General features: G+C 46.5%; 79 protein-coding genes, 1 tRNA gene and 5 pseudogenes. 19 read left to right on the top strand and 66 right to left on the bottom strand.

What is annotated here, in order from left to right; all coding sequences use genetic code 11:
• Positions 1–307: 307 nt before the first annotated feature.
• The 4 genes from csn2 to cas9 form a co-directional block, all read right to left on the bottom strand.
• Positions 308–982 (bottom strand): type II-A CRISPR-associated protein Csn2, encoded by a 675-nt coding sequence (gene csn2, locus DXA55_RS11855; protein WP_117814298.1) that lies wholly within the window; start codon positions 980–982, stop codon positions 308–310.
• A gap of 91 nt (positions 983–1073) precedes the next feature.
• Positions 1074–1283 (bottom strand): CRISPR-associated endonuclease Cas2, encoded by a 210-nt coding sequence (gene cas2, locus DXA55_RS11850; protein WP_242998518.1) that lies wholly within the window; start codon positions 1281–1283, stop codon positions 1074–1076.
• 11 nt (positions 1284–1294) lie between these two features.
• Positions 1295–2161 carry a type II CRISPR-associated endonuclease Cas1 gene (gene cas1, locus DXA55_RS11845; protein WP_117814296.1) on the bottom strand — a complete coding sequence of 289 codons (867 nt, stop codon included), beginning with the start codon at positions 2159–2161 and terminating at the stop codon, positions 1295–1297.
• Positions 2158–6135, bottom strand: a complete 3978-nt coding sequence (gene cas9 / locus DXA55_RS11840) for a type II CRISPR RNA-guided endonuclease Cas9 (RefSeq protein ID WP_117814294.1) — start codon at positions 6133–6135, stop codon at positions 2158–2160. Before cas9 ends, cas1 begins: the two co-directional genes overlap by 4 nt.
• Before the next feature lie 413 nt (positions 6136–6548).
• Between cas9 and DXA55_RS11835 the strand changes: the two genes are divergently transcribed.
• Positions 6549–6631, top strand: a tRNA-Leu gene (locus tag DXA55_RS11835).
• A gap of 157 nt (positions 6632–6788) precedes the next feature.
• On the opposite strand, the gene DXA55_RS11830 is transcribed toward DXA55_RS11835, so the two are convergent.
• Genes DXA55_RS11830 through DXA55_RS11820 form a run of 3 tightly spaced genes read right to left on the bottom strand, consistent with a single transcriptional unit; the run spans position 6789 to position 10405 of the window.
• Complete coding sequence (locus DXA55_RS11830) at positions 6789–8066, bottom strand: diaminopimelate decarboxylase (protein WP_117814292.1); 1278 nt, start codon at positions 8064–8066, stop codon at positions 6789–6791.
• Positions 8067–8089: 23 nt separating this feature from the next.
• Positions 8090–9526, bottom strand: coding sequence for a pyruvate kinase (gene pyk / locus DXA55_RS11825; protein WP_022463218.1), 1437 nt, complete (start codon positions 9524–9526; stop codon positions 8090–8092).
• Between the two features lie 15 nt (positions 9527–9541).
• Complete coding sequence (locus tag DXA55_RS11820) at positions 9542–10405, bottom strand: hypothetical protein (RefSeq protein ID WP_055228519.1); 864 nt, start codon at positions 10403–10405, stop codon at positions 9542–9544.
• Between the two features lie 218 nt (positions 10406–10623).
• Between DXA55_RS11820 and aroC the strand changes: the two genes are divergently transcribed.
• Entirely contained in the window at positions 10624–11730 is a 1107-nt protein-coding gene (gene aroC, locus DXA55_RS11815) for a chorismate synthase (RefSeq protein ID WP_055228518.1), read from the top strand.
• 84 nt (positions 11731–11814) lie between these two features.
• Here aroC and DXA55_RS11810 read toward each other — a convergent pair whose 3' ends face one another.
• The 6 genes from DXA55_RS11810 to DXA55_RS11785 all read right to left on the bottom strand — a co-directional run bounded on the left by DXA55_RS11810 (position 11815) and on the right by DXA55_RS11785 (position 20687).
• On the bottom strand, positions 11815–12816 hold the full coding sequence (locus DXA55_RS11810) for a lactonase family protein (RefSeq protein WP_334294858.1): 1002 nt from the start codon (positions 12814–12816) through the stop codon (positions 11815–11817).
• A 279-nt stretch (positions 12817–13095) separates the two neighbouring features.
• Positions 13096–13623, bottom strand: a complete 528-nt coding sequence (locus DXA55_RS11805; protein WP_158565082.1) for an RNA polymerase sigma factor — start codon at positions 13621–13623, stop codon at positions 13096–13098.
• Between the two features lie 279 nt (positions 13624–13902).
• Positions 13903–17700: a phosphoribosylformylglycinamidine synthase gene (locus DXA55_RS11800; RefSeq protein WP_117814286.1), complete on the bottom strand. Its 3798-nt coding sequence runs from the start codon at positions 17698–17700 to the stop codon at positions 13903–13905.
• A 426-nt stretch (positions 17701–18126) separates the two neighbouring features.
• A complete protein-coding gene (locus DXA55_RS11795) occupies positions 18127–18798 on the bottom strand; it encodes a phosphatase PAP2 family protein (protein WP_117814285.1) in 672 nt (223 codons plus the stop codon).
• 72 nt (positions 18799–18870) lie between these two features.
• Positions 18871–19743, bottom strand: coding sequence for a glycerophosphodiester phosphodiesterase family protein (locus DXA55_RS11790; RefSeq protein ID WP_022463211.1), 873 nt, complete (start codon positions 19741–19743; stop codon positions 18871–18873).
• Positions 19740–20687 carry a diacylglycerol/lipid kinase family protein gene (locus tag DXA55_RS11785; RefSeq protein ID WP_055228514.1) on the bottom strand — a complete coding sequence of 316 codons (948 nt, stop codon included), beginning with the start codon at positions 20685–20687 and terminating at the stop codon, positions 19740–19742. The genes DXA55_RS11790 and DXA55_RS11785 overlap by 4 nt, the downstream gene beginning before the upstream one ends.
• A 335-nt stretch (positions 20688–21022) precedes the next feature.
• Here DXA55_RS11785 and DXA55_RS11780 point away from each other — a divergent pair, with 335 nt between their 5' ends.
• Positions 21023–22585, top strand: coding sequence for a PucR family transcriptional regulator (locus DXA55_RS11780; RefSeq protein WP_117510252.1), 1563 nt, complete (start codon positions 21023–21025; stop codon positions 22583–22585).
• Here DXA55_RS11780 and DXA55_RS11775 read toward each other — a convergent pair.
• Positions 22521–23042 carry a phosphatase PAP2 family protein gene (locus DXA55_RS11775; protein WP_055221420.1) on the bottom strand — a complete coding sequence of 174 codons (522 nt, stop codon included), beginning with the start codon at positions 23040–23042 and terminating at the stop codon, positions 22521–22523. The genes DXA55_RS11780 and DXA55_RS11775 overlap by 65 nt on opposite strands.
• A 2-nt stretch (positions 23043–23044) precedes the next feature.
• Positions 23045–23701, bottom strand: a complete 657-nt coding sequence (locus DXA55_RS11770; protein WP_147342018.1) for an NAD(P)-dependent oxidoreductase — start codon at positions 23699–23701, stop codon at positions 23045–23047.
• Positions 23702–23891: 190 nt separating this feature from the next.
• Here DXA55_RS11770 and DXA55_RS11765 point away from each other — a divergent pair, with 190 nt between their 5' ends.
• Positions 23892–24776 (top strand): N-acetylmuramoyl-L-alanine amidase, encoded by an 885-nt coding sequence (locus DXA55_RS11765; protein WP_117814281.1) that lies wholly within the window; start codon positions 23892–23894, stop codon positions 24774–24776.
• Between the two features lie 67 nt (positions 24777–24843).
• Here DXA55_RS11765 and pcrA read toward each other — a convergent pair whose 3' ends face one another.
• Positions 24844–27072, bottom strand: a complete 2229-nt coding sequence (gene pcrA / locus DXA55_RS11760) for a DNA helicase PcrA (protein ID WP_117814279.1) — start codon at positions 27070–27072, stop codon at positions 24844–24846.
• Between the two features lie 178 nt (positions 27073–27250).
• Here pcrA and DXA55_RS11755 point away from each other — a divergent pair, with 178 nt between their 5' ends.
• Positions 27251–27871: a DUF1836 domain-containing protein gene (locus DXA55_RS11755; protein WP_117814276.1), complete on the top strand. Its 621-nt coding sequence runs from the start codon at positions 27251–27253 to the stop codon at positions 27869–27871.
• Between the two features lie 58 nt (positions 27872–27929).
• Here DXA55_RS11755 and DXA55_RS11750 read toward each other — a convergent pair whose 3' ends face one another.
• The 5 genes from DXA55_RS11750 to DXA55_RS11730 form a co-directional block, all read right to left on the bottom strand.
• Positions 27930–28229: a YerC/YecD family TrpR-related protein gene (locus DXA55_RS11750; protein ID WP_022463203.1), complete on the bottom strand. Its 300-nt coding sequence runs from the start codon at positions 28227–28229 to the stop codon at positions 27930–27932.
• 96 nt (positions 28230–28325) lie between these two features.
• The gene (locus DXA55_RS11745; RefSeq protein WP_117814274.1) at positions 28326–29213 is read right to left on the bottom strand and encodes an AraC family transcriptional regulator; all 888 of its coding nucleotides are present in this window, start codon (positions 29211–29213) and stop codon (positions 28326–28328) included.
• A gap of 21 nt (positions 29214–29234) precedes the next feature.
• Positions 29235–30704 carry a xylulokinase gene (xylB, locus tag DXA55_RS11740; protein WP_055264758.1) on the bottom strand — a complete coding sequence of 490 codons (1470 nt, stop codon included), beginning with the start codon at positions 30702–30704 and terminating at the stop codon, positions 29235–29237.
• A gap of 124 nt (positions 30705–30828) precedes the next feature.
• The gene (locus DXA55_RS11735) at positions 30829–32295 is read right to left on the bottom strand and encodes an L-fucose/L-arabinose isomerase family protein (protein WP_055221457.1); all 1467 of its coding nucleotides are present in this window, start codon (positions 32293–32295) and stop codon (positions 30829–30831) included.
• A gap of 108 nt (positions 32296–32403) precedes the next feature.
• Positions 32404–33021: a DUF4867 family protein gene (locus DXA55_RS11730; protein ID WP_055221409.1), complete on the bottom strand. Its 618-nt coding sequence runs from the start codon at positions 33019–33021 to the stop codon at positions 32404–32406.
• A 326-nt stretch (positions 33022–33347) separates the two neighbouring features.
• Between DXA55_RS11730 and DXA55_RS11725 the strand changes: the two genes are divergently transcribed.
• Positions 33348–34016: an energy-coupled thiamine transporter ThiT gene (locus DXA55_RS11725; protein ID WP_055221407.1), complete on the top strand. Its 669-nt coding sequence runs from the start codon at positions 33348–33350 to the stop codon at positions 34014–34016.
• Positions 34017–34087: 71 nt separating this feature from the next.
• On the opposite strand, the gene DXA55_RS11720 is transcribed toward DXA55_RS11725, so the two are convergent.
• From DXA55_RS11720 to DXA55_RS11710, 3 genes are read right to left on the bottom strand one after another with little or no spacing between them, the layout of a single operon-like run.
• Positions 34088–34807, bottom strand: a complete 720-nt coding sequence (locus tag DXA55_RS11720) for a SpoIIIAH-like family protein (RefSeq protein ID WP_242998515.1) — start codon at positions 34805–34807, stop codon at positions 34088–34090.
• 13 nt (positions 34808–34820) lie between these two features.
• Positions 34821–35390: a hypothetical protein gene (locus DXA55_RS11715; protein ID WP_055264760.1), complete on the bottom strand. Its 570-nt coding sequence runs from the start codon at positions 35388–35390 to the stop codon at positions 34821–34823.
• Between the two features lie 4 nt (positions 35391–35394).
• On the bottom strand, positions 35395–35949 hold the full coding sequence (locus tag DXA55_RS11710) for a stage III sporulation protein AF (RefSeq protein ID WP_022463195.1): 555 nt from the start codon (positions 35947–35949) through the stop codon (positions 35395–35397).
• A 14-nt stretch (positions 35950–35963) separates the two neighbouring features.
• Between DXA55_RS11710 and DXA55_RS19340 the strand changes: the two are divergent.
• A pseudogene (locus DXA55_RS19340) lies at positions 35964–36092 on the top strand (DUF6783 domain-containing protein); the annotation flags it as partial.
• On the opposite strand, the pseudogene DXA55_RS19335 reads toward DXA55_RS19340, so the two are convergent.
• The 14 genes and pseudogenes from DXA55_RS19335 to DXA55_RS11645 all read right to left on the bottom strand — a co-directional run.
• Positions 36042–36173, bottom strand: a pseudogene (locus tag DXA55_RS19335) (DUF6783 domain-containing protein); the annotation flags it as partial. The pseudogenes DXA55_RS19340 and DXA55_RS19335 sit on opposite strands and share 51 nt — an antisense overlap.
• The gene (locus tag DXA55_RS11705; RefSeq protein WP_055221402.1) at positions 36145–37311 is read right to left on the bottom strand and encodes a stage III sporulation protein AE; all 1167 of its coding nucleotides are present in this window, start codon (positions 37309–37311) and stop codon (positions 36145–36147) included. The gene DXA55_RS11705 and the pseudogene DXA55_RS19335, both read right to left, overlap by 29 nt.
• Complete coding sequence (locus tag DXA55_RS11700) at positions 37298–37681, bottom strand: SpoIIIAC/SpoIIIAD family protein (RefSeq protein WP_055221401.1); 384 nt, start codon at positions 37679–37681, stop codon at positions 37298–37300. The genes DXA55_RS11705 and DXA55_RS11700 overlap by 14 nt, the downstream gene beginning before the upstream one ends.
• Positions 37682–37710: 29 nt before the next feature.
• A complete protein-coding gene (spoIIIAC, locus tag DXA55_RS11695) occupies positions 37711–37905 on the bottom strand; it encodes a stage III sporulation protein AC (protein ID WP_022463192.1) in 195 nt (64 codons plus the stop codon).
• A gap of 27 nt (positions 37906–37932) precedes the next feature.
• Positions 37933–38448, bottom strand: a complete 516-nt coding sequence (locus DXA55_RS11690; protein WP_055221399.1) for a stage III sporulation protein AB — start codon at positions 38446–38448, stop codon at positions 37933–37935.
• Complete coding sequence (gene spoIIIAA, locus DXA55_RS11685) at positions 38448–39455, bottom strand: stage III sporulation protein AA (protein WP_117762191.1); 1008 nt, start codon at positions 39453–39455, stop codon at positions 38448–38450. Before spoIIIAA ends, DXA55_RS11690 begins: the two co-directional genes overlap by 1 nt.
• A 57-nt stretch (positions 39456–39512) precedes the next feature.
• Positions 39513–40064: a 4'-phosphopantetheinyl transferase family protein gene (locus tag DXA55_RS11680; protein WP_117814272.1), complete on the bottom strand. Its 552-nt coding sequence runs from the start codon at positions 40062–40064 to the stop codon at positions 39513–39515.
• A gap of 82 nt (positions 40065–40146) precedes the next feature.
• Positions 40147–40653 carry an SEC-C metal-binding domain-containing protein gene (locus DXA55_RS11675; RefSeq protein ID WP_055221393.1) on the bottom strand — a complete coding sequence of 169 codons (507 nt, stop codon included), beginning with the start codon at positions 40651–40653 and terminating at the stop codon, positions 40147–40149.
• A 110-nt stretch (positions 40654–40763) separates the two neighbouring features.
• On the bottom strand, positions 40764–41240 hold the full coding sequence (locus DXA55_RS11670; RefSeq protein WP_055221452.1) for an Lrp/AsnC family transcriptional regulator: 477 nt from the start codon (positions 41238–41240) through the stop codon (positions 40764–40766).
• 8 nt (positions 41241–41248) lie between these two features.
• The gene (locus DXA55_RS11665; protein WP_117814271.1) at positions 41249–42598 is read right to left on the bottom strand and encodes a hemolysin family protein; all 1350 of its coding nucleotides are present in this window, start codon (positions 42596–42598) and stop codon (positions 41249–41251) included.
• A gap of 25 nt (positions 42599–42623) precedes the next feature.
• A complete protein-coding gene (locus DXA55_RS11660; protein ID WP_117814269.1) occupies positions 42624–44003 on the bottom strand; it encodes an aminopeptidase in 1380 nt (459 codons plus the stop codon).
• A 305-nt stretch (positions 44004–44308) separates the two neighbouring features.
• Complete coding sequence (locus DXA55_RS11655) at positions 44309–45016, bottom strand: DnaJ domain-containing protein (protein WP_055221390.1); 708 nt, start codon at positions 45014–45016, stop codon at positions 44309–44311.
• A 6-nt stretch (positions 45017–45022) separates the two neighbouring features.
• Entirely contained in the window at positions 45023–45862 is an 840-nt protein-coding gene (locus DXA55_RS11650) for a DUF5685 family protein (RefSeq protein WP_055264770.1), read from the bottom strand.
• A 21-nt stretch (positions 45863–45883) separates the two neighbouring features.
• A complete protein-coding gene (locus DXA55_RS11645; RefSeq protein WP_022463182.1) occupies positions 45884–46285 on the bottom strand; it encodes a hypothetical protein in 402 nt (133 codons plus the stop codon).
• A 191-nt stretch (positions 46286–46476) separates the two neighbouring features.
• Here DXA55_RS11645 and DXA55_RS11640 point away from each other — a divergent pair, with 191 nt between their 5' ends.
• Together DXA55_RS11640 and DXA55_RS11635 are read left to right on the top strand one after the other, a co-directional pair.
• Positions 46477–46713 carry a hypothetical protein gene (locus DXA55_RS11640; protein ID WP_117814267.1) on the top strand — a complete coding sequence of 79 codons (237 nt, stop codon included), beginning with the start codon at positions 46477–46479 and terminating at the stop codon, positions 46711–46713.
• Positions 46710–47312, top strand: a complete 603-nt coding sequence (locus tag DXA55_RS11635; protein WP_117814265.1) for an HAD family hydrolase — start codon at positions 46710–46712, stop codon at positions 47310–47312. The genes DXA55_RS11640 and DXA55_RS11635 overlap by 4 nt, the downstream gene beginning before the upstream one ends.
• Positions 47313–47360: 48 nt before the next feature.
• On the opposite strand, the gene DXA55_RS11630 is transcribed toward DXA55_RS11635, so the two are convergent.
• The 8 genes and pseudogenes from DXA55_RS11630 to DXA55_RS11595 all read right to left on the bottom strand — a co-directional run bounded on the left by DXA55_RS11630 (position 47361) and on the right by DXA55_RS11595 (position 58954).
• Positions 47361–49898 (bottom strand): transglutaminase domain-containing protein, encoded by a 2538-nt coding sequence (locus tag DXA55_RS11630; protein ID WP_117814302.1) that lies wholly within the window; start codon positions 49896–49898, stop codon positions 47361–47363.
• A gap of 153 nt (positions 49899–50051) precedes the next feature.
• Positions 50052–50633, bottom strand: a complete 582-nt coding sequence (locus tag DXA55_RS19595; RefSeq protein ID WP_117814263.1) for a glycoside hydrolase family 18 protein — start codon at positions 50631–50633, stop codon at positions 50052–50054.
• Complete coding sequence (locus DXA55_RS19590; protein ID WP_117814261.1) at positions 50624–51064, bottom strand: glycosyl hydrolase family 18 protein; 441 nt, start codon at positions 51062–51064, stop codon at positions 50624–50626. The genes DXA55_RS19595 and DXA55_RS19590 overlap by 10 nt, the downstream gene beginning before the upstream one ends.
• A 27-nt stretch (positions 51065–51091) precedes the next feature.
• Positions 51092–52377: pseudogene (locus DXA55_RS11615) on the bottom strand (alpha-L-fucosidase).
• A 223-nt stretch (positions 52378–52600) separates the two neighbouring features.
• Positions 52601–54241, bottom strand: coding sequence for an extracellular solute-binding protein (locus tag DXA55_RS11610; RefSeq protein ID WP_117814259.1), 1641 nt, complete (start codon positions 54239–54241; stop codon positions 52601–52603).
• Positions 54242–54379: 138 nt separating this feature from the next.
• Positions 54380–55309 (bottom strand): carbohydrate ABC transporter permease, encoded by a 930-nt coding sequence (locus DXA55_RS11605; RefSeq protein WP_022463175.1) that lies wholly within the window; start codon positions 55307–55309, stop codon positions 54380–54382.
• 14 nt (positions 55310–55323) lie between these two features.
• Positions 55324–56259, bottom strand: a complete 936-nt coding sequence (locus DXA55_RS11600) for an ABC transporter permease (RefSeq protein ID WP_022463174.1) — start codon at positions 56257–56259, stop codon at positions 55324–55326.
• Positions 56260–56713: 454 nt separating this feature from the next.
• Positions 56714–58954: a glycoside hydrolase family 3 N-terminal domain-containing protein gene (locus DXA55_RS11595; RefSeq protein WP_147326120.1), complete on the bottom strand. Its 2241-nt coding sequence runs from the start codon at positions 58952–58954 to the stop codon at positions 56714–56716.
• 242 nt (positions 58955–59196) lie between these two features.
• Here DXA55_RS11595 and DXA55_RS11590 point away from each other — a divergent pair, with 242 nt between their 5' ends.
• Both DXA55_RS11590 and DXA55_RS11585 read left to right on the top strand, forming a co-directional pair.
• Positions 59197–60264 (top strand): carbohydrate-binding family 9-like protein, encoded by a 1068-nt coding sequence (locus DXA55_RS11590; RefSeq protein WP_055221380.1) that lies wholly within the window; start codon positions 59197–59199, stop codon positions 60262–60264.
• A gap of 51 nt (positions 60265–60315) precedes the next feature.
• Positions 60316–61338 (top strand): LacI family DNA-binding transcriptional regulator, encoded by a 1023-nt coding sequence (locus DXA55_RS11585; protein WP_117814257.1) that lies wholly within the window; start codon positions 60316–60318, stop codon positions 61336–61338.
• 138 nt (positions 61339–61476) lie between these two features.
• Here DXA55_RS11585 and DXA55_RS11580 read toward each other — a convergent pair whose 3' ends face one another.
• The 4 genes from DXA55_RS11580 to DXA55_RS16975 all read right to left on the bottom strand — a co-directional run bounded on the left by DXA55_RS11580 (position 61477) and on the right by DXA55_RS16975 (position 68011).
• Positions 61477–64587: an alpha-mannosidase gene (locus tag DXA55_RS11580; RefSeq protein ID WP_117814255.1), complete on the bottom strand. Its 3111-nt coding sequence runs from the start codon at positions 64585–64587 to the stop codon at positions 61477–61479.
• 94 nt (positions 64588–64681) lie between these two features.
• Positions 64682–65671, bottom strand: a complete 990-nt coding sequence (locus DXA55_RS11575) for a glycoside hydrolase family 130 protein (RefSeq protein WP_055221374.1) — start codon at positions 65669–65671, stop codon at positions 64682–64684.
• Between the two features lie 217 nt (positions 65672–65888).
• A complete protein-coding gene (locus tag DXA55_RS11570; protein WP_117814253.1) occupies positions 65889–67760 on the bottom strand; it encodes a beta-N-acetylhexosaminidase in 1872 nt (623 codons plus the stop codon).
• 56 nt (positions 67761–67816) lie between these two features.
• Complete coding sequence (locus DXA55_RS16975) at positions 67817–68011, bottom strand: hypothetical protein (RefSeq protein WP_147342017.1); 195 nt, start codon at positions 68009–68011, stop codon at positions 67817–67819.
• A 98-nt stretch (positions 68012–68109) separates the two neighbouring features.
• On the opposite strand from DXA55_RS16975, the pseudogene DXA55_RS19585 reads away from it, so the two are divergent.
• The 3 genes and pseudogenes from DXA55_RS19585 to DXA55_RS11560 all read left to right on the top strand — a co-directional run.
• Positions 68110–68295 (top strand): annotated as a pseudogene (locus DXA55_RS19585) (sensor histidine kinase); the annotation flags it as partial.
• Positions 68296–68346: 51 nt separating this feature from the next.
• Positions 68347–68583 (top strand): response regulator, encoded by a 237-nt coding sequence (locus DXA55_RS17835; protein ID WP_242998512.1) that lies wholly within the window; start codon positions 68347–68349, stop codon positions 68581–68583.
• Positions 68584–68730: 147 nt separating this feature from the next.
• Positions 68731–69621, top strand: a complete 891-nt coding sequence (locus DXA55_RS11560) for a LysR family transcriptional regulator (RefSeq protein ID WP_022463164.1) — start codon at positions 68731–68733, stop codon at positions 69619–69621.
• A 93-nt stretch (positions 69622–69714) separates the two neighbouring features.
• On the opposite strand, the gene DXA55_RS11555 is transcribed toward DXA55_RS11560, so the two are convergent.
• From DXA55_RS11555 to pflA, 3 genes are all read right to left on the bottom strand, one after another.
• Positions 69715–71292: a flotillin family protein gene (locus DXA55_RS11555; RefSeq protein ID WP_226906392.1), complete on the bottom strand. Its 1578-nt coding sequence runs from the start codon at positions 71290–71292 to the stop codon at positions 69715–69717.
• Between the two features lie 247 nt (positions 71293–71539).
• Entirely contained in the window at positions 71540–71887 is a 348-nt protein-coding gene (locus DXA55_RS11550) for a HEAT repeat domain-containing protein (RefSeq protein ID WP_055221368.1), read from the bottom strand.
• 235 nt (positions 71888–72122) lie between these two features.
• On the bottom strand, positions 72123–72902 hold the full coding sequence (gene pflA / locus DXA55_RS11545; RefSeq protein WP_022463161.1) for a pyruvate formate-lyase-activating protein: 780 nt from the start codon (positions 72900–72902) through the stop codon (positions 72123–72125).
• Positions 72903–73115: 213 nt separating this feature from the next.
• Between pflA and DXA55_RS11540 the strand changes: the two genes are divergently transcribed.
• Complete coding sequence (locus DXA55_RS11540) at positions 73116–73433, top strand: PadR family transcriptional regulator (protein WP_022463160.1); 318 nt, start codon at positions 73116–73118, stop codon at positions 73431–73433.
• A 17-nt stretch (positions 73434–73450) separates the two neighbouring features.
• Positions 73451–74506, top strand: a complete 1056-nt coding sequence (locus DXA55_RS11535; RefSeq protein WP_117814251.1) for a DUF4097 family beta strand repeat-containing protein — start codon at positions 73451–73453, stop codon at positions 74504–74506.
• A 93-nt stretch (positions 74507–74599) separates the two neighbouring features.
• Here DXA55_RS11535 and DXA55_RS11530 read toward each other — a convergent pair whose 3' ends face one another.
• The 4 genes from DXA55_RS11530 to DXA55_RS17830 all read right to left on the bottom strand — a co-directional run bounded on the left by DXA55_RS11530 (position 74600) and on the right by DXA55_RS17830 (position 81058).
• Positions 74600–76522, bottom strand: a complete 1923-nt coding sequence (locus DXA55_RS11530) for a hybrid sensor histidine kinase/response regulator (protein ID WP_055221365.1) — start codon at positions 76520–76522, stop codon at positions 74600–74602.
• A gap of 488 nt (positions 76523–77010) precedes the next feature.
• Positions 77011–79743, bottom strand: a complete 2733-nt coding sequence (locus DXA55_RS11520; protein ID WP_242998510.1) for an ATP-binding protein — start codon at positions 79741–79743, stop codon at positions 77011–77013.
• A 432-nt stretch (positions 79744–80175) separates the two neighbouring features.
• A complete protein-coding gene (locus DXA55_RS11515) occupies positions 80176–80355 on the bottom strand; it encodes a hypothetical protein (protein ID WP_028086473.1) in 180 nt (59 codons plus the stop codon).
• A gap of 124 nt (positions 80356–80479) precedes the next feature.
• Positions 80480–81058 carry an ATP-binding protein gene (locus DXA55_RS17830; protein WP_242998519.1) on the bottom strand — a complete coding sequence of 193 codons (579 nt, stop codon included), beginning with the start codon at positions 81056–81058 and terminating at the stop codon, positions 80480–80482.
• A 76-nt stretch (positions 81059–81134) separates the two neighbouring features.
• Here DXA55_RS17830 and DXA55_RS11500 point away from each other — a divergent pair, with 76 nt between their 5' ends.
• Complete coding sequence (locus tag DXA55_RS11500) at positions 81135–82052, top strand: relaxase/mobilization nuclease (protein ID WP_242998508.1); 918 nt, start codon at positions 81135–81137, stop codon at positions 82050–82052.
• 163 nt (positions 82053–82215) lie between these two features.
• Here DXA55_RS11500 and DXA55_RS11495 read toward each other — a convergent pair whose 3' ends face one another.
• From DXA55_RS11495 to DXA55_RS11455, 9 genes are all read right to left on the bottom strand, one after another.
• Complete coding sequence (locus DXA55_RS11495; RefSeq protein ID WP_117814247.1) at positions 82216–82917, bottom strand: pilin N-terminal domain-containing protein; 702 nt, start codon at positions 82915–82917, stop codon at positions 82216–82218.
• Positions 82901–83755 carry a class C sortase gene (locus tag DXA55_RS11490; protein WP_199605811.1) on the bottom strand — a complete coding sequence of 285 codons (855 nt, stop codon included), beginning with the start codon at positions 83753–83755 and terminating at the stop codon, positions 82901–82903. The genes DXA55_RS11495 and DXA55_RS11490 overlap by 17 nt, the downstream gene beginning before the upstream one ends.
• Positions 83756–83892: 137 nt before the next feature.
• On the bottom strand, positions 83893–85653 hold the full coding sequence (locus DXA55_RS11485; protein ID WP_117814245.1) for a SpaH/EbpB family LPXTG-anchored major pilin: 1761 nt from the start codon (positions 85651–85653) through the stop codon (positions 83893–83895).
• Positions 85654–85768: 115 nt separating this feature from the next.
• The gene (locus tag DXA55_RS11480; RefSeq protein ID WP_117814243.1) at positions 85769–86656 is read right to left on the bottom strand and encodes a Cna B-type domain-containing protein; all 888 of its coding nucleotides are present in this window, start codon (positions 86654–86656) and stop codon (positions 85769–85771) included.
• 209 nt (positions 86657–86865) lie between these two features.
• Positions 86866–87135, bottom strand: a complete 270-nt coding sequence (locus tag DXA55_RS11475) for a hypothetical protein (protein WP_147342016.1) — start codon at positions 87133–87135, stop codon at positions 86866–86868.
• A gap of 17 nt (positions 87136–87152) precedes the next feature.
• Positions 87153–94730, bottom strand: coding sequence for a hypothetical protein (locus tag DXA55_RS11470; RefSeq protein ID WP_117814239.1), 7578 nt, complete (start codon positions 94728–94730; stop codon positions 87153–87155).
• 126 nt (positions 94731–94856) lie between these two features.
• A complete protein-coding gene (locus tag DXA55_RS11465) occupies positions 94857–96311 on the bottom strand; it encodes an Rrf2 family transcriptional regulator (RefSeq protein WP_117814236.1) in 1455 nt (484 codons plus the stop codon).
• A 273-nt stretch (positions 96312–96584) separates the two neighbouring features.
• Positions 96585–98243 (bottom strand): PucR family transcriptional regulator, encoded by a 1659-nt coding sequence (locus tag DXA55_RS11460; RefSeq protein WP_117814234.1) that lies wholly within the window; start codon positions 98241–98243, stop codon positions 96585–96587.
• A gap of 298 nt (positions 98244–98541) precedes the next feature.
• On the bottom strand, positions 98542–99417 hold the full coding sequence (locus tag DXA55_RS11455) for a tyrosine-type recombinase/integrase (protein ID WP_242998507.1): 876 nt from the start codon (positions 99415–99417) through the stop codon (positions 98542–98544).
• A 217-nt stretch (positions 99418–99634) separates the two neighbouring features.
• Here DXA55_RS11455 and DXA55_RS11450 point away from each other — a divergent pair, with 217 nt between their 5' ends.
• Together DXA55_RS11450 and DXA55_RS19330 are read left to right on the top strand one after the other, a co-directional pair.
• Positions 99635–99997 (top strand): helix-turn-helix domain-containing protein, encoded by a 363-nt coding sequence (locus tag DXA55_RS11450; RefSeq protein WP_117805382.1) that lies wholly within the window; start codon positions 99635–99637, stop codon positions 99995–99997.
• Between the two features lie 144 nt (positions 99998–100141).
• Positions 100142–100255, top strand: a pseudogene (locus DXA55_RS19330) (IS66 family insertion sequence element accessory protein TnpA); the annotation flags it as partial.

The following is a 100255-nucleotide window of genomic DNA, read 5'->3' as shown; positions in this document are numbered from 1 at the left end:
AGTACTTGCCGTTTGAGTACCATACATTTTTACATCATTCTCAAACGAGTCCGTGGCGTATCCGTCCGCCTTGATCGTTTGAGTACCATACATTTTTACATCATTCTCAAACAGTCATTACTTTTTCGACGTCTTCGGCCTTGTTTGAGTACCATACATTTTTACATCATTCTCAAACATACTTCCGCCGTGGGAAAGATCAGACCAGGTTTGAGTACCATACATTTTTACATCATTCTCAAACCTCAAATTTAAAAATGAACTGCTTTCATCTGCACAAAACAGGTACTCAAACATCCGATGGATATTAATAGACATCACATCCATCTTTGTCAATTATATAATATTCTCTCTGATTCGAAAAGTCCCTTTGTATATTTTCTATGAAAAGCAAGGATATTTCATAGTAGCATGCCATTTGGGAGAATTTGTTTATTTGTGTTTCGTTCAGATAGGACCGAATATTTATCAGAATCACCAGTTCTTTTTGGAGAAGTTCGGCCATAACTTTGATATATTGCGTTAATTTTTCCAGAAGCCCCATCTCTTTTTCGGTTTCTGTCTGAACTCCCATCAATTTTAGGAGTGCGCTCAAATCGATTTCCTCATTTTGTTCCAATTCGTACCCACTGGCAGCTTCCAATTGATAGATGTATTTCTTCAGTTCCGCAATAATTCTCTGTGTTTCCAGAAACATTTCTTCATTTTGCGCACTTTTGACCAGCTCTGTAAATAACCGTTTTTGTATTCTGTGATCCGCAAAATCAAGAGAAAAGGGCGTTAATACCAATTCCACATCTCTTTTCATATTCAGCTCTGTGTCAGCTTTAGAAAGTACGAAATTTCCCTCCTCTCCCTGATTTTGTTTTTGCAGCTGCTCCACATATTTTAAAAACAGCTCCGGTGATTCTATAATCCATTCTGTGGGACAGTTCCGATGAATCGCAATAGGTTTTTCCAAGTCCACATGTACCAGTTTCATAAAATCACCAGCCTTTCATCCGTATTCAACACTTCACTCTTTACGTTCCCAACAATCAGATCCATTTTCGCATACTGCTTCTCAGTCACCGTTAAAAGCTGTACCAGCCTTCTTCCGGCTTATTTTTATGAATCTGATCCACGATTCCATTCACTGCAGTTGTATTTAACGCAAGCTTACAGTATACGGATTCCTGGAGCATCAGGAATCCGCTTTTCAATAAAAACTTTCGAAATCTCGCATATTCTCTTCTCTGATCGCCCGTCAGCACTGGAAGATCAAACAGTACCAATACTCTCATAAAACGATAACTCATAGGCCGTAAAACCGGATCAATGCACTGTCATTCTCATTTAAGGCATCAAATACACTTTTACAGTAAATTTTTATGGCATTATTCACATACTGTGTTTTCCCGTCTATCATGACTTCGTTGTTTAATACATTGACCAACTGTATTTTTTCCTCATGCGTAAATTCTTTCCTCTGCATTTGGATTACTTCCCGGTCAATCAGGACACGGAACGGTTCCATCAAATCGGACGCCAGATTAAACTGATTAAACATATTATCATGAAAGAGTCCGAGCTGTGTAATATAACCGCTCGCTACAATTTCTCTCGCAAACGCAGACAACAAAATGCTATATCCGTAATTCAGCGCTGCATTTTCCGGACAATCCGCAGTTCTGGTAAATGTCATACCGAACAACGCATTAAAATATACCTTTGCCGCATGCCCTTCCCGGTTTGTCTCATCGTTCCAGCCAATCTCCTGTAAATATGCTTCTAACAGACCCGCTTCTTCCTTTCCCAGATTTTTTAACAGTTCCTTCTGTTTTCGTATTTTTTCCGTCACAATCTCTGTCCAGATCGCTTCTTTACTGTGCCGGCTCCACTGAATCTGCTTTCTGACCTTATTGCTGGTATCATGACTTCCGTAATACCCAACCAGTTCCGACGATGGATTTCTCTTTTCATCGCAAAAAATCACTTTTATTTTCTTTTTTGTCAGCTCTGCCAGCAGACTTGTTGTGACTGTTGCTGCTGTTGACTCAATCAGAATGGTTGATATTTCACTTAAATGTATTTTTGTTACTTCCTCATTTCGCACCACAAGATAACCAAGCTGATAGTCCAGCTTTGCCCGTTTGGAAATAACCACAATCCGCCAGCTCATAATGCATTCAGGTCTACTGCCTGCTCGTAAATACCTGTTGGCGATTGATGAATCATTTCGATTCGATTGCAATCGGTTATATTTTTGTTGAGACACAAAACTCCTGCTCTTCCAGATCCTCCAATTAATTTCAAATCAGCGGTAACACTCTGGCACTGGAAAAAATGTAAAATTTCATACAAAACGATACACTTTTCTTCCATGCATAATTCTTTAAATTTTTCTCTTTTTTCCGTTAATGTCTTTGCCTGTGCTCCAAGTTTTTTTGCATATACCGTATTTATTAATTTATTCAAAAAGGTTTCATACAGCATCATCACCTTCTTTTCTTCTAAATGGTCGGAATCGTAAATTTTCAGTTCTTTATTCTGTTTTTTACGTTCCACGTACTGTACTATTTTTTTCAGTATTTCCGTTTCTTCCTGAGAAAGTACCAGCTGATTTGCACCTTGCATCAATAGCTGATCTCCTGATCTTCCGGAAACCCACATATAAAATCCGTCCACACACAACAGAGTATCTATTTTGATTTCCGGCACCAGCACTCGCGGATTCTTTAACTGTCTTTCCTCTTCCAGATACCGAATTATATTTTCTTCTGACTTCTGAATTTCCTTTTTCAGACGAATCGGCACATACTCGATTGTTCGTATTTTCTTTCCCTTTTTGCCCTCCGATTCTGCCAGTACAAAGTAAGCTCCCGCCTCTTTGTTATATCCTCCATACTTCTGTATATCACAAAGCCGTTCATCACTGCTCTTGATCGGAACCTGACCTTTTCCTTTTTTGACAATCTGCTGGTCAAACAATGCACCTGTTGCCTCATACGATCTTCGCGTCACAAGAATGTTGTTCTTTTCCATAAACTTTCGGACTGTCACAATGGTTCCGTTCCCGCCTTCCCAGGCAATTTCTCCGTTTCGTTCAATTCTTTCCTGTTCAAACATCTTCTTCAGGTTATAACTTCTTCCCGGATTTTCCTTAATGAAGAGAATCGGATTTGATGTGAATTTTACAAAATATGCGTTGCCAACGACAATATTCAAATAAGCATCCTTCGCATGATGATAATCATTCATCTCCCGTACCTTCAGAAATTTAAAATCCTTACGGAACTTTGAAACGGTTGGCGCTTTCACATAAACAATCTGTGTATCCGGGATCACCTGCTGCAGAATACTTGCTACCGCTTTTGTACTCTGACGAGTTTCCACCAGCTGCCTGGAAATAAATCCAGCCAATTCAGACGGTTCAAATCCATTTCCTCTTATCAGCCGTTTATATTTTTCTTCACTGATCAATCCGGCATCCACTAAAGATTTCCAGAATGGCTGCATTTTTTTCCGAACTGTTTCATCGATCGGATATTTATCCTCTTTCATCTGATTACACTTTTTCTTTACAAGTACCCGGTTATCCAGGCTATCATCCATCACTTTGGACTGTGGAAAAATATGATCAATGTCATACTTCTGATTATCCCACAATTCCTCCAGTTCAATTGTTTCACCGGAATACATGCATTTTCCTTTTTGCGTATAATACAAATACAGCTTGTCTCTTCTCATTTCCGCATCGGAACGCTTTTCAATCTCATCTATCCAGTCTTTTTCTTCCGCTTTACATTTTTTATAGAGTTCCAGCAGTTTCTTTTTTCTTGAAGTGGTTCTTCCCTGATCGGTTTTCTCTCTTGCCATTTCTATAAAAACACGTTTCGGTGGGTTTCCCATCACTTTACAGATTTCCTTTACAATCAAAAGGCTCTGCCAAATCTGCCGCTTCACTGCCGGTGATACGTAAAGTTCCTCGACTAATTCATACGAAATATCCCGTTTTTTCTGTTCGTTTCCATTCTTTTCTTCGATTGCCGATGCAAACAAATATTTTTCGCTAAGCAGTTGCATCAGATTGTCATTCGTCTCCCACAAAGCCCGAATAATAGACCATGCCTCTCCCGTTTCCGGTGCCGGTGCTTCCGTCTCTTCCAAAAACACTTTTGAGAGTCTTCCCCAACCACGATACGGCAGTTTACTTATGCTGTCTCTTTGTTTTTCTGTCAACTCCGGAAACAGTTTCTTTAATCTCTGTTTCAGTATCGCTTTATCATCTCCAAACAGCGTTACGTTCAGGATGATGCATTCTTTTTCCGCCTGGTTCAGTGACAAATTTGTTAATTTCTCTTTAAAGTCATGGTATGCCGTAAGAGAACTCTTGAAATCACCATCAATTCCGGTAATTTCAACTTCTTTTCCGGTAATTCCTTCTTTCACTAAATAGTTTTTCAGTTTTTTCTGTGTAACTTTTCTGCTTTTCTGGAATACTTCTTCATATATTTTCTGTTTCTGCTCTACAGATATCTTTTCTCCATCCAAACGCAGATTATTTAATTCATTTAAAACTTCGTATTTGCTGTACAGCAGAGAATACTTTGGTAAAACATCTTCACTTGGCAGATAAGTACATTTATTCGTCATTCTTCGAATAAACTGCTCTGCACTTGCTTCCAAATCTACCATCTCATCGAAGTTCCATGGATATATTTTGCCTTCTTTTCGTACCGCCCAGTTACTCTTCTCCCCTTTTTTTCGAATTCCGTTTAAGGGTCCTACGTAGTACGGAATGCGGAATGTGAAAATCTTTTGAATCTTCTCTCCATTCTCTTTCAGTAGCGGAACTTTATCTTCCAGATTTTTCAGGATTGCATTTAATTCATATAAATGAATCTGATATGGAATGACACTGTTGTCTTTTACAGTCTGTTTCGGAAGAAACGTTCCCATTTCCATTTCCTTCTGCATGCAGGATGCTTTCGTCACATCTGATATCTTGCCCAGAATATTCTTTTTCAGATAACCGTAAAAGTCTTCCTGACTACATTGTTTTGGTGCCTTGATATACGCATAATAATTAGCTTTTTCACCCTTTTTTGCAAACAGTCTCTGATATTCTTCCCTTGAAAGATTCTCTCTGACCAGCTTTTTCAGATCTTTCAGATCTTTTTTATGCTTTTCATAAAGTGCCACTTTTGCCTCTGAAAGAGAAGAATAGTTCTGCAAAATATCAGCCAGAACAGCCCAATCGTACACTGCTTTTGCGTGTTCAATTAATACATATTTTTCTCCCAGCTCTGCTTCGATCTCTCCAGCGTATTCTTCATAACCTGCATCTGCGAAGCAAAGTTTTGGCCGTTCCAGTGTATCCATCTGTTTTTCCCCAAACAGATTTCCCAGTTTTGCTGTTCCACCGGTAATCAATCCCAGCCACTCTTTTTCACAGGATGTTTCTGCCCGCATTGCTTTTACTGCTTTTGTCTTTTTCGCAGATTTGGTCAATGTTCGGTCTTTTAAAATTGCCTCTATTTCCTTGCTTCTTTCCACTCCAATCTCGGAAGAAAAGCCAAGTTCTTCTGCCCTCACTGCTTCAAGGAACTGTTCAAATGTTGTCTGAAATTCTCTTACCTGTTCGATATTTCCGTTTAATAGAAAATGGCCTCTGTGTTTCATCATATGATGCAGAGCAAGATATATCAGGCGAATATCAGGCGTTTCGTCAGTTTCCATTAACCATTTTCTCAGATGATAGATGGTTGGAAACTGTTTATGATATTCTTTGTCTGTGTAATCATCATCCGCAAACAATGCATAGGGAAGTTCTGGACACTTTCCCCGCCTGTCACGCTTATCCTCTGGCCAGTAACGACTCTCTTTCATTCTGCGAAAAAATCCATCATCTATCTTTTCTACTTCTTCCGCAAAAATTTTCTGCAGCAATTCTATTCTCCAATTACGACGATCCAATCTTCGTTTTTCTGTCCGAAACCCTCTTCTCTCTTCTGCAGTCTGTGCACTGTCAAATAGCCGTACACCCCAAAGTGTTTTTCCATGTGCGCGCAAAATTTCGTACTTCTCATTTGTCACAGCCCATCCAACCGAACTGCTTCCCATATCAAGTCCGAGATAATATTCCCCTTTCATCTATTCTTTCCTCCATTTTCTACATTTTATCTAATTTTACCATATATTTTGATTTTTTACATCTTTTCTTTCCTATTTTCAACAATTCTACTTCCTGGTTCTTGCTGTTCTCACAGTACTGAATCATAACCATGTTTCATTTCTAATTTTAGACAACAAAAAAACTGCTGTCTATGAAGACAACAGTTTTCGTTCCACACACTGTGGACCATCTAACGATGGCGTTTTCGATAAATCGTTATTTGAACTTATGATGTAAAATTTAGTATGGTACTAAACTAACTACACTATACTTCTATTTTTTCCTTTCGTCAATCTTTTTTAGAAAGTTTTTATGATAATTATTCCATTTTTTTCTCTTGCGTCCTTCTTGTTTTTATGGTAAAATATATTTTGTTCTGATTACGAACACTGCCGCTGTGGCGGAATTGGCAGACGCACTTGACTCAAAATCAAGCGGTGAATAACCGTGCCGGTTCGAGTCCGGCCAGCGGCATAGCTAAAAAAGATCTGCAAAAACGAACGTTGATGCAGATCTTTTTTTATTGTCTTCCCTTCAAAAAAACAGCTTTTGAAAGAAAGAAAACCCCTTTCGAAGAACCGGCCATCTGCCGCATGGTTCTTTTTGAAAGGGGTTTTACTGTTGTTATCTCTTATTTATTTCCAAACATCTTCTCATACTCCGGTGTTCCATCCAGTGTAGCGAAGTAGTCTTTCGGGGTTTCTGCGCGGCGGATGACTTCAAAGCTGCCGTCCTCTTTTAACAGAACCTCTGCAGATTTTAATTTTCCGTTGTAGTTGTATCCCATGGAAAATCCATGTGCGCCGGTATCGTGGATAAAGAGAAGATCTCCGACCTCTACTTCCGGCAGCATTCTGTCGATAGCGAATTTATCATTGTTTTCGCATAAGGAACCCGTTACGTCATATTTGTGATCGCACGGCTGATCTTCTTTTCCCATCACGGTGATGTGGTGGTAAGCGCCGTACATAGCCGGTCTCATCAGGTTGACCGCGCAGGCGTCGCAGCCGATGTACTCTTTGTAGATGTGTTTCTGATGGATGGCGCGGGTAACGAGTCCGCCGTACGGTCCCATCATAAAACGGCCCATTTCCGTGTAAATTGCAACATCGCCCATGCCGGCCGGAACAAGAACTTCATCGTACACTTTATGTACACCCTCGCCAATCACGCGGATGTCATTGCCTTCCTGATCCGGTTTGTACGGAATTCCGACGCCGCCGGAAAGATTGATGAATTTAATCTTCACGCCCGTCTCTTCCTGCAGCTTTACAGCCAGCTCAAACAGTGTTTTTGCCAGAACCGGGTAGTAATCATTGGTTACGGTATTACTTGCAAGGAAGGAATGGATGCCGAACTCTTCTGCCCCTTTTGCCTTCAGAATGCGGAATGCCTCAAAAATCTGCTCGGTTGTCATACCGTATTTGGCATCTCCCGGATTATCCATGATGTCGGTGCTGATTTTAAACAGTCCGCCCGGGTTATAACGGCAGCAGATTTTCTTCGGAATGTAGCCTAATGTTTTCTCAAGAAAATCAATATGTGTAATATCATCAAGGTTAATGATCGCACCAAGCTCTGCAGCCAGTTGATACTCTGCAGCCGGTGTTACGTTGGATGAAAACATGATTTTATCTTTCTCAAATCCCATCGCATCGGAAAGCATCAGCTCCGTGTAAGAAGAGCAGTCGCATCCGCAGTCATATTCACCCAGCATTTTGATCAGTGTCGGGTTTGGGTTCGCTTTCACAGCAAAATACTCACGAAATCCCGGATTCCAGGAAAAAGCTTCCTTTACCGCTTTCGCATTCTCACGAATTCCTTTTTCATCGTAAATGTGAAACGGAGTTGGTACTGCTGCTGCGATTTCTTCCAGTTTTTCTTTTGTTACAAAAGGCTTCTTCGTCATTCTCTTTTGTCTCCTTCTTCTGCTTATTTTGCCTGAATAATGTGAAGCATGTTTGTCATATATCCTTCACCCGTCACCTCGTTGGTAGCAGGGTCTCCGGCCGTAAAAATAACCATATCACCGCGTTCTACAAGCTCCTCACGGCGCACCATATACATGGCATGCGAAATGATGTTCTCCGTAGAATCTTCCTCGTATCCGGTCACCGGACGAACGCCCCAGTAGAGCTGCATTTTTCTTCTTGCCCATTCATATGGGGTAACGCCGTAAATCGGTACGCTCGGACGAAGATTGGAAATCAGTCTTGCGGTCTGACCGGACATCGTCGGGGTCACAATGCAGGCTGCTTTGATGTGTTCTACCATAGAAACGGCTGCACTTCCGACTGCTGCGGAAACATTCAGCTTTCCTTCCAGCGCTTTTCCATCGCGGTAATCTTCGAATTTCAGATAACGCTCCGTCTGCTCGGCAATCTCTCCCATCATGGTAACTGCCTCGATCGGATATTTTCCGGCTGCTGTTTCGCCGGAGAGCATGATCGCATCCGTTCCATCATAAATTGCATTCGCAACATCGGCTACCTCTGCACGGGTCGGACGCGGGTTCCGGATCATGGAATCCAGCATCTGGGTTGCTGTGATAACCGGTTTGTATTTATGATTGCATTTTTCAATGATGATTTTCTGTACATGCGGTACCTGGCACGCCGGAATCTCTACACCAAGGTCTCCCCTTGCAACCATCACACCATCTGCCGCATCGATGATGCTGTCGATGTTCTGCACACCCTCCGCATTTTCGATCTTGGCAATGATATCAATATGCTCTCCTCCGTTTGCCACAAGGAACTCACGGATTTCGTTAATTGCCTCTGCATTCCGGATAAAGGAAGCTGCAACAAAATCAATATCCTGTTCAATACCAAAAAGAAGATCTCCTTTGTCTTTCTCCGTCAGGTTCGGAAGATTGATCGAAACGTTCGGTACATTCACGCCCTTTTTTTCTCCGAGCTCGCCGCCGTTTACTACGGTACAGACAATTTCCGGTGCATTTACTTTTTCTACGCGCAGACCGATCAGACCATCATCGATCAAAATCGTATCTCCCTCTTTGATATCTTCCGTAAGGCCGGTGTAGCTGACAGAACAGTGATTTTCATCTCCGGTCTCCTGAACGGTTGTCAGGGTAAAGGTCTGTCCGGTTACCAGATTTACTTTTTTGCCATCTTTCAAAACGCCGGTACGGATTTCCGGTCCTTTAGTGTCCAGAAGGATTGCCACAGGAGTTTTCAGCTCTTTTCGAAGCTCTTTCAACATATCCATACGCATTTTCTGCTCATCGTGGTCTCCATGAGAAAAATTAAAACGAGCAACATCCATTCCGGTTTCAATCAGTTTTTTCATCAGGTCACGGGAGTTGGTATTTGGTCCCATGGTGCAGACAATTTTCGTTCTTCTCATACTTTCTCTCCTTCTTTATTTTACATGTTCATGCGTAAACAGGTGATCCTGACAGTATTCATAATTTCCGTTGCATCTGGAGCAGAAACGGAACTCCAGATTCGGATCATCTTTTTCGGTCCGACCGCAGATCGCACATTTGTGTTTTGTGATCCCGTTCGGATTGCGGTATTCGGCTTCGCCTCTTGAAACGGCCTTTTTGAATTCCTTCCGGCGTCTGTTCTGCTGGAAAGAGCCGCGTTTTCCTTTTCTTGTCATCAGGAAGAACACAAGGACGTTTGCAAGGGAACAAAGAATAACAACACATCCTGCCCAGTTTCCGCTCATGATGCTGGTAATCATGCTGTAGGCGAGAAGCGCTACGTCAAGGTATGCCAGCCATTTGATTTTGATCGGAATAATGAAATACAGCAGTACCTGCATATCCGGGAAGCTGATCGCAAAGCCGAGGAAAATCGAGAGGCTGATGTAGTAAGTGCTGAATGCCGTTCCCATCAGCGACGGATATCCGTTGACTGCATATAAGATTCCATACAGCAGGAAGGAACCGATAATGGTCATCAGAATGCCGGAAAAGATGTAAACATTATACTTGAAATCTCCCCAGGCTCTCTCAAGGCTTGTTCCGATTGAGTAATAGAAAAACAGCATGATGATCGTAAAGATATCAAGGCTGCTCGGCGGAATCAGAATCCAGCTCACCAGACGCCAGATCTGTCCGTGCAGAATATAATATGGTTCCAGTGTCAGATACTGTCTCATAATGGGGGCCGCAAGCGCAATGATATAGCCCGCAATGTACGTTACGATAATGTACATCGTCAGATGGCTTAACGCGTATCTCCCATATTTTCGCTCCATTTTGTCTAAAAAATTCATGCACACTCTTCCTTTTTGTTTGTTTTATTTTACCGGCTTTCACTGCCCGAAAATACATTCTCATTATACGTGCTGCCTTTTCGTTTGTCAAACGGTATAACGGTGAATTTCGTCTCTGAAAAAGAGCTTTACGAATGTTTTACTTTCCGGTATAATTTATTAGAAATCTTTTCCAGTTATTTTATAAATATACGAAAAAATTCAGGAGGACTTTATATATGGCAGGATCATCATTTGGTACCATCTTCAGACTGACCACCTGGGGAGAGTCTCATGGAAAAGGCGTGGGCGTTGTTGTGGACGGAGTGCCGGCCGGCCTTTCGCTTTCCGAGGAGGATATTCAGGTTTACCTCGACCGCAGGAAGCCGGGACAGAACCGCTTTACCACAAAACGGAAAGAATCCGATACCGTTCAGATTTTATCCGGCACTTTCGAAGGAAAAACGACCGGTACCCCGATTTCCATGGTGGTATGGAATGAGGATCAGCATTCCAAAGATTACAGCGACATTGCTTCCTATTACAGACCGGGCCACGCCGACTATACGTTTGATGCAAAATACGGTTTCCGCGACTACCGCGGCGGCGGACGCTCCTCAGGACGCGAGACGATCGCACGCGTGGCTGCAGGTGCCATTGCCTTAAAAATGCTCTCTGAGCTTGGCATCACCGTTTCCGCCTACACCCGCTCCATCGGTGACGTGGAAATCCAGTCTTTTGATGCCGTTGAAATCGCGAATAACGCCCTGAATATGCCGGATGCAGAGGCTGCCGAAAAGGCTTCCGAGCTTTTAACAAAAGCCATGGCGGAAAAAAATTCCGTCGGCGGTGTGGTCGAATGTGTCGTTCACCATATGCCGGCCGGTGTCGGCGATCCGGTGTTTGAAAAGCTCGATGCCAACCTTGCAAAAGCACTCGTCTCCATCGGCGCCGTAAAAGGCGTGGAAATCGGAGACGGTTTCTCGGTCTGCACAGCTACCGGGCTTACCAATAACGATGCCTTCCATGTAAATGCGGACGGCTCCATTGTCAAGCTGACCAACCACGCCGGCGGTATTTTAGGCGGTATCAGCGATGGAAGCGATATCGTTGTCCGGGCTGGTTTCAAACCGACCCCGTCCGTTGCTGCTTCCCAGCAGACCATCAACAAAGATGGTGAAAACATTGCCATCGAAATCAAAGGCCGCCACGACCCGATCGTCGTTGCACGCGCCGTTGTTGTCGTGGAATGCATGACCGCTCTTGTCCTGGCGGACGCACTGCTCGTCGGCATGAGCGCCAAACTGGACAATGTAAAGAAAGTCTGGGCTCCGGACGAGAAATAAAGGCCGGACTGCTTCTTTCTGGCTTCAACACAAAAAATGCCTGCGGGATACAGTTCTTCCTGCAGGCATTTTTGCGTTATTTTTTTAGTGAACGCCTTTTTTCGTAATCAGAATACAGTTCGGCGTCTCCACTTTCATCGGGCGGCCTTTCTGAACCAGCACGTTTTTCTCATAATCAACGGTAAATGTTGTGATCGTGTTGGACTCATGGTTTGCCACTGCGATATGTTTTCCGTCCGGGAACATTGCAATATCCTTTGGATATTCGCCGCTGATCGGAAGTGCAAACTTCTTCTCCAGGCAGCCGGTCTCCGGGTCGATATGGAACATTGCTACGGTATTGTCTCCGGCTGTAGAAGTAAACAGGTAGTGGTGATCCGGGGAAAGGCACATGCCGGATGCAGCGTCGTGCGCCTGGTCCACGTTCGCGGATGTGGTGCTGATCGACTGCAGTTTTTCAAATTCCGGTCCGTTTCCCGTATCACGGTAGCTGAATACATCGACTTTGTTCATCAGCTCGTAAATGACATACGCGTATTTTCCGGATTCACTGAAAACGATCTCTCTCGGGCCGGATTCACGCTCACAGCGCAGGATATCCACCAGTTTCAGGCGGTCACGCTGTGTGTTCAGCTTGTACATTTTGATCTGGTCAATGCCGTTGTCGACTGCGCAGACATATTTGTTGTCCGGTGTAGGAACGACACAGCTGACATGCGGGCGGAAGTTACGCTCTGCCACACTGCCAAGGCCCTTGTGGAACACGCCGTCCATCAGACTTCCGAGGCGGCCGTCCTTATGGGTATGTACAACGGTTACTTTTCCGTCATGATAGCCTGCCACGAACAGGTATCTTCCGGTTTTGTCCACCGACAAATAGCAGCCGCGCATGCCGTCGATGTCTACTTTGTTGATCGGGGTCAGGTCTCCGTCATCCTCCACTGCAAACACTGCAACGCCTTCATCTGCAATCGAATACAGGTATTTGCCGTTTAAGGAACGGGCAATGTGGGAAGAGTTGTTGACCGGTATGACTTTTCGCTCTGTCAGAGTGCCTTCTTCTACATTTACATCATATAAATGAATACCAATGCTGCTTCCATGGGTATAAGTGCCTACATAGCTACGTACTCATCCTTCATGTTGTTTTCATCCTTTCTGCCTTCTCGCACATCGTGTGAATTTTCTAAAAATATTTTAACACAATTTCCGCGCCACGACAACGAGGAAAACGGATTTTTGATATGTAAACGGTAACACTTTATTTTTAGACACAGGATATTCTCCTGCAGAGAATTTTTTAGATATTTCTATTGTTTTTAGATTGTAAGAGTTGAGGTTTCCGCTGCATACCATTTCCATTTTCTACGCTCTCGTCAGACTGATTTCCTGACTCATCATTCCCTGCAGTTTCTTGATTGCGCGGCTGTACTGGCACTGCAGCGCCTGTTCGCTTTTCTTGCAGAATCCGCTGAGCTCTTTGTAGCTGAATCCATATGCTCTCCCCCAGAAAATGCGCTGATCCATCGGATTCAGGTTCTGGATGCAGTTCTGCATCACCATTCGTTCCTCAATCTCGGCTGTCGCGGCCGCCTCCCCTTCATTTCTGTTCTCTTTCTGATACTGTGTATAGGAAACTTCATTCTGATAATAATGTTTTCTGCGCTGATTCTTGATCTTGTTTTTTGCCACACAGAACAGCCATTTCGTCATCTCTTCTCCTTCGAGATCGGCAACGGTTTCAAATTTTACCACCAATACCTCCCATACATCGTTCAGCACATCCTTCGCCGTCTCCCGGTCATTGTTCAACTGACCGCAGATATAACGGAACAGCACATGACTGTTTTCCTCGAATATGATCTGAAAAAATCGTTCCTCCTCTTGTCTCATACACTTCTTTCTCCCTCCTGTTATTTCGCTGTCCTTCTCTTCCGGGCCCGTCATATATGTAATGTGTTGAGACTATCGAAATCTTTCGTTTTTTCAGAATATTTCTACTATTTGACCTTATTACTTTTGTTAATAAAGCAAAATATTGCGTTATAACTGCACCGCGGCGCATAATCAAATTTTTTCTTTCGAAATCAGAAATTACTGTTTCTGACAAAAAAATTCCCGCAGAAAGGAGCTTTCTTCCTCTCTGCGGGAATCTTCTATTTTGGTTTTATTTTATTTAAAGTAAGCAACACCGGACTCAAAGATCTTCAGATCCTGCTCTCCGTAGATGTTGACTGCTACGCCGTTGTCGCGGCGCTCTGCGTGTGCCATCTTACCAAAGACACGGCCGTCCGGGCTGGTGATACCCTCGATTCCGCAGTAGGAACCGTTGACATTCCAGTACTCGTTGTTGGTCAGGTTTCCGTTGACATCGCAGTAGCGGGTTGCAATCTGGCCGTTTGCCATCAGCTTGTCGATCCACTCTTTCGATGCTACGAAACGTCCCTCTCCGTGGGATGCCGGATTGGTGTAAACACCGCCAAGCTCGGCGCCTGCCAGCCATGGGGATTTGTTGGTCACAACCTTCGTGTAAACCATCTTGGAAATATGGCGTCCGATGGTGTTGAAGGTCAGAGTCGGGGAATCCTCCGTCTGTCCGAGAATCTCACCGTACGGAACGAGTCCCAGTTTGATCAGTGCCTGAAATCCGTTGCAGATACCAAGGGCAAGTCCGTCTCTCTCATTCAGCAGTTTGGTAACAGCTTCTTTGATCTTCGCATTCTGGAATGCGGTTGCAAAGAATTTTGCTGATCCATCCGGCTCATCACCTGCGGAGAATCCGCCAGGGAACATGATGATCTGCGCCTGGTTGATGGCTTTTTCAAAGGCATCGACAGAACCGCAGATGTCTTCTGCGGAAAGGTTGCTGAATACCTGAGTGATAACTTTTGCACCGGCACGCTCGAAAGCTCTGGTGCTGTCATACTCACAGTTCGTTCCCGGGAAGACCGGAATGAATACGGTCGGCTGTGCCAGCTTGTGGGAGCATACGTGGATGCTCTTTGCCTGATAGCAGCTGTCTGCAACAATTCCGTTTTCGTCTGCTGCTGCCACATTCAGGGCATCTACCTCCGGAAGCTCTGCACCGGATACGGTCTTGAATACTTTTTCCAGCGGTTTGTTCCATGCGGAAACAGCCTCGCGGATGGTGATTTCGGTGTCTTTATAGGAAAGAACCGGTTTGTCTGTCACTTCACCGATGACGGTGTAGGTGCTTGCCAGCTCTCCGACTTTTTCAGCCGGAACTTCGCAGATCAGATCTGCAATATATGGAGTAAAGAGATCTCTCTCGTCTACATTGTGCTCGATGGTTACGCCGAGAGCATTACCGAATGCCATCTTGGATACGGCTGCTGCGATACCCTGACGGTCTACGACATAAGCGGCTTTCACACGGCCGTTCTGCATATCCTCATGCAGTTTTCTGTAGGTTTCCATGACGCCTTCGTACTCTGGAAGCAGATGTGCGTCGACTGGAAGGTGGATCCACACGAGTTTGTCTCCTGTGTTTTTCAGCTCCGGAGATACTACATCTTTTAATTTTGCAACGTCAACCGCGAAGGATACGAGTGTCGGCGGTACATCGATATGGTTGAAGGTACCGGACATACTGTCTTTTCCTCCGATAGACGGCAGGCCGTAGCCCATCTGTGCGTCGTATGCACCAAGAAGCGCTGCGAACGGCTGGCTCCAGCGGTGCGGATCCTCCGTCATTCTGCGGAAATATTCCTGGAAGGTGAAGCGGACTTTGCTGTAATCGCCGCCGACTGCCACGATGCGGGACAGGGACTCGGTTACGGCATAGACTGCTCCGTGATACGGGCTCCAGCTCGATACGTATGGATCAAAGCCGTAGCTCATCATGGTAACGGTGTTGGTTTTTCCATCCGGAACCGGCACTTTTGCAACCATGGCCTGAGTTTCAGTCAGCTGATATTTTCCACCGTACGGCATCAGCACGCTGGCTGCTCCGATGGAGGAGTCAAACATCTCGACAAGACCTTTCTGGGAGCATGCGTTGAGGTCTGACAGGGTGGACAGCCATTTTTCTTTCACGTCGGCAATGTCACCGCTTCTTTTTAACGGGGTGTCCTCTGCTTTTGGAATCTCTACGAAGACATCATTCTCCTGATGTGCTCCGTTGGTGTCCAGGAATGCACGGGAAATATTGACGATCTCTTTTCCTCTCCAGGAGAGTACCAGACGCGGGTCCTCGGTTACGACTGCAACTTCGGTTGCCTCCAGGTTCTCTTCTGCGGCATATTTCAGGAACTGCTCACGGTCTTTCGGGTCGATGACAACGGCCATACGCTCCTGGGACTCGGAGATGGCGATCTCGGTTCCGTCGAGGCCGGCATATTTTTTCGGTACTTTGTCCAGATTGATCTTAAGGCCCGGTGCCAGCTCACCGATGGCAACGGAAACTCCGCCTGCACCGAAGTCGTTGCATTTTTTAATCAGAAGGCTGACTTCCTCGCGGCGGAACAGTCTCTGCAGTTTACGCTCAGTCGGTGCGTTTCCTTTCTGTACCTCTGCACCGCAGGTCTCGATGGATTCTGTCGTATGTACTTTGGAGGAACCGGTTGCACCGCCGCAGCCGTCTCTTCCAGTACGGCCGCCGAGCAGGATGATGATATCGCCCGGATCGGAATTTTCACGGACAACGGCACGGCGCGGTGCTGCTCCAAGGACAGCTCCGATCTCCATACGTTTTGCCACGTAGTCCGGATGGTAAACTTCTTTGACATAGCCGGTTGCAAGACCGATCTGGTTTCCATAGGAGCTGTAGCCGTGTGCTGCTTCTCTTACGAGTTTTTTCTGCGGAAGTTTTCCTTCGAGTGTCTCGCTCTGCGGACGGGTCGGATCTGCGGCTCCGGTCACACGCATTGCCTGATATACATAGGTTCTGCCGGAAAGCGGGTCACGGATTGCACCGCCAAGGCAGGTTGCTGCACCACCGAACGGCTCGATCTCGGTCGGGTGGTTGTGGGTCTCGTTTTTGAAGTTGATCAGCCACTCTTCGTCTTTTCCGTCTACATCTACCGGTACGACGATGGAGCATGCGTTGATTTCATCAGACTCTTCCTGATCTGCGAGTTTTCCTTCGGATTTCAGTTTTTTCATTGCCAGAAGGGCAAGGTCCATAAGGCAGATGAATTTGTCATCACGGCCTTTGTAGAGTACCTCACGGTCGCTTAAGTAGCGGTCGTAGCTTTTTTTCATCGGCTCGTAGTAGTCGCCTTCGCCGAAGGTCACGTTGGTAAGCTCGGTGGAGAAGGTGGTATGGCGGCAGTGATCGGACCAGTAGGTATCGAGTACTCGGATCTCGGTCATGGATGGATTTCGTTTTTCTTCGCCGCGGAAGTAGTTCTGGATATGCAGGAAGTCTTTGAAGGTCATGGCAAGGCCGAGGGAATCATACAGGGCTTTTAATTCTGCCTCCGGCATGTCGATGAATCCGTCGAAGATTTTGACGTCTGCCGGCTCTTCAAATTTTGTCACGAGGGTTTCCGGTTTTTCAAGTCCTGTCTCTCTGGAGTCTACCGGATTGATGCAGTGTGCTTTGACTGCGTCAAACTGCTCATCAGTCATCTCTCCTTCGATAACATACGTAACGGCGGAGCGGATGATCGGCTGCTCGTCTTCTTTTAAGAACTGCACGCACTGTACGGCAGAATCGGCTCTCTGATCAAACTGTCCCGGAAGGAATTCTACGGAAAATACTCTCGCACCTTCTGCACGCGGGAAATCTTCCTGATAGCAGATATCAACCGGCGGCTCTGCAAAGACTACTTTACATGCTTTCTCATATGTCTCATCACTGATATTTTCTACATCGTACCGGATCAGCTCCCGTACGTTGGTTACGGTCTGGATGTTCAGATAGTGCTTGATTTCATGCTTCAGATCTTTCGCCTTAATCGCAAATTCCGGCTTTTTCTCCACATAAACGCGTCTGACTGTACTCATTTTTATCCTCCATTTGTCTGAATCATAGTCCCCAAAAAACGGGACAATCTTTCGTTACTTACAGAATAGCATATTTATCTTTATAAATGAAATTAATATATCTTATATGTTTTATAAGTTTTATTTCTTAATAGACGGACGCATTCCATTTTTCCTGCACTACCATCCCGCTCATCACCCATTTTCTCCCGTCCTAAACCGTCAGGCCCGCGCACTTTCTGGTGCTGGGGGATGCATTTGCAGGGGGCTTTAGAAATACTAAGAGCCTTGAAATTTGCGTTGTTATAAAAAAGTCAACTGTCTGAGCGCAGCGAGTTTTGACTTTTTTATAACATTTTTAGCAAATTCCAAGGCTCTTAGTATTTCTTATCCCCCGAAACAGTATCCCCCAGCACCAGAAAGTGCGCGGACCGTCCGTTTCCGTTTTTACATTCTATATTTCGCTTTTTTCTCCCGTGTCTGCAGTGCATTCCCCGCCTTTGCCGGCCGGTACAGCAGCATACAGGTTCCCGCATTCATAACAAGCGCACAGCACACATCCGATACGGAGTGCTGTTTTAAAAACATGGTCGAAAACACAATCAGCACCGTCAGGCCCAGGCAGACGTTTCGGAATACCGGGCGGTTTTTGAGCTGCTCGCTGTGTTCTACGGCAACAGCTACGGCTACGGAATTATATACGTGAATACTTGGGAATACGTTGGTCGGTGTGTCTGTCAGGTAAAGGCCTCTGACCAGATCCGTGAAAATGTTCTCCCGTGGGAATACCGTCGGGCGCAGGTTCTGGCCGTTCGGGTACAGATAGGAGATCACGAGGAACGCCGTCATTCCGATTCCCAGGTTGATAATCAGCTGATAATATTCTCTGCGGTTCTTGTTGCAGAGTCCGAAATAAAGGACAGACCATGCAATAAATCCAAACCACATAAAATAAGGAATCACAAAAAACTCACAGAACGGAATCATATCATCAAACGGAGTATGAATCAGATGATATCCTTTCGTAATGTGCGTTTCCAGATATTGAAAACATTTCAGATAGAAAATACCATAAACCACTACCGGAAGAAAATGCTTATATTTTTTTATTGTCTTCATAGTTTCCCTCCACTTTTCTGACGAGGTTTTTCTCTTCAACCTGCTGAAATTATAGCACACCGAAAACCGAAGTCAATAAGCTTTATTATTTTTTAAGAAACAATTCATCGGTTTCTGAAAACCGTCCTTGGGATGGAAATGTTCAAAGATCGCCGCGTCGAATTTTTTCCGTGTCCGGTTATATACATGCTCATCTTTTACCGTCCATGCAAATGCCGGTGTCCGAAACAGCATACGGTCGATCAGGAAACCCGGGCAGTCGGCGTAGCGGTGGTCGTAGGCGATAAAATCCGGTTTCCCGATAAAATTCAGCATCAGATGACGCGCCATTATCCGCAGGATCAGATGCACCTTATCATCCTTTGAAAAACGGCCGGAAAGCTGGCCGCGCAGCGTCTGCGGCATGTGGCGGCGGCACCAGCGGAGGGCCAGGCTGTTGAAGGATTCCATGCAGAACATACCGGTGTACCCCTCCATCTCCTTCTGAAATCCCGCACAGACCGCCGTGGAAAGTCCCGGCATCTTGATTTCGATTAAAAGCGGCACGCGGCCGTCTACCGTCTGCAGTACCTCACGAAGCAGCGGAATCTTTTCCGTGCTGTCGCCCAGATGGAACTGCTGGAGTTCCTCATACGTATAATCGCTGATTTTTCCCTCGTTTCCACACATCCGCTTCATCGTGTCATCGTGGAACACCACAATCCGTCCATCCTTTGTGATCTGAATATCCAGCTCGATGGCATATCCCTGCTCCGCCGCGCGGGCAAAAGCCGGAAGAGAATTCTCCGGAACTCCCTCCGCCGCGTTCCACAGACCGCGGTGCGCATAATTCCATTCCGCAAATTTCAGACATTCCTGCCGTCTCGATGTAGCCGGCAGAATGGAAAAGAAATAACCTGCTGCCAGAACGGCAAGCACTGCAAAAAATATGATCCAGAACATCATCTTTCCATCCCTTCTTTCACCCAGTCGCCCAAAAGGCGGAGACGCTCCGTTTCCAGTCCGATCCTTTCCTCCGTGCGGTGTCCGCCCGATTCTCCGTCCAGGTGGACCGGTTCCGCGCGGTCTGTCTGAAAGGAAAGGCTGCTGCACCGCTCCATATGTACCTCAGGAAATCCCGTGTGGCGTCCAAACAGCGCCATCGGCAGAAGATAGCTGACTTTCCATTTGGCAAGATTGGAAACCACCATCACGTCGAGCAGATCATCTGTCCCGTCCGCCTCCGGGCAGAAGCAAAAGCCGCCGCCCTCGTACGGAAAATTCATTGCCACTGCAAAAAGAACATTTTCAAACGAACGGTGTTCTCCGTTTTCCAGCGCTGCATCCAGTGTGAACGGTTCGAGATAAAAGAGCTGCCGCAGTGCAATCATCACATACGTAAGTTTTCCCAGATGCAGCCGGTTCAGCGTATTCTTGATTTTTGATGCCAGCGCCTCGTGGCAGATGCCTGCATCAAAACCGATGCCGGTGCTGACGAGAAATCTCCGCTTTTGGCTGCCAAGAAGCGCCGTTCCAATGTTGATCTCCTTTTCCTCCCCTTTCAGCACAGCTTCCAGCGCCTGCAGCGGATCGGAGGGAATTCCGGCACCGCGCGCAAAATCGTTGCCGCTTCCCGTTGGAATATAACCGAACTTTACATCCGACAGGCTGGTGATTCCATCGACCGCCTCATTCGCCGTACCGTCTCCGCCGATCGCCAGAAGGACATCATCGGGATTCCATACCCCTTTCGCGGTCAGCCGTGCTGCCGTCTCCCGTGCGCTTCCGTGATACTTTGTCGGATATACACGAAATTCCGTCCTGCGCCGCTCAAGCTCGCCCTCAATCACCGGCCACAGCTTCTCGCCGCGCCCCGACCGCGATTTTTTATTTACTATAATATGATACATTAAAGTCATACCTTCCTTTTTCTTCTGTAAAAAACCACTTCAAATCACCTGAATCATATTCTTACACAGCGAAACGGCAAGTGTTTCACTGCTGAGTGAACAGTAACCAAATCAGCCATATTGTAGCAGTTTTCCCCGCAAACCACAACTATCTTCACAAAATCTTAACTTGTTGCCGCCGTAAAAATTCCCGCACCCCTGTCTTTTCTTTCTTGACAGACCTTTTTGTTCTGCTAAAATAAAAAGTACCGCGGTTTCGTCCGCAGAACGTCACTCATTTCTGAGGAGGTTTTTATGAATTTTTACGATATGACACGCGCAGGGAGGATGATACGATGAAGCTCTCCCCCGCATTTCTCGCTTATAAGCTAAGCAGCGCTTTTTCGGTTCTTGCACCGGAAAACCTGCCGCTCTCCGGCACACTGGAGCTGCCTGTTCTTTATCAGACAGGCTCCGCAGCCACTGCGCACCGGGTCTTTCTCTGCACAGAAGAACAGATCGGCTCTCTTTCCTCCCTCCCTGAAGAAAGCAGTTCCCTTTTTCTTCTCTGTACCGAAGAACTGCCGGAGGAACTTCCGGCTCCGGTTTCGATCGCCGTTAAGAGCAGCGTATCCGCTGTTTTTTCGTTCCTGCAGGAGCTTTTCTGGACGTACGATTCATGGCAGAAGGAGCTGATGCAGGCACGTCTCGACGGAAAATCGATCCAGCATCTTTTAAATCTCTCCCTGCCTGTTTTTGCCCACCCGCTGATGGTGGTCGGCATGGATTTTTCCATCATCGCCGCAGCGTCCGAAGAACCTTCCTTTTTTCCCGAGAAGGTGTTTGGCTCCCTCGATGCAACGCGCCCGCTTCTGCTCTCCTTGACAGAAAGCAGCGAATACGCGTCCGTCCGCGATCTCGATGGATGGTTCCGCTTTCCGGATCACGTAACGGGACTTGGTTCCCTCTGCGTCAACATCACGCAGCATGGTCAGAGCGCCTACCGCCTGCTGCTCCTCGACACGAAAAAGGATCTTTCTGATTCCGAAGGCTTTCTTCTTGAATTTCTTGCAGAAATGATCCATCACGCCTTCCTGCACAATGTGATGCAGAAAACCTCGCCGGCGCAGTCGCTTCACACCGTGCTGCTCCGTGCCCTCGACGACCGGATGGCCGACTATATTGCGGTCAGCCAGGCTCTCGATGCGCTCGGCTGGCATTCCCGCCACACCTACTGCTGCCTCTATCTGCAGCTCTCCGATATGGATCAGAAAAACCTGACGGCAAACTCGGTCTGCGCCTATCTGGAAAATATTCTGACCGGCTGCTCCGCGTTTCCACACGGCGGCGGTATCGTTGCGTTCTTTAACCTCACGCTGTCCGATTTTTCCATGACCGATCTGATGGAACGCATGGTGCACTTTGTGGAGGACAGTTCCTTAAATGCCGGCTTTTCGCGCTGCATGAACGGCCACATGAATCTGCGCCGCCAGTATATCCAGGCAAAAATCGCCCTGCAGTTCGGTACGCGAAAATATCCCGACAAACGGATGCATCCGTTCAACGATATCTCGTTTGACTACATCCTCGATCAGGCAACAAAAAAGCTCCCAGGCTACATGCTGTGCCATGAGAGACTTCTCTTTCTGCAGGAGCACGACGACAGCTCCGGCAGTGACTATATGCGGACGCTCCGCTGCTATCTGGACAACCACTGCAATGTCGTCCAGACGGCGCGTGAGCTTTTTATCCACCGCAGTACCCTGCTCTACCGCCTGGAAAAGATCAAGGAAATTTTAGAATCTGATCTTTCCAGCCCGGATGAAATTCTGTATCTGATGCTTTCGTTCCGTTTTATCGACCTCGAGAATGAAGAAGAAAACCGTTCTGGATCTTCGCAGCCAGAAAAGCACAGATAAAACCAACCGCAATTCCCGCTAGGACATCGGTCGGGAAATGCACAAACAGATACAGTCTGGAAAATGCAATCAGGCAGGCCAGAATCAGTGCGGCAGCTCCTTCTTTTTTGTGCATCACAAAAATAGAGACTGCCGCCGCAAACGAGGCTGCCGAATGGCCCGATGGGAAGGAATAGTCCTTCGGAGCGGCAACCAGCAGCTTTACCTGCTCGTCAATCCAGCACGGACGCGGGCGCGCTGCCAGCGGCTTTAACACCAGATTACATAAAATCAAATCTAAAATCAGCGCGATCGCCATTCTTACACCGCATTTCCGGTATTTCGGAAGGATTAAGAAAACGGCGGTCAGCGCAATCCAGATCCATCCCGCATTTCCAAGTGAAGTGATTCCCACCATCACCCGATCGAGCACTGCATTGTGAAGATGCTGCAGTGCATATAAAATTGAAAAATCCATTCTTACCCCTCTCTGTAAAAAATGGGCATTTTTCTGCTGTACATCTGCTGATCGGCGGCCGCCTCGTACAGAAATTCCGCCAGGGCCTCTCTCGAGTATCCAGGCCGGAACTGGCTGCCGTCCAGCGAAATACTGCAGTTCTGCCCTACCTTTTTCACTTTCCCGTCTCTTCCCGGACACGTCCGCACCAGTGTCCAGTTCAGATCGCTCCGTGCCAGAACCTGTCCCATCTTCTGCATATCTTTATAGACACCTGGCCAGAAAATCTGCATGAATTTCGTACTCATTCTCTGGTATTTGTCCTCGCAGTCTCCAAACGCATGAATGCAGACATGGCCTACCGTCACAAACCGCGTTTTTCCAAGCTGCTTCATGGCCGAGAGAATCATCGCGTTTCCGTCAGCCAGCGGTGTCTCCTCTTCTTTTACATGTTTCACACGCATCGGAGTCAGCACGCTGATGACTGCATCCGCTTCCAGCAGTGCCTCCAGCACGCGTTCCCGGTTCTGAAGGCTTCCCTCAATCACGGTCATATTTTTTCTCGGCCAGATCGCTTTTGCATCCGGCACGTAGGCGGTCACCTGTGCGCCGTGAAGAAGCGCCGTGTTGGTCACATACTGCCCAAGCAGTCCCCCCAGACTGAATATTGTAATTTTCATGAAATCCTCACTCTCATCTGTGTGTCTTTTGTATCCTCCGCAGATTTTTTGACACACTTTCCTAATGTTATCTCCTATTCTAACACACCGCCCGTATACGATACAATGAAATAAAACTAAAAAAAGTATAACCTTTTTCGTCCTTTCTTCATATCGTAAGTAGAACCGTATTTTCAGGAGCTTTGATCTTATGCCCTATACTATCGTAATCGATGCCGGACACGGGGGAAGTGATCCGGGCGCTGTCTATGAGGGACGCAGGGAAAAGGATGACAATCTTTCCCTCGCCATCGCGGTCGGCGAGCTTCTTTCCCGGCAGGGTGTCTCTGTCATTTATACCCGCACAACCGATGTTTATCAGACGCCGTTTGAAAAGGCGCAGATGGCCAATCAGGCGGATGCCGACTTTTTTATTTCTTTTCACCGGAATTCTTCGGAGGAACCGAACCAGTATACCGGCGTGGAAACGCTTGTCTATGACAACTCCGACATCAAACAGACAATGGCAGAAAACATTAACGGCGCGCTCTCGGAGCTGGGATTCCGGAATCTCGGTGTCAAGGCACGGCCAGGGCTTGTTGTTCTGCGGCGGACGAAAATGCCGGCTCTTCTGATTGAAACCGGCTTTCTGAACAATGAGCAGGACAATACGCTCTACGATGAAAAGCAGGAAGAAATCGCCCGCGCCATCGCGGATGCAGTGCTTGGAACGCTGGATCTCGAGACGGTCACGGAGGCTGACCGGCGCGCTGCGGAAACGGAAGCCGCCCGTCCGTCCGTTTCAACAGCGGATACCGTCACTGCTTCCGCTTCGCCCCGTCCCACGCCGCCGGAACAGGAAAATCCTTCCGACACACCGGAAACCTTCTACCGTGTCCAGACCGGCCTTTTCCGCATCCGCCAGAATGCCGACCGTATGCTTTACGACCTTCTCGACCAGGGCTATCCCGCTTTTCTTCTCGCCGAGGACGGCTTTTTCAAGGTCCAGGTCGGCGCTTACCGCCAGCTCGGAAATGCCATTCTGATGGAACGCCGCCTGCGCCGCGACGGCTATTCCACCCTGATTACCACCTGAGCGTCTGACGCATCAGTCGAAAAAAGAGCGTGCCGGAATTTTGTTTTCCGACACGCTCTCGTTCTCCTTATAACTTTTTCAGTTTTGCAAACGAAGCAAACATTTTCTTCGTACCAGCCTGGTCGAAGTTGACGGTAACTTCATAATCTCTTCCGCCGTCCACGATATCCGTGACGATGCCGACACCGAACTTGATATGGCGCACCGTATCCCCGATTTCGTAATCGAGTTTCGTCGCCTTCTGCGCGCTGAAGGTTTTCGCCTGCTGCGGCTTCTCGCGGAATGCCTGCTTCATCGCCGCATAGACGCTGCCTCTCGTCGGAATGTCCATCTTCGGCTTCTGGTCTTCGATCTCCCCGCGCTCCCGCTCCAGGGAAATCAGCTCCCGCGGAATCTCTTTGACAAAACGGGACATCTTGTTGTACTGCACTTCGCCGCGGATCATTCTCTGGCGCGCACACGTCAATGTCAGATGCTGCATCGCACGCGTGATGCCCACGTAGCAGAGACGGCGCTCCTCCTCCAGCTCCGACGGATCATCTCCGGTGATCGTCATGTAGCTCGGGAAAATACCATCCTCCATGCCGGCAAGGAATACGTTCGGGAACTCCAGTCCTTTTGCGGAATGCAGTGTCATCAACAGCACGTAATCGCTCTCCTCATCCACCGAGTCGATATCAGACACCAGCGCAACCTCCTGCAGAAAACCACCGAGAGATGGCTGTTCGGCGCTCTCCTCATAATCCGCAATCTTTGAAATCAGCTCGTCGATGTTCTCGATGCGGGCTGCCGCTTCTTCGGTTCCCTCCGCCTGCAGATCTGCTACATAGCCGGTCTCCTCGATGATTTCATTCAGCAGCTCTTTGACCGACAGATAATCTGCTTTCGCGCGGAGTACCTGTAAAAAGGACGTGAAGGATTTAATCTTATTTAAAGACCGCATCAGCCCCGGCACATACTCGGCCTCGAGAAGCGCATCGTAGAAACGGATGCCCTGCTCTGCCTCCCAGTCCTGCACTTTGTTGATCGTCGCCGCTCCGATACCGCGCCGCGGAACGTTGATGATACGCAGTACCGCAAGGTCATCCTCCGGGTTCTCGATCACACGCAGATACGCCAGCAGATCCTTGATCTCGCGTCTCGCATAGAAGTTGACACCGCCCACGATTTTATATGGAACATTTGCAAGCAGCAGTTTCTCCTCAAAAAGACGGGACTGTGCGTTGGTACGGTAGAGAATTGCATAATCACGGTACTTCTTTCCCTCCGTGCGGACGCCGCGCGTGATTTCTCCTGCCACGTACTCCGCCTCCTCAAAACCGCTCTGGAACTGCCGCAGATCGATCAGGTCACCCTCCGGGTTCTCTGTCCACAGGCGTTTTGCTTTTCGTCCCTGGTTATTCGCAATCACTTCATTTGCCGCATTCAGAATATTCTGCGTGGAACGGTAATTCTGCTCCAGTTTAATGACCTTCGCATCCGGGAATACATGCTCAAAACTCAGAATATTTTCAATATTCGCCCCGCGGAATTTGTAGATCGACTGATCATCATCGCCGACAACGCAGAGATTGCGGTATTTTGCCGCCAGAAGGCTCACAAAGCGGAACTGAACCGTGTTGGTATCCTGATACTCATCGACCATGATATAGCGGAACTGCTCCTGATAATAGTCGAGCACTTCCGGGAACTGCTGGAATAATTTTACGGTCTGTACCAGCAGATCATCGAAGTCCATCGCATTGTTTTTCTTTAACTCTGCCTGATACTCCGCATAAACTGCCGCATACTTCTGCAGCTTCCAGTCGATTCCCGCGTCAATCCGGTACTGGTCCGGCTCGATCATCTCATCCTTTGCGGACGAAATTGCCGCCATGATCGCACGGTCGCGGTACAGTTTCGGATCCATCTGGAGCCGTTTCATGATGTCCTTGATCAGCGATTTCTGGTCATCGGTATCGTAAATTGCAAAATTGTTGGCGTATCCCAGACGTTCAGCATGGCGGCGCAGAATCCGCACGCAGCTGGAATGGAAGGTGCTGACCCAGATCCGCTCCGATCCGTATCCCACGATTTTATCGACACGCTCACGCATTTCTCCGGCGGCCTTGTTCGTAAAGGTGATCGCCATAATATTCCACGGATTGACGCCTTTGTCCCGGATTAGGGAGGCGATGCGGTGCGTCAGTACCCTCGTCTTTCCCGAACCGGCACCTGCAAGGATCAGAAGCGGCCCTTCGGTGTACTCCACAGCTTCCATCTGCATCGGGTTTAATCCTGTTTCTGTCTGATTCATGTTCTTTCTCCTTCATCTGCTTCGAATCTTTTCACATGCATCTCAGTATATAACAAATCCGCCCCGGTTACAAGTAAGAACGAACATACGTTGCATTTTTATCATGGAAACTTTTTTCGCAAAGTCCTTGCTATCTGGTATTAAAAACTATATAATGGGAACAGTGAGGTGATAACAAATGACGATAGACTCAGATAAAATTCTTCATGATTTACTGAATTCACTGGATTCTCTCGAAGGCATCCGCCCGGGGGAAATCCCGAACATTGCTTTATATATGGACCAGGTCACGACCTTTATGGACGCACAGCTCGCTTCTTCGCGCCGCTTCGAGTCCGATAAGGTTCTGACAAAAACAATGATCAACAACTATGCAAAAAACAAGCTGCTCCCGCCGCCGGTCAAAAAGAAATATTCGCCGGAGCACATGATGCTTCTGGTTTTTATTTACTACTTTAAAAACATCCTCTCGATCACGGATATCCAGACACTGCTCGCCCCGATCACCAATCGGTATTTCGGCACGGAGAGCGGCTTTTCCATCAAAGATATCTACGACGAAATTTTCCAGATGGAAAAAGAAGAAATTGCATCCGTAAAAGAAGATCTTCTGAAAAAAGCGGATGTATCCAAGTCCATGTTCGGCAGCTCACCGGAGGAGGACCGGGAATTTCTCCAGCTCTTTTCGTTTATCTGTCTGCTGAGTTTCGATGTCTATCTGAAAAAACAGATGATCGAGCACATGGTGGATGAACTGGCATCCCTCGCGGCGCCTTCTGATCCGAAAAAGAAAAATTAAGAGCAAACGTGTAATCAAAAAAGACGGCTGCGTTGGAATCGCACCGTCTTTTTTGATTTTACACATTTTCTTTCTTTTCCATCCGTTCAAACACCATCTCATATCCGTCGTTTCCATAGCTTAAGGAACGGTTCACGCGGCTGATCGTCGCCGTGGATGCTCCCGTCTTTTCGGAGATTTCCAGATACGTTCTCTTCTCCCGCAGCATTTTCGCCACTTCAAACCGCTGCGACAGCGAAAGCAGTTCATTGATGGTGCATACATCCTCAAAAAAAGTATAGCATTCTTCCTTATTCTTCAGACACAAAATTGCCTCAAAAAGCTGGTCTACTGCTTCTGAATGAAGTTTCTTGTTCATTTCAAGCCCTCCTGTACGAAAATTAAGTCCCCATCTCATTCTTATAACTCGGAATACTACCATTTTAGCACAGTAAAGTGTGAAATACAAGTCCTTTTATCCCTGCATCAGCAAAGCCTGTACCATCGACTCCCGTTGTCTGCGGTAATCGCTCGGCGAACAGGCCTTTACCGTCTTGAAGGTACGGTTGAAGGCACTTAAAGAAGAGAATCCGGAATTCATCGCCACATCCGTGATACTCATCTTTTTGTCGTACAGAAGCTCCTCTGCGCGTTTGACGCGTTTAGAATTGAGGTACTCATAGAATGTCATGTTCATGTACTGCTTGAAAATTCTGGTAAAGTGGAACTTGGAAAATCCGCTGACCGCAGCTACTTCCTCGAGAGAAAGATTCTCCATGTAATGGACATTGATATAACGGCAGGCGCTTAAAACAGCCTCTATATATTCCTGCTGCTTCATTGCCCCGAACGTATTCTGCGCGTTGGCATCCGAAAAGCCCTTACGGCCAAACTCTGAAAAAAGCTCTTTGAGGCCGGTACAGATTCTGTGCGTCATCACTGCGCTCTCATTATCGTATTCCCGCACCATTTCCAGAATCTGGCTGCGTAGAAACAGATAGAAGGGATCTTCCTCATCCTCTTTTTTGAAGTAGATGGCCGGAAGCCGCAGGAAAATTGTTTCCATTTCTTCTTGATTCTCCACACAGCCCGGTTCCACCAGCATGACAATCCGTTCTCCCTGGGATACGAATCTCATTCCGTGTACAACGCCGGAATTGATCATAATGATGTCGCCCTCTTTGAGATTATAGCTGTCTTTTCCGACAACAACCTCATATTCGCCTCTGGTCGGCATGATAATTTCAATTGCGGTATGCCAGTGCTTCGGATAGCCTTCTGTCACGGTGTTGTGAAAGATTTCAAACGCCGGCGGGTTTGCTGCATTCCGGTCAAATGTTTTCCCATGTTCCACTTTCTTCATCTTATTTCTTACCTCTTTTTATTACAGCAGCTCTGTAAACAGATCTTTTACGGTCGGATAAATCTTTGCAAATTTCTGATACTGGTGCTCATATTTCTCAACCAGTTCCGGTTCCGGCTCGATGGTCTCTGTCACACGAACAATTTTTTCTGCCGCCTCTTCTACGGATGAAAAGACACCGCAGGCAACGGCTGCCAGCATGGCTCCGCCAAGTGCCGGGCCTTCCTCGGACTCAATACGGTCCACTTTGATGTTCAGCACGTTTGCGATCATGCGTCTCCACAGCGGGCTCTTTGCACCGCCTCCGCAGATTTTCGTTCTCTCGATCTGGATGCCGAGGGATTTTGCTACCTCAAAGGAATCGCGGATCGCAAAGGCAACGCCCTCGAGAACAGCCTGGGTCATATCCTCTCTTGTGGTGTCCATGGTCAGGCCGATAAAGGTTCCTCTTGCATCCGGGTTGTTGTGCGGGGAACGCTCGCCCATCAGATACGGCAGGAAGAAGACATTATTCTCGCCAAGTTTTGTGATGTTCTCCTGCTCTTTTGTATATTCTTTTGTGCGGATGATTTCATCCATCCACCATTTGTTGCAGGAAGCTGCACTCAGCATGCATCCCATCAGGTGATAGTGGCCGTCTGCGTGTGCGAATGCGTGCAGGGCATTGTGGCTGTCTACGCCGAATTTGCTGCTGGAAATGAATACGGTTCCGCTTGTACCAAGGGAAACGTTGCACATGCCGTCGCCTACGGTTCCGGTTCCGACTGCGGCTGCTGCGTTGTCTCCGGCTCCTGCTACAACTTTACAGGTCTCCGGCAGTCCAAGTTCTGCTGCTACTTCCGGTTTTAAGGTTCCGACAGCGTCAAAGCTCTCATGGAGCTCCGGCAGCATCTCCAGGGAAATACCGCAGATTTCTGCCATCTCTTTAGACCAGCATTTGTTCTTGACATCCATCAGAAGCATGCCCGATGCATCGGAGTAGTCGCTTACGAATGCGCCGGAGAGACGGTATGCCAGGTAATCTTTTGGAAGCATGATTTTGCAGATTTTTGCGAAGTTATCCGGCTCATTTTCTTTCACCCAGAGAATCTTCGGTGCGGTAAAGCCTGCAAATGCAATGTTTGCGGTGTACTCGGAGAGTTTTTCTTTTCCGATTACGGTGTTCAGATAATCGGTCTGTTTTGCGGTACGGCCGTCGTTCCAGAGGATCGCCGGGCGGATGACGTTATCGTTCTCATCCAGGATGACAAGGCCATGCATCTGGCCGCCGAAGCTGATGCCGGCTACCTGGGATTTGTCTACGTCTTTTACCAGCTCGCGGATTCCCTCTTTGCTCTGCTCCCACCAGTCTTCCGGTTTCTGCTCAGACCAGCCTGGATGCGGGAAATACAGCGGATACTCTCTCGATACAATATTTACAATTTTGCCTTCCTCGTCCATCAGAAGCAGTTTGACAGCGGAAGTACCAAGGTCAACACCAATAAAATACATGTCGAATCTCCTTTTTCTACTCTTTTTCAAAAAGGGCGGCAGCAGACCTAGATCTCTGCTCCGCCCTTTTGCTTATGCGTTACTGCATATCTTTCTTATTTTTCAGTGAATCTTCCGGAACGGATTAGCCCCACGGATTCTCTGTCGGGTAACGAACACCCTTCGGCTGGTTGTAGCCGATCTCATCTACTTCAACACCGAGCATTTTGAATACTTCGAATAACGGTTTTCCGAAGTGTCCGAATGCTACTGCGCCGTGATGCGGATAGTTTTTCTCTACCAGTACGTGACGGTAGAATCTGCCCATCTCCGGAATAGCGAAGATACCGATGCTTCCGAAGGAACGTGTTGCTACAGGAAGAACCTCGCCCTCTGCGATGTATCCGCGCAGTTTTGCGTCAGATGTGCTCTGCAGACGATAGAAGGTGATGTCTCCAGGAACGATATCTCCCTCGAGGGTACCCTGTGTTACTTCTTCCGGAAGGGTTCTTGCCATGATCATCTGATATTTCATAGAGCAGAATGCCAGTTTGGTGGAAGCGGTATTTCCGCAGTGGAATCCCATGAAGGTATCTTTTAAGGTGTAATCAAATTTGCCTTTGATTTCGCTTTCATACATATCCTTCGGAACGGTGTTGTTGATGTCGAGGAGTGTTACGGTGTCTTTGGATACAACGGTTCCGATGAACTCGGACAGTGTTCCGTAGATATCTACCTCACAGGATACCGGGATGCCCATCTTGGTCAGACGGCTGTTGACATAGCAAGGAACGAATCCGAACTGTGTCTGGAATGCCGGCCAGCATTTTCCGGTCAGGGTTACGTATTTTCTGGATCCTTTGTGTGCTTCGATCCAGTCTAACAGGGTGATCTCGTACTGAGCCAGTTTCGGCAGGATTTCCGGTTTCAGGTTTCCTTCGCCGAGCTCTTTTGCCATATCTTCTACGACTGCCGGGATTCTCTCGTCGCCTGCGTGTTTGTTGAATGCTTCAAACAGGTCAAGCTCGGAGTTCTCTTCAATTTCTACGCCGAGGTTGTACAGCTGTTTGATCGGTGCGTTACATGCCAGGAAGTTGGTCGGACGCGGTCCGAAGCTGATGATTTTCAGGTTCTTAACAGCTACAACTGCAGTTGCAACCGGTACGAAATCTTTGATCATGGCTGCTACGTCTTCTGCATCGCCAACCGGGTACTCCGGAATGTATGCGTGCAGGTTGCGCAGTTTCAGGTTGTAGCTTGCGTTCAGAACGCCGCAGTATGCATCGCCGCGTCCGCCTACAAGGTCGTCGCCGGTCTCTTCTGCTGCTGCTACTACCATGCAAGGTCCGTCGAAGTATTTTACAAGCAGGGTTTCCTCGGTCTCCGGTCCGAAGTTTCCAAGGTATACAACAAGTGCATCACACTCTGCTTTTTTCAGGTCTTCGAGTGCGTTCATCATGTCGATTTCATTCTCGACGATGATTGGACATTCGTAGATTTCTCCGTCGTATGCTTTTACGACTGCTTTTCTTCTGTTCTCGGAAAGGCTGTTCGGGAAGCAGTCACGGCTTACTGCAACGATACCTAATTTGATTTCCGGTGTATTGTTGATCATTTTTGAAGATCCTCCTTTTTGGGTTTTCTTGGTTTTTGGTTTCTTTTTATGTTCAGAACTGCTCTTTTGGGGCAGTGTTTCTGATTTCTGGTTTTGTCTCTGGTTTTATTTTACCGAGAGGTTTTCTCCTTTGATGCCTGCTACGCTTCCGGCGATGTTTGCATCCGGGTGGCTTAAGAGCCATTTGTTTCTGGCGAAGAGCAGGTCGTCTTCCGGGGTGTGTTTTTCTTCCAGGGTGATGTCGGTATTGGTTCCTTTTGGAAGGACTACGACGCATTTGAAGCCGCTGGCTGCCACGTTGCATGGTGCGTAGTGGAGGGTGGTTGCGTAGACTTCAATGGTGGTTCCGGCCGGGATTAAGAAGGCCTCCATTTTGGATGAGTCGTAGGTGTGGTCTTCGGTGATGTCCTGTTCTTTTCCGAGGATCAGGATCAGGTCGGTTACGGCGATGTTGATTTCGCTGTCGCGGTGGTATTCTACGGCGTTCAGTAAATGGTTGTGGCCGTTGCAGTAGCCGATCTGGATCGGCATGCCGCCGTAGAGGCTGTCGGATACGGACTGGGCGCTTTTGCAGGCTTCGAGGCTTTCAATGGAAGGCTCGTAGACTACGTCGTCGGGACATGGGGTCTCGGACATGGCGGTGATGATGTCGCTGACGTCGAGGTCTTTGATGACTTTGCCGTACTGGCGGAATGCTTCGTCTGTTACTTTCAGAATCTGCATTGTGTTGGTGCTCCTTTCGTACAATTAGTTTAATGATTGAACTAATTGTAATATAGCACTTGTATGTACTTCTTGTCAACATGTATTTGGATGAAAAAACGGACGGGTTGACAAATAAGGGGGAGGTTGGTATACTTTAATACGTTAAAATAATAAGACGCTAGGGGAGCCTTTGGCTGAGAACGTGGGACAGGGATAAGCTCACGGACCTCACTACCTGAACGGGATAATTCCTGCGTAGGGAAGCTGGAACGTGGTTTCGGAGGTGATTCGGGACTGTGTTTTTATGTGAGCCCCTCCAAGCGGAATGCGAAGGAGGTTTTTTTATGAGTTTTTTTGTTACTGCTGACGGCGGACTGACGACGGCCGGTTATGTTGGATGCGTGGTGCTGATGGTGGCGCTGGTGGTGATTGCTTCGGTTCTTTCTGCTCAGAAGAGTAAGGGGACGGGAATGGATGCAAGGAAGCTGGCGTTTTGTGCGATGGGGATGGCGCTGGCGTTTGTGACTTCGTATGTGAAGGTGTTTGAGCTGCCGTACGGGGGATCGGTTACGTTGTTTTCGATGCTGTTTATTGTGCTGATTGCGAACTGGTATGGGGCGAAGACGGGTATTCTCGTTGGTTTTGCTTATGGACTGCTGCAGTTTATCCAGGGGCCGTATGTGCTGTCGCTGTTCCAGGTGTGCTGTGATTATGTGTTTGCGTTTGCGGCGCTGGGTGTGGCCGGATTCTTTGGAAAGAAGAAAAACGGGCTGCTGATCGGGTATATTGTGGCTGTGCTGGCGAGGGGATTTTTCCATACGTTAGGCGGATATCTGTACTGGATGGATTATATGCCGGAGAATTTCCCGCAGTCTTTGAAGGCGCTGTATCCGATTATTTACAACTACAGCTATCTGCTGGCTGAAGGTGTACTGACGGTGATTCTGATCTCGCTGCCGCCGGTGAAGAAAGCACTGCAGACGGTTGCAAGAACGGCACATGGTGCAAATTAAATAGAATTACGTGAAAAAATCCGGGAACGCATGATTTTGCGTTTCCGGATTTTTTACGTGGATATCAAAATTTACTGAGCACTCTCCTCTGCGGCTGTGTCGGCGGCGGAACTCATGGGGGTGATGACGATGTTTTCTACGCCGATTCCGGTTTTGCGGGTTACGATGTCTTCGATCTGGGCACGCTGTTCCTCGGTTACTTCTTTCATCGGAACGACGATGTCGGCGGTTTCGCCGGTCAGGTTTACGACGACATCGTTGAAGCCTTTGGCTTCGAGGAGGAGTTCGGTTGCCGACTCTTTTTCTACGAGTTCCGTCATTTCCACCATGCTCTGGACGGCGCTCTGGCGCTCGGTTTCGGAGAGGTTGGTGTTGTTGATGATTTCGTTTAAGGTGTCTTTATTCTGGGAACGGATCTGTTCCCGGTCGATTTTGGCCTGGGCCATGTATGTAGATGCCCCGGCAAGGACAGCCTCTCCCGGTGTTTCTGTGATGGTCCGCGAGGAATCGCCAGCGGCTCCGGCGTCCACCTCATCGGTGATGTCGGTGTCAAGGCTGGAGATGTCTTTTAATACGGTGCTTGTGTCTGCGGTGGTTCCGTCTGCCGTTCCTTTGGTGGACAGGGTGCTGTCCGCATAGTTGATGTATCCGGCGACGGCAATCATGATCGCAAGGGCGGTGATGATGACCTGGTTTTTCCGGAATTTTTTCTTTTTCCCGGCCGTCTTTTTCGGCGATGGTGTCTCTGCCATTTTCTCAGGTGCATTCATTTCCTGTTCTAATTTTTCCACGCATTTGACTCCTTTACTTCATTTTGACTACTTTAATCTTATTTGCGCCCACCTGAAATAATGCCATCACGGCCTCCTGAATCTCCTGTATCGTCACCGGGTTTCCCCCGCCTTCTGCGATAACGAGCACGCCGCGCACTGCCGGGTACTCCTCGGAAACCACATACGGTGTCTCGGCCCCGTTCTGTGTCTTTTCATAGACAGTTGCCTCATCCTGCGACGAGGATGTAACGCTTCCGGTCTCCTCTCCCTTCTTGTTTTCCTCCGTTGTGCTCCGCGTTGGAACATCTTTTTCCACAATCTTTTTTCCTGTGGATTCCAGCGTCACCACGACGTGCACTGCGCCCACACCGTCCATCTGGGAAAGTGCGTCACAAAGGCGCTGTTCCATCTCCTCCTGCACCGAAAGTCCCGCATCTCCCGCCGGACGCGCAGCCGTCTCCTGCGGCTGTTCTGTCTCCTCACCGGTCTTTTTTGTTCCCGTCGGCAGCAGCAGGACAACGCCGATTGCCGCCAGCAGGAAGTACAGCATCCACTGCTCCTTTTTCTGTTTCCGGAAAAACGCCGCTGCCTTTTCCCTCATAGGCCTATTCCGAAATCTCTACCATAATATGCGCCGGATCGGTTCCGTAGACCTCACTTAAAACACTTTTGATCTCTGTCAGCTTTTCATCGAGCATTTCCCGCTGTTTTTTCTGTTCTTCGCGGTAAATGCTCGTCTGCCGCATCGGCGCTTCAATGCGGATCTCTTTTGCCTCACCGGTGTTTCCCGGCTCCAGCGTTACCGAAACGGCTGCCCCCGGAATGCCGCTCTCTGACAGATACATCCGGATCTGGCGCTCCGTCTCTTTTTCCCAGGCGCCCACGTAATACTGTTTTTCAAAGCTTTCTGCACGAATCTGTACATTTTCCATTGCTGCTGCCTCCTCTTCCAGCGTCAGACGGTCGAGCGTCTGCGCCATTTTCTGCTCCAAACCTCCCGCTTTTAGCACGGGCTGGAAAAAAATCAGTACCATCACAATTCCAAGAAAAAACTGAACCGGCTTCTTGTCCTCCTTCTCCGGGATCAGGTTCAGCACAGTTGTCATAAAAATCAGAAAAATTGAAATATTCTTAAGCCACTGCAGAATCTCTTCTACCATGCCGCCTCCCGCCGCTGCCTGCCCAACTACACGCTAGAGCGTGTCTGAAAAACCATTTCCGCAAGCTGCAATCCCCACTTTGCGGTATATTTTACCCTCATTCGGTTGCCGTAGCCCGCTACGCCGCCCTCATTCGGATAAAATCTCCCACAAACTGGGACTCGCAGCTCACGAAAAGCCTTTTTCAGACAAGCTCTAGGAAAAAGTTCCCGCCAGGATTGCAATCGTCAGCAGAAACAGGACTTCTACGGTCAGAAGGAGACGCAGAAGCATCGCATATCCTTTTCCTGCCGCCGCAAGACATCCCGCGATCCGCTTGTCCGAGACGGGCTGCGCCGCCGCGGCGAGAAGGCGGAAGGAAAGACCCGAAACGAGAAGCTGAACGGCGGGGACCATGCCTGCTGCGAGCAGTACCAGCATTGCCGTCACGCCAAAGCAGTTGCGGATCAGCACTGCGGAGCCTGCCACCAACTCGGTTACAGCATTCACCGCATTTCCGATGCCGGGAATCATTCCGGCAGTCCGCCAGAGTGCCATCTGCCGCAGGGAATCGAGCGCCGGTGCGATCAGATTCCGGATCATCTGCATTCCCACAAGTACGCCGAGCGACGATTTTAAAAGGCCGTTCACGCAGGTTTCCAGCAGCTCTGTCATATGGGACAAAATCTCCTCGCCGGAAAGATCGTTTACAAGGGCGATGAGCAGATAGATATGGATCATCGGGAGGACGAGGGCGAGCAGAAGCTTTTCGACAGCTAGAATCACTAGAAGGAGCATCTGATAAAACATCACGGCTGATGATGCGCCCCCGGCGGCCGCGGCCGCCAGATAGTAGGATGGCGTCAGGATCCGCATAAAAGCGACCAGCGATGTGATGACAGCTTTCAGGTTTTCCCCGCTCGACTGGAAATTTTTCAGAATCAGTGCAAGCGCAAGCAGATAGACCATATAAAAACTGGCGTCCCTGACCTGTTTTCCTTCAAAGAGAGAGGAAAAACTGCCGAGCACCGCGCCTGCCAGAACGAGGAGAAACAGCTCCTTCATCAGCCCCTTCTGCGCAAGGAATGCTGTTTTGGCACAGGAGAGAACGGCATTTCCGGCACGGAAGGTGCGGAAGGGATCGCCATCCTGCAAAAGAGAACGCACCGTACCGGCAAAAGAAAACTGCTGGCTGGACAGCAGGCTGTCCACTTCCTGCTGGATTGCATCGAAGTCGAGTTCTGCAAGAAGTTCGTCCTGCGCTGCTGCTGCCTGATCCGTTTCGGTATCCGCTGCTTCGATTTTCTGCGTTCTTCCCGTTCCGAAAATGAGACACAGAAAAAGCAGCGCCATGCCCCATCCGGCTTTTTTACAGAAAATCATGAACCGTTTCCAGCAGAGCGAGCAGCACTGGCATACTGACGGCAAGGACCGCCAGGCGGGCGAACAGTTCAATCTGCCCTGCAATGGAAGAATAGCCCGCATCCTTACAGATCCCGGCGGAAAACTGCCCCACATACGTGATCCCAAGCATTTTCAGCAGTGTATTCAGATACGATGAGTCCACCGGGAGATACGATTTCATTTGTGCGAGCATGCCGAGCAGATACTGCATTTTTCCGACGGTCCCGGCAAGAATGCAGAGGCCGGCACCGACCGTCACAAGGAGGGCAAATTCCGGCTTTGCTCCCTTTACTGTGATTCCAAGCAGCACGCCCGCCGTGCCAAGCGCAGCGATCCGAAGTATATCCATATGATCCCCTCCGTTTTTTCTCCCTGCTCTTAAATTGTAAACAGTTGTTTGATGTCCTCAAACAGAGCGGAAATATAGGGAAGAATCCAGAACAGCACCAGCACAAGACCGGCAAGGCTTGCAAGAAATGCCTGTTCTTCCCGGCCGCTGTGTTTTAATACCTGGCACAGGACCGATACCAGAATCCCGACTGCCCCGATTTTAAATAGAATCCCGACCTCCACGCCTGCTCCTCCGTTTTCAGACACGCCCTAAACCAGAATCAAAAATAAAAAAAGGCCTCCCATGATTCCAAGACTCTGACAGAGCCTCTTCCTTTCCGGCAATCCTTTCTGCAGTTCCGCGATCCGCTGCACAAGGCGTGCCTCATACCGGTCCAGATTCGCCTTCTGCATGGCGCGGTCCCCGGTGCCAAGGCTGCATCCGGCCTCCTGCAGCTCTTCTTTTTCTTCTTTTGTAAGGCGTGTGTCCGCCAGGTGGACTGCCGTATTCTCTTCCAGAATCGCCGGCAGTGTCTTTCCGTCCGGGCGGCGCATATCCTCGGAAATATCCTGTAAAAAATCCCGGTACGGATCCCGCATCCGCCTTCCCGTCTCCCAGAACGCATCCGGCAGCGGGGAAGCCGCCGTCACAATCTCTCCACGCAGATACTGGATAATTTTCTGCAGTGTTTCCAGATCTTTCACATGGGCCGACAGCGCCGCACTCTTTGCAAAGCCGATCCCGACGCAGGCAAGAGAAGCCGCCAGTAAAACTGCAAGCCGCATCACAGAAACGCCTCCCTTCGGTACAGTGTCGTTCCTCTTCCGTCAAAAATAGCCTGTACACTTCCGGCGCGGGGTTTCGCATCCAGCACGATGTACCGCTCGAAAACGTGGGATTCCACGAGGCGGTTCAGGAGAGGCTTCTGCTTCATATCCTCCATGGAATTGCCATGCACGGTCGCGAGCAGCTTGCACCCGCAGTTAACGACGGACTCGATCGCACGGATGTCCTCGCCCGTTCCGATCTCATCGACTGCCACCACATCGGGCGACATGGCGCGGATCAGCATCATCATGCCCTCCGCCTTCGGACAGCAGTCGAGCACATCGGTGCGGATGCCGACATCATTCTGCGCAACGCCGAGATAGCAGCCTGCGATCTCGCTCCGTTCATCGACCACACCGACGGTCAGCCCCGGATACGGCGACTCCCCGTCCGAAATCTGGCGGATGATATCGCGCAGCATCGTCGTTTTGCCGCAGCCGGGTGCGGAGACAATCAGGGTGTGCAGGAAACGGCCGTCTTCCCAAAGGTACGGCATCACTCGGTCCGCGCAGCCCTTTTTCTCATGAGCAACCCGCACGTTGATGCAGGATATATGGCTGATGCCTTTCACCTTTTCCCCTTCGATTACCGTCTTTCCGGCAATGCCGATCCGGTGGCCGCCCTCCACGGTCAGAAAACCCTGCCGCAGTTCATCCTCGTAGGCGTAGAGGGAAAAACTTCCTATGTAATCCATCGTATCGCGGATATCCGTCGGTGAGACGGGATAACCTTTCTCCCACTCCCCGGTCAGTGCTCCGTCCGGGGTCAGAAAGTACTCCTGATCCTTTGCGACCACCAGAAGCGGCGCGCCGGTCCGCAGACGGATTTCCTGCAGGTCATCGGCCAGCAGATCTGTGTTTTTCAGAATTTTCCGTATATTTGCAGAAAACAGGCGCAAAAGTTCCCTTTGCTCCTGTTTTTTCTCTGGCGTAACAATATCCTTTTGTCTTCCTGTCCTTTTCATCTTCACCACCTCTTATCGTTATATATATGAGATGGCGGGACAGGTTATGCACGGTTTTTATGGTTCTATTCTTTTCATGCAGATTTTCACGGGCTCCGCTGCCCAGACGGCGCCTTCATATCCTTTCTCAGGACTGAAATGTGTGCAGAAGCCCTCTTTCTTTTCCGTTCCAAGAGAACCCGAAAGACCGGTTCCCCTCCACTTGCCGTAGCTCTCCTCCTCGGTCCAGATCCGGAAAAACAGCGTTTCAGCATTCTCCGCTGCGGCAAGGCGTTTCTGGTCTTCGGCGGAAAAATACCGTTCTGCCATGCGCTCCCAGGCAGCGCGGCGGTGCTGCTGCAGATCCATGCCGATCGGAATGGAAGCAAAAGCGCAGGCAGCGTATTCCCCCGAATGAGAAATATTAAAACAGATCTGCGGATGCCCTGGCAGGTACGGTTTTCCGTGCGCATTCCGTTCGATCATTATCTTTTCTCCATCCAGCCCATACTGTTCCTTCATTCCCATCCGGAACAGCTCCCATCCGCACTGCGAGAGTTCCCGTTCCAGCTCTTTTTTTTCGCCCTCCGGCTGCGTAATTTTTTTCAGATAAACTACCGTCTCCTGCATTCTGCTTCTCCCTCTTCATAGAAAAATAGACCGCGAAGCCTTTCAACTTTCGGCTCCCCGGTCTCTTCTCGAAAATTCTTTCTTATGCGTTTTTACCGCAGCAGTATTTGTATTTCTTTCCGCTTCCGCACGGGCATGGATCGTTTCTTCCGATTTTTTTGCCTTTGATTACAGTGCCGGATTTTTTCTGCTCCATGTAAAGCGTTTTCTTCTGCTCTTCTGTGAAGATCTCATCCCACATCGGCAGGTTGTACAACCAGTCTGCTTTTGCGTCTACCATGTTTTTGTACAGAAGCTCTTTATCGTAAGCCAGTGTAACAACGGTATCCTCTTCCATCTCCTCGATCGGGTTCGGGATCACAAGGCTGTCGTTGATGCCGTCCAGGAAACCAACCATGGTCATAACGTCCACTTTGTATTTCTCTGCCAGCTCTTTTACGGTTCCTTTTACCACTTCATCCGGGTTGGAAAGAAGCTGCTCGTAAATGTTTTTCTCAATCAGGAAATAATTGGTCCAGAACTGCTGGAGCTGTTTTTTGTCTGCTTCCTGATTATAGGCGATATCACGCCAATTCTGTAATAAACTCATGTTATTATCCATCCTTTATCTGTTTCTCTGAGCGCGTTTTTTCGCGCCGTCCCCTAGCGGGATTCCGGTTTTTGTAACACGCTTTAGTATATCGGAAAGTCCGCGGAAAATCAACCTTTTTCTTCTTCCTGCTCCAGAATCGGGATTCTGGTATCGCCGAGCGGAATTCCTCTGTGTTCCACCGATGTAGAGAACACGATCTGCGTCTTCGTTCTTCCAAAATGCTGAAGCTGGCCGATAAACTGATCCAGCTCAGATGTCGTGTGGAACACAACCTCCATCAGCATCGAATAGTCGCCGGTCACGCAGTTGCACTCGATCACATTCGGGCAGTCGGTGATGTACGGATAGAATTCCTTTTTCCGCACCGGCTCAACCTCCAGATTGATGAATGCCTTGATCCGATAGTCGAAAACCTCCGGGTTCACACTCGCGCGGTAGCCGGTGATCACCCCGTCCTTTTCCAGGCGGTCGATTCTCGCCGAAACCGTCGGCGAAGTGAGACTTACCTTGTCTGCAATACTTTTGAGCGGAAGCCTTGCATCTTCCTGCAGCAGTTCCACAATTTTCCGGTCTGCTGTATCCAGTTCACGTTTCATTCCCTCTCCTTACGTTCCTCCTGCTCTCCTTTTTCTTTCGGAGGCAGTTTCTTTACCACCGTATTTTCCACGCGGTGTTCTTTGACCCGCATGACCTTGATCCAGAGATCGTCGGTCTCGAGTTCAAACTGGCTGCCGTCATCCGGAACCGCACCGAGTTCGCCGAAAATGTAGCCGCCGAACGTTTCATATTCATCGACCGGCAGTTTGATCTTCAGTTCCTCCGCCACATCATCCAACGAGGCACTTCCCATGATTTTCCAGATGTCTGTGGAAATCAGCTCAATTTCCGATGGCTGCCCGATCTCCGCCTCATCATTCAAGTCCCCGACAAGCTGCTCGATCAGGTTACGCACGGTGATAATTCCATCCATGCCGCCGTACTCATCCAGAACCACGGCAAAATAGTTGCCGGTCTTTTTCATGTTCTGGAACAGCGTGGCAGCCTTGATGTTTTCAGGAACAAAATAAGGCTGTTTGATTGCTTCTTTCATGACATGATCGCGGTCCTTGGTGCGAAGCCGGAAATAATCCTTGGCATCCAGAACGCCGATGATATCGTCCACAGTTTCGCCGCAGACCGGGTAATACGAGTGGCGGCTCTCATGGATGAGCTGCTCCCACTCCTCCATCGAGTCTTCCAGCCACAGAAGATCTACATCGGTTCTGTGGACGCAGATTTCATCAATGGTCAGATCATCGAACTCAAATACGTTCTGAATCATATCTTTTTCTTCATTGTCGATCGCGCCTTTTTCGCTACCGGCATCTACCATCATTCGGATTTCTTCCTCCGTCACCTGATCGTCGTCCTCATCCGGATCGATCCCCAGAAGGCGCAGGATACCGTTTGTCGATGCAGTCAGCAGCCACACAAGCGGTGCAAACACTTTCGAAGCACCGCTTACAAGACCGGAAATCCCGAGCGCAATCTGCTCAGCCTTCTGCATTGCAATCCTTTTCGGCACCAGTTCGCCAAAGATCAGGGTGATATAAGATAAAAGCAGCGTAATCAGCACAACGGCAATCGCATCCAGTGTCTTTTCCGGAATCTTCATACCCGCGTCCACAAGAGCAGAAACGATTCGATCCGAAAAATTTTCTGCTGCAAAGGCACTTCCGAGAAAACCGGACAGAGTGATGACCACCTGTATCGTTGCAAGAAAACGGGATGGCTGTTCCGTCAGATGAAACAGCTTCGCCGCTCTTTTGTTTCCCTCCTGTGCCATTTTTTCCAGTTTAGCGTCGTTGCAGGAGACCACAGCGATCTCCGCGCAGGCAAATACCGCATTGACCGCTATCAATACGACCTGCAAAAGAATACTGCCGACTATGTCACTGTCCAAACGTTTCAAACCTCCTCAATATTATTTATGCGTTTTTCAAAAATGCCACATAGGCCTTCTTGGCCTCGTAAACATCTGCTTTGCTGGTTACTTCCCATGGAGCATGCATGCTTAATACCGGTACACCGGAGTCGATGACTTCCATGCCGTACAGGGACATGATGTAAGCGATGGTTCCGCCGCCTCCGACATCAACTTTACCAAGCTCTGCGGTCTGCCAGTTTACTTTGGCATCATCGAAAATAGCGCGGAGTGCTCCGACATACTCTGCATTGGCATCGTTGGAACCGCCTTTTCCGCCGGAACCGGTAAATTTGTTGATGACGATACCTTTTCCGAAGAAGGCTGCATTTTTCTTCTCAAATGCTGCTGCATACAGCGGATCAAATGCTGCGCTGACATCAGAAGAGAGCATTCTGGAGGAAGCAAGGCATCTTCGAAGGGCCAGTTCTGTTCCCTCTCCTGCAAGTGCAAGCAGCTCTGCCATGGTGTTCTCGAAGAAATGAGACTGCATACCGGTTGCGCCGACGCTTCCGATCTCCTCTTTGTCTACGAGCAGGCAGCAGGAGGTCTTCTCCGGTGCTTCTACTTCGAGCATTGCAACAAGAGAGGTGTATGCGCATACACGGTCATCCTGGCCGTATGCAAGGATCATGCTGGCATCCATACCAAGCTCACGTGCTTTTCCGGCCGGTACGATCTCAAGCTCTGCTGAGAGGAAATCCTCTTCTTCGATGCCGTATTTGTCGTTTAAGAGTTTTAAGGTCATGGCTTTGACTGCCTCTTTCTCAGTTCCTTCGAGCGGCTGGCTTCCGATCAGAAGGTCAAGGTTTTCGCCCTCTACAACAGTGTTTGCCGGTTTTGTCTGCTGCTCTCTGGAGAGGTGGATCAGAAGGTCTGTCACGCAGAATACCGGATCGTTGTCGTCCTCACCGATCACAACATCAACGACTTCGCCGTTCTTTTTCGCTACCACACCGTGGATGGCAAGTGGAAGGGTTACCCACTGCCATTTTTTGATACCGCCGTAGTAGTGGGTATCGAGATATGTAAATCCGTTGTCCTCATACAGCGGGTTCTGTTTTACATCGAGACGCGGGGAATCGATGTGTGCGCCGAGGATGTTCATACCTTCGGTCAGCGGTCTTGTTCCGATCTGGAACAGTGCGATGGCTTTTTTCATGCATACGGCGTAAACTTTGTCGCCTGGTTTTAATGCACGGTTTTCTTTTACGTAAGTGTCAAGGTTTACGTATCCAGCCTCTTCCGCCTGGCGCACGCTCTCTTTTACGCACTCGCGCTCTGTTTTTCCGTTGTCCAGGAATGCGCGGTAGCCGGCGTTTAATTTTTCCAGCTTTTTCATATCTTTTTTCTTGTACTCATTCCATGCTGTTTTTCGTTCCATAGCTTTTCTCTCTTTCTGTTTTCTTTATCTGATCCGTGCCGTATTTTTCTGAATCTAATCGGGCTTCCGGTCATGATTGCGATCTCTTTCATTATAATCTGTTTTGACAGGAAACACAAGGACTTTCGATGTACGGAAAAGACAAGGAAGACCCCGCGGCGGACCGTTTTTTGCGGCCGCAGCGGGGTCTTTAAGGGGAGGATAAGTATTTCCTTATTCTTCTTTTGTCTGTCTCATCGAACAGGGGAATTTCGATGATAGTCCTATTCTCCCCGGTATTTTTGTTTTTATACACTTCGTTTTCATCAGCAGCAGAAAAATCCCCGTCCGCCGCAGCAGCAGCAATTACAGATCGCATTGATCGCCATGCACTCGCAGCACCATTTGCCGAGATCGCCGGCGCTTCTCTCATAGCCGTAGCCGCTTCCCATGTCGGAATACCACTGGCCGCTGCCCTGGAGCTGGTTTAAAAGCTGCTGGTACTGCAGATTCTGCGGTTCTAATTTGACTGCCATCTCGGCATCCTGCACGGCATTGATGTTGTTGCCGAGGCGCGAATTTGCGATCGCATGCAGGAAATACCATTTTCCGCTGCGGTCGGAAATGTCGTTCAGCACGTTCATCGCCTCGCGGAAGTGGCCGCTGTTGATGTAGTTGGCTGCCGCCTGCAGCCGCATTTCCTGCTCGGAATTTCCATAATCATTCCGTGCGGAGCCGCCGTTTCCGTACGCGCCGCCGAATGGGTCGAAGCCGCCGAACGGGCCATAGCCGCCGTAAGCATCTCCGCCATACGACGAACCTCCGCTCTGGTACGAGGTGCCGTGCTCGCGTTCATCCATGATCTGTTTGTACGCCTGCTGCACCTGTTTGAATTTTTCTTCTGCTTCTGCTTTATTCGGATTATTGATATTGGCATCCGGGTGATACGTCCGGCTGAGTTTTCGGTATGCTTTTTTGATTTCATCGTCCGAAGCCCCGCGGGACACGCCCAGCACCTCATATGGATCTGTCATCAGTCTTTATTTCTCCTCTTTTTGGCGCTCTTTTGCGCTTTTTCGCATTTCGTATTTTTCCCAGATACCAGCATACAATATATTTCGCAGAATGTCTACATTTTCCAGGATCGGAAGTTTTTCAAATGCACGCGACGCTTCCGCCGTCATCATCAGCAGGATTTTTTCTGCGTTTTCCTCGAAGTCCGGCTGATCTGCGATGGACAGAAACGGGTTGTAGTTTCCGCTCTTTTTATCTTTTTCCACGTCATCAAGCGCATCCATCAGGTAAATGAATTTTCCGATGTAAAAGCCGACCTGGCGCAGATCATCGCTCCAGATGTCCTCCTCCGGAATATAGATCTCCGCCATCACCTCTCCGGTATAGCCTGCCGCAAGATCGAGGTCTGGATTGTTTTCCTTCTCGCATGCATGCAGCTTTTCGAGGTAATCCTGCACTGCTTTCGTCTGGCGCGGATACGATGCCTCGATGCGTGTCACAGATTTTTTCAAAGCCTTTGCCGCTGTAAACGCCGCGTAGTTTTTCTCGTCCTCCCAGTCATCCAGCAGATTGTAATAGGCGAGCAGCACGTTCATGTCTGCGCAGTATTTTGTGTATTTATTCCGCAGGCATTTATGTTTTTTGCCGGGATGAAGAAAGCAGTAATGCTCCTCTTCTTTTGTCTCACACTCATAAAGCCCGGTCAGCAGGATGGAAAGAAATGTCATATCAAACGTCAGCATCGCCTGACCCTTTTTTCCATACGCCTCTTTGATATCCTGACACAGACCGCAGTAGTATGCCTGATATTTGTTGTAATCTTTGACTTTCAGGTCATCCTTTCGGATGGTCACATAACCAAACATGAATCGCACTGCTCCTTTTTATCAGGTGTTTTTGATGAATTTTGTTCCGCATTTCGGGCAGCGGATCTCGATGTGGCCTTTTCCTTTCGGCACACGCACCTGCTGATGGCAGGACGGGCAGCGGAAGTAGCAGTGCTCTTTATCCTTGAATGCACGGGTTCCGCCTCGGAAGAATCCGACGACGCGGTTTTTCAGTTCCAGGAATTTCTGGTTTTCCGCATACCGTTTGGAATGGTTCTTGGACATAATGCGCACATCCGCCCAGACGATCAGGACGAGTGCCAGGGTGTAGATAAGGGAGCTCCGTACAACCGCTCCGAAAATCATCATGGCAACTGCCGCCCACATCATAAAATTGCCCAGCTGATCGATGCCGTAGCGGCCGTACATCAGGCGGGAAAGTTTTTCTTTCAGTTTATCCATTTTGTTCTCGTTTCTCCTTTTTCAAAGTATATGCCAATACTCTATCCCTTTTGAGGGAAAAAAGCAATCGAAAGCGCCATTAATTTTTTCTAAAAAATTCTTAAAACTTGCGGTGGATGTTTCTTTTCAACTGTGCTACACTTGGTTATGTTTCTTTATATTTTATTTTCAGTAAACGATCGGAGATTTTTATGAAACGACTCAAACAGATCGGCGCCCTTCTCTCCATCGCGGTCCTGATCGGATTCGGGCTTGGCGCCATGATTTTTGCGTTTATCGACACGCCGTTTGCACACAAGGCGCTGACGGTCTGCCTCTACTGTGCGATTACCGTACCAGTGCTCATCTATGCCATGATGCTGGTTGCCAAGGTTCTGTCGCACCGCGATGAGAACGACAAATCAGACAAAGGAGAAAAACAGTCATGATTGATACCATTATTTTTGATGTAGGCCGCGTACTCGTCAACTGGGACTACGAGTCCTATCTGAAACGCTTTGCTTTCGGTCCGGAAAAGACGAAAGCAATCGCCGCCGCAACCTTCGAAAGCCCTTACTGGCGCCAGTTCGACCGCGGAATTCTCACACCGGCGGAGATTGTAAAAGGATTCTGCTCCCTCGCCCCGGAATACACCGAAGAAATCAAAGAGGTTTTCGCCCACTGCGAGGAAACCATCACCCCGCTGCCGTATGCAGAAAGCTGGGTACGCTCCTTAAAAGAAAAAGGCTACCGCCTCTACATCCTCTCCAACTACTCCGGAGACCTCTTCGAGCGCACCAAAGAGAAAATGCCCTTTCTCCCCTACATGGACGGAACCCTCTTCTCCTACACCTGCCATTTAACAAAACCGGAACCGGAGATCTACCAGTACCTGATCCAGAAATTCTCCCTCACCCCGGACCGCTGCGTATTCCTCGATGACACCAAAGCAAACGTCGAGGCCGCAGAGCAGGCAGGGATTCATGGAATTCATTTTACGGGATATGAAGATGGCGTGGCACAGTTGAAAAAACTGGGCGTTCTTTAAAAAACAGGCTGCCGCATTCATGCGTCAGCCTGTTTTTTTAGTATTAACTTACGCTTTCGCCGCCTCTTCCATCAGCCGCAGCATCAGTCCGACGCTGCCGACGTTATATCCGGCATAAGCGCGTCCGCCGATGTTTCCCGGCAATGCGAGTATCAGCAGTGGGAGTTTTTCTGCGTCGATTCCCATTTTTTCGGCAATCGCCGGGGCGTCGTCGGATGGGTCGAGGTAGAGGGACATGTTGTGGATTGCTGCGCGGGCTTTCTGGAAAGTCGTGTTTTCCAGGTCGGCTTTCGTGCGGAGCACGGCTGCCATGGCAGCGTCTTTTGCGTTCCACTTCTCTGCGATTTCGATCAGCTCATTCAGAACATGCTCGGTCGGCTCCTCTCCGGTTCCGAGGAAGGCCAGAAGGATCGGGCCGTCTTTGGTGAGATCGTTCAGGGTATGCGCCTTTCCATCCAGATCCTCCAGCGTGATCTCCGGCAGTTCGATGTGCTCTAACAGCTCATCCAGCTCTTTTTTCACGGTTTCCAGATAAATCTCTTTTGCTTCTCCCGCCTTCAGTTCAAACACGCGGTATGCGGCATGCTGGTCACCGTTCGGCATACGCATACTTGTAATCAGACGATAGCAGCCCGGCTCCAGGGTCAGAGCCAGTGTTTTGCCATTGAATGCGGTTTCTTCGTAATTCAGCGTCTCAAACACCGTTCCATTCCACTTTCCGATAGTCCACGTCTGATAGTATTTCCATGCGCTTCCATCCTCCGCACGCAGTGTCAGAACCGCACTTTCCGTTTCCTCCTTCAAAACAGCTGCTTCTGTTTCCACACTGTGGAATTCCCCATCACGGTAATACTCCGGCTCCAGTGTCACCGGATTCAGTCTTGCCGCTACATTGAGACTCCGGCAGATTGCCACAAACAGAATCTTCTGCGCCAGAGGACTTCCCTGTTTCATCGTAAGGACGCCGACCGGTGTTGCCATGATCGTGTCATACTCTTCTTCTGCATGGAAGGTAATATTCTTCTTAAGATAATCCAGAATCCGTTCCGGCTGCTCCGCAAAGCTGTGTTTTGTCTCTTCCTCAAAAAATCCGCGGATCACGCTCCGATATGGCGTCAGCTCCTCGAGGAAAATACGCGGGCAAAGAAGATCCTTCCTGAAAATCTCCTCCGGCAGATCCCCCTGCTCGCAGTCGAGATGATCCTCTAAAACGGATGCCTTCAAGTCCTTCGCATCCTTTAAAGCCAGCGAAAACAGCAGCTTCTTCCGGTTCGGATTTTCATCTTTGGAAAGGAATGTATAAACCTCCTCAAAATTCTCTCCTGCCCGGTGGAAAATCTCTTCCGCTTCCGGATACGCAGCAGCCTTTTTCTCATCAAAGCATGCTGCAAACCGTGCCTTCCGAAGCCGTTCCGCCTCTGCCATCCGTGCCGCATTGCGCTCCTTCTGCTCCTTTGTGGCAACGACATTCCGTACCGGCACCTCCTTCGGTGCCCGGATTTCCAGCGTCTGCCACCTGTCATCCGCTTCCGGAACCGCCTCTTCACGAAGCACCAGTTCCAGCGAATCCTCCTCCTCAATCCGCATCATTGCCTCTGCCCGGCGTATTCCGTCAAATGCCCGTACCCGGATATCGCCAAGGCCAAGTGTCATCTGAACTTCTCCGTCCGCATCCGCAATCATCACTGCAGCCGGGAAAAACTCTGCCATATTCAGGATTTCAACCGCAATATGCGCTCCTGCAGCCGGTTTTCCATTCTCATCCTTCACAAGAATCTTCACCAGCTTCGTTCTGCCATAAAAATCTGTATGGTTAAAGTAGTACAGCGCTCCTTCTTTTCCAAGATACTCCTCGTTACTTTCCTTCACATAATCCGAGAAGTTCCGCGTATGAATCAGAATTGCCCGATTCGCCGGACCCGAGAACCAGCCGGTATCCAGCACTTCTTCCGGCTCACAGGCGCCAAGGAAATGCCACTCGCCGTCCACAAACACCTCAACCCATGCATGATTGTCATCACAGTGCGCCCATCTTGGTGTATAGACCTGCCGCGCCGCAATACCGACACTCCGATACGCCGTAACTGCAAACGTTGACTCCTCGCCGCAGCGTCCCTTTCCGCTCCGATACATCGTCATCGGAGATGCCGTTCTGCTGTCCGTCGCCTCATACGTTGCATGCTCCGCACACCAGTAATTAATCTCCAGAATTGCCTCCCAAAGACTCATTCCGGCTACACGCCCCATAATCTGCTCGTAAAAAAACGGTCTGCAGTCCGTAATATCCTCGGAATTGATCCGGTCATACAGCACATAATTTACAAACACATCCTCCGGCAGCTCCTTACACCATGCCACCTTCTCCCGCAGCATCAGCGCATGCTTCACGTACGAAAGAAAAAGATCAAATCCATATTCTCCCGCATCCCTTACCGGCATCGTGCCATACAGAAACTTCATCAGCACAGCCTCTTCTTCACTGCACTGTTTCAATTTTTCTTCGATAACAGGCATCACCGGAGCCAGAAGCTCTCTCCGTCCCTCAAATTTTTCCGTTGCATATTTTTTCAAATTTTCTGAGATCATGATTCTATCTATCCCTTTCTCTTTTTTCCTATCCGTCTCCACAACGTACATCCGCCCACCGGCGGCAGACGCCATGCGAAAAAGGATTCCTTGCGATTTTTCAGGAACACCGGAGCGAGGAGCCTTTTCACATACCGGCTGTGGGTCACTACGCTACATATTTTTCTTTATAAATGAAAGTAATTCTCCGCTGGGATCGCATTTATACTCCCAGAACATAATGCCTCCCATACCCTTTTCTTTCAGGTACGCAATTTTCACACCCAGTGACTCGCAGTCCTCATAGCTGATAAATGTCTCCCCGTCAAACAGATACGGAACCTTCGCCTGCTCATCCCAATACCGGATAAATCCCCTCTTTCCGATCCAGCTCTCTTTGAGCTCGCCGTAGTCACCGCCATATCCTCCGACCGTCTCTGCTTCCATTCCAAGCCCGTTGCGGCATCCGGCGCCTTTTACTCCATCCCATTTTCTGGAATAAAACGGTACGCCAAGGATCAGCTTTTCCATTGGAACACCCGCATTTGCAAAGCCGTTCACTGCCTTCTCCACACATGCGTCAAACAGGTTTCCCTCACTGTGATACAGTGCCGCATGATGTCCCGTCACCTTCTGGAAACCGCCCTGCAGATCATACGTCATCAGCTGCACATAATCCAGATACCGGGAGGCCTCCTTCATATCTGTCTGCAGTGCAAAGTAAACATCTCCGCCGACTGCTGTCGTTACAAGCATGCCTTCTCTGTACGCGTCCAGTGTCTTCCGAGCTCCGCCAGAAGCAGCGTATAATTCTCTTTATCCGATCTGTCCGACGCAATTCCTGCCAGCGATGTGCCCGGATACTCCCAGTCAATGTCAATACCGTCCAGACCATACTCCTTCACAATTACAAGTGCACTCGCAGCAAACCGCTCTCTTCCCTCTTTTGTTCTTGCAGCCTGGGAAAAGCCGTCTGCTCCCCAGCCTCCTACGGACAATACAATCTTCAGCTCCGGGTTGCTTTTCCGAATGGATACTATTCCATCCCGTGCATCCTTTGCATCCCATACAACTTCTCCGTCCCGGATCAGACCAAATGCAATATTGATCACGGTAAGTGCCCGCACATCCTCTTCTCGCATATGATTTAAATCCGCCGTATTTACATAGCCAATTATTCTCTTCATCTCATAAGCTCCTCTGTCCGAATCGTTTTACTCATTAAAGGTTACGACTTCCCCGTGTCCCAGATTGTAGGTGATCTCATCCTCAAGCTCTACCTTCACAACCGTTGCAAACGGATGAATACTCATCTCGCCGGCCCAGATCCAGAGTGTTCCCGGAATACCGCTCCATGGAAGGGAACCCGTATAGGAGAACCGAAGTTCTTCTCCCGTATGCAGAACCGTCACCCTTTTTACCGGCGTTTTAATGCCTTTCACGCACAGCGTCTCCTGCGGCTTATCATAGACAAAAAGATACATCGTCTTCTGATCCGCCGAAATCGTGCTTCCGCCGAGAAAATGATTGTAATCCAGTCCTTTTTCTGTTCCAAATACCGCTTCCTCGTGGTCATGAATCCATCCGCCAAGATCCAGCAGCACCTTCTCCTGACGTTCATCGAGCGTTCCGTCCTCTTTCGGTCCGATGTCCAGCAGCATTCTTCCGCCGAGGGTAATACAGTCGCAGAACATACGCACGATCTGGCCGCTGCTCTTGTAATCATTGTCCGATGGACGATATCCCCAGGAATCATTGATCGTCGTACAGAATTCCCACTCGCCTTTCGGTCCGTACAGCGGAATTCCCTGCTCCGGTGTCTCATAATCTCCGTAGCCCTGCATTCTCGAATTCAATACAACGTTCGGATTCAGCGTATGCAGATATTCCCTGAATTCCGGCATCTTCCACTGTGCCGCGCTCCGTTCCCAGTCACCATCAAACCATAAAAGATCCACCGTTCCGTAATTCGACATCAGTTCTTTTAACTGATGATTGTTGAATTCCAGAAACTCCTGCCATTTCTGCGGCTCCTCCTCTTTTCCGGCCGGGGAACCATAGATATCGTTCAAACAGTCTTCTTTTTTCATTCCTTCCGGGTAAACCGTGCGATACCGCGGATCCGACCAGTCGATCAGCGAATAATAAAGGCCGACTTTCAGACCTGCCTCACGCATGGCGGCTGTATACTCTTTTACAAGGTCGCGCGCTGCCGGCGTTTTCTTCACAACACTTAAATCACTATATCCGGTGTCAAACAGTGCCACGCCGTCATGGTGCTTTGCTGTCATAACCACGTACTGCGCACCTGCTTTTTGAAACAGCTCCGCCCATTTTTTGCATCAAACTTCGATGCCGTAAAGCCTTCACACTGTTTCATGTAGTCTTCATAAGAGATATTTCCGTTGTGGAACGACCATGACTCCGACACATCACCCACCGCATAAATCCCATAATGGATAAAAATGCCCAGCTTTGCGTTCCGAAACCAGTCCTGCATCATATCTTCCAGATCCTCCTTTTTTTGTACTCCCGGATTCTTTTTTGTTCCCGTAAAAGTTAAGAAAAAAAGACTCCGGGCATAGCTTTTTTATCCGATCCAATTACCCCTTTATTGTTCCTTCCCATTGTATCAGTTCTTGCCCAAAAAGAAAGGCATATTACCGTTTTACACTGTAATATGCCTTTTTTCATTCCATAGGAATATCATTACCTTTTCCTATTTATTTCGCGATTTCCTCAATACCCTGAGTTGCTACCCAGTCCTCAAGTCCCAGAGAGTACATACCGTCTACATAAGCCTGCCAGTCAGCATCGTTGTCAATGTCAAGCTCGCCGCATACGAACTGCGCCTGCTGCTGCTCAAAGAAATCTTTGATTGCTGTGTTCGTATCAGAGAAGGTATCAATTTTATCCAAGTCAATCCAGTAGGACGGAATAATTTCTTTGGTCAGATTTGCCTCATAAGCTTCCTCTGTTGCTTTTTTCTCATCATACATCGGATGCTCTTCTACAAACTCGAAGTCTGCCGGCAGATATTTCGGCAGAGACTGCGGCCACAGATTGCCCCAGGAATATTTTTCCTGATCTTCCTCAGACAGTGTGGTGGTGTCAATCGCATGGTATCCGTCATCCTCTTTGTTTACAATCACACCAACCGGTCCTCTGTTGCAGCCGATGCCGTTCTCCAGTGCGAATGCATTGTCAAACCAGCGGCAGATGATTTCCGGATGCTCTGCCTTGTTTGTGATGACAGCCTGGGTTCTGTATACGCTGAAGCCTTCCGTATCGCGCAGCCAGATTCCGTCTTTGTCTGTGTTCAGAACAGGCATGGAGTCGAAATCGCCTCTTTCCTCTGCAGCCGGGATTCCGGTAAACTCTCCGCTTCCGTATGCGATGGAAACGCCGTACAGGTCCTGATTTCCTTTACCTTCCCATGTGGAGCTGTCCTGTGTGTAAAGCTCTACGTCTACGAGTCCTTCTGCATACAGTTTGTGGAACCAGGAAAGGAACTCACGGTATGTATCGCTGACACCGCCGTAAACAACCTTTTCATTCTGGATTGCAATACCAAGTTTGTTCATCGGAAGTCCGAAGTAACCGGCCATAGCCTCGATATGTTTGTTGTTCGGGTCGGTAGAGAACGGGATTTCATCGGAAGCGTCACCGTTGCCGTTTGCATCCTGCTCTTTGAAGGCTTTCAAGACTGCCTCAAACTCGTCTGTAGTGGTCGGCATGCTCATGCCAACATTCTCCAGCCATTTCGTATTGATGTATGGGCTGTATCCAACGGTTGAATCGGCACATACGTACGGAATTGTGTAGATGTGTCCGTCCGGTGCTGTCATTTTTTCTCTTACACCCGGCAGATCCAGGATCGCAGAAATGTTCGGGCAATATTTCTCAAAATAATCTTCCAGCGGAATGAATACGCCCTGGTTTACACCATAGGTCAGGATTGCATTGTCGCTTAAGGTCCATCCGCCGATCACATCTGCGTAATCTCCGGAGTTCAGGTCCAGATTCAGTCTCTCTGTTGCTGTTTCATATGGATAAATTTTCAGGTCAACGTCTACATTGGTCTGTTTTTTGAACTCATCGAGCATGATAAACTCGCCGGATTCGCTGGAATCATCGCAGAAGATAGAGAAGGTGTAATCTCCCTCGTCTACCAGCGGAAGACCTTCCTGATACATAATGCCGTTTACTTTTCCGTCCTCATCCACGGTGTCGTTTGCTGCGGATGCTGCGGATGCTGCAGAAGCACTCTTTGCCGAGCTGCTTCCATTATCACTTCCACATCCGGTAAACATAGATGCCACCATTACTGCAGTTAAAACTGCTGCGACTGCTTTTCTTTTCATGATTTTTCCCTCCTGTGTTGTTCCGGCGGCATTTTCCCGCCGGAAGCGCTTTTGCCTGTCCGTTGTCCGGACTCTTTATTTACATACCGCCGTTTCCCGTGCGGCAGATAAATCGTTAAAAAAACTTCTTCTTGTAAATCAACCCTTCATGGATCCGATCATAACACCCTTTACAAAGTGCTTCTGCACCAGTGGGTACATAACCAGAACCGGGATACTGCTGATGATGATCAGCGAGTATTTCATAACGTCGATCAGCTGCTGTTTTTCCTGCAGTGCTGCTCTTGCTGCCGCAGTTGTTGCTGTCTGGGACAGCGCGGTCTGGTTCGTGATCAGGATGTTACGCAGAACCAGCTGCAACGGATACTTTGCTTTGTCCGAAATATAAACGAGTGCTGAGAAGTATGAGTTCCAGTGACCGACACCATAGTACAGAACCAGAATTGCGATGATCGCTTTGGAAAGCGGAAGTGCAATCTGGAAAAAGAATCTCGCCTGGGTGCAGCCGTCAATTTCAGCTGCCTCATACAGCTCTTCCGAAATGTTCGACTTGAAGAAGGTTCTTGCCACGATCATGTTGTATACGCTTAAGCATCCCGGAAGAATCAGTGCCCAGATCGTGTTCAGCATCTGCAGTCTCTGAATAACCAGATAGGTAGGGATCAGACCGCCGCCGAAGAACATGGTGATCAGGTAAAAAATGGTGATCGGTTTCTTTCCGGAGAAATTGCTTCTGGAAAGTGCATATGATGTCGGAAGCGTTACGATCAGGTTGACCATGACACCGCAGAAGGTGATGATCAGGGAGTTTAAAAAGCCTCTCATAACCTGGTCGTTTTTAAATACTTCTGCGTAGCCCTTCAGGGTAAATCCGATCGGGTGAAGCAGTACTTTACCACTCGATACGGCGCTTGGCGCACTGATGGATGAAATGATAACCCAGTACAGCGGATATGCCACAACAAACAGAACCAGCGTCAGGATAATGAAGCAGGCTGCGTCAAAAACGACGTCCTCTTTGCAGCGTTTTATTTTCTTTTTTGTCACTGCGGTATTTTCTTTACTCATGTTTTTGTTTCCTCCTACCACAGGCTGTTGCCCGAAAGTTTATCAGATATCGTATTGACAATGATCAGCATAACCATGTTTACGATGGTGTTGAACAGACCGATTGCTGAAGAATACGACATATCGTTGTTGATCAGACCGACCTTATAGACGTAGGTGGAAATGATCTCGGATACACTGGCATTCAGGTTGTTCTGCAGAAGGAAGGCTTTTTCGAAGCCGACGGAAAGAATGCTTCCGCAGTTCATAATCAGAAGAATGGTCGCGGTCGGCATGATCAGCGGAAGGTCGATGTGACGGATCAGCTGTAATTTCGTTGCGCCGTCTACCTTTGCCGCCTCATGCAGCTCCGGGCTGATGCCGGCGAGTGCTGCGAAGTAAATAACAGAGCTCCATCCTGTACTCTGCCATACGCCGGTCCACACATAAATGTGTCTCCAGTAGGCTTTTTTCGCCATGAAGTTGACCGCCGGAATTCCGATTGCTTCCAGTACGTGGTTGATAACACCGACGGACGGAGACAGGAACAGAATGATCATACCACACATAACTACGGTGGAAATGAAGTTCGGCGCGTAGGTGACGGTCTGGATCACTTTCCGGTATCTCTTATGGCGGAAGGAGTTCAGCATCAGTGCCAGGATGATCGGAATCGGGAATGATACAACCAGTCCGTACAGACTCAGGATCAATGTGTTCTTGATGGTGGAAGCAAAGTATGGAGAGTTGAAGAATCTCTCAAAGTAGTACATGCCTACCCACGGGCTCTTTGTGATTCCGGCTGTCGCATTAAAGCGGCGGAACGCGATCTGTACACCATACATCGGAATGTAGCTGAAGATGAATGTCAGGATTACGCCCGGAACACAGAAAAGCCAAAGCGAGATGTCTCTCTTAAAGGCGCGGATGGTGCGGCCTTTTTTCTTTGCTTTTGTTGGTTTCTCTTTCATTTCTCTCTTGTCCTCCCTTTTAAAGGTTTCGTGTTTTCCTTGATTGGAGCATCCCTTGCCGTGAACATTTTGAACATTTTGCTTTCGCATCATCCTCGCATGCTGCTTCTTTTTTATGCAACTGCCACAATCAAATCTGTTATTTAAGATTTATCCAACACTGTTTTGATGAATTTATTTTACATTTTGTTTCCTTATTTGTCAATTAATTTTTAAACACAAATATCATTTTGTTACTTTTACGCAATTTAAACCGATACTTTTTAAGCACTTTTCCCATAAATTCTCCTGTTTTTCCATTTGTTTTTCGTTTCACGGCATCGGAGCGTACGATCCATTTATATTTTTATCCATTTTCTGCAAACCAAAAGAAGGAAACTATGTTTCTTTATTTTGTAATATAGTTTCCTTCTTTGTTCATTCTTATTATATTTTTATGTTTTTTCGTTCGTTCTTACATTTCCGTCACGTTCCCGCTCCACCATTTCTCTGCTCCATCTTCAAGCATCAGCTCGTACTCATGGCAGATGACCTCTGGTTTTCCCGGAATCTGGACAAAATTCAGCTCCTCTTTTGTAAGATGGAACACAGCTTCTTTTTTCTCTCCCGGTGCAAGTGCAATTCTCGTAAAGGCTTTCAGCTCTTTGATTCTTGCCACAACGCCGCCGGAACGTTTCCGCACATACAGGCACGGAACGGAAGTTCCGGCCATATTTCCGGTATTTTCCACGGTAAAGGAAACAGAAATACCATTTTCTTCTTTTGTTACGGAAACATCACTGCCGGTAAACGTTGTGTAGGATCTTCCTTCTCCGAAGGTATGCAGCGGCTGGCTTGTCATATCACAGTACGCCGGGGCAACGGAAGTCCGATAATTGTAGCATACCGGGATCTGTCCCACGTGGCGTGGCATAGAAACCGGAAGACGGCCGGACGGATTGCTGCTTCCATAGAGAAGCTCAGCAACTGCCCTGCCTCCCATCGGTCCCGGGTAGAATGCATATAAAACGGCATCGGAAGCATTTTCGATCTTCTCGATACAGTATGCTCTTCCGGCAATTACAACCGTTACCAGTGGTTTGCCAAGGCGGGCAAGTGCTGCAATCAGTTCTTCCTGCGCGGCCGGAATGTGAACCTTCGCGGTGTCCATTCCCTCGCCGCAGTCCATCGAACGGCTGCCCGTTCCCTTCGAGGCTGCTCCGTTTGCATCGAACACAGCTCCTCCAAACCGTGAGGAGGAACCGCCGACAACGGCCACGATCACATCGCTTTCTTCTGCAAGTGCCATCGCTTTTGCTTTTTCATGCTCATCCGCCTCGGAAAAACCGGACCCCATCGCATAAGAGACTTTCACGCCATCCGGTGCTTCCTGCTTCATGCCCTGCAGAACCGTGACGCACTCGCTTTCCGGCACCGGCGGAGTATAATCGCCGAGCATACAGTAACGGTCTGCCGCATGGTAGCCGATCACTGCTACTTTTTTATATTTCTTTGCAAGCGGAAGCACCGTCTTTTCATTTTTCAGAAGCACAGCAGACTCCCGCGCCAGTGCAAGAGATACCTCCGGAATGCCGGCTTCTTCCGGTGAAAGCATGTTTTCCTCCATATAAGGATGCTCGAACAGGCCTTTTTCAAATTTCAGTTTCAGAACGCGGAGCACCGCCTCATCGATCTGGCTCTCTTCCAGAAGTCCCTGATCAACCGCCTCGCCGAGACGGCCAAAGGCTTCATCCCACAGGCTCACATCAACACCGGCCTTTCTTGCCGCAACGGCTGCATGCAGCGTATCCCCCTCTGTGTTTTTCAGGAAATCGACAGCCAGTCCGTCTGCCATCACAATGCCGTCAAAGCCCATCTCACCGCGCAGTACATCGCGAAGCAACCATGCATTTCTGTGGCAGTACACGCCGTCGATCTCGTTATACGCCGCCATGATTCCTTCCACACCGGCTTCGCAGCACGCTTTTGCAGACGGAAAATGGATTTCACGCAGCTCACGCTCCCCGATTCTCGCCGCACTCGCATTTACACCTCCGGTCGTCTCGCCCTGGGCGCAGAAATGTTTTGCCACGCTGCCGACGCCGGTCGACTGCATTCCGGTCACGGCTGCTTTTGCCATCGCTGCTGCAAGGCATGGATCCTCAGAGTAGCACTCTTCACTTCTTCCCCATCTCGGATCGCGCGCCATATCAAGTGCCGACATCAGCGCCAGCTCCACATGACCGCTCTTTAACTGCTTTCCGCATGCCTTGTAGCCTTCCGAAAGAAGCGCCGGATCAAACGTTGCTCCGGCAGCCAGGTTGACCGGAAGCAGACCTCCTCCGAGTGCCTGATGGCCATGCGGGCACTCGCTGCTCATCATCATCGGAATGCCGAGGCGGGAATGTTCCATGACGTAGTGCTGTACCATATTGTAGGCTTTCGCGGAGAGTTCCGGCACGATTCCGGTCTTCTCGTCCTTATCTGCCCACGGGTCGGCACGGTACAGGCCGTACAGAACCCCCAGTCCGCCCATGCGCTCTACTTCTTCTTTGAATTCGTCGGTCAGGGTAAATTCCTCTCCCTGCCGCTCATAGATCCGGAATCCGTACAGACGCTGATTGAGCTGTCCCACTTTTTCCTTTAATGTCATCCTTCCCAGAAGATCCTTTGCTCTCTCTTCCGGTGAAAGGGCTGTATTCTGATATGCTTCCATCTGATTTTCCTCCTTATATGCTTTCTGCCCGGCCGTTTTCTTCCTGCCGGTGTATTTTTGATCTGTTTCCCCCAAAATTCTCCTATGAAACGGCTTTATTGTATCTCATTTTTTTACTTTTGTCCACAATAAGTTATATTTCGTTCATTTTTGTTCATTTTTCATGTTGAAATTTATTACTTTTAGTGTTATGATACCTTTCGCTACTAAATTTTGCAAATTACAAAGGGAGGTTTTTACTTATGAGCAAAAACATCACGATTCCGGTTCCGGCTGTCCCGTTTGCACCGCCGGTTTATACCTGCCACCGCGCAAAAAAAGAGTTCCATCTGGACGGAAATATCAACAAACCATTCTGGGAGGACGCACCGTATACCGATGAATTTCTGGATATTCAGGGCAGCCACATGCCGCTTCCGCGTTTTGTCACCCGCGCAAAAATGCTCTGGGATGATGAAAATCTTTACGTTGCTGCCGACCTTGCCGGCGATGAAATCTGGGGTCATTTAACAGAACGCGATTCTGTCATCTACTTTGACAACGATTTCGAGATCTTCGTTGACCCGGATTCCGATACGTACCATTACTATGAATTTGAAATGAACGTTCTGAACACGGTATGGGATCTGTTTCTCGCAGAGCCGTACCGCGACGGCGGCAGCGGCCTCAATGGCTACGATATGCACGGCCTTCGCACCGCTGTCCATGTGGACGGTTCCATCAACGATCCTTCCGCTGAAAACAAAGGCTGGAGTGTTGAGGTTGTGATTCCGTTCTCTGCTCTCTACGAATACCAAAAAGAGCGCCGCGCACCGAAAAACGGAGAATTTTACCGTATGAACTTCTCCCGTGTGCAGTGGAATGTGGATGTCAAGGACAACACTTACGTAAAACGCACCGATGAAAACGGAAATGTTCTCCCGGAAGACAACTGGGTATGGGCTCCGACCGGCGTCATCAATATTCATTATCCGGAGCTGTGGGCTTTCGTCTTCTTCTCCGAGGACCGCGAGGATGCTCCATGCGACAGCACCATTCCGGAGGACGAGTATCGCAAATGGGAGCTCCGCAAGCTGTATTACGCAGAAAATATTCTGTTTGAGACAACCGGCTCCTACAGCAGCAGCCTCGATGAACTGCAGAAAACGCTGGATGCGTATGCACCGAACGACTGGAATAAATCTGTAAAAGATCTTGGATATACCATTGAAACCACCAGCCGTACGTACCTGATTTCCTGTCCGAGTGCCGATCGTGCACATCTCCTCCTTCTGTATTCCAACGGAAAGGTTGAAAAAATTACACTTTAAGCGTATAATATCGGTTAGTAGTTAAAATTTGTAACAGGATCGGTTGAAACTATGAAAAAAGTCACTTTACAGGAAATTGCAAATTCCCTGGGCATCTCCCGGACCACCGTCTGGAAGGTGTTCAGCGGACACGAAGGTGTCTCCGATTCCCTGCGCACCAAGGTCATCGCCAAAGCCCAGGAGCTTGGCTATGCCATCCCGGAAGATTTTCAATATCCTTCCAGCGCGGAGGAGACCACGCCGGTCAACATTGCAGTTGCCGTCTGCAGACCGGAAACCTCACTTTTCTGGATGACCATCATCCACCAGATTGCAAAAGTATTTTCAACACACAATGTCAATCTCGTTTACACGTATCTTCCGACTTCGGCGGATAAAACGTATTTTCTCCCGCCCACACTTACAAACGGAAGCGTCCACGGCATCATTGTTCTGAACGTGTACAACGAACGTCTTCTGCGTCTGCTCGCAGAGACACAGATTCCCAAAGTGTTCCTGGACACTTCCTCCCTCGTATCCCCGTATGAACTGAACGGCGACCTTCTCCTGATGGAGAGCCGGAACAGCGTCCGCAATATCACCGCCCATCTTCTCGAGAAAGGACGCACCCTTCCGGGCTTCATGGGTGATATCGGCTACGCACAGTCCAACCGCGAACGCTATGAGGGCTTCTGCCAGGCACTGATGGATGCCGGAAAAACACCGAATCCTTCTCTTTGCCTGACCACACCGCTTGGGATTGACTCCTACCGCGAGGAAATCGATTCTTTCCTTTCCTCCCTTTCCCGCATGCCGGACGCTTTTGTCTGCGCCAGCGACTACGTTGCCTGTATTCTGATGCAGCTTCTTGAAAAGCGGGGACTGCGCGTGCCGGAGGACGTTGCCGTATCCGGCTTTGACAACAATATCGAGGATCTTCTGGCAGAAAATCTGACTACCGTTCAGGTCTTCAATGAGGAGCTCGGCTCCCGCCTGGCGCTTCAGATTCTTTACCGGATCAAATATCCGCACACGCCGCATGAAGTGACGTATCTGGAATCCAAAGTTCTGTACCGCGCTTCCACCGGCGACTGATGCAACCGTTTTTCTAATTTTGCTTTTTGAAAAGACACCGTCTTCCGTTTATTTCGGATCCGGTGTCTTTTTTGTGTTTTCTTTTTTCCGGGAACGCATTGGTTCTGCGCTCCCGGAAGCATTTTCTGTTCTGATTTCTTATTTTGTCGTGCGAATGCGGATGGTACGGATCTCGTACGGTTTGATCGTAAGTGAAATCTCGTTTTCTTTCACATCAATGGCACTCTCTGCCGGCTGCTCCAGCAGATTGGTTTCCTCTGCTGAAAGAATCGCATCTGCGCAGTACAGTGTCACTTTCGTTCTCGCATTCTCCACCTCATACAGACGCACAATGATGCCATCGCCGTCCTCTGCCTTTTTCACGGTCTCAAGCACAACGTTGCGCTTGTCCACGGACAGGAATTCCATACGGTCTTTTTCTGCCGCACTGGAAACAGCTTTTGCCGGCACGTTCAGGTTCAGTGCTTCCTGTACCGTACCTGCCTCGCGCCATGTTCCTGCGTGCGGATACAGAGAGTAGGTAAAGAAATGTTCTTCCTGGTCTGCGGTCAGATTCGGCTCGGTTCCGGATTTGATCAGGGTCTGTGTTATCACACGGTCCTTCATGGAATAGCCGTACTTGCAGTCGTTCATCAGGCTGACGCCGTAGCCTCCCTCGGAGAGATCGGCCCATTTGTGGCCGCATACCTCGAATCTTGCCTGATCCCAGCTTGTGTTGGTGTGCAGTTTTCTTGTCACATTACCGAACTGGATATCGTACGTTGCCTCGTCGCTGTGAACGTCTGCCGGGAAGTGAACTTTGAGCACATGCTCGGCAAATTTCCAGTCAACGTAGGTTTCGAAGTCGATTCTGCGGTCTTTTGCGTAGAAGTGGATCTGCTGGCGGATGACGGTATCCATCACTTCGCGCTCGATCTCCAGGGTTGCACGGACCGGACCGTTTTCTGTCCACTCCATGCGGCGCACGCCCTCTACCTTCCAGGATTTCTCGGTATGGAAGATGTCCAGATTCCATGCGCTGTACTGCAGCGGTTTATCCTCATAGATCCGCAGTTCATTTCCTGTTTTTCCGATCTGAAGTACTTCACGGTCATTTTCTTTGTCAAACAGGGAAGTAAATTCGCCGTTTGCATCGATTGCAATGGTGTAAAACGGTGTCTCAAGGGTATATCCCTCTCCTGCTTCTGCTATGGCAAACGGTGTTTTCACAACGGATCCGCTTACCGGGCGCAGTACCTGATATCCCTTGGACGGCAGATTTTCTGCGTAAATAACCGCTCCGTCTTTCGTCTGCTGTACCGGATACACGTTCGTTCCATCGGTCAGTGCCTCAGCGCTGTTTGTGCCCAGCTCTACGATATCGTTTCTTCTATGGCCCAGCGTATTCCATACGGTCACACTCTCGTCCTTCTTCGCACAGAGTGCATCCAGACGCTCACCGATCAGTTTTGCAGATGTTTCTGCAATTTCCGCATACTCTTTCTTCGTCTGCTCATATACCTCATGGATGGAGGAACCCGGCAGAATATCGTGGAACTGATTTGTCAGGATCATCTCCCACATGCGGTTCAGTTCTTCGGTCGGATATGCTTTTCCGGCCTTTTCTGCCAGAACGGACAGAAGCTCTAATTCCATCATCGCATACTCGCTCTTACGGTTTCCGCGTTTGTTGCGTGCCATCGAAGTATACGTTCCCCGGTGGAACTCGAAATACAGCTCTCCGATCCAGGTTGGGAGGCGTTTGCTGTCTTTTACTTTCTCATGCAGTTCGTCGAAATACGTTCTCGCAAATGCCTGGCGTACTTTCGGCACGCCCTTGATGCCTTTTTCCATTCGTTTGGATGTCTCAAGCATCGTTCTGGTCGGGCCGCCGCCGCCGTCCCCGTAGCCATAACTGATCAGAATATCGTTGTTGATATCCTTATTCTGATAGCGGTCCCAGCCGCCCATGATTGCATCCGGATGCAGCATGCCGTTGTATGTCGTAAAGAAGCTGGTCTCCGGCTGGCCGACGCCGAGCGTTGTGATCATATGCGTGAAAACTTTGCTTCCGTCGATTCCTTCCCAGTTCATGGTATCGTACGGCACTTTGTTAAACTCGTTCCATGCCAGCTTTGTCGTCATGAAGTAATCAATTCCGCATTTTTTCAGAATCTGCGGCATGGCAGCGCTGTATCCGAACACGTCCGGCAGCCACAGAATTTTGTTGTCTACACCGAACTCCTCTTTGAAGAAGCGTTTTCCGAACAGGAACTGACGCACAAGGGACTCTCCTGATGTCAGGTTGCAGTCTGCCTCAACCCACATGCCGCCTTCCGGCTCCCAGCGTCCTTCTTTGACTCTCTGGCGGATTTTCTCGTATACTTCCGGGTGTCTTTCCTTTACAAAGCTGTAGAGCTTCGGCTGGCTTGACATGAAATGATAGTTCGGATACTCATCCATCAGTTTTAATACCGTTGCAAAGCTTCGGCAGGATTTCTGGCGAACCTGGTCAATCGTCCACAGCCATGCTACATCGATGTGTGTGTGGCCGATGCACGTTGCCACGACTTCATCCCAGCCGCCCATTTTTTCATAGATTTCTTCCTGAATACAGGTTTCTGCCTCTTCTATCGAAGCATAGAACTCTTTGCTGTACGGCTTCCGAAGATCCAGCAGATTGATGGTATTCGTCAGGGCAGTTTCCAGATCCAGACGGGTTTTACTGTCCTCGTCCATACGGTTCAGTCCCTGCATCGGAACGATCAGATCGTAATAGATCTCTTCGATTTTTTTATCATGCTCTTCCAGGTCTGCCAGCAGCCGGAACTCGCTGTGCAGCGTTCCGGTGTAGGACTGCAGATCGAGCTGAATTTTTTCGCCGGCCTTCGCATGCTCTCTTACGAGCACCTCACGGTGGTTGATGTCCATACCCTGGATGACTTCTCCGTTTGCAAACAGCAGGAACTGCGGGTTTCTTCCGTCATCCCATTCGTCCAGTCCTGCATGGACTCTCATCCAGAGATTTTTTCCGTCAAAGCTCTCTGGAACGGTGATGGTGGTGCGGAACCAGTAATGTCTGTCCGGTCCGTACCAGCGGTCGTTTACGGTATCAAACGAGGTCCACGGCTCTGCCGATGCATCTGCCTCTGCCGGTGTGATATAGCAGCCGTTTTTCACCTGCATATCGGTGATTTTGATTTTCTGTGAGATGGAAAGCCGCGCCAGCTCCTGGCAGATCACGTTCACACGCTCTTTTACAAATTTCATAATGCCTCCTTATGTTGGTCGTCATGCTCTGTTATACAAAAAAGTCCGCCGGACCTGCAGGCTTTCTCACCCGTAAGCCCGGCGGACTTGACTCTTAAAGACTGTTCTCTTTTACGTAGTTCAGCAGCTCATCTACGGTTGTGAATGCCATACCGGTTACAGTATCTGCGCATCCGTAGTAGATAGTGATTCTTCCGGTTGCTGCATCGCTTAAGGTTGCGCACGGGAATACTACGTTCGGAACATCACCCATGCACTCGTACTGGGTGATCGGAGCCATAATATAGTCTTTCGTTCTGTATTTTACTTTCCACGGCTCGTCGATATCAAGCAGTGCGCATCCCATACGATATACGTATCCGTTGCAGGTTGTGATAACGCCGTGGTAGATCAGCAGCCATCCCTCATCTGTTTCGATCGGAACCGGGCCGGCACCGATCTTGGTGCACTGCCATGCAGACTCATCGCCGCGGACCGGGCTCATCATGTGACGGTGTCTTCCCCAGAATTCCATATCTTTACTCTGGCTGACAAAGATATCGCCGAACGGTGTATGGCCGTTGTCGCTTGGACGGCTCATCATCATGTAGTAGCCGTTGATCTTTCTCGGGAACAGCACGCCGTTACGGTTGAATGGAAGGAATGCGTTCTCAAGCTGAACGAATTTCTTGAAGTCATAGGTGTAAGCAACACCGATGGTCGGGCCGTGATAGCCGTTGCACCAGGTTACATAGTATTTGTCGTCGATTTTGCAGACACGCGGGTCATAACGGTACTCTCTTGTCAGAATCTCCTCGTCAGCGCCCTCAAATTTGATCGGTTCATCCTCGATCTCCCAGTGGATACCGTCTTTACTTCTTCCAACGAAGATGTCCATGCTGATGGAACGGCTGTCGCAGCGGAATACACCTACGTATCCGTCCTCGAACGGTACGACTGCGCTGTTGAAGATACTGTTGGAACGTTTCTGCTCGTAACGGCCGATGATCGGGTTCTGATCATAGCGCCATACCGGCATGTGCTCTCCTGCTGGTTTTTCCTGCCAAGGCATATCCGGCAGATTGTTTCCGATGATTTTACTCATGATTGTTTCCCTCTGTGAAAATTATTTTTTTCTTTCTCTCTTGTCACGCCATACGGACATTTTTGATCTTTCGATCCGATACTTCTATCTTCGTCCATTTCTGCGCAAAAGTCAAGTGTTTTTGTTCACTTTTATGTAAATTTTCGTTTTCTTTGTTACTTTTTATCGTTCATTTATTTTCTATTTGTGTTCATCTTTGTTCACAAATGGATTTTTTCTATTTTTCGTACGGTTTTCTTCCCCGCAGAATGTCGGCATACCAGAATACAATCTCTGAAATGTGGTGCAGATCGCCTTCTTTGCTGATGCTTCTCCAGGACGCTTTATACTTCATAAACCAGGTTTCCAGCCGTCCCGCAAGTGCCGCGCAGGCTGTCTCATCCTTTTCTTTTCCAAGCTCAATGTCACACATTCTCGCGCCCGTCTCATTCCAGATGTCAATCGCTTCCATCGTGAGTTCCAGCACCGGAACCATTGGACGGCAGGATTCTTCCAGAGCACCGGCTGTCTTTTTCAGTTCTTTTTTCAGAGCCGCAATTGTTTCCTTTGCAGCTGCACGCTTCGCCTCATCCTGGATTCTCGCATCAAACAGCGCATTCCGGTTGTTCGGATGACCGAGCACTTTTTCCTCGTAAACGACGTTGGCATCCCACCAGTCAAAGATGGAGCATTCTGCCGTTTTTGCCATATAGGAAACGAATTTTCCGCTCCGGTCGCCGTAGGCCAGACGGGAAATCTGTTCATTCAGCTCCTCAAAGCTGTCGGTATCGTCTCCCCAGGAGAAGACGGCTCCATAGATCATGCCAGGAAGGGAAAAGTCCGGCTGATTGATGTGGCCGCAGTCACCCCAGTCTGTGTTCAGAACACCTTCCGCATGGTATTTTCTCGCATAGCCGCACATCCGTGTGATATTTTTGTAGCTGTTCTCCACCAGGTTCATCCACTGGTTCCAGCCGCCGACCCCAGGACAGAGATACTGTCTTGCACCAGCTTCCGCCATCACTTTTGCCTCATGCTCTCTCTGCTCGGCTGCATAGCCCCAGGTCAGGCAGACGGTTTCCTCTGGCAGCTCTTTGATCAGCTCCGGCTGTGCGCAGATGATATCGCCCCAGAACATCGGCTTTTTGCCTTTTGCCACGAGAAACTCGCAGAGCTCTTTTACATAGTCGATATACAGGCGGTGAACGCCTTTCTCGTCTGCCAGCGGTTTCGATTTTCCTTTTCCAAGGTCGAACGTTTCATCCGCGCAGATGTTGAATTTATCCGTGGCAAAGAGCGCCATGTACTCCTCGATCATGGCCTTGATCAGCTCGATCGCTCTGCCGCCGGAGACATCCACCGTGTGATGCTGCATCCGGTCCCAGAAGGAAAACGGCTCTTTCCAGCTGTCTGGGAATTCACAGAGGTCGCCATAGCTCTTTGTGGAGAGCAGCATGTACAGATGGCCGAACGTTGCGATCGACGGCACCAGTTCGATATGAAGCTTTGCGCAGTACGCATCCAGCTCGCGGATTTCCTCTGCCGTAAGCGGCGTCTCATCGCGCCACATCTCGGAAAGTCCCGAGAACAGATACGTGTGCTCCACATAGAGCTGCAGCTGGTTCAGCTTGTAGTACGCCATGCGGTCTGCCACCTGTTTTAAATAGGAAAGTGTCAGCACACGGCCTCTCGTCTCATCGAGATAATAGCCGCGCACCGGCAGATCCGGCTCATCCTCGATCCGCACAGCCGGAAGCAGTGCACCGTATTCGTGTATCATCTGGCACAGCGTCTGCACACCGTAGAGCACGCCGGCTCCGTCTCCGCCCTGGATGCGGATTTCCTCCTCTGTCACCTGCAGCACATACTGCTGGCTTTTCCTTGTCTCATCCAGTTCCAGTACAATCGCGCCGGTCTCTTTTCTTCCCGGAACGCCGTATCCGATATCGTACTGCATTCCGGTTTCCTTTTTGATTCCCTTCTGCAGCACTTTCGCATACGTATCCCCATTTCCCAGCAGTCTGCCATCCAGTACAATTCTGCCGTCATAGCAGAGTGCATGTTCCCCCGTCAGGAGTTTTACCTCTTTTGGTTTTGGTAAAAATTTCATTTTCCTTCTCCTCTTGTTTTTTGTTTTCTTTGTAACCATAGAACTTTCACTGAACGTTAAGTAACATTTTGAAACCACTTTCTCTTCTCCCCCATCCTACCATATTTTTTCCACATATTCCACAATAATTTGTAATTTTCTTCAATTTTTTTCAAAATTTCTTCCTGTTCTGCTCTTTTATATGTAAAGTAACTTTTGTTTCCCATTTTCATTCCGGAACAAAATCTGTTTTTTCGGATGAATGCGATCATCGGCTTTACCGCTCTGGCTGCCGCCCACGTCAATCAGCCGGACCAGGTGCAGGAATACCTGAACAAGATTTCCACCTCCGGCCAGCACCTTTTTCCGCCTGAACCAGATTCTGCTGAATCTGCTGAGCAATGCCACGAAATTCACACAGAACGGCAGCACCATCATTGTCCGTATTATTCAGAAACCGTACTATAAAAAAGGGTATGCGCTCTACGAATTCCACGTCCGCGACAACGGCATCGGCATAAGCCGGGAATTCCAGGAGCACCTCTTTGAATCGTTTACACGCGAGGAGACTTCTACGGTCAGCGGCATTCAGGGTACGGGACTTGGCATGGCGATCAACGTCAGCCATATGGTACAGGAAATCGCGATGGAGCTCCTTTCGAACGCCGGATTTTCCGTCAGCCTTGCAGACGACGGCGATGTTGCCGTTGAGACGCTCCGCACCGCAGCGCCGGATCAGTTCGATCTGGTGCTGATGGATATTCAGATGCCGAAACTCGACGGATACTCTGCAACGCGCCAGATCCGCACGCCGGACGGCGCCATTGCCAAAGTGCTTGGCTGATTCCCCTTTCTTATCTGCCGGAACCGTGAATTTTCTCTTACTCGAAAAAGAGGAGAAAAAGTTCACGGTTCCGGCAGATTTTTTCTTGCATTCTTTCGGGGAAGTGTGCTAGAGTGAAGATATCATATTTTATAAGAGGTGCTTATTTTGGATATTAATTACGAGTTATATAAGGTTTTCTATTACGTTGCCACCACACTCAGTTTTTCCGAGGCCTCCAAGCTGCTTTTTATCTCGCAGTCGGCGGTCAGCCAGTCGATCAAGGTTCTGGAGAAAAAGCTTGGAATCACGCTCTTTATCCGCAGTACAAAGCGCGTGCAGTTAACGCCGGAGGGAGAAACGCTGCTGCGCCACGTAGAGCCTGCGATCAACCTGATTGCGCGCGGTGAAGCACAGATTATGGAAGCGGGAACGCTTGGCGGCGGCCAGCTCCGCATCGGCGCGAGCGACACAATCTGCCGCTATTTCCTTGTTCCGTACCTGAACCGTTTCCACCGCTCCTTTCCGAATGTCCACATCAAGGTGACAAACCAGACTTCGACCCAGTGTGTCGATCTGCTGGAATCCGGCCAGGTGGATTTCATCGTGACCAATTATCCAAACTCGCATCTTTCCAGCCGTCTTCACACGATTCCGATTCATTCGTTCCACGATATCTTCATCGCGAACGGCGAATATTACCCGGAACTGGAAAACAGGCCGGTTCACTTAAAAGAGCTGCTGCAGTACCCGATTCTGATGCTCGACCGCAAGAGTACGACGAGTGAGTTCCTGCACAGCCAGTTTCAGCGGTTCCAGCTCGACCTCGTGCCGGAAATTGAGCTTGGCAGCAACGATCTTCTGATCGACCTGGCGAGTATCGGCCTTGGCATCGCGTTTGTGCCGGACTACTGCCTTGTAAAAGAGACGGCGGCCTTCCAGCTCGACCTCGTGGAGGAGCTTCCGCCGCGCCAGCTTGTCGTTGCCCACAGCTCCCATCTGCCGATCCCGCAGGCGGCAAAAGAGTTCATGAGCATGCTGGAAAAAGGCGCCGAATAACTTTTTCCGATCTATACGTCAAAAGAGGCAGGATCCTCAAGAAATTTTTCTGGATCCCTGCCTCTTTTTCTGTTTTTATGATCCGTTCTGGATTTACTGCTCGCTGCCGTCTTTCTGCACCGGTTCGGATGCTTCCGCTTTTTCCGGGCTTTCTGCATCCGCTGCTGCCTTTCCGGCTTCTGCTTTCAGATACTCTTTGAGCTCTTCCGGGCTGGAGATCTGAATGTTGCGGTTTACTTTTGCATCGTATGTATCGGCTCTCATGATTTCGGAGAGATCGACACCGGTCGCCTCTTTCATCGACTCAAACAGCTTTGCCATCACCACCGGCACATTGCCCGCTACGGAGCCGATGCCGTTGTCTTCGCTTCCGCCGCCGATGATCGTAATCTTGTCGATCTGGCTGAGCGGCTCTGCGATCTTTCCGGCGATCTCCGGCAGAACCTTGATCATCATCTCTGCCATTGCGGCTTTGTTGTAGCGCTGGTAAGCCTCAGCTTTCTTCTCCATACCTTCGGCCTCTGCAAGTGCCTGGGCACGGATGGATGCGGCTTCCGCCTCACCTTTTGCCTTGATACCGAGTGCTTCCTGCTCCATCGCATAGCGCTGGGCTTCTGCCTGGGCTTTCTTTGCCTCCGCCTCGCGGATTTTTTCGAACTGGTCTGCCTCTGCGTCTTTCTGACGGCGGTACAAATCTGCCTCTGCCTGCTGCTGTTTTGCGTAACGCTCGGCCTCGGCTTTCTTCTTGACTTCTGCCTCGAGGGATTTCTCGGTTACTTCTACTTCTCTGGCACGGAGCTCAACCTCGCGCTCCTGACGGGCGATGTTCGCATTCGCGGAAGTGATTTCCAGCTCTTTTCTCTGCTGCTCTTCCTGAATCTTGTACGCTGCATCTGCCTCTGCCTTTTTGATATCGGACTCTTTTTTCAGCTCTGCCGACTTGATTGCCAGATCGTTGTTTTTCTTTGCGATCTCAGTCTCGGCAAGAACGCGCTCATCGTTCGCCTCTTTATTTGCACGCGCCTGGGCAATTTTGATTTCTTTCTCGGAATTGGCACGGGCGATCGCCGCGGATTTCTTGATTTTTACGATATTGTCGATACCGAGGTTTTCAATGACCTGATTGGAATCAACGAAATTCTGTACGTTGAAGCTGATGATGTCAAGTCCCATCGCAGCCAGGTCCGGTTCTGCATTTTCTTTGACCAGCTCCGCAAACTTCTGACGGTCGGAAACCATCTCTTCCAGACGCATCTTTCCAACGATCTCACGCATGTTTCCTTCAAGGACTTCTCTTGCAACCTTGGCAATATATTCGCTGTCGCGGTTCAGGAAGTTCTGGGATGCTTTCTGGAGCTTCTGCGGTTCGTCCCCGACTTTGATGTTGACGGCTGCATCCACCTGAATATTGATGTAGTCAGCGGTCGGCACGGCGTCGCTCGTCTTCACATCAATCGCTACCAGCTTCAGACTCAGCTTGTCCAGCCGCTCAAAGAATGGGAGCTTGATGCCGGCTTTACCGATCAGGATCCGCTGGCCTTTTTGGAAACCGGAAATAATAAATGCGGTATCCGGCGGCGCCTTCACATAACCGCTCGCCAGAATGGCAAGAATGATCACCACAACGGCGATCACGGCAATCATGGTTGCATGTTCGAATACAAATTCCATCTTGTTTCCTCCCTTTTTTCTGCGGATGCTTTTCGCTCCGCGTTCTGCTTTTGTGTCTGTGTTATTTTCACTATAGCATTTTTTGCGGGATAGATACAACTGCATTATTATTACGATTTTGTAAGATTTCTGTTCGGGCAAAAACAATCCGCTGGAGCAGATTCTGATATGCCTTGCAACAAAAAAACGAAGGAGCTTCTTTTTACAGAAACTTCTTCGCCTTTCCTTTTTTTCACTGATCCTGCTCTTATGCTCTTTCGACAATCTTCTCCAGCGCTTTTGTGATCGCTGCTTTCAGCTCCGTCTGATCTGCCGGTGTCTTGACGGCCAGCTGACGGATCAGTGCTGTTACGTGATCGTCTCCAACCTCACCAAGGCTCGTAACGGCCGCGGTTTTTACGTCTACATCGTCTACTTCCAGAAGAGAAGTCAGAATATTAACAGAACCATCATTTCTCGAAGCTGCACAGGCTTTTGCAAGCGCTACCTGCGTTGTCTTGTCCGAATCCAGATACTGTTTTCTTAATTTGTCCCATTTTCCTTTTTCCACCATTTTTTTCAGCTTGTCTTCCGATGCCTCTTTTGAACCAAACATTGTAAATCCTTCTTTCTTTTTGCTCTTATTTTTGGTGGATGCAGCAACTGCCGCGGCGAATCAAAAAGGTTCGTAGTGTTTTTGCTGTCGTCCCTGTCATGTCCGCCACATTGTAACCATGCTCTCGTCCATAACAGAGATTATACTCCTTTTCTTCTGGTTTTTGAACAGAAATACTATAAAATTTTTATAAAAATTGTTACTTTTTCACAGATTTTTCTTGTTGTTCTGCTTTTTATTTCAGATATCCCGTATATTCCGCCGTATGCAGCAGTTTATTGGCGTTTTCCACGCGCTCTTTGGTCGGCGGGTTGATGCCTTCGAGTTTGTATGGGATTCCTAAGGTTTCCCATTTGAATACGCCGAGGGTGTGGTATGGGAGAACCTCTACGCGCTGTACGTTGTGCAGGCTGTGTAAAAACTCATCGAGGCGAATCAGGTATTCATCGTAGTCGCTGCGTTCCGGGACGAGGACGTGGCGGATCCAGACTGGTTTGCCGATCTCGTCAAGGTAGCGCGCCAGGTCGAGGATGTTCTCGTTGGTGCAGCCGGTCAGCTCTCTGTGCGCCTTGTCGTCAATCAACTTGATATCGAGCAGCAGCAGGTCGGTGTATTTCATCAGCTCATTAAATTTGCTGAAATACGGCTCCTCTCTTGTGAACGGATTTCCACTGGTATCCAGCGTTGTGTGAACGCCGTTCTTTTTTGCCTTGCGGAACAGCTCGATCAGGAAGTCGATCTGCAGCAGCGGTTCTCCGCCGCTCACGGTAATGCCGCCTTTTTCTCCCCAATAGTTTTTATAGCGGAGCGCTTTTTTCAGCACCTCGTCTGCGGTCTGCCAGTCGGCATCTTTTGTTGTCCAGGTATCCGGGTTGTGGCAGAACTGGCAGCGCATGTTGCAGCCCTTCACAAAAATCACGTAGCGTACGCCAGGTCCGTCGACGGAACCGAAGCTCTCGATCGAATGGATCGCGCCCTTTACCGGGCCATTGTTGTTCTGATTCATTTCACTCATATTTTTTCCTCTTCTTTCCAACTTACTATCTTTCTATTTTTCTGTATTTTCCGGTCAAATTTCAAGGTTCTGCTTGATTATACGGAAATCCGCGGTTCTTTTCAAGGCTTTTCCATGTACAAAATCGAACACATGGCAGGATAAAAATTTGGTTTACTATATTGCATTATGATATAGTCTGTGTTATGATCTACTCAACAAGGAGGTGTTCATATGAATCCACAACTCAAAAAGGGCGTCCTAGAGCTCTGTGTCCTCTCCCAGCTGACAAAAGAGGACAAATACGGCTATGAGCTGACAGACGCTATTTCCCGCGAAATGTCCATCGCCGCAGGAACGCTCTATATGATTTTAAAACGACTCAAGGAAGCCGGTTACGTGGAAACGTATCTACAGGAATCCGCATCCGGCCCTGCCCGGAAATATTACCATCTGACTGAAGCAGGAACAGCTTATCAGCAGGAGAAAAAACAGGAATGGCTGGATTTCACCCAGCAGATCAACCGACTGATTTCAGATGAAACGATCTGACGATAGAAAGGAAAATCATGATGAATACAACGTATGAAACTTATATGAATGCATTGAAACAGGGCCTTGCATCCTTTGATTCTGCCGCCGCAGAGGAAATTTTAAACGATTTCGAATCCCATTTCGCCGACGCCCGCAGCCAGGGTCTCTCCGATGAGGAAATCTGTGCGGAACTCGGCAATGTCGACGATGTCCTCGAATTTTTCCGTCAGGAATATGCCACAACGGAGCAGCCTGTTGCAAACGTGCTGCCACAGGAGAAAACCCACTCCAATTCTGAAGAAACACATCCGAACTACCCGTACGCCCCTTCCACTGCCATCACCGCTATGGAAATCTCCCTGCGGAACGCTTCTGCCGACTTTGCTCCGGGCACTTCCGCTTCGGTTGAGTTTGACTTTTCCGGCGACTTCGATCCGGACCGCTTCGAAGCAGGCATTGAGGGCAATACGTTCTGTCTGCGAGAGAAAAAGCTCATCCCTTCCGTATTCTGGAAACATCTTTTCTGCAATAATCACCAGAAAGAGGTGTTCTCCTTCCAGGTGCCGTCCACCGTACAGAAGCTGACGCTCCGCTCTTTGAACGGCGCGACCGGGCTTGATACCCTCTCCCTTACTACGCTCGAAATTTCCGCCACAAACGGCAAAATCACCGGTGATTCCCTTTCCGCATCCAGCTGCCGCATACAGGCCGCGAACGGAAAGATCGTCCTGACCCGTCTGCGCACAGACAGCCTCGATGTTTCCGCCACAAACGGCAAACTTGAAATCACCGGCGACTGCTCCCGCGCATCCTTAAACAGTGTCAACGGTAAAGTCCTCTTCGAGGGAACCTGTTCCGAGTACCTGACAGCAAAATCCGTCAACGGTTCCGTGAAACTCCATCTCCCGCACGACCTTGCCGATGCGTCCATTCATGCATCCACGACAACCGGAAAAATCCGCCTCGTCTCCAATGGAAGAACGGAATCCTACACAAAAACATTCACCCGCTCCGGTATTTCTGCATTCACCATTCAGGCAAGTACCGTCAACGGAAATGTCCTGCTCTCTGACTTGCCGGCAGAAAACTGACAAAAAAGAATGGACTGGATAAAATGTTTTTCTTTAGTCGACTGATATGTAAGAAGAACACTGACTACAAAATCAGTGTCCTTCTTTCTTCCTTTACATATATTTCATAATAGTCGGCAATAATACATTCATATCTATTGGTTTTGCAACATGATCATTCATGCCACTTGCCAAAGCCATCTTCTTATCTTCTTCAAACGCATTTGCTGTCATTGCAACAATTGGAATCTGCGATTTGTTACCGTCTTTCAGTTCTCGAATTCTCCTGGATGCTTCATATCCGTTCATAATCGGCATCTGAATATCCATCAGAATCAGACTGTAGTAATTTTGCTTTGCTTTGTTAAACATATCAATACATGCAACGCCGTTCTCCGCTCTTTCTATCATGATTCCCTCTTCCGTCAAAAGTTCCGTTGCAATTTCTGCGTTCAAGTCATTATCTTCTACCAGAAGAACCCTTTTTCCTTCCAGTTTTTTGATATTCAACTGACCGTCTGCATGTTTCGGATTCCTTTCTTCCGCATTTGCTATCTTTAATGGAAGCGTGATTGTAAAAGTAGAACCTGCTCCCGGTTTGCTCTGAACTGTGATCTTGCCATTCATTAAATCCACCAGTTTCTTCACGATTCCCATGCCAAGTCCGCTACCTTCTATTCCGCTGTCTGACGAAGATCGTTCCTGTGAAAATGATTCAAAAATATGTTTTTGGAATTCTTCTGACATTCCGATTCCGTTGTCTGCTATGATAAGCTCTAATACACTCCAACCTTCTTTTTCGCCGGGATATTGGTTCAATGTACAGCTTATGTTACCGCCTTCACCCGTGTATTTCACAGCATTACTCAAAATGTTAATCGTAATTTCAGATGATCTTGCATCATCCATATGCAGGTATGGATATCGAATGTTCTTATTGACTTTCAGTGTTTGATGTTTTTCTTCTATCGGTTTCCTAAACATATCAATACATAAATCAAAGTTTTTAGAAACATCTGTTATTGTTTCATCCAGCGTTGCTTGGTTGTTTTCGATTCGTGCTAATTCAAGAATGTTATCAATCAAATGCAGCATTTTCTTTCCGCACAATAATATTTTTTCAAAGTAATCCTCTAATATAGTTGGCTCCTTTAAATGTTTCTCTCCCAATTCTGCATATCCAATGATTGCATTCATAGGGGTACGAATATCATGAGACATATTAAATAGAAATGTTGATTTTGCTTTATTAGCTGAATCGGCCAGTCTTGCAGCTTCCTGCAACAGTTTTTGCTGTTTCTGCTCATTTTCTTTTTGCTTCTTATATACAGAATATCCACAGGTACATAATATTACCAAAATACACGCTGTAATGCATCCCAGTACAATACTTAACTTATTCGTCTTCTCAACCATTCCATACGCTTTCTGCATATCCATTTCTATGCAGAAAGCACCTATCACTTCATTAGATTCATCTTCCGCTGTCACAGGATAACAGGCTGTAAAAATAGGTCCCCATGTTGTATCAACAATATCCTGAGAATATACTGTTTTTCCAGAAAGTGCTTTTTCTATATAAGGAACCATCTCCTTTTCAATCGGATCTCCTGGATGTCTGACGTCACCAGCCGATGGATCCAGTCCGTCTACAACGTAAATCAATCTACCGTCTTCATTTCTGGTTGCTGTGTAAATATATCTCGTAGAATTCAGCGTTCTGATTTCATTCATATATGTCGACATATTCTTGAATAGTTCTGTATTCTCATCAGCTTTACTTTTTATTTCATTAAAATCTTTTCGTCCCAGTCTGTCATTTACCAGCTTATGAACCGCATCTGCACTGGAAATATCTCGTTCAATTTCTGTTTTCAGAGCAGTTTTGGTATATGCTTGTTGTAAAATAAAAGTATATGCAACAACAGCCAAAATCACCATTGCCAGAAGGAATACCAACCGTCCCTCAAAAATTTTCCAATGATTTACCGGATTTTGATCTTTTCTTTTTTGTTTTATATAGTTATTTTTCATCATCGTATTTCACATGCCTTTTATCTAATTTTAATTTAATACAAAAACGTCTCAACTCTTCACGTATTTTGCAAACATGGGTTACATTTCCAGACTCATCCCTTTTTTACAGTAAAAAGCATCCTGTGCCAACTGCCATCACACATACTGAATTCTGTGGAAATGCATTCTTCCGCCTTCAATCTTGCTGAAAGTGTAGAGATATCCAGAAATGGACGGATCAGCGAGCAGTATTCAGATGCAGCCATTGTATCACAAAACTGATACAGTTTCTCCGATGCACATCCTCTGTTTCCTGTCTGCTTTTCCCATGCATCTGGAAGGCTCCTGATTGCTGCGGTTGCCTCATAATCATTCATGACAGGCATTTTGCTTTCTCAACTCTTCGCTTATGGTCTGCTTAATTTTTTCATCATCCAACGGCTTTGCAAGATGTGCGTTCATTCCTGCTTCCATACACTTTTCTGCATCTTCCCTGAATGCGTTTGCAGTCATAGCATGATAGGGATAGTTTTTGCATCTTGCCGATCCAGAGCTCTTATTGTTCTTGTAGCTGTAAGACCATCCATCACCGGCATCATAACATCCATTAAAATAACATCGTATGTTCCCGGTTCGGAAGCTTCAAAATGCTGAACAGCTTCTAACCCATTGTTCACTGTTTCTACTTTAGCTCCATTTTCCGTCAGCATAAATTCTGCTATTTCCACATTCAGCTCATTATCTTCAACCAGCAATACCCGGATATCTGATATATCTGCATCAAAATCTTCTTTTTCTTCTGGCCGTGCATTCGTATCAATTTTAAATGGAAGTATTACAGTAAAACAGCTTCCTTCACCAAGCTTGCTTTCAACGGTTATGGTTCCGCCCATCTTTTCTACAAGTTGTTTCACAATAGGCATTCCCAGACCTGTCCCATTATAATCAGAACGTGGGGAATTATCTGCCTGTACAAATGGAGTAAACAATTCATTTTTTATAAATTCTTCTGACATTCCAATTCCATTATCTCTTATTTTAAATTCACATGTCATGTGATCTTCTGATCTTTCAATCGTTCTCATACTCATGTAAATAGAACCATTCACCTTATTGTACTTCATACTGTTTGTAAACAGATTCATCAATACTTTTTTCAGATGAACTGCATTGCTCCAAACATATATACCACTGTAATCATCATGTTCTCCTATAACATGAAGTCCTTTTTCTTCTGCCTGAAAGTATAGCGACTCCGTGATTTCTTTACATACCTGATCCAGATTGATGGATTCATCACCAAAAACCACGGTATCCGATTCTAACTTTGCCATATCCAAAACATCATTTACCAATGATAATAGCAGTTTCGAAGACTCATTTATTTTATTCAGGCAATCTTTTGCCCGCTCACCATCATTTCCGCTTTTTTCAAGAATTGTAAGCATGCCCATAATGCCATTGATCGGTGTCCTGATGTCATGAGACATGTTATTTAAAAAGGAAGTCTTAGCCTTATTGGCACTCTGTGCTTCTACAAGTGCATTTTGTAATTCCTGCCGTTTTTCTTCCAGTTCCTGATTCAGTTTTAATGCCTGTTCAGCAGATTTCTTGAATCTTTCCTCCGCACGTTTTGACTTCTTCCAAGAACGAAGAATGATACACAGAACAATGAAAAAGGAAATTCCAACGATAAGTGAAACTGTCAGTAAATTATCCTGAATAAAATCCCTCACTGTAACTTTTCGTGAGGAAGCATTATACGAAACTACTGCACCCGAAAATTGAGCTGTAGGCATAGATGTCAGTGTTTTATTCAGAATGGACAAAAGAACCGGTTCTCCCTGCTGAACAGCAAATGAAACATCAGCTTCTTTTGTCAGGAAAGCGCTATGAAGCTTATTATTTTTCAAATAGTTTGAAACAGTACCTGAATTGCTTACAATACAATCTGCCTCCCCTTTCTGCATTGCTTTTACTGCTGCATCTGATGTCTCATATTCCATAACCTTCCATTGTGGATAATTGTATGAAAGATATGCTTTCAATACAAAATTATCTTTTTCAACAGCAGCTACATTCTCTTTATTCTCATCAAAAGAATCCTTTGCCGTAATTGCTGCCATATTGAGAGTCAACAGCGTATCCGACAAAGCAAATCCATTTGTTTCCGCAAAGTATGGATTCTGGTTTGCATGAAAAATCAGGTCTATTTTTCCATCCTGCAATGCCTGAAGCAGTTCACTTCTTGTCTCATATCCATTTAATTCAAATTCCAGAGTCTGACCTTGCAGACAATTTTCTGCAAGATCTACATAATCTGTGATAACACCTGTCAGTTTACCTGTTGATGGATCTACACTGCTGATACCTCCATCCTGATTCAGATACCCTATCCGGATTGCACCATGCTGCCCGATCCACTCACTTTCTTCTTTTGAAAGAAACGAGCTGCTCTGTGCAGAAAGATAACGCCTGTAGAGATCATCTGTGTAAAATGGGTTGTCATCCTTGATTCTGCGCATAGCACTATCCAGTGCTTCTTTGATATCCGGACGTTCTGGATTTATAACGAAATAGATTTCTGTCTCTCCAATACTTGTAATCGGTGAAATATCCGATTCTTCCCAACGGGATTCTTCTACCGAAACGAAGCAGTCAATTTCATGTTTCGACAGTTTGTCCATAACTTCTGCGGTATTAGAAACATTGACATGCTGCGTATGCAGACCATACTTTAACTCCCATTCGTTAAGCACATCCTCCGTTATATTATCTTTAAGCACACCAATATTTTTTCCCTCAAAAGAATCCAAATTTCCTGCTGTAAGATCCATATTGGATGCATCCGTATAGATGTAATATTTCTCTTCCCCCATAGGCATATCGGAAAAAAGCATATTTTCAGCACGTTCGTCTGTATAGGAAATGCCACCAAGAATATCAATTTCTCCATTTTCCAACTGTGTAAAGCAGTTTTTCCAATCACTTGTTATGTATTTATATGTCCATCCTGCATAACCTGCAATATCTTGAAGATACTCATAACCATAGCCGCTTCTTTCTCCCTTTTCATTGACTACATTATAAGTTTCCTCAAAAGATCCTACCCGAATAACATGATCAGAATTTTCTTGGGCAGATGTGGAAACAGGAAAAACAACCAAACATATCATTATGCAAAATATAAAATAACAAAATTTGAAATTTCTTATATTCTGTACTAATTTGCACTTCTTCATCTTTCTCCCACCCTCCAGGCTACAGTCGCTTGCTTGCTTGCAGATTTTAATTTTACATTCATTAATGTTCAATACCTCCACAACATTTTTATAAATATCTTTGCGACAGCTTCTGCTGTACTTTTACTATAATTATACTCTACAGCCAACTTGTGTCAATTTACTAACAGAGTAATTACATTCTTTTACTCCTTAATCTTGCTATTACTCTCCCCACAAATAGAGCCAAACTAGAGTCATTCGATAAAACAAATGCCGAAAACCCGCATAAATACAGGCTTTCGGCATTTTAGTCCGTTACTCGAACTCCTTTGCGGACTGCGTTTCATGACACGCAAAGGCTGTTATTAGAGGTTTATATTTCGAACATGCGTTCTGATTTTGCGTTTTTCGCACCGCTTATGAAGAAATAAACTCCAAAATAACTCCATTTTACTCTTTATTATTTTGTTGTTCTTCTCTTGCGTACAGGAGATCCAATGCCTGACATACAACACCACTCATGCTCTGATAGTGTCTTTCTGCATACTCAACAAGTCTCTGTTTTTGTTCTGGAGTCACCCGTACTCGTATGTTTTCTTCTTTGCCATCTTTTGGTGTTTTTCTAGCCAAACATATCACTTCCCTTCCACAAGTACAGTTTACTACTGATTACTACAAAATGTCAATCTATTTTTGTTATTTATATATATATTCTCTTGGACTAATCTTGAGCTATCTTGGACTAATTTACTTCTCACTCCTGTAGATCTTTATCTACAATCTCCCAGTAACCATTCTTTGGAGATCCATGTCTTATAAGAATACTATACTCTTTTAACTTCTTAATATTGTTCTCAATATTTCGACTGGCAACCCCAATTTTTTCAGCTAACTTAACTGCTGATAATTGATGATCTTCTGAAAGTAACTTTATAATCTTTTGCTGTGTATCGTTGAGGTCTGTTCTCCACACTACCTCCGATGCTTCTCCGATGCTTTCTTTTCCATTTGTCATCGGAAATGAACTACGGAACAGCTCTACCCGAAACATATTATCGAATTCCTGAAATCTCGGCTTCGAAAGTCCATACTCTTCTGCAGCATTAAGGATTCTTTTTATTCCGCTTCCCCATGCTTCTACAAGTCCCATCTGACTGAATATATTGGCAATGCCTTTATTCCGGATCTTCGAATGACCATTCATGACTTCCTCATAAGTTAATCCGTTATATAATCCACCCGGAGAAGTCACCTCCAGTCTTTCATCATAAACTGCGACCTGAATACAAGATTCATCCAACAGGTTACGGTGACAATGGGCGTTAATGATCATTTCCAATAAGCGGAGCTACCATAAAATCTGCCGGATCAGTAATCGCATCTGCCAGGAAAATGGACTTGCCACCAGTATGCCAACCGGAGAAAAAGGAAAAAGCTATAAAGAAAACATGGAATATCATCATGGCACCAGTTGGAAAGTCAAGCTATGTGTTGCAGTTGATAAGGCAATCTGGACTTCCATCAACTATGAGGAATTTCTACAAAAAATGCAGTTAGCCGGATATGAAGTCCGCCAAGGAAAACACCTGTCCTTCCGTGCACCGGAGCAGAAGGACTTCACTTACATGAAATCTCTCGGAAGTTATTATAGCGAAGAAAATGTCCGCATCCGTCTGGCAAAAAATCGTAGCAAAGTGAAAACTCCAAAGCATCTGTCCAGAGATGCTCGCCTGTATATCAATATTTCCACTTATGTTACAACCGGCAATCGAGAAGGATTTGAACGTTGGGCAAAACTAAATAATCTAAAAGAGGCAACCCGCACCTTCAACTATCTTTCTGAAAATAATCTGCTGAATTATGAAGATTTTCAACAGCATGTTTCTGATGTTGATGCTTCTGTTAAAGCGGCTGAACAGAGAATAACACAAATCAACAATGAACTGAACACGCAGAAAGTCATTCAAAAACATTGTGATTCTTACCGGCTCTGCCGTAAAGTGATTGAAGATTGCAAATCTGCTAAAAATCCAAAAGCATACCGGACCAAACATCAAGCAGAATACCAACTCCACGATTCACTAAAAAAAGAGCTTCAGGATCTCGGTGTTACCAAAATCCCAAGCTCTAATAAAATCCAGAAGCAAATTGAAAATCTTGAATCTGAACAGGCTGCTACTGTCCGGGAAATACAGGAATTGCAGAAAAAACAAAAGACGCTAGATATCATTAGACAGAATTTTACAGCACTGCTCTATGCTCCTGAGATCAGTTCAGACTTACTTCCAGCAAAACGGGAACCTATTTCTGTCACAAGAGATAAATAGGATTGCACTGACAACTCAATTATTCTTTTCCAAATCCTCCCAAGGTTTCAGATCTATTTCCTCCTAGGTGACACCATACGGTGCACCTCCGGAGGTATTTATCTTTGGCTTATGCCAGTTGAGTAACTAAACGAAAAAAGCGGGATTTCCCGATCTTCTCATATTATTTATGGACTTTTCTTTTACAAATACTAAATATGACTAAGGATATTCCCATTAAAGAAAGCCACATAATTACATTCGTATCATCTCCCGTTTTTACATTTGGAGTATGACTGCTATTATCACCTGATGGTTCTTCTGAAACTGGTGGCGTATTCGTGGTAATTGGTGGTATCGATTCATTTTTAAATTTAGGTTCTGCCGTTACATTCCAAATTATCTGACCATCATAATTACCTGGAACTGTTATGATAAAAGGTTCGCTTTGATATACTTGATTGCTAATTTGTGTTTTTTGTGTCTGGACAAAAAGATACACTCCTTTTTCCAGATCTCTGTACATAACTTCTCCGTCTGAGTTGGTCTTTCCGGACATTCCTTTGATGTTGTTATCCTGTACATATTTTTCCAGTTTTTTTGCAGCTTCTGCCTGAGCGGAAGAATCATCAAAATCAAATATGACTCCAGACTTTGCAAACTCACTCACTAATGCCCATGAATTGTTTTTATATGTTCCAACCTGATACATCGTAAATTCAGTATTACTTAGCTTATATACCGTGGTCTCATCTTCAACAGTTGCTTTTAATAATATACTTCCCAGATCATTCGCAGACACAGGTAACGGAATGAGGAGTAAAAGCATACACATCACACTGGCCATACACATATATATTCGCTTACGTTTACTTATTCTGCTCATGTTTTTTCTCCTTCCTGCGTTTATGTAACTTAATGCTCACCCATATGATGATGAAAGCAACAATTCCAACAATCAATAGAATCACATTGAATGGGATTGTGCGCTGAAGACCAACTTCCTCATCTATCTTCTGTGCCTCTTCATACGGAATTCTAGTGCCACGTACAAGCAGTCTGTGCGTGTTAACTGCATAAGGAGTGCATGTGACCAGTGTTACATAATCCTTGCCCTTTTCAATCTGTAAAGAATCTGTATCTGATGGCAATACTGTCAGAATCTGATCCACCTGATAGGCAAAGGTATGATGAAGAACTTTAATATAAAATACATCTCCAACCTCCATTTTGTTCAGGTCGGTGAATATCTTGGCATTTGCAAGTCCACGATGTCCGGATAATACCGCATGACAGCTCTCACCGCCTACCGGAAGCGAGGTGTTTTTCAGATGTCCTACACCTGACTGCAGTACTTTTTCGGATGTTCCATGATAAACCGGAAGAACAACATCAAGCTTTGGAATATCAATATATCCCATCATTCCAGTATCATCAATTTTTAAAAGATTGTTATACACATCATCTTCTGTCTGGTTTTCATTGCTTTCTGAAAATGGATCTGCTATGGAACCAATTCCAATCAGGCTTTCATTGTATTCCTGTGCCTGCTTGATCATGGCATTTTCCTGATCTTCCGACAGACGAGAAACTTCCTGTTCATAATCTGTAGCAATGGTTGTGCTGTTCATCTGATTGATATAATTGCTCACCACCGGATACAGGATTAAAGAAAATGCCATCAGATATCCGATTCCTCTTAGTATTTTCACTACTTTCTTCATAATACCTTTCACCTTTTCGTCTGTTTCTTCTGAAATACCCAGTCCACACTGGACATTTCAGAAAAAGCAGACATCCTCCCGGTACAATACCGGGAAGATGAACTGTCTTTTTATCCATTCTTAAACTTCAGAATGTCTTAGTTTTTTGCTTTCTTTTTGCCAAAAGCCTTGCTTGCTGTTAATACACCGAAAAGAACGATACCAGCCAATGTTACCATGAGGGCACCCTTGCTACCAGTAGATGGAAGCTGTGCACCTGTCTTATTTTCTACAGGCACTTCTGGGGAAGTTGTTGTATCTTTAATTTCTGTACCTGTTGTTTTAGTTCCATTGTATGTGTAATCAACTGAATAGCTTGTCAGTTTGCCAGTTGTTTCATCATATACTGGTTTGATCTCAACCTTGATATCGCTGAGAAGCTTGTTGTATCCGTCCGGAGCTTTTGTCTCTCTTAAGTAGTAAGTTCCGGCATCAAGACCTTTTACAAGAACTCTACCGTCGGTACCAGATACGATTACATCGGGTTTGAAACCTTCTGTTGCAGCTTCCTCAGGTGTTGCCACACGGTATCCAACACCATCAGTTACTTTTTTAATGTTAACCTTGTCTCCAGCTACTTCACCATTTGCTTTGTAAAGCTCGAATTCTGCCTTTGCAAGTCCAGTCTTATCCGCACCATTTAAATAATATTTGAAGATTGTGAAATCAAAGGTATGTACATCTACGATGCTTGGCTCAGATTTACCTGTTCCACCTGACTTCGGATCATTACTGTACTCAACAACCGCCTTGTTGGTATTTGGATTCATACCGATAACAGCATCTTTGTTTAAAGTTGCAGTATAAACAACTGTGATTGTCTCGCCTGTACGATTCTTAAAGTTGTTATAAAAGTCATTAAAGCTAATAGTTAGTGTATGTGTTCCATTGTCATTTGTCGTATATGTCGGTAAGTATGTGTTATCTCCTGTTTTACCTGCTTTGAGTTCTGTATCTCCAACCTTTACAGACAGAATTGCTTTTAAGTCTAGTCCTTTTGATAATGTATCGGTAAATTTAAAAGTATAAGAATTATATCCTGTCATATCCGGTACTTTAGAAGTCAGCTGGTAAGTAACGGTGTCACCAATCGCAAAATCCCCAGCTTTCTTTTCATCCGCTGCACCATGTGGTGCAATGGTGTCCTCAGACTCATTTTCGTCATCTAATTCCATCTGGTGATTGCCTTCCCATGAAGGATTCACAATAGCACCAACTGTAAGTCCACTTCCACTCTGTGCTGGAATAATTTTCTTGTCTACTGTCGGGTAATTACTCTTCATGTTAACTGTAGCATTAGTATCTGTTACGCTAACTAAAGATGCTACGGATGTATAATCCTGACCAGTTCCAGGTGCTGCTGAGGTATCTGTTGCACCTAATGGATAAACTACATAGTATCCATATGCCAGATTAGCAATTTCTGTAGAACCAGTTGCTGTGGTTACAGTTTTATGAGTAGCATCTACAGTGCTAGTATTTGAAAGAATCCATGTAAGCATTGCTTTTGCAAAATTTACACCGTTCTTTCCATCTTCGCCAACCTGTGTTTTAACATATTCATAAGCTTTTTCACTTAATGCTTCGCCTGTTAATGCAGAAGCTCCATTTACATTTGCCTTAAAGAATCCTTCATATTCAGGATTTAATGTGTATGCTACATTGCCCGCTTCATTTTTTGTTGCTGTAAAAATCTGATACAGATCCAGAGTCTTTCCTTCTACTGTATTGTTGACTGTCAGTTTACCAGTACCTGTTAACCTTGTTGCATCCTCTGCTGCAAATGCAGTCATGCTCATGGACAGTATCATGGTCATTGCCATCAGAACTGCCATAAATCTTGATACTAATTTCTTCATATTCCTCTTCTCACTTTCTTTTGATTTTTTATTGGTTCGCTCGGAATTCTTTCAGCCTTTACGGTGGAAGTTCCCCACGCAGCCATATCTCTCTCATGCCCCTGCTCCCCCTTTCCTACATCGTCTGTTTCCGTTTCCTTCTGCGTCCGGTATAAAGCAGGAACGCTAACAACAGGCCACCTGCTATGATAAACATCATAATGCCCTCGCCGCCGGTATCCGGAAGCAGTGCAAAATGCCGGTTGATAATCGTGAAGGTAAATCCATCTTTAGAAGTTTCGATTGTAGTTGTATATCCTTTTATTTCAGTTTCCGTAACAGAATATTTGTAATAATGCGGAGTTCCTGCATCATCTTTTATGTAGGCTGGAAGAGTTTCAATCACTTTCTGCCATGTAGATTTTGAGATATCACCTTTTATTTCATAGTTTTCATAGTTTGGCACGACTTCTGTATGTTTTGTTCCTTCTGCATCCGTCCAGCTTCTGGAAATTGTAATCTTAATAGTGTCTGGTCTGATGTTGTCCATATTCCGGAAATCTTTCCATACCTTATTAATGGTCAGATTTATATATTCATCACATGGATCCTGTGCATCTGATGGTTCCGGTGATGTGCTATCACCTGTATTTACTGTCGTTTTGGTATCTGACATCAGAACGGCTTTTGCATCTGATACATAAGCATTCAGATCTGCTGTTTCAGAAGAATCTTTTGTTGCCATAACTGCATTCTGCAATGTGTTATACTCATCTACCTGCACGACATGTTTTACTGAGAAGATGCTCCATCCATTTTCCTGACTGAACGTATCTGTCAGAAGTTTCGAATTCTTTTTGATCTCATCAAAACTAATCGCCGGTTTTCGGTAAATACGATAATTGTTATTCTCACCTTCTACACCTGCTTTTGTATTAAAGTCATATACAGAGTCCAAATCACTTTTTCCACTGAATGGTCCCACCAGCTTAGATGTTCCACGGACCACATCACAGTAGTACATATTGTTATTCTTCAGCAGTCCTTCATCGTTGTATCCAACAAAACCTCCGCTTCGTCCATCATTTGCAGAACCATCCGCATCATTTCCTGCTCCGCCGGCATAGACATCGTATCCCGTATTGATTCCATATACATTGCTGTCTGTAATTTTTGTCCTGTTTGCCTTAATCAGGTTGACACTGATGTTGGACTTTACATCATTATCTTTCGTTATGATTCCGTTTTTGTCACATGGAAGCTTAATAGAGGATCTCCGATCTTAATGATTGCAAAATCTGTCTGCTGATTGTTATCATCAGACTTTTTAGATAGCCCAACAGAAATATCCAGTCCAAGCAGATTCACATGGATGAGATTTCCATCGTACAGTGCATCAACCTTCACAATTCCAAGATTAATATGCAACAAGTCGGAATCCTGAATCTTATCCAAATACAATGCCCTTACAAGCTGATCCAGAACTACGAATAATGCATCCACCACTGTGGAATCCAGTTTTACATCTGCAAGATAGGCAAAGCTTGTTCTTCCGGCAAAGCTCCGGCTGTTCCACCGGATTCTACCAGTTTCAGACTATTTTCCTGATTTTTGGCATCTCCGGCACTACAACCTGACATTCTGGCAAGATTTGCGTAACCAATAAATCCTCCTGCAATCTGCTCCTGTCCGCCTTTACTCAAAACGGTATAACCACCAGGTACTCCTGTCACGCTACTGTCATCTATGTGGGAACCAAAAATATCCAAAACGCCGAGGGCACCGCCAAGAAGCTGTCCAAATTTATCTCCCAGCACATCCAGCTTCTCCATTTTTATAACTCCGCTTTTTCCGGAGTATCCTACAAAGCCACCTACGCTGTTCAGTCCAGTTACATAATTTAATCCTGTTACAGTGCTGTTTTTGACAGATCCATTTAACAGTGAACCACCAAATCCTCCAGCTGTTCCGCTGTATGTAACCTGATTATTCTGTCCTGCATCTGTTACTGTGTTAGCACTGACGCCAAGCCCTGCATCTGGGCTTCCTGTGACATTTCCGTAATATACATAGCTTCGGAATGCATCCAGCACATCGGTTTTTCCAAGCTTTAAAAGATACTGTAAGACAGAGGTCTCACCATTGGCACTAATATTTGCAGCACCGGAAACATCCGCAATACCGAAGCATCCTCCGGCATATTCACCGGCTACTACAGAGCGAATCTTGTCTGCACGGATTCCGCTTTCCGGTTTATCCTTCTCGCCAAGAACTGCTCCACAAAGACTTCCTGTGAATCCTCCAGCTGCTTTTGCATACCCTGTATTGTTTCCATTTTGATAGGTTCCGTTTACGATCACGCCCCAGTCATCCCAGGCTGACACAGATGCACAGCGGATGGTGGAAACAGTAGCATTCAGAACCTTAATCAGCTCTGCCGGAGCATTTACCATAAGAACATCCAGAAGTTTATTCAAAAGTCCCTGTTTTGTAGCTGTATCAATAGCTGCCACACTACCCGGATCTACTTTTCCGGCAAAACCGCCTACATAGGAAGTTCCATCTACACGCCTTAAATTTGTGATACTGCAGGAGGAAGTTTCATCTCCCCAGATTTGGCCGCCGATCATTCTTCCCACATAGCCTCCGGCAAATCCTGCCGGATCTTTGTCTGCAATACCGGTTGCTTTGATCCTTGCTCCGGAACGATATCCTTCCACATGGGACTGTTTCACGACTGGCACAAAGGTTTTTAATGCTGCCAGGCTGTCTGCACCTATAATCTTAAGGTCTTCCAGTGAAACTCCACCTGTGTTTGCCACAGAACCTGTGAGCATCTCACCAGCAAATCCACCACTGCTTCTATAAGCCTCTGCCAACTGAAGATCTGTTGCAGTTCCATTTGTTATGGTACCGCCTTCCATCCGTCCAACATAACCTCCAGCAGAACCGCCCTGTGTTGCTTTACTTGCCAGAATGCTCCTTCCTGCTGTGACTGCGTATCCATATGCATACTGAGAAATGATCTCATTTAACTGCTCTTGATCATTGACTTCACCAAGTGCCTGTAATTTATTACCGTAACTTCCATAAGAACCGACAGCACCAACCCATTTGTTCCAGGTATCCGTATCCAGTCCACGAAGCGGTCCATAAACAGCTGTATTCTTTTCTGTCGGATACACTGCCTGAAGAAGCGTCAGCGGATTATCTAATTTGATAAGACCAAATAAAACCTTCAGACTTCCTGTATCTGCAACATTCGCACACCGCATCAGTCCTGTATAACCTCCGGCATATTCCGTTCCATATACGGAACGGATACGATAGGCCGCACATTCTCTTACGGTTCCTGTATATGCAGCACCTTTCCAGTTATCCGTATTGTTTCCCCAGATCTGACCGCCATAGTTGTAACCTGCATATCCTCCTGCAAGTCCACGGTAAATGCCATCATCACTTTCAGCCTGAGCCCTCACAGCACCTCCACAAGGTACACAGGTTGTTTCGCTGTTTTTGATCACAGGAACAAATGCCTGTAAAACGCCAAGAAGATTATCTGCCTTGATCAGTCCTCCAATAGCACTTAATCCATCTACCACATCTGCCGCACTCCCCGGCTCCATGGTTCCAACATATCCACCGGCACTTTCACGCCCTATGATATGTGCAAAATTATAAGAATTACTATTCTGAATCTGAACTCCAAGAAGTTCTCCTGCATATCCACCGGCTTTTCCGGTATCACCGTCTCCATCTGTTGCAAGAACATTAAATCCGCCTATCGCTCCGTAAACATCTGAACTGTCTATAATAGATGCAACTACGGTCAATGCTGATAACAGATTTGTAGCAGAAAGTACATGATCCAGAACGCTTGCACCTCCGATAGCCGCCGTACTTCCCATAGCAGCTTTCCCAATATAGCCGCCGGCATAACGATAACCACTTACCGCATATGCACTGTCGCTTCCGTAATAACTGCTACCATCTTCCTGCTGCAGATTCTTTGGCTCCCTGACACCTGTATGCTGCAATTTATTTACATCGGAATTGCTGATCTGTACACCAGTTCCGCATCCGATAAAGCCTCCGGCACTTCCGGCATCCGCATCGTTGGTGCTGTCTTTTTCAAGAGTACCTGTAACGGTAACGGTAAACCCTTTTTCTACAGAATTAACACTGGCATTACTGATCACCGGAACAAAAGCATTGACCAGGGATAGTAATCCTGTCAGATCAACCAGTTTTGTAAGAATTGATGATTTAGCTCCAATCTCTGCAACCGCTCCGGCTTTTACCAGACCTCCGAAGCCTCCGGCATAACGAAGGCCTTCTACTTTCAGAAGATTTTCTACTGCCGTTCCTTTTCCGGAATCAACAGCATTTGCTGAATTATCTACATGACCGCTCTGCATCTCTCCAACGAAGCCACCTGCATAGCCTTCTGCGTTTTCAAATCCGTTGTCAGCTGTAACAGTCAATCCATCTGCGGTACCAGCAACTTTGCAATTTGTAATTTTGCTGGATGCAGCCTGCAAGACACTCGCCAACTCTTTCAGACTCAGAATCTTACCAAGGACACTGTTCAAAAGATCTCCTGTGGCATCTCCTGCCTCCGCTGCACTTCCGGACCGCATGATTCCGATATAGCCACCGGCATGATACGGCGCTGTGACTTCTTTTACATTAGTCACATCAGAGTTTTTAACCATAACTGCTTTTCCATTACCGATGTATCCTCCGGCATCTCCAAGCGCCACATCATCATTTTTTCCGGATGCTGTTACGACTAAGTTGTTTCCTTCAATAGAAGAATCGGAAATCCTCGGATATGCCACATCCATGACACTGAGAAGCTGAGTTACATTTAAGAGCCCCAGTAACTTAATAGAACCTGTCTGTGCCACATCACCGGGCATCAATCTTCCGGCAAAGCCTCCGGCATAGCTGGTTCCCTTTATATAGGAAAGTCCGGTAATATTTGTTGTTGCAATCGCACCAGTCTCACCTTCTGTTGTTCCATCCTCGCTATTCGTGACTGCTGAAATGAAATCTGCTTCTTCACTATTCTTTTCATCTGTAGATTCACTCGAAGATGGATTCGTGTCTGTGTCTGCTTTAAATCCGGAATTGTTGTTTCCATAATTGATATCTACTGCCTGTCCATCTCCCACAAAACCGCCCGCCATATCAGCGGATACCTGAGGGTCAGAACCATTCGAAACATATGCAATAGAAGTATTATTGAACTCCGGTCTCAGGGCACTGACAACGCCTAGCAGGTTCTCCAATTCGATTCCTGTCAGTTGTGATGTAGTAGAATCTCCGGCACTTAATGCATCTCCGGCTTTGGCAAAACCTGCAAATCCACCGGCTTTTCCTGATGCTGCGGATGCAGTAACCGTTTTCAGGTTGCTGATCTTTGTGTCCCTTGCTCGTCCACTGATGCATTCTCCAATAAAGCCACCGCTGTAACCTTTCTCATTTTGGGTAGACACACTATATCCTGACGCAACACCTGAAACAGTACTTTCAACTGCAAACGTCTCAATCATCTGACCTACAGAAAGAAGGCTGTCAATTTTTAGTAGCGGTAATCCCAGAAGTTTAATACCTCCAACATTGGCAAGGGTGCCGCTTCCGAAATACCCGGCAAAACCTCCGGCACACTTTCCGGCCGTTACGGAATTCAGATTTGTGACGGATGTTTTCCTTACTTCTCCACCTGTTCCATAACCGATAGCACCTCCTGCACGACCATTTTCCTGATCTGACGCAGTAACCGTAAGCCCGGAAGAGCCTCCGTTTACGGAACAGTCCTTGCACTCAAAACGCATATAGTCTGCTGCTGTAACTGTTCCACCGAGGACATCACCGACACTGGTCATCTTAGCGTAACCTAAGATTCCTCCTGCATTCTCTGTTGCTGAAACCTTCATAGAGGAAGCTGCATTGATCTGATTCACACGGTCTGAAAATTCGTAGGTAAGACCCGTCTTATTAAGCACTCGCTGGAGGGCTTTTGTAGTTGATTTTGAGTCATCTGCAAGTTCTAAAGTATTGGAAATCTGGACAGCACCTGCATATCCCACAAGTCCACCTGCATTTTTACCGTTCGCTGTTACAGAAATGTTATCTCCTGCAATGGTGCATCCGCTTATAACAGAAGGCCGGAGTCCTACCAGGTTCAGGATATCCATGTTGGTAAATTTACCATTTAACAACCCTGTAAGAAGATCCTTTACAATTACCAGAAGTCCCTGGCTTTCATCAATATCCGCTACATCACCAAGGGTTGCTATACCGGCAAATCCTCCGGCATAATCTTTTCCGGACACTGTACCCAAAGAAGAAATACTGCAGTCTACAGCGTAACTATTTCGCATTTCGCCAATAAATCCGCCTGCATAACCACTTTCCTTAGCGAAACTTCCCTGTGCGGATACGTTTACCGTTCCATCAATTCTGCAGTTCAGCATAACTGTATTGACCGGAAAGTTCCCCATAAGTTCAATACCAAGGCTGCTTAATGCGCCTGCCACAACTGCATTCGCAGAACGTCCCACAAATCCACCAGAGCAATCATTTCCAGACACTGTGGCAGTGCCACCCACAGAACAGTTTTTCATCACTGCACCAATGGCTTCCCCAGCGAATCCACCGGTACTCTTCTGACCTGTAACAGAAGTGCCACCGCTTACAGAACAATTCTGAATACATGGATTGACATAGCCTACCGGAATCAGATTTTTTACACTGAGTAATCCTCCATTTAAAAGGACAGTCAGCAGGTCACCGGCTCCAAGCAGAGGAATCAGATTCAGGATTTTTGTTAAAGTAGTAACCAGGCCTCCTAATCCATTTGATATGAGGTCATACTGTGTCATACCACTGACATAGCCTGCGAAGCCACCGGTCCGATCATTTACATTTGAAACTCCACGTAAATTTTCTACATTGCAGTTTTCAATCTGGATGTTTCCTTTTATGACGCCTGCAAATCCTCCCGTTGCCAGGGATTGCGGATCCGGTTTCAGTCCACTTAAATTTCCAAGCAGGAGCTTCAGCACACTTCCAATCAAACTGACATTTTGTTTAACCTTTTGTGTTGTTGTAGAAACCGTCACATCAGAAAGAGTAATGTTTTTCACAGTGATCGGGTTTTGGGATATTGTCAGGGATGTAGAATATGGTGTTGTCAAATTTCTGAAAAATCCGATACCATATTCTGCCTGCCTGTCCTGATCGACTGGATTATTCTGTGAAATATTGATATGGCTGATTGTTATACTCTGACCTTCAACCATTCCCTTTCGGCCTTCCATGTTTCCCTGGTAATTATCAATAGGATCCCAATCATCATCTTCCCCATTGGAATTGGTGCCCTCTTTGGAAAGATCAATATCACGAAAGATAATATAATCCGCATCCTTGCTATATTTATATCCGGTGCCTGCAATATTCACCTTATTAGTCGTTTTGCTTATATCATAAGTAAGAACGTAGGTCTTATCCTCTTCAACCTGTATACTTTCTGGATCCGCATCATCTGAAAAATCACTTTCACTTTCATCACTGATAAAAGCATCTTCATCGTAAATCTCTTCGTTTTCAGTATCTGATACAGTAGTGTCCGATGCTGCAGCTTCTGAAGAAATATCATCATTTCCAGATACAGATATTTCATTGTTTTCTGCCGGAACCATATCAATCAGATCACTGCCTTTTGCATTTCCATCTGCTTCACCGGAAGTCTCTTCTGTATTACCAGAAACTTCTTCTGTTTCACCGGAGGCCTCCTCCGTAGAATCATCAGAAGGACTGTCCTCAGATGCAGTTACTATCATATTTGCAGAATCCTGGATCGTACTGCCCACATAAAGATAACGCTTTGTAGCATTCAAACCAGCTACGTCTAAGGATGGGGCATCCAAATATTCCGCTTTTCCAATTTCGTGTCCACCATTATCATTTGCATACAATGCAGTTTTTGACCAGTCATATACTTTGTCTCCATCTTTAAAATTGGCCAGATCCGCATCACCCGGATAATACAGTTCTGTTTTGTATTCTGCTGTATCCGCAGCCGGTGTCCAGTCTGTATATCCACTCAGTGCTCCCCCCAGTAATCCCCCTTTTTTCTCTCTTGTTTCATACACCTTCCAGATGGGTTCTGTCACTTCCGCATCTGTTCCGATTGCCCGGAGCTGTGTTTCATTTCCAATCAGAATATAATTTTTATCACCGATCTTTTTTACCACCTGACCGAAATAATTTCTTCCTTCATAATCAGATGGATAAGCGCTAGTAATATCCTTAGTTGTCTCCTCTGTCCCAGCCTTATTTGCAAGAAGCTCCGGTGTTTCTGTTGTAAATGAAGAAGCAAGCACATAATTATGTGTTTTGCTATAAGTAAGATAGGTACCATCTTCCAGTGTAAAAACCTGTCCCATTCCAACTTTTTCAGCAATATAATCCTCGCTCATTACAGGTTCGCTGTCTGAAGATTCCCCTTTCATCAATTCAAGCTGGTATCGGTTATACACATAAATCGTATCAGTCACTGAATCATATACTGTGTTGCCCGTGCGCTCTGATGATGAAGTGATGCTACCTGTAAAATCTGATGGGAAGTTCCAGACATTTTCATTATCTATTGGAATATCATTCATCAAACAATAGGAAGCGTCTGATGCATAGGTAAGTTCTGCACCATCTGCAAGAACCTTATCCCCTTCACCAACATTTCCATCTTTGTCTCCGGAAAACATCTGTGTTCCTGTACCGATTTGCAGAAGTTGCTGGTAATTGTAGATACATATTTTTCCATCTTCATAATCTGGATTTGCTTCTTCCAAAGTATCTGAGGTGTTTTCATCCTCGATAATTGTTTCTTCTCCATCTGTAAATCCTTGATCTTCAGAATTACCAAATTTCTCTGTTACTTCAGTACTAATATCTGTATTTTGCTCTGATTCTCCTTCAAAAGAATCAGGAATATCACTTTCCGTGATATCAGATATTTCAGATGTATCACTGCCGAAACCATCCTGTTCCGATATATCTGTAATTTCACTATTGGTCTGCACATTCATTCTTTCTGAATCTTCAGCATTCGCAACTACGACTTGCGAAGATAATAATGTAACGCACAGAACAACTGCTGTAATTCGTCTTAAAACACTCAATTTCTTGTTCACAAAATCGCCTCAAATCTTCTGTCATGCTTGACTTTTTGTTACTTTTAACCACTCTGGCTGCTTTGCTGCCTCCTGAAAGCATTGCATCAGCTGATTTGAAAACGCTCCACATTCACCATTTGAAATCATCTGGATTGCCTCTTCCGGTTCATATTTCCTTTTGTATGGACGATCATTGATCAATGCATCGTAAGCATCCACAATCCCAACGACCTGTGCACACATTGGAATTGCATTCCCTTTCAAACCGTCCGGATATCCTGAACCATCATATCTTTCATGGTGATGTCTGCATATTTCATAGCTATACTGGTTCAGCTTTTCCGTTGTTATCCCTTCTGGGAATCTCTGGGTCATCGCTGCACCTACTAATGGATGTTGCTTTACTACATTCATTTCTTCATCCGTCAATTTTCCATTTTTATTTAAAATTTCAATTGGTACTTTTATCTTTCCAATATCATGAATCGGTGCCAAATGCGCTACTGACGCAATTTCTTCATCCGTAATCCCGTATTCTGGATATTTTTTCTGCAATTGAAGATATACCTGTTTCGTATAGAAACTGATGTCATCTTGGTACCCTACTTCAACTAAATGATTATGATTCAATACAGTAGTTAAAAGTGATACCATATCCCAATACTGCTTTGTCATATCTTGTTCTTTTTTTATGAGTTCTCGTTCCATCTTTATAACTGTGTTCTGGACAATTTTCTCATTATGTAAGGTAATAATTGCAGTATTCTCATTTGCATCTATATATTTTTTTGCTTCCATCCAAACATATGCATTCTTATCTTTTCCAGTAATTCTGCGATACGGAAGATCTTTTTCCTCACATCCATCAACTAGTCTTTCTTCTAATCCTTCACTTGATAAGAAGTCATGAACCATTTTTTTGTCAGAAGCATACACGTATCTTTCTACATATTGGCTTATGAACTCTTCATAGCTTTCTGTTTTTCTTACTTTCTCGTACACTTCACGGATATGTGAATACACACACTCGTAGCTTTTTTCCTTTAAGTTCAGTTTTAATACAACATAAAATCGTCCAAAATATTCATCTTCTCCAGGGCGAATAACGTCTGAAACCTTTACACTCTCTAATTTATTATTGTATGTATTCTGCAAACTCAACAATATTTTATGTATCTTGCAGGTATCTTCTAAATTTCTGGAACAAAATCGATCTTCTTCCAAACAACGATTAATTGCCATTGTTTCCTCTACGCACGATATAATATCCATTAAAGAAATGTTCTCCGGTTGTTTTGCCAGCATATAGCCACCATTTGTACCTTCACAGGCAGTGACTATTTTTGCATTTTTCAGTTTTTTCGCTATTTTAGGAACATAATTAGCAGAAACATTTAGCTTCCGTGATAATTCTGATGTAGATACCATCCGTTCCTGTGCTGCTAAGTAACACACAATTCTAATTGCGTAATCTGTTGAATTTTTTAGTTGCATCGTTATCCCTCTAATCTAAACCCTGCAAGGTCTTAGTTTGTATCAAAAAAATACTATCCTCTGTAGCAGTGATTCTTTTCCTGAAATATTTTCTCATCAGTTTCCCAATTATACAGATTGAAACCGGTTAATATAATGTACAATCAATGAAAATATTTATCCGTTTTTTTGTAAAATCTGTTCCATTGTATCGATATTCTCCATTAATATCTTTTTATGAACTTCGTTCAAAAAAAAAGAAACCATGCCTCAACACGATTTCTCTTTCTTTTTCTATTCTATTTCTTTTAACATTTTATAAATAATCAGACCATTACTGACTGCCAGCACTTCATTTGCATTGTCAAAATTAATTCCAGAAATTTGTTTTATTTTTTCAAGTCTGTAAGATATCGTTCTATAATGAACAAACATTGCACCTGCAGTTTTCTTGATGCTTTGATTATTTCTAAGATACATCTGCAAGGTTGTAATCAATTCTCCCTTATGTTCATCATCATATAAATATAATTTCTTTAATGTTTCCGGAATGCATCTTTCCAATTCCGTCATATCATCAACTTTGCCGAATATCTGGAAAAATCCGAGGTTCGAATAATGTACTACTGACTTATTCTTATCACCAGTCACCAGGCGGATAATCTCAATATACTTGATAGCCTGACTTGCTTCGTAATAAGATTCTTTCAATCGTTGATACCCTTCCACACTTTTTCCTATACCAATCTGAAAGTCTGTATCTTTCTTTCTATAAAGGATGCTTCGCTGGATAACCTCCTCTATTTCTTCCATCTCTTTCTGATATTCCAGTTCTGTCTGATTGGAATCTACCTGTTGAATCATAACAATCTGATCCATATTTCTGTAAATAAGCGCATCCGGCAAAAGATGCATCAATTCACCCTCGATAACACCTACTTCGTGAAGCTGTTCTTTTGTATATTTTCTTTGTACATTTTTTGTGATGGTATGAAAATCAACAACCCTGTAAGTATCGCTTTCTTTCATTCCGAGCTGTGCTGCCGCTTCAGTCATTTCTTTCGAACTCAGTAATCCATTCAGAATATTATGGATAATATCTCTCTGATACTTCTTTTTCACTTCATCCTGTGCAAATTCACTCAAAAATTCATACTGCAAGTTAATAATCGCATTCTCGATTGCCATATAATCAAGTTCTATCAGTTCTCTATTTTCTTCTGTTATTGTTATATATATATCCACCTCACTCAATATGGCAAATTTCACTATATATTGAACACAGCTTCCTTTCATCTGCTTCATATATTGAAATTTCGTAATAATATTGGGTTTATATGGCTGAATTTCATCTGACAATATTAACTTGGAGTTGTCCAAGTTTGTTGAAACCATACAATTAAGATTACCATAATACAATACAACAGGATTCTCGATCATGATGCTTAAAAATTTGATAATATCACTTGCTGTATTGCTTGATCCATTATTTTTTAAAATAAACGTATTAAAATTATCATGTGTAATTTTAAAATACTTTAAGCGTGCAGTGTCTTTATCGAATACCTGCATCATAACATGACGGATAATTCCCCAGTAATATAAATCTCCTGGAATTTCTACCAGAGGAATTTCATATTTTTTGCAGTGTTTTTCTAATAAACTCAATCTGCGTCCTGTAGGATCATATTCTTTTTTTTTCTTTACAATGAATCCACTTATATCACTTTTAACTAAATCTTCAAAATGCTGCTCTACTTCTCGATCACTGCATGATAAATATACCTGAAGACTGGTTATGAGTATTTCACCACCCGTCAGGTATCGCTCCATATCTTCAATTTCGATTATTCGAATGCCTTTCACTTCCAAATCTAGACCTTTTTCACCGCAAAGCAGCTTCATTTTTGGAAATTGTTCTGATTCAAGTAATTTTCTTACAGTATATCCCATCGTTACTCCTTATCCATTGCCAAATCAATACAACATAATATCTGTTATGTTGTACAGTGCCTCTATTAACCTGTTCTACCCTATTTCTGCAAGTCATTCATTTCCTCTAAAAGATAACTTTAAGCAATAAAAATAATAAAGATTATAGCCAATTTACCAAGAGCGGTACTTAAATAGGGCACAGCTACCAAAAAATCAGAAAGGAACTATGTAATATGAACAGCATAACAGATAGCAGGGTGTTATTTAACATTATATCGTACGAAACTTAATCTGTCCATAAACAACATAACAGATATTATGTTGTACATTCCAATATTTCCTGTTCGACAATCTTATCCAGCTTCTTTTGGAACACTGTTTCTGTAGTTGCTGTATATATTCTCGTTACATTGATACTGCTATGTCCAAGTAAATCAGCAAGACCTGTAATATCTTTTGTCACTTTATAATAAATTCTTGCAAATAGATGTCGAAAATTATGCGGGAATATTTTTGATTCTGCTACTCCTGCCTTTTCTTTTAATCGTTTCATTTCTCTCCAAATATTACTTCTGTCTTTTAACTTCCCATTTTTCGTGACAAATATCCAACCTTCTGCTATTTGGTTATTATGGCAATAGGAAAGAAGTTTCCTTTGCAATACCTTCGGCAAAAAAATCCTTCTATACTTTCCTTTATTATAAATCTCTATCTTTCCAGATTTTACACGCTCCACTGTAAAAAATTTTATTTCGCTAATCCGAATTCCTGTACATGCTATTGTTTCAATACACAATGCAAGCTGTTCTTTTCCTTCTGCCATAGCTGTTGCAATCAATTTCCTGCATTCTTTTTCTGTCAATTCTTTCTGATCCTGTAAAAAAGGCTGCTTCTGCACTTTTATTCTTTTCACTTTCAGCTTTCCTACATTCAAAAATTCCAGGAACTGATTCAAGGCGGCAAGCATTGAATTAACACTATTGACAGCATATTTTTGAGCAAGCCATTCTTTATATTGCAACAATACTTTTTTATTGATCCGCTTATCATCTGCCAAAAAAGATAAAAACTTTTTTATATCTGCCATATATTTATTGATTGTTGCTTTTGCATTTTCTTTCTGGTATAGATAATCTGCAAATTTTTCTATCTCACTTTCTGATAGCTCTATTGAAAAATCCATCTGTTCCATAATCATAGTCCTCCTGAGAATTCATTTTCTTTCATTATAGCTGTTCGCTTTTTCGTATTCCCATACACTACTTTTTCTACTTGTTATGCATCCAAGATTTTTCAATATTTATCTCCGATTATATATCGTATTGTTGATTTTAGTCAACAGTAGACGCTTATTTTTATCATCTATTGTGGATATAATTTAACAATACGAGAGGAGATGTCTTATACTAATGTCGGATAGCGAATTATGTTTACAGGAAATCGGAAAAAGAATTATGGATCGTCGAAAAAAGCTGGGACTCACTCAAGAAGCACTTGCAGAAAAAGGGGAAGTCACTACCCAGTTTGTTTCTTATGCTGAATCAGGGAAGCGAGCAATGAGGCCTGAAAATCTGCTAAAAATCTCCTCTGCTTTAGAAGTAAGTGCCGATTATTTACTCACTGGTGAAATTATAGATAAGGATCTGTTGATTCTTTCAGATAAGCTCCGCCGACTCACGCCTTCACAGGTACGCACAGTTGAAGCTATTATAGATGAATGTAACAACCTTTTTAATCAGAAAGAAATTACCCTTCTCTCTCAAAAAAGGTAAGTGCAAAATAATTCGACGGATTGTGTTGCCCTAAAAAATATCCCATAATAATCAATAGAGAATGCAAGCATTTTACTTCATCTTTTCTTGCTAGAAATGATAGGTGCGAGCATTTTACTCTATTCAAGTTATGGAGGTGTGCTCATGAAAAGCAAAAGAATACCTGTCGAAGAACAATACCGTCTCATCATGGAATGCCGTCAAAGTGGATTGACAGATCATCAATGGTGTGTGGAACATGATATCAAGCCAGGAACT

It is taken from the genome of Blautia sp. OF03-13 (genome assembly GCF_003460685.1).
Lineage (GTDB): Bacteria > Bacillota > Clostridia > Lachnospirales > Lachnospiraceae > Fusicatenibacter > Fusicatenibacter saccharivorans.
The sequence above is the reverse complement of the archived record's forward strand: the minus strand, read 5'-3'. Positions and strand labels throughout refer to the sequence as shown.

What these genes read in the sequence shown, in the direction of transcription:
- csn2 (WP_117814298.1), bottom strand. Translation starts at nt 982, where the DNA reads ATGAAACTGGTACATGTGGACTTGGAAAAACCTATTGCGATTCATCGG.
- cas2 (WP_242998518.1), bottom strand. Translation starts at nt 1,283, where the DNA reads ATGAGAGTATTGGTACTGTTTGATCTTCCAGTGCTGACGGGCGATCAG.
- cas1 (WP_117814296.1), bottom strand. Translation starts at nt 2,161, where the DNA reads ATGAGCTGGCGGATTGTGGTTATTTCCAAACGGGCAAAGCTGGACTAT.
- cas9 (WP_117814294.1), bottom strand. Translation starts at nt 6,135, where the DNA reads ATGAAAGGGGAATATTATCTCGGACTTGATATGGGAAGCAGTTCGGTT.
- DXA55_RS11830 (WP_117814292.1), bottom strand. Translation starts at nt 8,066, where the DNA reads ATGACGAAGAAGCCTTTTGTAACAAAAGAAAAACTGGAAGAAATCGCA.
- pyk (WP_022463218.1), bottom strand. Translation starts at nt 9,526, where the DNA reads ATGAGAAGAACGAAAATTGTCTGCACCATGGGACCAAATACCAACTCC.
- DXA55_RS11820 (WP_055228519.1), bottom strand. Translation starts at nt 10,405, where the DNA reads ATGAATTTTTTAGACAAAATGGAGCGAAAATATGGGAGATACGCGTTA.
- aroC (WP_055228518.1), top strand. Translation starts at nt 10,624, where the DNA reads ATGGCAGGATCATCATTTGGTACCATCTTCAGACTGACCACCTGGGGA.
- DXA55_RS11805 (WP_158565082.1), bottom strand. Translation starts at nt 13,623, where the DNA reads ATGAGACAAGAGGAGGAACGATTTTTTCAGATCATATTCGAGGAAAAC.
- DXA55_RS11800 (WP_117814286.1), bottom strand. Translation starts at nt 17,700, where the DNA reads ATGAGTACAGTCAGACGCGTTTATGTGGAGAAAAAGCCGGAATTTGCG.
- DXA55_RS11795 (WP_117814285.1), bottom strand. Translation starts at nt 18,798, where the DNA reads ATGAAGACAATAAAAAAATATAAGCATTTTCTTCCGGTAGTGGTTTAT.
- DXA55_RS11790 (WP_022463211.1), bottom strand. Translation starts at nt 19,743, where the DNA reads ATGATGTTCTGGATCATATTTTTTGCAGTGCTTGCCGTTCTGGCAGCA.
- DXA55_RS11785 (WP_055228514.1), bottom strand. Translation starts at nt 20,687, where the DNA reads ATGTATCATATTATAGTAAATAAAAAATCGCGGTCGGGGCGCGGCGAG.
- DXA55_RS11780 (WP_117510252.1), top strand. Translation starts at nt 21,023, where the DNA reads ATGAAGCTCTCCCCCGCATTTCTCGCTTATAAGCTAAGCAGCGCTTTT.
- DXA55_RS11775 (WP_055221420.1), bottom strand. Translation starts at nt 23,042, where the DNA reads ATGGATTTTTCAATTTTATATGCACTGCAGCATCTTCACAATGCAGTG.
- DXA55_RS11770 (WP_147342018.1), bottom strand. Translation starts at nt 23,701, where the DNA reads ATGAAAATTACAATATTCAGTCTGGGGGGACTGCTTGGGCAGTATGTG.
- DXA55_RS11765 (WP_117814281.1), top strand. Translation starts at nt 23,892, where the DNA reads ATGCCCTATACTATCGTAATCGATGCCGGACACGGGGGAAGTGATCCG.
- pcrA (WP_117814279.1), bottom strand. Translation starts at nt 27,072, where the DNA reads ATGAATCAGACAGAAACAGGATTAAACCCGATGCAGATGGAAGCTGTG.
- DXA55_RS11755 (WP_117814276.1), top strand. Translation starts at nt 27,251, where the DNA reads ATGACGATAGACTCAGATAAAATTCTTCATGATTTACTGAATTCACTG.
- DXA55_RS11750 (WP_022463203.1), bottom strand. Translation starts at nt 28,229, where the DNA reads ATGAACAAGAAACTTCATTCAGAAGCAGTAGACCAGCTTTTTGAGGCA.
- DXA55_RS11745 (WP_117814274.1), bottom strand. Translation starts at nt 29,213, where the DNA reads ATGAAGAAAGTGGAACATGGGAAAACATTTGACCGGAATGCAGCAAAC.
- xylB (WP_055264758.1), bottom strand. Translation starts at nt 30,704, where the DNA reads ATGTATTTTATTGGTGTTGACCTTGGTACTTCCGCTGTCAAACTGCTT.
- DXA55_RS11730 (WP_055221409.1), bottom strand. Translation starts at nt 33,021, where the DNA reads ATGCAGATTCTGAAAGTAACAGACGAAGCATTCCGCCAGTACGGCAAA.
- DXA55_RS11725 (WP_055221407.1), top strand. Translation starts at nt 33,348, where the DNA reads ATGAGTTTTTTTGTTACTGCTGACGGCGGACTGACGACGGCCGGTTAT.
- DXA55_RS11715 (WP_055264760.1), bottom strand. Translation starts at nt 35,390, where the DNA reads ATGAGGGAAAAGGCAGCGGCGTTTTTCCGGAAACAGAAAAAGGAGCAG.
- DXA55_RS11710 (WP_022463195.1), bottom strand. Translation starts at nt 35,949, where the DNA reads ATGGTAGAAGAGATTCTGCAGTGGCTTAAGAATATTTCAATTTTTCTG.
- DXA55_RS11705 (WP_055221402.1), bottom strand. Translation starts at nt 37,311, where the DNA reads ATGATTTTCTGTAAAAAAGCCGGATGGGGCATGGCGCTGCTTTTTCTG.
- DXA55_RS11700 (WP_055221401.1), bottom strand. Translation starts at nt 37,681, where the DNA reads ATGGATATACTTCGGATCGCTGCGCTTGGCACGGCGGGCGTGCTGCTT.
- DXA55_RS11690 (WP_055221399.1), bottom strand. Translation starts at nt 38,448, where the DNA reads ATGCGGCTTGCAGTTTTACTGGCGGCTTCTCTTGCCTGCGTCGGGATC.
- spoIIIAA (WP_117762191.1), bottom strand. Translation starts at nt 39,455, where the DNA reads ATGAAAAGGACAGGAAGACAAAAGGATATTGTTACGCCAGAGAAAAAA.
- DXA55_RS11680 (WP_117814272.1), bottom strand. Translation starts at nt 40,064, where the DNA reads ATGCAGGAGACGGTAGTTTATCTGAAAAAAATTACGCAGCCGGAGGGC.
- DXA55_RS11675 (WP_055221393.1), bottom strand. Translation starts at nt 40,653, where the DNA reads ATGAGTTTATTACAGAATTGGCGTGATATCGCCTATAATCAGGAAGCA.
- DXA55_RS11660 (WP_117814269.1), bottom strand. Translation starts at nt 44,003, where the DNA reads ATGGAACGAAAAACAGCATGGAATGAGTACAAGAAAAAAGATATGAAA.
- DXA55_RS11655 (WP_055221390.1), bottom strand. Translation starts at nt 45,016, where the DNA reads ATGACAGATCCATATGAGGTGCTGGGCGTGTCCCGCGGGGCTTCGGAC.
- DXA55_RS11650 (WP_055264770.1), bottom strand. Translation starts at nt 45,862, where the DNA reads ATGTTTGGTTATGTGACCATCCGAAAGGATGACCTGAAAGTCAAAGAT.
- DXA55_RS11645 (WP_022463182.1), bottom strand. Translation starts at nt 46,285, where the DNA reads ATGGATAAACTGAAAGAAAAACTTTCCCGCCTGATGTACGGCCGCTAC.
- DXA55_RS11640 (WP_117814267.1), top strand. Translation starts at nt 46,477, where the DNA reads ATGAAACGACTCAAACAGATCGGCGCCCTTCTCTCCATCGCGGTCCTG.
- DXA55_RS11635 (WP_117814265.1), top strand. Translation starts at nt 46,710, where the DNA reads ATGATTGATACCATTATTTTTGATGTAGGCCGCGTACTCGTCAACTGG.
- DXA55_RS11630 (WP_117814302.1), bottom strand. Translation starts at nt 49,898, where the DNA reads ATGATCTCAGAAAATTTGAAAAAATATGCAACGGAAAAATTTGAGGGA.
- DXA55_RS19595 (WP_117814263.1), bottom strand. Translation starts at nt 50,633, where the DNA reads ATGCTTGTAACGACAGCAGTCGGCGGAGATGTTTACTTTGCACTGCAG.
- DXA55_RS19590 (WP_117814261.1), bottom strand. Translation starts at nt 51,064, where the DNA reads ATGAAGAGAATAATTGGCTATGTAAATACGGCGGATTTAAATCATATG.
- DXA55_RS11610 (WP_117814259.1), bottom strand. Translation starts at nt 54,241, where the DNA reads ATGAAAAGAAAAGCAGTCGCAGCAGTTTTAACTGCAGTAATGGTGGCA.
- DXA55_RS11605 (WP_022463175.1), bottom strand. Translation starts at nt 55,309, where the DNA reads ATGAGTAAAGAAAATACCGCAGTGACAAAAAAGAAAATAAAACGCTGC.
- DXA55_RS11600 (WP_022463174.1), bottom strand. Translation starts at nt 56,259, where the DNA reads ATGAAAGAGAAACCAACAAAAGCAAAGAAAAAAGGCCGCACCATCCGC.
- DXA55_RS11595 (WP_147326120.1), bottom strand. Translation starts at nt 58,954, where the DNA reads ATGGAAGCATATCAGAATACAGCCCTTTCACCGGAAGAGAGAGCAAAG.
- DXA55_RS11590 (WP_055221380.1), top strand. Translation starts at nt 59,197, where the DNA reads ATGAGCAAAAACATCACGATTCCGGTTCCGGCTGTCCCGTTTGCACCG.
- DXA55_RS11585 (WP_117814257.1), top strand. Translation starts at nt 60,316, where the DNA reads ATGAAAAAAGTCACTTTACAGGAAATTGCAAATTCCCTGGGCATCTCC.
- DXA55_RS11580 (WP_117814255.1), bottom strand. Translation starts at nt 64,587, where the DNA reads ATGAAATTTGTAAAAGAGCGTGTGAACGTGATCTGCCAGGAGCTGGCG.
- DXA55_RS11575 (WP_055221374.1), bottom strand. Translation starts at nt 65,671, where the DNA reads ATGAGTAAAATCATCGGAAACAATCTGCCGGATATGCCTTGGCAGGAA.
- DXA55_RS11570 (WP_117814253.1), bottom strand. Translation starts at nt 67,760, where the DNA reads ATGAAATTTTTACCAAAACCAAAAGAGGTAAAACTCCTGACGGGGGAA.
- DXA55_RS16975 (WP_147342017.1), bottom strand. Translation starts at nt 68,011, where the DNA reads ATGATCGCATTCATCCGAAAAAACAGATTTTGTTCCGGAATGAAAATG.
- DXA55_RS17835 (WP_242998512.1), top strand. Translation starts at nt 68,347, where the DNA reads ATGGCGATCAACGTCAGCCATATGGTACAGGAAATCGCGATGGAGCTC.
- DXA55_RS11555 (WP_226906392.1), bottom strand. Translation starts at nt 71,292, where the DNA reads ATGGAATTTGTATTCGAACATGCAACCATGATTGCCGTGATCGCCGTT.
- DXA55_RS11550 (WP_055221368.1), bottom strand. Translation starts at nt 71,887, where the DNA reads ATGTTTGGTTCAAAAGAGGCATCGGAAGACAAGCTGAAAAAAATGGTG.
- pflA (WP_022463161.1), bottom strand. Translation starts at nt 72,902, where the DNA reads ATGAGTGAAATGAATCAGAACAACAATGGCCCGGTAAAGGGCGCGATC.
- DXA55_RS11540 (WP_022463160.1), top strand. Translation starts at nt 73,116, where the DNA reads ATGAATCCACAACTCAAAAAGGGCGTCCTAGAGCTCTGTGTCCTCTCC.
- DXA55_RS11535 (WP_117814251.1), top strand. Translation starts at nt 73,451, where the DNA reads ATGATGAATACAACGTATGAAACTTATATGAATGCATTGAAACAGGGC.
- DXA55_RS11530 (WP_055221365.1), bottom strand. Translation starts at nt 76,522, where the DNA reads ATGATGAAAAATAACTATATAAAACAAAAAAGAAAAGATCAAAATCCG.
- DXA55_RS11520 (WP_242998510.1), bottom strand. Translation starts at nt 79,743, where the DNA reads ATGAAGAAGTGCAAATTAGTACAGAATATAAGAAATTTCAAATTTTGT.
- DXA55_RS17830 (WP_242998519.1), bottom strand. Translation starts at nt 81,058, where the DNA reads ATGATCATTAACGCCCATTGTCACCGTAACCTGTTGGATGAATCTTGT.
- DXA55_RS11500 (WP_242998508.1), top strand. Translation starts at nt 81,135, where the DNA reads ATGCCAACCGGAGAAAAAGGAAAAAGCTATAAAGAAAACATGGAATAT.
- DXA55_RS11495 (WP_117814247.1), bottom strand. Translation starts at nt 82,917, where the DNA reads ATGAGCAGAATAAGTAAACGTAAGCGAATATATATGTGTATGGCCAGT.
- DXA55_RS11490 (WP_199605811.1), bottom strand. Translation starts at nt 83,755, where the DNA reads ATGAAGAAAGTAGTGAAAATACTAAGAGGAATCGGATATCTGATGGCA.
- DXA55_RS11485 (WP_117814245.1), bottom strand. Translation starts at nt 85,653, where the DNA reads ATGAAGAAATTAGTATCAAGATTTATGGCAGTTCTGATGGCAATGACC.
- DXA55_RS11480 (WP_117814243.1), bottom strand. Translation starts at nt 86,656, where the DNA reads ATGTACTACTGTGATGTGGTCCGTGGAACATCTAAGCTGGTGGGACCA.
- DXA55_RS11470 (WP_117814239.1), bottom strand. Translation starts at nt 94,730, where the DNA reads ATGAATGTGCAGACCAATAGTGAAATTACAGATATATCGGAACAGGAT.
- DXA55_RS11465 (WP_117814236.1), bottom strand. Translation starts at nt 96,311, where the DNA reads ATGCAACTAAAAAATTCAACAGATTACGCAATTAGAATTGTGTGTTAC.
- DXA55_RS11460 (WP_117814234.1), bottom strand. Translation starts at nt 98,243, where the DNA reads ATGGGATATACTGTAAGAAAATTACTTGAATCAGAACAATTTCCAAAA.
- DXA55_RS11455 (WP_242998507.1), bottom strand. Translation starts at nt 99,417, where the DNA reads ATGGAACAGATGGATTTTTCAATAGAGCTATCAGAAAGTGAGATAGAA.
- DXA55_RS11450 (WP_117805382.1), top strand. Translation starts at nt 99,635, where the DNA reads ATGTCGGATAGCGAATTATGTTTACAGGAAATCGGAAAAAGAATTATG.